Origin of the sequence: Sphingomonas sp. NPDC092440, assembly GCF_044754985.1 — a bacterium.
Taxonomy (GTDB): Bacteria; Pseudomonadota; Alphaproteobacteria; order Sphingomonadales; family Sphingomonadaceae; genus Sphingomonas.
The window spans coordinates 115,343-230,685 of record NZ_JBIVQA010000009.1; the positions used below are offsets into that span (position 1 = coordinate 115,343).

Sequence of the window (115,343 nt, forward strand, 5' to 3'; positions counted from 1 at the left end):
GCACCAGCACCAGCAAGGTGAAGGACTTGTCGGTACGCAGGTTGCGCGCGAGCATGTTCGGCCGGTAGTTCACGGCCTCGACCGCCTTGAACACTTTCGCGCGAGTCTTCTCGGTCACCTTCTCCGGCTCGCGGAGCGCCCGCGACACGGTCGCCGTCGAAAGCCCGGCGGCACGGGCTACGTCAAGGATGGTGGTCATCGCCGTGTGATTGCCCTTCGCACTTCCCGCATCCATCCGCTCCCCATTGCCCGATCCCGCGCCGTTCGTGACGAAAGAGGGCGATGGCCGGCCCATTGTCAATATTGTCGGGAAGGGCTTTACAAAAAATGTAATCGATTGCAAATCCGGATTCGCGCAACGAGTCCGGGCAGATAGCAAAGGTCCGGCGGGCGCCACGCCGGCGGGCTCGTTGGAGAGGGGGCAGGATTGACCGTTATCGATGGCGCGATCGTCGCCGCCTATCTCGTCGCAACGCTCGTCATCGCGCTGATGGTGCGCCGCCGCGCGGCGCAGAGCATCGACAGCTATTATCTCGGCAACAAGCGGATGCCCTGGTATCTGCTCTGCCTGTCCGATGCATCGGGGATGTTCGACATCTCCGGCACGATGTGGCTGACGACTTTGCTGTTCGTCTATGGCCTGAAGAGCATCTGGCTTCCCTGGCTCTGGCCGGTGTTCAACCAGGTCTTCCTGATGGCGTTCCTCGCGCTGTGGCTGCGCCGTTCGAACGTGCGTTCCGGCGCCGAATGGATATTGCTGCGCTTCGGGGAGGGGGCGGGGAGCCGGCTCTCGCATCTTTCGGTGGTGGTCTTCGCGCTGTTCTGCGTGGTCGGTTTCCTTGCCTATGCCTTTGTCGGCATCGGCAAGTTCATGGAACTGTTCATCCCGTGGGAAACGGTGGCGCCGCTGCTCGGCGGGATGACGGTCGATCCCGCGCTGGTGCCGAACATCTATGCGGTGTTCTTCACCAGCCTGGTCACGCTCTATGTCGTGCTCGGCGGCATGCCCGGGATCGTGTGGACCGACGTGCTGCAATTCTCGATCATGACGATCGCGGCGATCTTCATTGCCGGCCTCGCCATGACATTGGTCTCGCCGGACCAGGTGGTGGCGGCCACGCCCAATGGGTGGATGAACCCGTTCTTCGGCTGGTCGCTCGGCCTGGACTGGCGCGTGATCCAGCCTGAGGTCCAGTCCAAGATCGCCGCCGACGGCTATGGGCTGTTCGGCCCGCTGTTCATGATGATGCTCTTCTCGGGAATCCTGAAGAGCGCGGCCGGCCCCGCGCCGAGCTATGACATGCAGCGCATCCTGGCGACGCGCACCCCGCGCGACGCCGCGAAGCTGACCGGCTTCGTCTCCGTTGTCCTGATGCCGATCCGCTATCTGATGATCACCGGCTTCACGGTGCTGGCGCTGGTCTTTGTCGACCGGCTCGATCTGGTCTCGGGTGGCCGGATCGACTATGAGAGCATCCTCCCCGCCGCGATCCAGAGCTTCGCGCCGGCGGGGATGCGCGGCCTGATCGTCACCGGGCTGCTTGCCGCCTTCATGGCGACCTTCGCCAGCAGCCTGAATGCGGCGCCGCTCTACCTCGTGAACGACATCTATCGCCGCTACGTCAATCCGGGCGCGTCGCAGCGCCGGATGATCTGGATGAGCTACGGCGTGTCGCTCACTGTCGTCCTCATCAGCATGGGGATCGGCCTGTTCGTCGCGAGCATCAACGATGCGCTGCAGTGGATCGTGTCGGGCCTGTGGGGCGGCTACACCGCGTCGAACGTGATCAAATGGTATTGGTGGCGGTTCAACGGCCATGGCTATTTCTGGGGAACGGTCGCCGGCATGGCCTGCGCGATGACCTTCCCGTTCCTGTTCGGCGCGTTCCTGCCCGATATGGGTTCCGTCCTCGCGCTCTACCTTTTTCCGCTGGTGATCCTGGTCGCCGGGACGATCGCCATCACGGTGAGCCTGATGACGCCGCCGACTGACATGGCGGTGCTCAAGACCTTCTACGATCGGGTGCGGCCCTGGGGCTTCTGGGGGCCGGTGCACCGCGCGCTCGCGCAGGACCGGCCGGGCGTGCGGCCGAACCGCAACTTCCCGCGCGACATGTTCAACATCGCGGTGGGGACGATCGTCCAGACCAGCCTGGTGGCGGTGCCGATCTTCCTGGTGCTGAAGAATGTCCCGGGCCTGCTGGCGGCGCTCGCGGTCGCCTCCGCCGGAGGACTGACCCTGTGGCGCACCTGGTACCGCAAACTCGAGGACTGGCCGAGCGACATGGCGCGGCCGGATGCAGCGCCGGAGATTGCGCGATGATCCGGCGGACAGGCATGCGGCTCGCCGCCGCGGCATTGCTGCTGGCCGTCGGCGCGGGCGCGCGCGAGGCTCCGGTGGCGGCGACCCCGGGCGAGGATCCAGCCGCCTATGTCGATCCGCTGATCGGCACCGGCGGCAACGGCCATGTCTTCCCCGGGGCCACCGTGCCGTTCGGCATGGTCCAGCTCAGCCCGTCGAACGATCGCAATGGCTGGAACTGGACTTCGGGCTATCATTATTCCGACGGGGACATCAAAGGCTTCGCGCACACGCACATCAGCGGGGCGGGTCTGTCCGCGCTTGGCGACATCCTGCTGATGCCGACGCGCTCGCCCTCGACCGACGCGGGCTCGGCCGAGCATCCCGGCTCGGGCTATCGCTCGCGCTTCTCGCATGCCCGCGAGCTGGCGCGGCTAGGCTATTACCGCGTCCATCTGGACGATCCGGACGTCGATGCCGAGCTGACCGCCGCCATGCGCGCCGGCTTCCATCGCTATACCTATCGGGGCGATGCACCACGCTATGTGGTGATCGATCCGACGCACAGCGTCGGGGACCACGCCTATCGCACCGAGGTCGAGATCGTCTCCGACCATGAGATCCGTGGCTGGAAGCGCGCGATCAGCCAGTCCTCGGGCGATCGCTCGGTCTTCTTCGTTGCGCGTTTCTCCCAGCCCTTCGCCAGCGCGCAGCTGACGGAGGACGACCGCCCCGTGGCCGGGCGGGTGCGGACGGGGCGCGCGATCAAGGCGCTGGTGCAGTTCGCGCCGGGCGGCGCGGACGGCGTCGAGGTCGCCGTGGCGCTGTCGCATACCGGGCAGGCCGGCGCGCAAGCGAATTTCGATGCCGAGGCGCGCGGGCGCGGTTTCGACGCGGCGCTGGCCGACGCCACCCGGCTCTGGCAGGAACGCCTGTCGCGGATCACCATCGAGGGGGATGTGCGGCAGAAGCGGCTATTCTACACTGCGGCCTATCATGCGGCGATCGCGCCCAACCTGATCTCCGACGTCACCGGCGCCTATTATCTCGATGGCCGGGTCCGCCAGTCGCGCATCCCGCAATTCAGCAATTTTTCCACCTGGGACACCTATCGCGCACTGCATCCGCTGCTGACGATCATCGACACCAGGAAGGATGGCGAGATCGTCGCCGCGATGGTGTCGCGCCATGCCGATCAGGGCATGTTGCTGCCGAGCTGGGAGGCCGTCGGCCACGACAATCGCGTGATGATCGGCTACAGCATCGTCTCGCCGATCGCCGATGCGGTGCTGAAGGGCATTCCCGGCGTCGATCCCGAAGCCGCCTATGCTGCGATCCGCGCCAGCGCGTTCGACACGACCAAGCACAGCAACGTCTATGACGCGAACGGCATGGCGGGCTATCTGGCCTATGGGTTCGTGCCCGCCGACGTGGCGAGCTCGGTCTCCAAGACCACCGAGCAGAATTACGAGGACTGGGCGATCGGCCGCGTCGCGGAGAAGCTCGGCAAGCATGTGGACGCCGCGCGCTTCGCCGCCCGCGCGACCGGCTGGCGCCAGCTCCATGACCCCGCGACCGGCTATCTCCTGCCGCGGCTGGCCGATGGCAGCAGGGTGCCGGTGCCGATGGACACCTGGGACACGCTGAACCGGCACTATGTCTCGGGCAATATCTGGGCCTATTCGGCCTATACGCCGCACGACATGGTCGCCGCCATCCGGCTGCACGGCGGGCGCGAGGCCTATGCGCGCTGGCTGGAAGGCATCTTCACCGATACCCGGCCGATCGGCGGCGAGCAGCATGTCGACATCTCGGGCTTTATCGGCCGCTATGCCCATGGCGACGAGCCGGGCCACCATATGGCCTGGCTGTTCAATCTCACGGGCGCGCCGTGGTTGACCCAGCTCTATGTGAACCGCCTGATCCGGGAAATGTATGCCGACCGGCCGGACGGCCTCGTCAACAACGAGGATCTGGGCCAGATGTCGGCCTGGTACGTGCTGGCCACGCTGGGCTTCTATCCGGTGGCGCCGGGCGACCTGACCTATCAGCTCGCGGCACCCCATCATCGCCGCGCGACCATCAAGCTGGAGAGCGGGAGGCGCTTCGTCGTCGAGGCCGACAATCTGACGCCGGAGAATATCTTCGTCCAGTCGGCGACGCTCGACGGCAAGCCCTATCCTCATAGCTATATCCGCCACGACCGGATCATGGCCGGCGGCGTGCTGCGTTTCGAGATGGGGCCTAAGCCGAACCGGGCCTGGGGAAGCGATCCGCGCGACACCAGCCTTGGGGCATTCGACGACAAGGCGCCGGTGGAAGTGCCGCATCGCGCGGCCTGGGCGCCGTTCGATCCCGACGCCTCGGCATATTTCGCGGGCGCGCGCACCATCGCCCTGAAGACCGCCGAGCCGGGCGCGGAAATCCGCTACACGCTCGACGGCCGCGCGCCGGATGGACGGTCGCCACGGTACGCGCGCCCGCTTCGGATCAGCCGCGACACGGTGCTGAAGGCCGTGACGCTGCGCCAGGGGCTGGTGGCGAGCACGGTCTTCGAGAAGCACTATGCCCGCGCCGCTACCGCCGGGCTCGGGCCCGGCTATCCGCGGATAACGATCGCCGAGCCCGACATGCCTTATGGCCGGGCCGACGGCGCGCTGCTGATCGATCAGCAGCGCGGCACGCGTTTCTACGGGGACAAGAAATGGTCGGGGCGGCTGGGCGACATCACCGCGACCATCGACCTGGGCAGGTCGCGGCCGGTGCGCAGCGCGACGATCGGCTATCTCGACGATCCGATGAACGGCATCCTCGTGCCGCGGCGGATCGAGATATGGGCCGGAAACCAGGCCGGTGTGCTGGCACTGGCGGGGGCGCGCGACATCGCCGCGCCGCACGCGATCCGGCAGGCGGTCGATCGGCTGCGGATCCCCGTGCGCGGCAGCTTCCGCTACTATCAAGTCCGCGTGCTTTCCGCGGGCACCATGCCGCCAGGCCTCAGCCCGCCCGGGCGCAAGGCTTGGCTGTTCCTCGATGAGATCCTATTGCAATGACCGGTTCTGCCGCGGCCGCCGCCGCACCTGACGCGCTGCGACGGCGCATTCCGCTTGCCGAGAACTGGGTGTTTCGTCGCGCCGGCGATACGGCCTGGATGCCGGCCCGCGTGCCCGGCTCGAACTTCACCGACCTGCTGCGCAACGGCGTGATCGAGCCGCCGTTCGCGCGCGATGCCGAGCTTCGGCTGCAGTGGATCGAGGACGAGGACTGGGAATATAGCTGCACGTTCGACGTGGCGGACGAGGATCTGGCGGCGGACAGCGTCGCGCTGGTCTTCGAGGGGCTGGATACCTGTTGCTCGGTCGTGCTCAACGGCGTTCCGCTGCTGCGGGCCGAGAACATGTTCTGCGTGCACCGGGCCGAGTGCCGGGCGCTGCTGCGTCCGGGCGGCAACGAACTGGCGATCCTGTTCAGGTCGCCGGTTGCGCTCGGCGCCGAGCGGCGCGCGCGAGAGAGCGTGCTCTATCCGGCGGAGAACGACAAGACCGCGGATCACGCCAGCGTCTATGTGCGCAAGGCGCCCTATCATTTCGGTTGGGACTGGGGCCCGAAATACGTCACCTCGGGCGTCTGGCGGCCGGTCTGGCTCGACATTGTCCGCACGGCGCGCATCGCGGAACTGCGGCACGAGATCGTCCGCCTGTCGCCGGAACGGGCCGAGCTGGCCTTCACCGTCGAGATCGAGGGACAGGCAGGCGGCGAGGCCTGGCTGGAGCTGACGTGCGACCGGCCCGATGTGCCTCCCGTCCGGCACTTCGTGACGCTCGCACCGGGCCTGCGGAAGCACCGGATCGCGGCGATGGTGGACGATCCCCGCCTCTGGTGGCCCAACGGCCTGGGCGAGGCCTATCTCTACGGCTTCACCATGCGGCTGGTCGATCGGGAAGGCGCAATCGATGCCGCCGCGCAGCGGATCGGATTGCGCACGGTCGAAGTGGTCAACCAGCCCGACGCGCATGGCGAGTGTTTCTATCTCAAGGTGAACGGCCGCCCGGTGTTCATGAAGGGGGCCAACTACATCCCGCAGGACAGCTTCCAGGAAGCGGTCTCGCCTGAGCGCCATCGCCAGCTGTTTCGCGATACCGCGGACGCCAACATGAACATGCTCCGCGTCTGGGGCGGCGGCGTGTACGAAAGCGACCTGTTCTACGATCTCGCCGACGAGCACGGCATCCTGATCTGGCAGGATTTCATGTTCTCGTGCACGCTCTATCCCGCGGACGCGGCCTTCCTCCGGCTGGTCGAGGAAGAGGCCGCGCAGGCGGTGCGCCGGCTGCGGCATCATGCCTGCCTGGCGCTGTGGTGCGGCAACAACGAGATCAGCCTGGGCGTGGCCCATTGGGAATGGCCCGAGAAATTCGGATATTCCGCCGCGCAGTTCGCCGCGATGGTGGCGGGAAATGCGCGGCTGTTCGACGAGCTGCTGCCGGATGTCGTCGCCCGGCTGGATCCGGGTCGCTTCTATTTCCCGTCATCGCCGATCGGGCACTGGAACGATCCGGCCGACGACATGCGCGGCGACGGCCATTATTGGGGGGTGTGGCACGGCGAGCTGCCCTTCGCGACCTATGGCGAGCGGCTGTCGCGCTTCATGAGCGAATATGGCTTCCAGTCCTATCCGCTGCTGGACTCGATCCAGCGCTTCACCGCGCCCGAGGATCGCGTACTCGGCTCGCCCGTGCTCTCGGTGCACCAGAAGCATGCGCGGGGCGATGCGATCATCGGCCGTTTCGTGCGCGAGGCCTTTGGTGAACCGGCCGGCTTCGAGCAGTTCTGCTACCTCAGCCAGGTGCTCCAGGCGGACGGACTGCGCGTCGCCTTCGAGGCGCATCGGCGCAACATGCCGATCTGCATGGGGTCGCTCTACTGGCAGCTCAACGATTGCTGGCCGGCCGTCTCCTGGTCGGGGATCGACTATTACGGGCAGTGGAAGGCGCTGCACTATCAGGCCGCGCGCTCGTTCGCGCCGGTCCTGGTCTGTGCCGAGGCGCATGAGGGCGGGTTCCGCATCCATGGCGTGTCCGATCGGATGGAGGATATCGCGGCCGAGCTGGTGGTCGAGCTGGTCGATTTCGACGGCATCGTGCTGTGGCGCGAGGCGCGCGCCGTCCGGCTCGGCGCGAACGAGGCGCGTGCGCTGCTGCTGGTCTCTGCGGATGACCTGCCGGCGCTGGATCGCGGGGCCACGCTGCTGACCCTGAGGCTGGTGCGCGAGGGCGAGACGCTGGCCGCGAACATCGTCCATCCGGAAGTGCTCCACGCCTCGGCACTGCCCGAGCCCGGGATCGAGATCGAGCTACTGGGCCCCGACGCCGTGCGGATCAGCGCGCGGCGGTTCGCGCGGGCGGTCCATGTCGCGGCCGCCGCTCTCGATGCATCGGGGGGGAGCCTGAATTTCGACGACAATTTCTTCGATCTGCTCGCCGGGGAAGCGCGAGTGGTGCGGGCGCGCGACGGCCGCCGGTTCGATCCGACGACGCTCCGGGTGACTTCGGTTCGGGGCACGCATGCGATCGCGCCGGCCCCGGCCGTGCTCGAGGAACCGGTCCAGCGGGCCGCCGCAGCGGAGCGCTGAGTGGCGCGCGCCCGCATCCGCGCAACCTTGTGGGGCGGCACCGCATTCGCCGTCGCCCTCGCGCTTGCGTTGCCCGGATGCGCGGCGTTCGCTCGGGCGCCGCAATCTGCGGACGCGCCATTGGCGCTCTCGCCGCCGTTCGCGCTCGGCGTGGAACAGTTGTTCGCCTGGAAGGCGGCCGGTCCGCTCGCCGATGCGCGCAATGTCTCGCGCGTGCCGCTCGCCAGCCGGATGCTCGATCCCGGACCGGGGCCCGATCCCGCTGCCAGGCTGGACCCGAGGGTCCGCGTGCTGTTCGCGCCGGACGGGATGAACAATTTCGCCAATTACCTGGTGCCGCAGCGCCGGTTCAATCTCTACACCTTCACGCACTGGGCGCAGATCGACGTGCTGTCGTGGTTCGCCGGCGCGGCGGAGCACAATGTGATGATCCCGGCCCGGCCCTGGGTCGACACCGCGCATCGCAACGGCGTGAAGGTGATCGGCACGGCATTCTTCGCGCCGCGCGCCTGGGGCGGTTCGGCGAAGACGCTCAAGGCCTTTCTGCGCGAGGATGGCGAGGGCCGCTTCCCGGCGGCCGATCGCCTGGTCGAGATCGCGCGGCACTATGGCTTTGACGGGTGGCTGATCAATCAGGAGACGGACGTCTCGCCCGAGCTTGGCGGGTGCATGGCGCGGTTCATGGCGTATCTGACGCGGATCGCGCCACCGGGCATGGAAATCCATTGGTACGACGCGATGCTGCCCGACGGCCGCGTCCAGTGGCAGAATGCCTATGACCCCCGCAACGCGGCGTTGCTGCAGGATGGCGCGACGCGCGTGGCGGACGCGATGTTCCTCAACTACCAATGGACGCCCGCCGGCCTGCGCGCGGGCGCGGCGCTGGCGGAGGCGAGGGGGCGTGACCGCTACGCGCTGTTCATCGGCGCCGATCTCTGGCCCGCCCGGGACAATGCGCAGCGGGCGTTCGGCAACAAGAGCTGGCTGCGCGACTTGCGCGAGCAGGGGGACGGGCCGGCGCTGGGCTCGGTCGCGCTGTTCGCGCCGAACTTCAACTTCAACGCCGGCGGCGAATTCGGCGATTTTCGCGCCGATCCGCGCGATGTGAAGCACTTCTACGACGGTGAGACCCGCCTGTTCGCCGGCGATGACCGCAACATGGCCACGGGCAATTCCACCGAAGCGATGCGGACCGGAGCGTGGGAAGGTCTGGCGGCGCTGGTGCCGGCCCGCTCGGCGATCGCGAAGCTGCCGTTCGAAACCAGCTTCAACACCGGGCACGGCCTGATCAATGCCCGGGACGGGGGCGTCGTCGGCGGTCCGTGGCACGACATGGCGCGGCAGGACCCGCTCCCGAGCTGGCAATTCGCCCATAGCCCGGCCGCCCGGCTGGAGATCGGCTATGATTTCCGGCGCGCCTGGCAGGGCGGCAGCTCGCTGCGGGTGCTGCCCGCGGCGGCGTTGCACGCCCCGGCCGAGGTACCGCTATTCCTCACCAACCTGTCGATCGGCGCGCGGACCGGGCTTTCGGTCACCGCGATCGCCCCATCGCCGGGCTATGCGCTGCGCCTGACGATGGCCGATGGCAGCGAATCACTTCACCCCCTGGCCGCCACGGGCGCGTGGCGGGAACGCCGCTGGTGCCTCGGGCCACTGGCCGGGAAGGCGATACGGCGAATTTCCCTCATGATCGAGCGCGGATATCCCAAGCCCTTGAATCTAGGGAAGATAGCCATCCAGGGTCGCTGTTCTCCCGCAGGGTAGGAAACCGGTGTCAGTCATTCGGTCCGGCTGCAATAAAAGCGTTTGACAAAGGAAATGTAATCGATAACTTTGTAATCGATTACATTTGGATCGTCGAACCGGAGCCGGGCGGATGCGTCAAGGGCAGGGTCAAGGCGAACGATGGAATCGGGGAGGAAATGGCGGCTAGCGGTCAACGCGCCGCCGGCTTGAAAGGGAGAGGGGCAATGGCCTTTTGTCGCACTGTCGGGAGCGCATCCAGATCGGATATGCTCCGCAACGTTCTGCTGACCACTACCAGCCTGGCAATCGTCACGATCGTGCCGCTGGGGGTTGCGCACGCGCAGGAAGCGCGGCCTGAAGCGGCCGCAACCCAGGAGGAGGAAGGCGAGGCCATCCTCGTGACGGGATATCGCGCGTCGATCCGGGAAGCCCTGCGCCAGAAGCGCGATGCGAACGCGATCGTCGAAGTGATCACGGCCGAGGATATCGGCAAGTTCCCCGACAAGAACGTCGCCGACGCGCTGCAGCGCGTGCCCGGCGTGGTCATCACCCGCGATGGCGGCGAGGGCAAGACGGTGAGCGTCCGCGGCCTGCAGGCCGGCCTCACCCTGACCCAGCTGAACGGCAACTATATCGCGTCCTCGGAGACCAACGACGAGGCCACGCGCTCGTTCAACTATGTGCTCCTGCCGTCGAACATGCTGTCCAGCGCGGAGCTGTACAAGACGCCCGAGGCGCGGATCGACGAAGGCGGCATCGGCGGCACGGTGATCCTGAAGACCCGGCGTCCGCTCGACCTGCCGGCCTGGTCGGGTTTCGTGACCGCCGAGGGCACCTATTCCGACACCAGCGCGAAGGTCGATCCGCAGCTTTCGGGCATGATCTCGTGGCGCAACGAAGCCGAGACCGTCGGTTTTCTCGTCGGCACCACATGGCAGCGGCGCACCAACCGCAGCATGGAGGTCAGCACCGAAAGCTGGAACTGGTATTCCGACAACAACGCGCGGAGCGCGGTCGACGTCAACGGCAAGGCGCTCGATCCGCAGCCGTCGAAATGGTGGGGCGGCTCGGGCTTCAACGACCAGAACGGCAAGCATTATTCGGATTTCTTCCTGCCGACCTCGGTCAATTTCGCGGTGCGTGACGAAAAGCGCGAGCGGCTGGGCATCCAGGCGACCGCGCAGCTGAAGCCGTTCCACAACCTCACCCTGACCGCCAATTACTTCCGCTTCGATCTGAAGGGGGATTATGCGCTCAACATGCTGAAGATCCCGGAATGGAATCTTGCCCGGGTTTCGTGGGACGGAAATTACGGGGGCGGCAGGCTGCTCAACGGGCTCACGCTCGATCCCAGCGGCACCATCGCGACCGGCGCGGAATATCGGAAGCTCGCGGGCCGGACCTATTATTGCAACGAAACCCAGGCCGCGGCCGGCGGAAAGCCCTCGGGCGGCTGGGGCCCCGACGACTGCACGATCCCTACGCCGCAGCTCACCGGCGGCTATAGCCGTGAGAAGGCGCTGTCGCAGACGGTCGACTTCTCGGTCGATTGGGAGAGCGGTCCGTGGCGCGCCACTCTGGTGGGTGGCCGTACCTGGTCCGAGGGCGGTCCGTCGTTGAACTTCCGCATGTCCGCCAAGCCCCGTCGCTTCGTCAACGGCGCATGGCAGATGGGCAACGGCCTCAGCGCCTGGAATCTGACGGGCACGCCATCGGCGACCTTCTCGCCGGACCTCCAGGACAATCTGCGCGCCGGGATTGCCGAGATCGATCTGGGATCGACCGATTCCTCCTGGAAGGAAACGTCGATCTCGCAGAATTATGTCCAGGCCGACGTCACCAGGCAGTTCGAAAGCTCGTGGCTGCAGTCGATCCAGGCCGGCGTCAAATATCGCGACGGCAAGGTGCACCGCAACACCGGCAACACCTTGTGGTATTGCCCGGGAACGACCACGCGCTACCAGAATGGTTGCGATGCCCAGGCGTCGACGGCGCGTCCGGAATATTTCTATGCCAAGGCGCTCGGCCATATCGAGGGTGGCTTCAACGCCAATGTTTTCCCGGGGATCGATTTCCCGGCCTATCTCGCGCAGCTGAAGGCGCGTTACGGTGATGCGGTTCGCTACGAGGAACCCGATTTCATCTACAATGTCGGCGAGAAGATCCTCTCCGGCTATACGCAGCTCAACTTCAAGGCGGACCGCATCCGCGGCAATATCGGCCTGCGTGTCGCCCGGACCAAGCAGCATGCCGAGTCGACCGACGCGATCGAGCGCTTCCTCGACTATTTCGTGGATGGCCCGGGCGGCACGCCGCAGCCCTGCACGACCGAGCCGGGCTGCGAGAGCGGTTTCCTCAAGAACGAGATCAAGGAGAAGACTTTCGAGCTCAACACGCTGGACAAGACCTATACCGACTTCCTGCCCAGCCTGAACTATGCCGTCGACCTGACCGACCGGCTGGTGCTGCGCGGCGCCGTTTCCAAGGTCATCTCGCGGACCGGCTATACCGACATCGCCTTTCCGGGCGCCCTCAACTTCGTCTCGCAGGAATATAGCTCCGATCGCAGCGCGGCGGGTGGAAGCACCGATCCGGGCTGGACGGGATCGGGCAGCAACAAGGATCTGAAGCCGTTCGAGGCGTGGCAATATGACGTCGGCCTGGAATGGTATTTCCACCCCGGCTCGGTGGTGGGCGTCGGCCTGTTCCGGAAGGATGTGAAGAACTTCATCGTGCCGGTGACTCGCGACCAGCAGGTGACGATCGGTGGCAATACCGTAACGGTCCGCAATTTCTCGACTTCGGCCAATGGTCGCAACGGCGTCTCGAAGGGTATCGAGCTCTATGCCCAGCACACGCTGGACTTCGGCCTCGGCTTCCAGGCGAACTTCACCTACAACGACACCAACATGGCCGCGGTCATGCTGGACGGGAAGGAAATCGCCAGGTCGCCGCTCGTCGGCAGTGCGAAGACCCAGCTCAACGCCACGGTCTTCTACGAGAGCGACAAGTTCCTGGCGCGCGCCTCGTACAATCGCCGCGGCGAGCTGGTGGGGGGCCTGCACAACGGGCTCAGCATCTATTCCGAGCCCTATCAGCAGGTCGACCTGAACGTGGCGTACAACATCACCAAGCGGCTGATATTGAGCGCGTCGGTGCTGAACCTGACCAAGGAGGAACAGCGCGCGCATCTGGGCAACGACACCAAGGCCCGGCTGTGGACCAACAATTATTCGGGCCGTATCGTCTATGGCGGCGTGACGTATAAGTTCTAGGTCATCCAGTTCCCCTCGCGTCCGGCGGGTGCGAGGGGGATTTCCGAAGGGCGGGATCATGGTCGTGCCGGCGACGGGGCCGGATGCCGTCATGGCCCGATGCGGCGGTGCCGGCGCAAGGACCGGCGATCGTCGCCCGGGCAGTCCATCGGTCGATGCCGGGGAGGGGAGTTTGCAGCGATGAGCACCGACAACCGCATCAGGAAGCTGGTCGTCGTGGGCGGCGGCAGCGCCGGCTGGATGGCGGCGGCGGTGCTGGCCACGTATCTGGGACGCGGTACCTCCGTCCGCCTGATCGAATCGGAGGAAGTCGGCATCGTCGGGGTGGGCGAGGCCAGCGTCCCGCACATGAAGACGTTCAACACCGAGATGCTGGGCATCAAGGAAGTCGATTTCGTCGTCGAGACCCAGGCCAGTTTCAAGCTCGGCATCCAGTTCAACGACTGGGCGCGGATCGGCGACAGCTATGTCCATGGCTTTGGAAAGATCGGCCAGGGCATCGGGCCGTTGCCGTTCCACCAATTCTGGCTGAAGCAATATCTCGCCGGACGCGCGGCGGAGATCGGTGCCTATTCGCTGCAGACGGTGGCGGCGCCGCTGAACCGGTTCATGCCGAGCCCCGCCAATGCCCCGGAAGGCTCGCCGCTGGCGGATATCGCCTATGCCTATCATTTCGACGCGAGCCTGTATGCGCGCTTCCTGCGGAACCTGTCCGAGCGCCGGGGCGTGCAGCGCACCGAGGGCAAGATCGTCGAGGTGATCCGGCGCCCCGAGGATGGTTTCGTGGAAGCGGTCGTGATGGAAAGCGGCGAGCGCATCGAGGGCGAGCTGTTCGTCGACTGCTCGGGCTTTCGCGGCCTGTTGATCGAGCAGGCGCTCGAGACCGGCTATGTGGACTGGACGCATTGGCTGCCCTGCGATCGGGCGATGGCGGTTCCGTGCGAGAATGCCGGCCCGCTCACGCCCTATACGCGCGCCACTGCGCGCGGGGCCGGCTGGCAGTGGCGCATTCCGCTGCAGCATCGCTGCGGCAATGGCTATGTCTATTCCAGCCAGCACATCAGCGACGACGAGGCGGCGGCCACGCTGCTCGCGAATCTCGATGGCAAGGCGCTCGCCGATCCGCGTCCGCTGCGCTTCACCACGGGCATGCGCCGGAAGTTCTGGCACAAGAACGTCGTTGCGGCGGGCCTGGCCGCCGGCTTCCTGGAACCGCTGGAATCCACGAGCATCTATCTGGCCCAGTCGACCATCCAGCGCCTGATCGGCCTGTTCCCGAACCGGGATTTCGATCCGCTGCTGGCCGAGCGCTTCAACCGGGAAACCACGTTCGAATGGGAACGGGTGCGCGACTTCATCATCCTGCACTATCACGCGACCGAGCGGGGCGACACGCCGTTCTGGGACCATTGCCGCACCATGTCGGTCCCGGCGCCCTTGCAGGAGACGATGGACCTGTTCCGCGGCGATGGCCGCTATTTCCGCAACGGCGAGGATTTCTTCGCGCTGCCGAGCTGGGTGCAGGTGATGCTGGGGCAGCGCATCGTGCCGCGCGGCTATCATCCGATCGTCGACGAGATGCCGGAGGGCCAGCTGGCCGCATATCTCGAGCAGACGCGCGAGGCGCTGGCGAACTGCGCCGAGGCCATGCCCTTGCATCAGGCATTCATCGACGGGCACTGCAAGGCGCCGCCGGACCGGGTTCAGGCCGGCGCAACGCCGCATATGATCAAGGCATAGGGGAGCTTCGGTAATGGACATCACAAGGCGAGCGGTGCTCGCGGCCGGCGGCGGGATCGCGACTTCGGCGATGCTGGGCCGGGTCGGCGTCGCCCGGGCAGCCGGGTTCGCCAGCAAGCGCCCGCCGGTTGCCGAGCGGCGGTTCGTGAACCAGGCAGTGGAGCGCGAGATCGCCCGGGTTTCCGGGATGATCGCCGACCCCGAACTCGCCTGGCTGTTCGGCAACTGCTACCCCAACACGCTCGACACGACGGTCGCGATGGGCACCGTGGAGGGCAAGCCGGACGCCTTCGTGATCACCGGCGACATCCCGTGCCTGTGGCTGCGCGATTCGGCCGCGCAGGTCCGCCCCTATCTCCACCTGGCGAAGCAGGATGCCGGGTTGCGCGAGCTGTTCCGCGGATTGATCGGCCGCCATGCGCGGTCGGTCCTGATCGATCCCTATGCCAATGCCTTCATGCACAATCCCGACGAGAAGACCTCGCTGGTCTGGGCGAAGGAAGACGATACGGAGATGCGGCCGGGCGTCGCCGAGCGGAAATGGGAGATCGATTCGCTCTGCTATGTCGTGCGCCTCGCTTATGGCTATTGGCGCGAGACGGGGGACAAGGCCCCGTTCGATGCCACCTGGGCCGAGAGCGCCCGGGCGATCGTGCGCACTTTCCGCGAGCAGCAGCGCAAGGACGGGCCCGGCCCCTACAAGTTCCAGCGCACCAACAAGCAGCCGAGCGAGACGCTGCAGGCCGGCCTCGGCCTGCCGACCCGCAAGGTCGGGCTGATCCATTCGGCCTTCCGCCCCTCGGACGACGCCTGCATCTTCCCGTTGTTCGTGCCCGCCAACCTGTTCGCGATGACTGCCCTGCGCGAGTTGGCGGCCGTGGCGAGCGAGGCACGCGGCGACGCCGCGTTGGCGCGGGACGCGGCGGCGCTGGCGGATGAAGTCGAGCAGGCGCTCGCCCGCCACGGGGCGATGACCCTGCCGGACGGGCGCGAAGTCTGGGCCTATGAAGTCGATGGCTATGGCAACGCGCTGTTCATGGACGACGCCAATGTGCCTTCGCTCTCGGGTCTGGCCTGGCTCGGCTGCGTGTCGGCGAACGATGCGCGCTGGCGGCGCACGCGCGATGCGGCGTGGAGCCCGGCCAATCCCTGGTTCTTCCGCGGCAAGGCCGGCGAAGGCATTGGCGGGCCGCACCAGGGCGAGGACTTCATCTGGCCGATGTCGCTGATCGTGCGGGCGCTGTCCTCCGGCGACGATGCGACCATCCTCGCATGCCTGCGCACCTTGAAGGCTACCCATGCCGGCACCGGCTTCATGCATGAGGCATTCCACAAGGACGACGCCGCCAAGTTCACGCGTGACTGGTTTGCCTGGGCCAACGGCCTGTTCGGCGAACTGATCCTGCACCTCGCCCGGACCCACCCCAAGCTCCTCTCCGTCCCCTTGGCCGGGTGAGCGCGCCAGGAGGGGGAGCGCGCGCCCGGATGGGCTGAGCCCGGGTTGGTTACGTGGCTTGTCACGCAGCCGACCCGCGCCTGTTATATTCGTTCCGCATAGGCCTGGGCCCATGGGTATCGCGGGAAATGCACAGGCAGGGCCGGCAACCTGGCCTGTCTTCTACAGATTGGCCGGCACGGAATTGTGGGAGCGTTTCTCGCTCCACGGCATGAAGGCGTTGCTGACGCTCTACCTGGTCCGGGAGGTGCTGGCCGATGGCGCCAGGCTCCCCTGGGGCATGGCGGGGCTGCGCGCGATGCTCGAGACCCTGTGGGGGCCGTTGTCTCCCATCGCCTTGGGGTCCAACATCTATGGGCTCTACGCGGCGCTGACCTATTTCGTGCTGCCGCTGGGCGGCCTGGCGGGCGATCGCCTTGTCGGCCGGCGCGCGGCGGTGGTGGCCGGCGCGGTGCTCATCGCCTGCGGCCACCTCCTGTTGACCGACCCCTATCTGCTGCTGCCGGCGCTGCTGCTGCTCATCCTGGGCACGGGACTGCTCAAGGGCAATCTCGCCGCGCAGGTCGGCGAGCTCTTCCCCGCGCCGGACGGCCGGCGGGACCGGGCGTTCGCGATCTATCTGGCCTTTCTCAACATCGGCGTGATGCTGGGGCCGCTGGTGTGTGGGCTGCTCGCCCAGGCGCTCGGCTGGGGCTATGCCTTTGGGGCCGCAGGCGTCGCCATGCTGGCCGGGCTCGGCCTTTATCTCACCATTCCGGCCACGCCGCAGCGCGTGCGCGCGCGCCCGGCGCCGGGGGAGGACCGCGCCTATCGGCCGGTGACGGCGATCGGGGCGATCCTCGTCGTCATCCTCGCCTTCTGTGCCTATGAGCAGGTGTCCAACATCTTCCTGCTATGGGTGGCGGACGCGATCCGCCCGACGGTCTGGGGACTGCCCGTGCCGCCGGCCTGGTTCGCCTCGGCGGACGGCGTCTTCACCATCCTGATGGTCATCCTGACGATGCGATGGCGATGGCTCGCATCGCTGCGGGACTGGGATCGGCTCGCCATGGGCTGCGCGGCGATCATGCTCGGCTATGGCCTGCTCGCGCTGGTGGCGGGAACGGGGCTGCGTTCGACGGCGGGGCCGCTGGCGGTGCTGCTGCTGCTCGATCTCGGCGTGGCGCTGGTCTGGCCGGCGGGGCTGGCGATCATCACCGGCGCGACGCCGCAACGGCTCGCGGGCGTGATGGTCGGCATATTCTACCTGCATGGCTTCTTCGCCAATCTGGTGGTCGGTTCGCTGGGCGCCCTGTACGAGCGGCTGCCGGCGGCGACATTCTGGGCGATCCATGCCGGCATCGCCGGAAGCGCCGTGCTGGTCTCGCTGGCGCTGCGGGCATTTGGCGGCGAGAAGCGCGGGTTTCGCTTGCCCTGGCGCCTCAACACCGCGCGGTGACGGGATCGCAGCGCACCAGGACCCCGCCCGGCAGCGCGGCGCGATAGGCGAGCCGTTCCGGGTTGGTGGCGCCTTCGTACAGGTCGCTGCTGACCCATTGCGCGCCCGAGGCGATGGCGGCGTCGAGCCGCCGGCGATCGGCGGCGCGCGCTTCCTTCAGGCCCGCATCCGCGCGAGTGCGGACGATAAATCCGGCGCGGACGAGTCGATGGATACGTTCGCCCTCCGCAATCGGGTCCTGGATGTTGAAAACCGCCGCCTCGTCCGCATCCTCGGGATAGAAGCCGAACATCGCCCGGCCGCGCAGCGACGGATGACCGACGCGATAGGCCTCTTCATGCGCCGTGCTGCCGTCGAGCACGAACAGGAAGCGGCCGGCCGCCCGCGCCAGGCTCGGCCAGCGGCGCGCGGTCGCCGCGGCGCGCAGCGTCGGCAGCGTGCGCCGAACATCGTCGGGCGTGACGAGCCGCTCGCGTCCGATCTCCGCCAGGATGTCGGCATCGAGCGCGGCCAGGTTGCCGGCATCGAAGCGCGCGCCGCCGGCGTCCCCGGTGTTGATCAGGACCATGACCGGCCCATGGCCCGGATGCCGCTCCGACCAGTGCCGCAGAGTCGCCAGGCACAGGCGGAGGGTCAGGCAATGAGTCTCGGTGTCGAAGCCGGGGATGTGCAGCACCTTGGCGCCCGGCGCGGCCATGATCCGGCGGCTCTCGGCATCGGCGCTGCCATAGGGAGCGGCATAGGCGCCGCCCGCAGGATCGGGCGCGACGTCCAGCTCGAGCTGGCGCAGGCCGAGGGCAAGCTGCGCCTCGAGCGGCGGATGGCCATAGGCAAGGCCCGCCCATTCCGCCGCACCGGCACCGGCAAGCCGGGCGCGCAGCTGCGGCGAAGGATAGGGGCGATAGCTGTTGTGCGAGCCGATGAGCTGCACCTGGTCGAGCCGCAGGTCGCCGCGCGGCGCGGAAGCCGCCCCCGTACCGGCGACGAGCGCCAGCAAAGCCAGCGCGCGCATCATGCCGGCGCTCCCGTCATCGGCTCGCTGATGCCCGGCGCGCCGGTTTCCCAATGCCCGGCGAGCCCGTGGACGGTGCCGTCGCCCGCCTCGACGCGCACGTCATACCAGCGATGCGCGGCCAGCACCGCCAGCTGCACCGTCGCTTCCTCCCCGGGGGCCAGGCGAAGCCGACTGCTGCTCGGGGCGGCGTGGCGCGAGGCGATGCGCAGGTCCACCGGCGCCGTATCGCGATTGGCGAGATGGACGTGCGTTGCCGCGCCGACGCGCTCGGCATGGCTGGTGAAGCGCGTGCCCGTCATGATCGAGCGATGGAAACCATTGGGACCGGTCACGGTGAGCGTGCGCCGCGCGGCGATGTCGACGGGCCAGCTGTCGTCGAGCGACCGGCCCGCGCCCACGGTATAGTGGCGCGGGCCGTGATCGTCGCCGCTGCCGGTGACGCAGAATACCGCCGCGCGCGTGCCGCGGTTGCGGAAGGTCAGGCGCAGCCGGTCGGCCTCCCAGCGCGGCTCCACCTGGAGATCATAGGGCAGGGCGCGGGCCGGGCGCGTGCCCGGCTCCTGCCGGGCGGGCGGCGGTGCCTCGGCCACCACCGGCTTCGCCTGGCGGCAGGCCGCATCGCTGGCGGCGACATAGCCGTCCACGGGCGGCAGCGCCGCGAGCCACGCCATGTCCCGGCGCGCGGCGGGCGACAGATCGAAATCGAACATCGACAGCAGGTCGCCGCACACCGCGCGCCGCCATGGGCTGATATTGGGCTCCAGCACTCCGAAGCGACGCTCGAGGAAACGCAGGACCGAAGTGTGGTCGGCCAGCTCCGAATTCACCCAGCCGCCCCGCGTCCATGGCGAGGCGATCAGCATCGGCACGCGCGGCCCCAGGCCGACCGGCTGGCCGCGATAGTCCTCGCCGTCCAGCGCGACCGTGCTCGCGCCCATGCCCGGCAGCGTGGCCGGAAGCGGCGGGCTCATATGGTCGAAAAAGCCGTCATTCTCGTCATAGTTCAGGATGAAGACGGTCTTGGCCCAGACCTCCGGATTGGCGGCGAGCGCGGCGATGAGCCGGGCGCTGAGCGCCTGGCCATAAGCGGGCGGCGCATCGGGATGCTCGCACATATGGAAGGGCGCGACGATCCACGCCACTTGCGGCAGGCGGTCCGCCGCCACGTCGGCGGCGAAGGCGCTTACCAGATGCTCCCCGCGCGACGTGCCCGCGTTCGCGCGCGTCGATCCCTCCACCCAGGCGCGCGCCGCCGCATATTCGGCGGTCTCCTTCCCGATCCCGCGATACCGGGCGAACAGCGCCAGGGGATTGTCGCCGTAATTGTCATATTCCTGATAGAGCTTCCACCGGACCCCCGCAGCCGAGAGGCGGGCGGCATAGGGCGTCCAGTCCAGCGCATGCGCCTTCGGATCGTCGCGGCCCATATCGGCGGTCTCGTTCGGATCGACGCCGTCATTGGAGACGATGAACGCGCCGTCGCGCCCGACGGTCAGGCCGCTGGTGCCGGTCCAGTGATAGAGGCGGTTGGGCCCGGTCGGCCCGTGGACCGAGCAGTGATAGGCGTCCGCGATGGTGAACTGATCGGCGAGCGCATAATAATAGGGCAGGTCGGCCCGCGTCATATAGCCCATTGCGAACGGGCCCTTCTCGGGCATCCAGACGTCCCAGTCCTTCCACCGGGCGTGGCTTCCCTTCCAGCTGTGATCGAGGCTCTGCAGGCAGCCGGCGGCGGTCGCGCGGGTATCGAGATGGAAGGGGCGGACGATCGCGCCGCCGTCCTTGTCGTCCTGCCGCTGCTCCCAGACGGTCCGGCCCGAGGGCAGCATGGCCGGGCGCGGATCGGCGAAGCCGCGCACGCCCCGCAGCGTGCCGAAATAATGATCGAACGAGCGATTTTCCTGCATCAGGATCACCACATGCTCGACATCCGCGAGCGTGCCGCGCGCGCGGACGGGCATGGCGAGCGTCGCGGGCGCGGCAGCCAGGGCGCCGGCGCTGGCCACGAAGGTGCGGCGGTCGATATGAGTGCTCTTCATGACCGTCGATTGCCCGATCTTGATTACATCCTCGCGTAATCCGATCGATTGTTGACCATTTCCCGGCGGGCGCTAGCTTGCCGCCTTCGAGCGTTCGACTTCCCAACCATGGAATGATGATGAGCAAGCGTTTTCGCCGGCAGCAAAGGCTGCTGGAGCTGCTGGCGGCGGGCGATGTGTGGAGCGTGCCGGCGCTTTCCAAGGCGCTCGACGTGTCCGACGAGACGATAAGGCGGGAGATTCGCGCACTCGAGCCCGGCGGCCAGGTGACGCGCGCGCACGGCACGGTGCGGCTGGCGCGGGTGGAGACCGAGGGATCCTTCGCCGTGCGGCTCCAGCGCAATGCCGATGCGAAGCGCCGCATCGGCTGTGCCGTCGCGCCGCTCGTGGCGGATGGGCAGACGATCTATATCGATGCGAGCACGACGGGCCATTATGTCGCGCAGGCCCTGCGCGATCATCGCGACCTGACGGTCATCACCAATGCGGTGGGGGTGGCGACCGAGCTTGGCGGGCGCAACGGCAACCGGGTGCTGCTGGCCGGCGGCGAGATGGACTATGACTATCGCGCCTGTTTCGACCAGACGGCGACCGACTATCTGTCGTTGTTCACCCCTTCGCTCGCCATCATCTCGGTCGAGGCCATGAACCTCGATCACGGCTTCACTTCCTATCATGCCGGGGAGGCGCGGGTCTGCCGGCTGATGGTATCGCGGGCGCGAAGCGTGCTGATCGCAGTCGATTCCTCGAAATTCGGGCGGCACGGCACGCTGGCCGTCGCGGATTTCCAGTCGGTCGGCATCGTCGTGGCCGATTGTCCGCCGCCCGATGGCTATGAGGCGGCGTTGACCCGCACGGAATGGGTGGTCGCCTGAACGGCGCGATCAGTCGGCCAGGCGGCTGCGCAATATCCGCGCGAAGCGGCCGGCCGGGCAGAGGCGGGCGCACCCCGCCATCCTCAGCGAACCGATCGACACCGCCGTGCCGCCTTGCCGCAGCACCTGGGGCGACTGCGTGCGATAGGAGAGGCGGATGAAGCGCCGGCCCGATTTCCGGTCGCGCAACTGCTCGACCAGGATCGCGCCGCCCGGCGGCACGTCGTCGGTCGCATAGCCGGGCGCGCTCAGGCTGGTCCGCAGGGCCGCCGCGAGCGCGGTGACGTTGGTGTCATGGCCCATCAGCACTTCGATGCGCGGGCCGGCCGGATCGGCGAGCGTCTCCAGCACATGCCGTCCGAGGATCGCGGCCTGGTGCGAGGCCATGTACGGCGAGCGCGTGAAGACGTCGAACAGCGCGGCATGGAGCGCGCCGAGCCGGGTGAGCGCCGCGGGATCGGCACGCCCCCAGCCGGTGTCGCGTAGCGGCAGTCCCTCGACATATTGCAGCAGCAGCACCTGCGCGATGCCGGAGGTGTCGCGGATCGGCCCCTGCAGCTCGATCCCCCGGCCATCGGGCGCGGGGCGGACCTGGGCCGGCAGGTTCGGCGTGCAGCCCATATCGCGCGGGGCGCATCCCAATATGCGGTCGAGCAGGGCGATCGCGGCGGCGTGCCGTGCCGTGAGCGCCGCCGCTCCGCCGGTGAACCGCTCGATCGCGGCCACGGCCCGGTTCGCGTCGAAGCGGGTTGCGCCGGCGCGCAGGGGCTCGAAGATCGGATCGATCTCCCCCGCCTTCAGATGCTCCGCCGCGATTCCGCAGCCCGGGGCAATGCCGCGGCCATAGGCCTCGCCGCTGGCGATCGTCCGGTCGGAGACGTTGGTCCGGATGCGGATCGCGCCGGGCGCCGCGCAATTCCGGGGCAGGACGCGCTGGGCGACGAAGCGTCGGCGATCGGCGGCGGCGACCGTCTCGAGCGCCCGGATGCCGTGCGGCGTGAGGCGGCTCTCCGCCACCGGCCAGTGCGGCCATGGCGCGGCGGTGCGGGTGCGCTCCGGCACTTCGCCGGCGAGCGGCGCGCGGATGCCATGGCGCATCACGATCACGACTCGCTCGACGGCAAGCCCCTGGGGCCGTGCGGGGGCGGAAAGGGCCTGGCCGGGAAGCAGCATGGCGCCGCCGGCGAAGAGGATGAGCGCGGGGCGGGGCAGGCGAATCATTCGCGAGCTCATGCGGCCTTGAAGGGTCAATTTGATGACATTGCGCGCGATAGCCGAATGAAATCGATTTGATCCCCAAGGATACGGTCAAAAAATAACTGATACGGTCATTTTGTCATCAATGCGTAATTGGCCGCCCCTAGCGGGCCGGCGGCGGTGGACGAGATACCGCCGCGATCCAGTTCCTTTGGGGGTAAGCAATGATGACCATTTTCCCGGCACATCTTCGCGCGCTGCATCTTCTGTCCGGCACGGCGATGGCGCTGCTCGCCGCCGGCCCGGCCTGGGCGGCGCCGGCCGGCCCCGAGACGCTCGCTCCGGCCGATCCCGTTCCCGCGCCGGCGGCGGATCAGGACCGCGGCGGGAACCGCGACAAGGACCGCATCGAGAAGCAGGACGACGACGACATCGTGGTGAACGGCCGCCGCCATGCCATTCAGGACACGCAGAACGAGCAGATCCGCAGCTCGTCGCTGGTTTCGATCATCTCGGGCGAGGAACTGCGCGCGCAGCCGCAACAGAATCTGGCCGATCTGCTGACGCGCATGCCCGGCATCAACGCCTCGGTGGACCAGTCGCGCAATGCGGCGGCGACCGGAGAGGCGCAGTACCTGTCGATCCGCGGGCTCGATACCGCCTACAACGCCTATATGCTCGACGGCGTGCGCCTCGCGCAGACCGACGCGCGCACCCGCGCCATCTCGATGAACCTGTTGTCGCCCTTCTCGGTCGCCGAAGTGCGGGTGAACAAGGCGCCGACCGCGAATTTCGACGGCGACGCGATCGCGGGCGTGCTCGACCTGCGCACCGCCTCGGCCTTCAACCTGCCGGCGGGCCATGTGCAGATCCGTGCGCAGGGCCAGGTCGCCGGCCGGGCCGCGGCGCGCGGGCAGAATCCCTGGGGCGGCACCGCGCAGATCGAAACGGCGCAGCGCCTCGGCAATCTCGGCATCTATGCGTCGGTCTATTACGGCCTGAAGCACACGCTGGGTGAATCGACTGCGATGCAGCACGACTGGGAGAAGTACGACAACAAGATTCCCGGAATGATCCGCGACAATCTGGACAATATCGCTCCGCGCGGCGTGCAGTGGAATGTCTTCCGCAACCGGATCGAGCGGCTGGGCGGCACGCTGAACCTCGACTGGAAGGGGGACGATCTCGACCTCTATTCCTACACCACCTATGGCCGCTACAAGCTCAAGAGCTGGATGGACCAGACCGCGCTGCGCCAGACCGATCTCGCCCCCGGCCAGATCAATCCCAATCCGGGCAATTCGGGATCCTATGACGCGGCGGGCTTCCGCGCCGATTACGGGCTGACCGCCACCCATTATTTCCGCACCGAACACTCCAACCAGGAGCTGTTCTCGACCAAGCTGGGCGGCCAGTCGCGCCTCGGCAACCTCACGCTCGACTATCGCGCCGCCTATTCGCGCGGCGAGCAGGATTATCCGCTGCGCGTCCAGTCGGGCTTCGCCGGGAAGCCCTATATCGGCACTGCGGACAATAGCGGCCTGGCGATCACGCGGATGGTGACCAGCATCGGCGATCGCACCAGCCCGCAGGTGGTGCTGACCGACGCGGCGCGCGCGGCCCTGCTCAATCTCTCGACGCTGAAGCAATGGTATGTGACGCAGCAGTTCGAGAATACCTGGGAGCGGCGCCTCGAGGGGCAGCTCGACGCGACCTGGAAGCTGGGCGACCAGGGCCTCGAATCGATCGCCGCCGGCGCCAAGGCGGAAGGGACGAAGCGTTATGCGAACAGCCTGGGCGATGACGGCGCGCTCCAGTATTTCTTCCCGCTGGCCAACGGCAGCAACGCCCCGCGCTACAACGCGCAGGGCCCGTCGGTGGCGGACATTCCGGGCGAGATGCTGGGCGGCTTCATGCACAATTCCGCCCAGGTGCCGATCAAGCTGCTCGATACCAAATATATCGAGGACCAGATTCGCCGCCTGTCGACGCCGAAGCTCGCGGGCCTCAACCCGGTCAAGCTGAAGGAGAACCGGCTCGACGGCAAGGAGCAGCGCATCGGCGCCTATGCCATGGCGACCTTCCGTGCCGGCGACCTGACGGTCATCCCGGGCGTGCGCTTCGAGCATAACCGCTTCGAGGGCACCTATTGGCAGAGCAACGAGAAGACGGGCAACGGCTTCGTCACCACGGCGCGCAGCTACAACCAGTGGCTGCCGAGCGTGGTCGCCAGCTATCGCCCGAACGATCGCGTCGTCTATCGCGCTTCGGTCCGCCGCAGCTATTCGCGCCCGGCCTTCGACCTGCTGCTCGGGCCGACGGAGGTCTCGCTCAGCGACGACGGCACCTTGTCGGTGTTCATTCCCAATCCGAACCTGGACGCGCAGACGGCCTGGAACGTCGATGCGTCGATCGAGCTGAAGGGAGAGGGCACCGACTTCTTCTCGATCAGCCCCTATTACAAGCGCATCAACCATGTGCTGTTCTCGACGGGCACCACCAATGCGGGCGGCGATCTCAACGTCTGGGGAACCAGCAGCCCGATCAAGGTGAACGGCGTGGAGACCTCGACGCTGGATACCAGCGGAAAGGGTGACGTCTACGGCATCGAGCTGGTCGGCCGGTACAGTTTCCGCGATCTGCCGGGCCTGTTCGACGGGCTGGGCGTTGGCGGCAACATCACGCTCCAGCGCGCCCAGGCCAAGGTGTTCGTGAACGGCCAGTGGCGGGGCCAGCGCATGCCGCAGGCGCCGCGCATCATGTATAATGTCGAGCTGTTCTACAATCATGGCGGCTTCCAGGCCGCGCTCAACTACAATTATACCGGCGACAAGCTGTATGACCTGCGCTCCAGCCGGCCGGATACCTATGTCCAGCCCGTGTCGAAGATGAACCTGATCCTCGGCTATACCTTGGGAGAGCATGTCTCGATTGGTGCGTCGATCGAGAACCTGCTCAACGCCCATACCTATTGGGCGACCACCAGCCAGCGCCAGGCCTATCTCTCCAACGACCGCAAGGGCGGCTATATCGAAACCGGCCGGGTCTATTCGTTGAACCTGAGCTACAGTTTCTAAGCCCGCCGTAACGGACAGTGAGCCGCCCCTGGGTGGCTCACTGTCCGTCTCGTTTCATGGGGCCGTGGGATCGAGACGCTCCAGCCGCCGGCGGCGTCAAGGTATCCCCGGCGTTGCGGCGTTCGGAAACGCCGTCGCCTGCCGCTTGCGAGCGGTTTCCTTCCAGAAATTCGCTACCCTGGGCGCGTTCAGCACGATCGAGCAGGCCTCCGCCATCTCCTCGCCGGACAGGTTCACGCAGCGGGCGAAGGCCTCGGTGACGCGGCCGACGCCGGCCGGCTCGGGAACCGCAGGAGTTCCGGCTGGAAAGGCGATGTCCGGGACTCCCGGAAAGGCCAGATAGTCGCTGGCCAGGATCGAAACCGTCGGACCGGCGCAGATCCCGACCCTGGAGATTTTTCCGACCGGGGGACTGATGTCGCCATATTTTCCCGCAAGTGCTTCGATCGTCCTGCCGTTGAGCGAGCAGATCCGGTCGCCGGGTTTGAGGATCGTCTGCGAGGCGGGCGAGGCCTTCATGATATGGGTTATCAGCAGCCCCTTCCCGTCGGGACGGTATTGGATGCCTATTCTTGTGCGATCGGTGACTCGGGCCGTGCGGTCGGAGCCGTAGAAGGCCAGGGCACTGTTCCCTGCATCGAGCACGAAGTTGGACCGACGAAGCAGTCCGGTTCCGACCGAAGCAGGAAATCCCCATCCGGAAAGCGGTCCGCCCTCAGGGTCGATCGATGCCGTTGCCGGCCCCATCGGACGCCTCCCGATGCGGACCGAGGGCAAGCTCGCCAGTCCGCTGATGACAGGGCCGCCGGCGCCGATGCTGCGGATGTCGCTGCGCACCGGAGCGGCACATTCCCACAGTTTCTCCCGTTCAGGTGCCAGATGGATGTCGCTGTCGCTGCCGGTGTCCAGCAATGCCTTCACCGGGATTCCGCAAGCCTCGATGTCAACAAAGGGAAAGTGCGTTCGTGTGTCGATCGCCACCGTCACGGTGTCCGCATCCTTCGGCAGGTCGCCGCCCAGCAGGAAGCGGGCGCGGCGATTCTCCCAGTCGACCTGCAGCGTGAGGCCCATGAGCATTTTGATGCCGATCGTGACGCCGACGCGTTCGTCCCGCGACAGGGGCTTGTCGGTGACCGCCACCTGCTGATTGAGGAGCGTAAGACCGCCGATCACGAGGCTGTCGGCCCGCCGGATAGGGTAATGGCTGACACCGCCATATCCCTTGGCCGAGATGGTCTTCCCATCCTCGGTTCCATCGGCAACGGGCACGAGTCTGGAGGAAATCAGCGCTACGTCGGATACGGTCGAGCCGGTATCGATATCGGCATAGGTCGCCTGTCCGTTCACCGTGACGGGGAAGGTGATACCGTCGGCTTCGTCGCCGGAGAGGGGAAGCCATTCCATCGCCTTGGTCGCGTTGAAGCCGAAACGCGCCTCGGGCTGGGCCTGGGCTTGAGCATTGGCGATGTGAGGGGACATGAAGAGGTAGAGACTTGCGATAACCAAGGGGCGCTTGCGATTCATGAAGACCCGACCTTCTTGAAACGGTGGGCGGCGAATATGCTGCCGCCCACCTGCAACAGTCCAAATTTCCGACGAAGCGTTCAGTCGTTGGGCGAGCCGCTGGCGCGATCATTTTCTCTTTGCAGGCGTCCAGCTTCCGCAGCCCAGTCGGTGCCGCTGCTGCTGCCCGAGCTTCCACCGACGGTAACGGTCACGACGCCGCCGTTCGGGGGGAAGCCGCCCACCGGACCCACGCCGACCGACACGCCGCCGCCGCTCCAGATCTGGACGCCACCGCCGCCGCCGACATCGGAGGTCACGTCCGGGCCCGTGGGCTTCGGCATGGGGCTGCGGTCCTGCATGCGGCCGCCGGCTACGGATCCAATCTCGTCCATAGTAAGTTCGCGAAGCATGGAAATATCCTTCTCTGACTGATGACAAAATGCTTGATGGTCAGGCGAGGTTGGTCAAATCGTGCTCTTCTTCCGGCTCCTCTTCTGTTGACATCGGGATGATCCCGGCGCGCTCCAGTCGCAGGACGCGGTCGGCAGCCCCGCGGGCAACTGGCGGGCCTGAGTGAAGCGCAGGTCCATCCGGGAGTGGCGTCACGGTATCCCCGGCGTTGCGGCATTCGGAAACGCCGTCGCCTGCCGCTTGCGAGCGGTTTCCTTCCAGAAATTCGCTACCCTGGGCGCGTTCAGCACGATCGAGCAGGCCTCCGCCATCTCCTCGCCGGACAGGTTCACGCAGCGGGCGAAGGCCTCGGTGACGCGGCCGACGCCGGCCGGCTCGGGAACCGCAGGAGTTCCGGCTGGAAAGGCGATGTCCGGGACTCCCGGAAAGGCCAGATAGTCGCTGGCCAGGATCGAAACCGTCGGACCGGCGCAGACGCCGACCCTGGCGATCTTTCCGACCGGAGGACTGATATCGCCATATTTTCCCGCAAGTGCTTCGATCGTCCTGCCATTGAGGGCGCAGATCCGGTCGCCGGGTTTGAGGATCGTCTGCGAGGCCGGCGAAGCCTTCATGATATGGGTTATCAGCAGCCCCTTCCCGTCGGGACGGTATTGGATGCCTATTCTTGTGCGATCGGTGACTCGGGCCGTGCGGTCGGAGCCGTAGAAGGCCAGCGCACTGTTCCCTGCATCGAGCACGAAGTTGGACCGGCGAAGCAATCCGGTTCCGACCGAAGCAGAAATACCCCGTCTGGAAAGTGGCCCGCCCTCAGGGTCGATCGATGCCGTTACCGGTCCCATCGGACGTCCTCCGATGCGCACCACGGGCAAGCTGGCCAACCCTTTGATGACCGGGCCGCCGGCACCGATGCCTCGAATGTCGCTGCGCACCGGCGCGGCGCACTCCCACAGCTTCTCCTGCTCGGGCACGAGATGAACGTCGCTGTCCGTGCCGGTGTCGAGCAATGCCTGGACCCGGATTCCGCATATCTCGGCATCGACAATGGGGAGGTGGGTTCGTGTTTCGATCGCTACCGTCACGGTGTCGGCATCCTTCGGCAGGTCGCCGCCGAGCAGGAAGCGGGCGCGGCGATTCTCCCAATCGACCTGCAACGTGAGGCCCATGAGCATCTTGATGCCGATCGTGACGCCGACGCGTTCGTCCCGCGACAGGGGCTTGTCGGTGACCGCCACCTGCTGATTGAGTAGTGTGATTCCGCCGATCACGAGGCTGTCGGCGCGCCGGATAGGGTAATGGCTGACGCCGCCATATCCATTGGCTGAGATGGCCTTTCCATCCTTGGCCCCGTTGGCCAGGGGCACGAGTTTGGAGGAAATCAGCGCCACATCCGACACGGTCGAGCCGGTGTCGATATCGGCATAGGTCGCCTGTCCGTTCACCGTGACGGGAAAGAGGATACCGTCGGCTTCGTCGCCGGAGAGGGGAAGCCATTCCACCGCCTTGGTCGCGTTGAAGCCGAAACGTGCCTCCGGCTCTGCCCGAGTTTGAGCACTGGCAACCGGGAGGGAAATGAAGAGGCAGAGACTTGCGATAACCAAGGGGAGCATGGGATTCATGGCGACCCGACCTTCTCGAAACGGTGGGCGGCGAATATGTGGCCGCCCACCTTCAGCAGCCCAAATTTCAGACGAGGCCCTTAGTCGTTGGGCGAGCCGCTGTTGCGATCATTTCTTTCGCGCTGGTCGTCGGCCTTTGCAGCCCAGTCGGTGCCGCTGTTGGTGCTGCTGCTGCCGGAGCTGCCCCCGATGGTAACGGTCACGACGCCGCCGTTCGGGGGGAAGCCGCCCACCGGACCCACGCCGACCGACACGCCGCCGCCGCTCCAGACGTTGATGCCGCCGCCGCCGCCGACATCCGAGGTCACGTCCGGGCCCGTGGGCTTCGGCATGGGGCTGCGGTCCTGCATGCGGCCACCCGCCACGAAGCCAATCTCGTCCATAGTAAGTTCGCGAAGCATGGGAATAATCCTTCTCTGACGAATGACAATTTGGATGATGTTCAGGCGACTTTGGTCAAATCGTACTTTCTCCCGGCTCTTCCTCCATTGACGTTGGGATGATCCTGCCGTGCTCTGGCCTGAGGACGCGATCGGCATCCCGGTGGGCAACTGGCGGGTCTTGGTGAAGCGCATAGTCCAGCCGGCGGCGGCGTCACGGTATCCCCGGCGTTGCGGCATTCGGAAACGCCGTCGCCTGCCGCTTGCGAGCGGTTTCCTTCCAGAAATTCGCTACCCTGGGCGCGTTCAGCACGATCGAGCAGGCCTCCGCCATCTCCTCGCCGGACAGGTTCACGCAGCGGGCGAAGGCCTCGGTGACGCGGCCGACACCGGCCGGCTCGGGAACCGCAGGAGTTCCGGCTGGAAAGGCGATGTCCGGGACTCCCGGAAAGGCCAGATAGTCGCTGGCCAGGATCGAAACCGTCGGACCGGCGCAGACGCCGACCCTGGCGATCTTTCCGACCGGGGGACTGATGTCGCCATATTTTCCCGCAAGTGCTTCGATGGTCCTGCCGTTGAGCGAGCAGATCCGGTCGCCGGGTTTGAGGATCGTCTGCGAAGCGGGCGAGGCCTTCATGATATGAGTTATGAGCAGCCCCTTCCCGTCGGGACGGTATTGGATGCCTATTCTCGGACGATCGGTGACTCGGGCCGTGCGGTCGGAGCCGTAGAAGGCCAGCGCGCTGTTCCCTGCGTCGAGCACGAAGTTGGATCGTCGAAGCAATCCGGTTCCGATCGAAGCGGGAATGCCACGATTGGAAAGCGGCCCGCCTTCGGGGTCGATCGATGCCGTTGCCGGCCCCATCAGGCGTTTCCCGATTCGTACCGCAGGCACGCTTACCAGTTCGCTGATGACCGGGCCGCCAGCACCGATGCCGCGAATGTTGCTGCGCACCGGGGCGGCACATTCCCATAGCCCCTCTTGTTCGGGAACCAGATGAACGTCGCCGTTTGCGCCGGTGTCCAGCAATGCCTTGACCGGGATTCCGCATAGCTCGGCGTCGACAATGGGGAGGTGGGTTCGTGTCTCGATCGCCACCGTCACGGTGTCGGCATCCTTCGGCAGGTCGCCGCCGAGCAGGAAGCGGGCGCGGCGATTCTCCCAATCGACCTGCAACGTGAGGCCCATGAGCATCTTGATGCCGATCGTGACGCCGACGCGCTTGTCCAGTGAAAGGGGGTGATCGGTCACCGCCACTGGTTGATTGAGTAGTGTGATTCCGCCGATCACGAGGCTATCGGCGCGCCGGATAGGATAGTGGCTGACACCGCCATATCCATTGGCTGAGATGGTCTTCGCGTTCTTGGTCCCGCCGGTAGCGGGCAAGAGCGCAGAGGAAATCACCGCCACATCCGACACGGTCGAACCGGTGTCGATATTGGCATAGGTTGCCTGTCCGTTCACGGTCACCGGAACGATGATACCGTACCTCGCGTCGCTGGAGAGCGGGAGCCACTGCATGGCCTGGGTGGCATTGAAGCCAAAGCGCGCTTCGGGTTGGGCCGGGGTCTGCACCTGGGCCTGGGCGAGTGAGGGGGACAAGCCGAGGCAGAGCTTCGCGATGGCCAGGGGAAGGACACGCTTCATGCAGGTCTGACCTTCTCGAAACGGTGGGTGGCGAACATGCCGCCACCCACTTCAACGGTTGGAATTTCAGTTGCCATCCTCAGTCTTTGGGCGAGCCTGAATAGATTTCGTTCTCGATGCGCTGAGCTTCGGCCTTTGCAGCCCAGTCGGTGCCGCTGTTGGTGCTGCTGCTGCCGGAGCTTCCGCCGATGGTAACGGTCACGACGCCGCCGTTCGGAGGGAAGCCGCCCACCGGACCCACGCCGACCGACACGCCGCCGCCGCTCCAGACGTTGATGCCGCCGCCGCCGCCGACATCCGAGGTCACGTCCGGGCCCGTGGGCTTCGGCATGGGGCTGCGGTCCTGCATGCGGCCACCCGCCACGAAGCCAATCTCGTCCATAGTAAGTTCGCGGAGCATGGGAATAATCCTTCTCTTACTAGTGAAAACCTGCCTGAGTTTCTGACGCATCTGGTAAAGTATTTGTCTTATTCGGGATTATCCTATGTTGGTGTCTATGATGTATGATGTGCGTAATCATCCAAATCCGCAGGAATCTATTTCAATGCATGACGCGAGCGGCGTTCATGCGCGAAGAATTACTGCAATGTGCGAGGGTCGGGGCCCTGACTCGCGCTGCATGTCAGGTAGAATGCGCGAGAATCGAGATTTATGAAGTCGTATTTGCACCGAATTGACGTATTTAAACGCCATTTTTATGGATAAAATCTGGGAACTGATTATCTATTTGTTTTGAATGGATAATGTGTTGCAGTGCCGACATGAATATTCTCGAAGGGCGCGGCCGGTGCGGCGTCGCATATATTCATGAGGAGCGCGCAGCCGCGTGCCTTGCAGCCCGAGCGGCGGGCAGTTCGGGGTGATGATTCCGCCTGGCACATCCCTGCGCGCGCCAGGGCCGAGGCACTTTGATGCGAGCCGATAATGGCCGCTTTTCATGAGCTTGGCGCGATATCCTCGATGGCGATCACATGCTCGGCCAGCGCCAGCGGCGCGCGGCGGTGGGAGGCCAGGATCAGGCCGGTGCTGGATCCCGCCAGCCAGGCGTCGAGCCGCGCGACCAGCTCGGATTCCGTAGCAAAATCAAGTCCTTCGCTGGGCTCGTCGAGCAACAGCCAGGGCCGGCCGGCGAGCAGTGCGCGGGCGAGGGAAAGCCGCTTGCGCTCGCCGCCGGAAAGGGTTCCGCCGGCCTCGCCCAGGCGCGTATCCAGGCCTTGCGGCAAACCCCGGATGCGATCCTCGAGTGCGGCGACCCGCAAGACCGCCCAGATGGCCTCCTTGTCCACGCCGGGACGCGCCAGCCGGAGATTGTCGGCGATCGTCCCCGCAATCAGCGCCGCATCCTGGGGCGCAAGCGCGAACTGGGCGCGGAGCATCGCGCCGGAACAGGCGGCGGGAACCTGCCCCCCGATCGCCGCATCGAGCGTGCCCGCGCGCAGCCCGGCCAGCGTTTCGAGCAGCAGCGTCTTGCCCGAGCCGGAGCGGCCGGTGATCGCGACTCGCGCGCCCGGCGCGAGATCGAGGCTGCCCAGCCGCAGCGGCATCGCTCCGGCGGAGACCGGCCCTGCAACGGGTTCGGGCAAGGCCAGGAGCGCGTCGAGCCGGCGCAATCCAGCGGCCACGCCGGCCCGGCGAAAGGCGGCGCGGGCAAGGCCGGCCATCGCCTCGACCGCGCCGGCGGCGGCCAGCAAGGCGAGGGCGACCCGTGGCGCGGGCGCATCGGCGAGCAGCAGCACCAGCGCCACCGCCAGCGCGGCATAGCCGGCGAGCAGCGCCGCGATCACGCCTTCGCCGCGATGCAGGCGCGCCCGCGCCGCGTCGAGTTCGGCAGCGAAGCGGGACAGGTCGCCGGCCACCCGGCCGGCAAGGCCATAGGCGGCGATCTCGGCCCGGGCGGCGGCATATTCGACATAGCGGGTGCGCAGCGCCCCGAGCGCCTCGCCCGCGTCGTGCGCCGGGCCGTGGGTGAGGCGGCGCGCGGCGCGGTCGAGCAGCGGCGGCAGCGCGGCGAGGAGCAGCGCCAGCGCCAGCGCCGCGGCCCAGCCCGCCAGCAACGCGAGCAGCACCCCGGTGCCCGCCGCGACCCAGCTCGCCGGGCGCACGGGCCTGCGGACGATCAGTTCCTCCAGCGCATCGATATCGCCGATCAGCCGGGCACTGGCATCGCCGCCGGCAAGGTTCGGACCGGTGCGGCCGTCCTGCGCGGCGAGCCTGGCGAACAGGCCGGCGCGCAGGCTCGCCATCGCGCCCAGCGCCGCCTGGTGCGAGAGCAGCCGCTCGCCATAGCGCCCGACGGTGCGCAGGATCGCGAGGCCGCGGATCGCGGCGCTGGGGATCAGATAGTTGAAGCCGAGCGCCGCCACCGGCCCTGCCGCGCCCGCCAGCGCCGCCGCGGTGAGAAACCAGCCCGAGACCGCGAGCAGCAACACGCCCGCGAGCGCGGCGACGATCGCGGCGATGCCGGCACCGCGCAGCCGGCGCCGCCCGGCGGCATCGAGGGCGAGCGCGCTCACAGCGCCACCACCAGCCGCGCCGCGGCGGCGAGGGCGGGATCATGCGTGGCGACCAGCACCGCGCGCTCGGCCGCGACTTCGCGCAGCAGCGCGACGATCGCGGCCGCGCTGTCGGCATCGAGATCCGCCGTGGGCTCGTCGCACAGCAGCAGCGGCCGCCGCGAGAGCAGCGCGCGGGCAAGGCCGATCCGCCGCCGCTCGCCGCCCGACAGGCCCGAGCCGCGATGATCGAGCACCAGGCCGAGCCCGCCCCGCGCCGCGATCACGGCATCGAGGCCGACCCGCCCGGCGACGCGCGCGATCTCGTCGGGTGTCGCATCGGGGCGGGCAAGGGCGATGTTCTCCGCCAGCGTGCCGGGGAGGAGCAGCGGCGTCTGCGCGGCCCAGGCGATGTCGGCGGGATCGAGGGCGCCGCCGCGCACGGTGGTGACGGTGCCGCCGGCCGGCGCAACCTGGCCCGCGATGGCGGCGAGCAGGCTCGATTTGCCGCTGCCGGTGGGGCCGGTGAGCGCGACGAGATCGGCCGCGGCCAGTTCGAAGCCGACCGGGCCGATGCGCAGGCCGGGCCATGCGATCGCGAGCTGCAGGACGCGCAGCCCGTCGAAGCGCGCCGTGGCGGGCGGGGCCGTGGCCGGCGTCTCGACTTGCGCCAGCGCGGCCATCGCGGCGTCGCCGAGCTGCTTCTCGTGATAGGCGGCGGCCAGGCGCCGCATCGGCAGGTAGAATTCCGGAGCCATGGCCAGCGCGAAAAAGGCCTGGCCGAGCGAGAGCTTCTCGGGCGCCGGAAAGGGCAGCAGCCCGAGCAAGGCAAAGCCGCAATAGACCGCGACCAGCGCCACCGAGAGCGCCGCGAAGAATTCCAGCACCGCGCCCGAGAGAAAGGCGACGCGCAGCACCGCGACGGTGCGCTCCGCCACTTCGCCAGTCGCGGCGCCCACCTGGCAGGCGATGCGCTCCTCCGCGCCGAAATGGCGGATGATCGGCAGGGCGCGGATGCGATCGACGAACAGGCCGGAAAGCCCGGCGAGCGCGGCGAGCTGGCGCTCCGCGGCACGGCGTGCGGCAGTGCCGGCCAGGATCATGCCGAGCGCGAACGGGACGAGCGTGAAGAGGAGGATCAGCGCCGATACCCAGCTTGCGCAGGCGACGATCGCGGCGACGAGCAGCGGCGCGGCGGCGGACGCGGCACGGGCGGGACGAAAGCGCGCTTCATAGGCCTCGATCGTCACCAGGTGATCGATCGCCAGCGCCGCGCTCTCCCCGGCGAGCAGCGGACGGGGCAGGCGGCCGGCGAGCAGGCGGGGGAAGATCCGCGCGCGCCAGCCGGCGACCACGCGCTGCGCCGCGCGGATGGCGGCGGCATGGGCCAGCATCGCCGCTCCCGCGCGGATCGCGCCGCCCGCCAGGATCAGCGCCACGGCGCCCCGGGGCAGGCCGTTCCCGGCCGCCAGGCTGCCCATGGCGAGCGCGATGCCGGCCGCGAAGAGCGCCGCGCCCGGTATGTCCAGGATGGGAGCCAATCCAAATGCTGGTTTTATCATGCCTTCATTTCGCCATCCCCGCGAAGGCGGGGATCCAGGGTTAGTGCGGGATGAGCGATGCAATCGTGCACGGAGTTTCCGGAGACGGCAAAGCGTGCCTCGCGACCAATGCGCCTGGCCCTGGATCCCCGCCTTCGCGGGGATGACGGAGTTTGCCGATCGAGTCGTGCCCCAGGGCCATATCCCCGTTCGGCGCCGCGAGGCGCCATCCGCATTCCCCCGCCGGAGAGGAGCGGTCGCATGCCGATGGGTCTTAAAAGCCGGGTCATCGCATTCCGGTTCTAACGCATGTTGCGCTGGCGGCGTATTTGTCCATGATCAAAGCGCCTTCCGGTTAGGGCCCTAGTGACGAGCGGAACGCGGCCAACCCGTTGGGCGCAGACTCTGGCGTGGGGGATTCCTGCGATGATCAGCATGGCAGTCGTCGAGCTATCGAGGCTCCAGTTCGCGCTGACGGCGCTCTATCACTTCCTGTTCGTGCCGCTGACGCTCGGCCTGTCCTTCATGCTGGTGATCATGGAGAGCGTGTACGTGATGACCAACCGCCCGATCTGGCGGGACGTCACGCGCTTCTGGGCCAAGCTGTTCGGCATCAACTTCGTGCTGGGCGTCGCCACCGGGCTCACCATGGAATTCCAGTTCGGGACCAACTGGTCCTATTATTCGCATTATGTGGGCGACATCTTCGGCGCCCCGCTCGCGATCGAGGGCCTGATGGCCTTCTTCCTCGAGGCGACGTTCGTCGGGCTGATGTTCTTCGGCTGGGAGCGGATGTCGAAACAGGCGCATCTGTTCACCACCTTCATGGTGGCGCTGGGATCGAACCTGTCGGCGCTGTGGATCCTGGTGGCGAACGGCTGGATGCAGCATCCGACCGGCGCGACCTTCAATCCCGAGACGATGCGGATGGAAGTGACCGACTTCGCAGCGGTGCTCTTCAATCCCGTGGCCCAGGCCAAGTTCGTCCATACGGTGAGCGCCGGCTATGTGATGGCCAGCGTGTTCGTGCTCGGCGTCTCGGCCTTCTACCTGCTCAAGGGGCGGCACCTGGAACTGGCGAGGCGCAGCTTCACCGTGGCCGCGGCGTTCGGCCTGGCCTCGTCGCTGTCGGTGGTCGTGCTGGGCGACGAGAGCGGCTATGCGCTCACCGAGAACCAGCAGATGAAGCTCGCCGCGATCGAGGGCATGTGGCACACCGAGCCCGCGCCGGCGGGGCTCGCGATCTTCGGCATCCCGTCGAACCGCGGGCGCGAGACCCGGTATGAAGTGAAGATCCCCTATGTGCTGGGCCTGATCTCCACCCGCAGCCTGACCGGCGAGGTCAACGGCATCTTCCCGCTGGTGGAGCGCGCCCGGGGACGGATCGTCAACGGCCTGGCGGCCTATGACGCGGTGGAGAAGCTCAAGGCGGACCGCAACGACCTGGCCGCGCGCGCGGCGTTCGAGCGGACCAAGAACGATCTCGGCCATGCGCTGCTGCTCAAGCGCTTCGTCGCGGATCCGCGCACCGCCGATGCCGCGACGATCGAGCGGGCGGCGTGGAGCACCGTGCCCAATGTGCCGGCGATCTTCTGGATGTTCCGGATCATGGCCGGGATCGGCTTCGGGATGATCGCCTTCTTCGCGATCGCCTTCTTCTATTCGACGGTGCAGCGGTTCGACGCGCGCTGGTTCCTGCGGCTGGCGCTGGTCGTGATGCCGCTGCCCTGGATCGCGGCCGAGGTCGGCTGGGCGGTGGCCGAAGTGGGGCGCCAGCCCTGGGCGGTGGAGGGCGTGCTGCCCACTTTCCTGGCGCCGTCGAGCCTGACCGTGCCCGAGCTGTGGCTGACGATCGCCGGCTTCACGCTGCTCTATGGCACGCTGGCGGTGATCGAGGTGCGGCTGATGCTCGCCGCGATCCGCAAGGGGCCGGAGCCGTATCGCCCCGCCGATGCGCCCGAGCCCGCGGGCCCCGATTTCCACGCCGTTCCGGCCGAATGAGCCGGACCGGGGTTTTGGAGACAGACCATGTCGATCCCTCTCGATTTCGAAACGCTCCGCATCCTCTGGTGGCTGCTGCTCGGCGTGCTGCTGATCGGCTTCGCGCTGACCGACGGCTTCGACCTTGGGACGGCGGCGATGCTGCCCTTCGTGGCCAGGACCGACGAGGAGCGGCGGATGGTGATCAACACCATCGGCGCGACCTGGGAAGGCAACCAGGTGTGGTTCATCCTGGGCGGCGGCGCGATCTTCGCTGCCTGGCCCTTCGTCTATGCCGTCAGCTTCTCGGGCTTCTATCTCGCGATGTTCCTGGTGCTGTCGGCGCTGATCCTGCGGCCGGTGGGCTTCAAATACCGCTCCAAGCATCCGGACAAGGCGTGGCGGGAGCGCTGGGACTGGGCGCTGTTCGTCGGCGGCTTCGTGCCCGCGCTCGTCTTCGGCGTCGCGGTGGGCAATGTGATGAAGGGCATTCCCTTCCGCCTCGATAGCGATCTGCGCGCCTTCTACGAAGGCTCGCTGCTCGGGCTGTTCACGCCGTTCACGCTGGTGACCGGGCTGCTCTCGGTGGCGATGCTGGTGCTGCACGGTGCGGGCTGGCTGAGCCTGAAGGCCGAGGGCGTGGTGCTGGAGCGGGCGCGGCGCTGGGGCCAGGCGGCGGCGGTACTGGCGCTGCTGCTGTTCGCGGCGGGCGGGCTGTTCGTCGCCTGGGGCGGCCTGGGCTACCGGCTGGACGGGGTGGTCGATCCCGGCGGCCCGTCGAACCCGCGCTTCTCGACGACGGTGGCGGAAGGCGGTGCCTGGCTGCGCAACTATGGCGCGCATCCCTGGATGCTGCTGGCGCCGCTGCTCGGCTTCCTGGGGCCGGTGCTGGCGCTGCTCGGGATCCGCGCGCGCCGGGACCTGCTGGTGTTCGCCGGCTCGTCGCTGGCCAATATCGGGATCATCGCCACGGTGGGCCTGGCGATGTTCCCGTTCATCCTGCCGAGCTCGATCGACTCGCTGTCGAGCCTGACGGTGTGGAACGCCTCGTCGAGCCACGGCACTCTGTTCACCATGCTGGTGGTGACGGCGGTCTTCCTGCCGATCGTCCTCGCCTACACTGCCTGGGCCTATCGCGTGATGTTCGGCCGGGTGACCGCGCAGGACGTGCGCACCAATCCCGACTTCTACTGAGGAGCGTTGGCCATGTGGTATTTCTCGTGGATCCTCGGCGTCGGCCTCGCCGTCGGCTTCGGCATCCTCAACGGGCTCTGGCACGAATTCCATTCGGAGCCGCTGCCGGAAGCGGCGGCGGAGGAGGAATAGGCCAGGCAAGCCTTCCATTTTCGTCATCCCCCGCACAGGCGGGGATGACGGTGGAGAATATGAGTCCTCAGCTTACGGGCCATGGCTGGCCGGGCCCGTGGGACCTGATAGACTTGCCCCGCCGGAATCGGCCCTTGCCCGTTTCCGGCCGGCGCATCCCTATGCAGGAGACAGGACCATGGGCATTCTCAAGATCGCGGACGGCACCGAGCTCTTCTACAAGGATTGGGGCCCCAGGGACGCGCAGGTGATCTGGTTCCATCATGGCTGGCCGCTCTCGGCCGACGACTGGGACAGCCAGATGATGTTCTTCCTGCTCAAGGGCTATCGCGTGATCGCGCATGATCGCCGCGGGCATGGCCGCTCCACCCAGACCGACACGGGCAACGAGATGGATACCTATGCCGCCGACGTCGCGGCGCTGGTCGCGCATCTGGGCGTGCGCGGTGCGGTGCATGTCGGCCATTCGACCGGCGGCGGCGAAGTCGCGCATTATGTCGCGCGGGCCGAGCCGGGGCGCGTGTCCAAGGCAGTGCTGATCGGCGCGGTGCCGCCGGTGATGCTGAAGAGCGAGGCGAATCCCGGCGGCCTGCCGATGGAAGTATTCGACAATTTCCGCGAGCAGACTGCGTTCAACCGCGCGCAATTCTTCATCGACGTGCCGGCGGGCCCCTTCTACGGCTTCAACCGGCCGGGCGCGAAGGTGGACCAGGGCGTGATCGACAATTGGTGGCGCCAGGGCATGATGGGCGGGATCAAGGCGCATTACGACTGCGTGAAGGCGTTCAGCGAGACCGATTTCACCGAGGACCTGCGCAAGATCGACGTGCCGGTGCTCGTGATGCACGGCGACGACGACCAGGTCGTGCCCTATGCGGATTCCGCGCCGCTTTCGGTGAAGCTGCTGAAGCACGGCACGCTCAAGACCTATCAGGGCTATCCGCACGGCATGGCGACCACCCATGCGGACGTGATCAACGCCGATCTGCTCGCCTTTATCGAGAGCTGACGGGGTAGCTTCGGGCGGGGAGGGGAATGCCCGGGCTCAGGCGAGCTCGGGCATTCCCGCGAGCAGCTTGTCGAGCGTGACCGGATAGTCGCGCACGCGCATGCCGGTGGCGTTGTGGATCGCATTGGCCACCGCCGCGCCGACGCCGCAGATGCCCAGCTCGCCCACGCCCTTGGCCTTCATCGGCGAGGTGGTGGGATCGGTCTCCTCGAGGAAGATCACCTCCTGGTGCGGGATGTCGGCATGGACCGGCACTTCATATCCGGCCAGATCGTGGTTGACGAAGAAGCCGAAGCGCTTGTCGACCGCCAGCTCCTCCATCAGCGCGGCGCCGGCGCCCATGGTCATCGCGCCGATCACCTGGCTGCGCGCCGATACCGGATTGAGGATGCGCCCGGCCGCGCACACCGCGAGCATGCGGCGGATGCGGATCTCCGCCGTCGCGGCGTCGACGCCGACTTCGACGAAATGGGCGCCGAAGGTCGATTGCTGGTACTTGCCGGCAAGGTCGCCATATTCCATCGCGTCCTCGGCGACGATCTCGCCGCCCTTCGCCGCCTCGGCCAGGGCCAGGCTGCGCTTGCCGCTCTTCACCTTGCCGCCGGCGAACACCGCATCCGCCGAGTTGACGCCGAGCTTGCGCGCCACGGCCTCGCGCAGCTGCACGCAGGCGGCATAGACGCCCGCCGTGGCGCTGTTGGCGCCCCATTGCCCGCCCGACCCGGCCGAGACCGGGAAGCTCGAATCGCCCAGCTTCACCACCACCTTGTCGAGCGGCAAGCCCATCATCTCGGCGGCGGTCTGGGCGATGATCGTGTAGGTGCCGGTGCCGATATCGGTCATGTCGGTCTCGACCGTGACCACTCCGCGCGCGTCGAGCCGCACCCGGGCGGCGGACTTCATGTTGATGTTGTTGCGGAAGGCGGCGGCGACGCCCATGCCGACCAGCCAGCGGCCGTCACGCACGCTGCCCGGCTGCGCGCGCCGGGCCCAGCCGAACTTCTCCGCGCCGATCTGCAGGCACTGGTTGAGCTGGCGCTGCGAATAGGGCCGGCCGGGCTTTTCCGGATCGACCTGGGTGTCGTTCAGCACTCGGAAGGCGACCGGATCGAGGCCGAGCTTCTCGGCCATCTCGTCGATCGCGATCTCGAGCGCCATCATGCCCGGCGCCTCGCCCGGCGCGCGCATCGCATTGCCCTCGGGCAGGTCGAGCACCGCGAGCCGCATCGCAGTCATCCGGTTGGCGCCGGCATAGAGCAGCTTGGTCTGCCCGGTCGCCGTCTCCGGCCCGCCGCCGGGAAGGTCGCCCGACCAGCTCTCATGCCCGATCGCCACCAGCCTGCCGTCGCGCGTCGCGCCCAGGCGGATGCGCTGGATGGTCGCGGGCCGGTGGGGCGTGTTGTTGAACATGAAGGGCCGGGGCAGGGCGACCTTCACCGCCCGGTTCGCCGCCCGTGCACCCAGCGCCGCCAGCACCGCGTCGGCACGGATGAACAGCTTGCCGCCGAACCCGCCGCCGATGAAGGGCGAGCGCATCCGCACCTTCTCGCGCGGGATGCCGAGCGTCTTGGCCATGTCGCCCACCGACCAGGCGATCATCTGGTTGGCGGTCCACAGGTCGAGCCGGTCGCCGCTCCACGCCGCGATCGTCGCATGCGGCTCCATCATCGCATGGGCATGGTCGGGCGTGGTGTAGGTCGCGTCGAACTGCACCGGGGCGCCGGCAAAGGCGCCCGCGAAATCGCCGAAGCTGCTGTCCGCCGGACCGTTGAACCCGCCCTCGGGCGGCTTGCCGGCGCCGTCCTTCGCCGCGGCGAGATCATAGCTGCCCTTGTCGCGGGCATAGTCGACGCGGATCAGCGCGGCGGCGGCGCGCGCCTGCTCGAACGTCTCGGCGACGACGATCGCCACCGCCTGATGGTAATGCTCGATCTCCGGGCCGCCGAGCAGCTTCGCGGTGTTGAAATTGCCCTTGCCGAGCTTGCCGGCATTCCCGGCGGTGACGATGGCGAGCACGCCGGGCGCGGCTCCGGCCTCGCGCAGGTCCATGCCCGTGATCCGCCCCTTCGCGATCGCCGAGCCGAGGACGAAGCCATATGCGGGGTCGGGCGCGTCGTGATGCTCATAGGCATAGGGCGCGGCACCCGTGGTCTTGAGCGGACCGTCGATGCGCGGCGTGGGCTTGCCGATCACCTTCAGCTGGTCGATCGGATTGATGCCGGCGGGCGTGTCGAACTTCATGGCTCAGGCCCTCGCTTCGGCAATGGCGGCGGCGAGCGTGCGCTCGGCCAGCACCAGCTTGAACCGGTTCTGCTCGGTGGGCGTGGCGCCCGCAAAGGCCGCCGCCGTCACCGCCCGGGCGCCGCGCGGCATCTCGGCCTCTGCCGCCTCGACGCGCCAGGGCCGCGGCGCGACGCCACCGAACGCGACCCGGCCGGTGCCGTCCCTGCGGAGGATCGCCGCCACCGAGACGAGCGCGAAGGCATAGGAGGCCCGGTCGCGGACCTTGTGATAGATGTGCGTGCCGCCGATCGGCCGGGGGAGCGTCACCGCGGTGATCAGCTCGCCGGGCGCCAGGCCGTTCTCGACATGGGGCGTCTCGCCCGGGAGCAGGTGGAACGCGGCGATCGGGATCGCCCGGGTGGTGCCGTCGGCGCGCACCGTCTCCACCACTGCGTCGAGCGCGCGCATCGCCACCGCCATGTCGCTCGGATGGGTGGCGATGCATGCCGTGCTGGTGCCGATCACGCCAAGGCCGCGATTCACCCCGCCGATCGCCGCGCAGCCGCTGCCGGGCCGGCGCTTGTTGCACGGCTGGTTGGTGTCGTAGAAATAGGGGCAGCGGGTGCGCTGCAGCAGGTTGCCGGCGGTCGTCGCCTTGTTGCGCAGCTGGCCCGACGCGCCCGCGACGAGCGCGCGGGAGAGCAGGGCATAGTCCTTGCGGACGCGCCCGTCGGCGGCGAGATCGGTGTTGCGGACCAGCGCGCCGATGCGCAGCCCGCCCTCGGCCGTCGCTTCGATCCCGTCGAGCCCCAGATGGTTGACGTCGACCAGATGGGCCGGCGTCTCGATCTGCAGCTTCATCAGGTCGAGCAGGTTGGTGCCGCCGGCGATGAAGCGGGCGCCCGGCGTGCGGCCGACGATCGCCGCCGCCTCGGCCGGCGAGCCGGCGCGCTGATAGCTGAACGCCTTCATGCCTTCCTCCGCGCGGCGACTTCGGCGATCGCCTCGACGATGTTGGAATAGGCGCCGCAGCGGCAGAGATTGCCGCTCATCCGCTCGCGGATCTCGTCGGCGCTCATTGCCGGCGTGCCGGCTATGTCGCCGGTCGCATGGCTGGGAATGCCCGCGCGGATCTCGTCGAGCACCGCCACCGCCGAGCAGATCTGGCCCGGCGTGCAATAGCCGCATTGATAGCCGTCATGCTTCACGAAGGCGGCCTGCATCGGGTGCATGTTGTCGGGCGTGCCCAGCCCCTCGATGGTGGTGATCGCATCGCCTTCGTGCATCACCGCGAGGCTGAGGCAGGAATTGATCCGCCGCCCGTCGACGATCACGGTGCAGGCGCCGCACTGGCCATGGTCGCAGCCCTTCTTGGTGCCGGTCAGCCGGAGATGCTCGCGCAGCGCGTCGAGCAGGGTGGTGCGGGTGTCGAGCTCCAGCGCGTGCGGCTTGCCGTTCACCGTGAAGCCGACCTTGGCCATCACCGGCGCCTCCGCGCCCGTCGGGGCCGCTTCCCCGGCCTCGGCGGCGGGAGGCGTGGCGCCGGCCGCCACCGATGCCGCGCCGCCGATCAAGACGCCGCGCCGCGAAAGTTCGAAATCGCCTGGTCCATGCATATCGGCCTCTGCTCCCCTTGAAGCTGGCGCGTGCCCTGAGACGGTCGGGTCATGCCCTGTTCCTGATGGTTCTAGCGCGAACAACGATCGAGGCAAAGTTTCGCTCATCGGGGAGGGGCAGGGCCCGGCCCGGAGCTGATTCGGGGTGGACGGATTCATATTCTCCTTCGTCATCCCCGCTGCTCCCTCGTCACCCCCGCTTCTCCCTCGTCATCCTCGCGCAGGCGGGGATCCCGGATAGTTCGTAATATCCATGCCATCACGCGAACGCTCTCCGGAGAGGATGTCAGCCTGCCGCGACCGCCTCGTCCCTGGCCCTGGATCTCCGCCTGCGCGGGGATGACGGGGGAGGAAAGAGCCCCGATGTAACAAAGTTGAGAACGTTCTTGAGAACGCTCTCAATCTATGCTCTAACCCTCGGATCGGAGCGAAAGACTCCGCGAATGACAGAGGGGTGTTGGAACAGGCTGCCGTGCGCGCCATGCTGCGCTGTCGGCTTGTTTCGTCGCTGAATCCGACAGCGTTGTCGGAAAAGCTCCCCCAGGTTGGATCGGATGAACTGGCACGCCCCAGGGCGTGCGCGGCGCCGTTGCACGCGCCGAAGGGGAGAGGTGAATGCTGATCAGCCTGCGGCATGTGGCGCGCTCCATGGCGTTGCTCGCCACCACCGCGCTTGCCGGGACCATGACGGGCGCGCATGCGCAGGATCCCGTCACGCCCGCCGCACCGCCGAAGCACGAAGCCCGCCCGTCCGCGGACCCCGCGGCGCGGCCCTGGGCCGATCCCCGGCTGCCGGCGGCGGCCCGCGCGGAGACGCTGCTCGCGGCGATGACGCTCGAGGAGAAGCTGGGCCTCGTCTACACATGGTTCCCGCCGCTGGCGAAGGATCCGGCGGCGCCGGCCGACATGATTCCCTCGGCGGGCCAGCAGGCAGCGATCCCGCGTCTGGGCATCCCGGCGCTGCGCGAGACCGATGCCAGCCTCGGCGTCGCCAACCAGGTCGAGCAGCGCAAGGGCGACACCGCCACCGCGCTGCCTTCGGGCCTGGCGCTGGCCGCGAGCTTCGATCCCAAGCTCGCCTATGCGAGCGGCGCGATGATCGGCGGCGAGGCGCGCGCCAAGCGCTTCAACGTCATGCTCGCGGGCGGCATCAACCTGACGCGCGATCCCTGGGGCGGCCGCAATTTCGAATATCTGGGCGAGGACCCGCTGCTCGCCGGCGTGATCGCCGGGGAGTCGATCCGGGGCATCCAGTCGAACCACATCGTCTCGACGATCAAGCATTTCGCCCTGAATTCCCAGGAGACCGGCCGCTTCGTGATGGACGCGCGGATCGGCGAGGCGGCGCTGCGGGAAAGCGATCTGCTTGCCTTCCAGCTCGCGATCGAGCGCGGCCGGCCGGGCTCGGTGATGTGCGCCTATATGTCCGTCAATGGCGACTTCGCCTGCGAGAACGACTTCCTGCTCAACACCGTGCTCAAGCAGGACTGGGCCTATCCGGGCTGGGTGATGTCCGACTGGGGGGCGGTGCATTCGACGGTGAAGGCCGCGCGCAACGGGCTGGACCAGCAATCGGGCGGCGAACTCGACACGCATCCCTTCTTCCGCGCCGATCTGAAGCAGGCAGTGGAGAGCGGCGCGCTGCCGATGGCGCGGCTGGACGACATGGCGCGCCGCATCCTGCATGGCATGTTCTCGACCGGCCTGATGGACGCGCCGGTGGTGGAGGCGCCGCAGCCGATCGACCATGCGCGGAATGCCGACGTCGCGCAGCGCGCCGCCGAGGCGGGGATCGTGCTGCTCAAGAACGAAAAGGACATCCTGCCGCTGGCCAGGACCGCCAGGCGCATCGTCCTGATCGGCGGCCATGCCGATGTCGGCGTGCTTTCGGGCGGCGGCTCGTCGCAGGTCCGCTCGGTCGGCGGCGCGCCGATCGAGATCCCCCTCAAAAATGGCCCGGCCGCGTCGTTCGTGCGCGTGACCTGGCATGCTTCCTCGCCGCTCGCGGCGCTCCGTGCGCTGGCCCCCAAGGCGCGCATCGACTTCGTCGATGGCAGCGACCCCGAAGCCGCCGCCGCGGCGGCGAGGAATGCGGACCTGGCGATCGTCTGGGCCACGCAATGGACCACCGAGGCCGAGGATCCCGAGACGATCGACCTGGCCGGTAACCAGAACGCCGTGATCGCGGCCGTCGCCGCCGCCAACCCCAGGACCGCAGTGGTGCTCAACACCGGCGGGCCGGTGCTGATGCCCTGGCTCGACAAGGTGCCGGCGGTGCTCGCCGCCTGGTATCCGGGCCAGCGCGGCGGCGAGGCGGTGGCGCGGGTGCTGTTCGGCGAGGTCAATCCCTCGGGCCGCCTGCCGATCACCTTCCCCGCGGCGATCGACCAGGCGCCTCGCGCCGCGGTGCCCGGCTTCGACCAGGTCAAGGCCTCGCCCGACCGCGGGCAGGACGCGCGTGCGATCAAGCCCTTCGCGGTCGAGTATCGCGAGGGCTCGGACGTCGGCTATCGCTGGTATGCCCGCCAAGGCCAGCGCCCGGCTTTCCCCTTTGGCTATGGCCTCAGCTACACGCGCTTCGGCTATGCCAATCTGAAGGTCGAGGGCGGCGGCGCGCTCAAGGTGAGCTTCGACGTCACCAATCGCGGCAAGCGCGCGGGCGCCGACGTGCCGCAGCTCTATGTGACTCCGGCCACGGGCAGCCGCCCGCTGCGCCTGGCCGGTTTCGAGCGCGTGACGCTCAAGCCCGGCGAGACGCGCCGGATCACCCTGGTCGCCGAGCCGCGCATCGTCGCGGACTATGACGTCGCCCGGCCGGGATGGCGCGTGGCGGCGGGAACCTATCGTGTCGCGATCGCGCGGGATGCCGGCCAACCGGTGCTCACGGGCGCGGCGGATTTGCAGGAGCGCCGGCTGGCGCCCTGAGACGACGGCACCGGGTGAGGCGCGCGTAGATGCGTCGGGGTGCAGAACAGAGTGGGAGGACAGAGGGAATGAAGGGATTATCCAGTTTGATGGCCGGCTTGCTGGCGTCGACCGCCCTGGTCGCGCCGGCATGGGCCCAGGACGCGGCGGCGGTGCCGCAGGATGCGGGAGCCGATCAGGGCGAAGAGATCGTCGTCACCGGCATCCGCGCGTCGCAGGCCAAGGCGATCAACATCAAGCGCAACGAGACGGCGATCGTCGATGCGATCTCCTCGGAAGACATCGGCAAGCTGCCGGACGTCACCGTGGTCGACGCGCTGCAGCGCATCTCGGGCGTGCAGATCAAGCGTGACGCCGGCGAGGGCTCGAGCGTCAACATCCGCGGCCTGCCCCAAGTGATCACGCTGCTCAATGGCGAGCAATATCTTAGCCCGGGCAATCTCGGCACCGCGCAGCCCAACCTCAACGACATCCCCGCCCAGCTGATGAACGCGGTGGTCGTCTACAAGTCGCAGGACCTGCGCAACGCGCTGTCGGGCATTTCCGGCACCGTCGACCTGCGCACCCGCCGTCCCTTCGACCTGAAGAGCGGCCTGACCCTGGCCAACCAGGTCGAATATTCGCGCGGCGACTATACCAAGAAGAACGACTATCTGATCAGCGGCCTGCTGAGCTGGCGCAACGACACGATCGGCGTGATGGTCGGCGCCACGCAGAGCAAGGCGCATCTCGGCAACAACTATGCCGGCATCGGCGGCAGCCCGTTCGGCAACAACGACTGGGGCGGCACGGGGCCGAACTGGATCGCGCCGCACGGCTATGAGCTGTTCAGCCGCGAAGTCGAGCGCAACCGCTTCGGCATCAACGGCGCGGTGCAGCTGAAGTTCGCCGAGGGCTGGACGCTGACCGGCGAAGTCTTCCATACCGAACTGGTCGAGCACAACCGCGCCGCGGGCGTGAACATCTCGAACCGCTGGAACGGCCTGACCTGGACGACGCCCACCCAGTCCACCTCGACGGGCCAGCTCGGCGCGAACCAGCAGCCCTGGCTCGACGTCGACCAGTATGACCTCAACGTATGGTGGTTCAATTCCTTCTCGGTGAACCGCACCGCGCGCGAGAAATCGACCAACTACAACCTGCAGCTCGACTATGACACGGGCGGCCCGTTCAAGTTCACTGCGCGCGCGCTGCGCTCGGATGCGAATCTGCGCAGCATGAACGGCCAGGTGCAGGGCGATCTCAGCAACTGGCGCGCGGGCAACCGGGCATTCACGCTGTTCCGCAACCCGAACGACCTGACCCGCGGGCCCTTCTACCCGGCGAACATCGCGGCGCTGTACCCGGCCTCGCGCTATACCAACAACGTGGTCGGCGCGAACGGCGGCCGCTACATCGATCCGAACCCGCTGGGCTATGGCCAGGATCCGCTGCTGCACCTCGACCTGCGGGGGCAGAACCCGGTGTTCAGCGGCTTCGACACGCCGATCTCGGGCGGCCTGGGTGCGGGCAAGTCGCTCAAGGACTATATGGCCAATCTCGACAGCTATGCCGTCGCGGCCTTCTCGTCCGAAGGCAATCAGGAGAACAGCTCCGATCTCGGCGTGTTCCGCGCCGACGGCAGCTACGAGTTCCAGGGCGGCGGCCTGTTCGGCGTGCTGAACCGTGTCGATGTCGGCGTGCGCCGCTCGGACCGCTCGACCCAGATCAAGAACTTCCACCTCTTCTCGAACTTCTATGGCGGCAATGGCGCCGCCACCGCGGCGGGCTGCTCGGCGCAGTGGAAGGCGATTGACGTGGTGATGGACAACCCGCAATGCTCGGCGGGCGAGTTCGTCTCCAACCCTGGCTATAATGCGGCGCTGCCGCTGGCACCAACGCCATCGCCCTGCGGCGCTTCGGCGGCGAACGCGCCGACTTGCTTCCAGGGCTATACCGTCAACCGGCCGACCAAGCTCAACGCCTATAACAACGTCTATTTCCAGACGAACTGGGGCGGCGTGGTCAACGGCATGCCGGGCATGTGGGTGGTCAATCCCAAGGACTTCGACGACATCAAGTCGTTCATGACGCGGGTATTCGGCGGCGCCGACGAGGTGATCGTCCCAGGCAACACCTATGACGTCGACCTGATCGAGGAGAGCGCCTACATCAACACCAACTGGAAGCGCGGCGCGTTCAAGGCCGATATCGGCGTGAAGGTCATCAAGACCAGCATCGACGTGAAGCAGAACCTGACCGGCGACACCCGGGCATATGGCGACACCAACCTCGACGTCGGCGACAGCGTAACCCGCCGCAGCTATACCGACTGGCTGCCGACGGTGACCCTGTCCTATGACGTCACCGACAATATCCGCGTGCGCGCGGCCTTCGCCAAGACGATGATCCCGCTGGACCTCGGCAATTACGGCGGCGGCCTGAAGATCAACACCGCGGATTCACAGGGCCCCAACCCGACGAACCCGACGGCGGCGCCGCTCGGCGTCCGCCAGGTGACGAGCGCGAATGCGAGCGGCAATCCCTATCTGAACCCGTGGCGCTCGAACAATTACGACCTCAGCCTGGAATATTATCTGGGCCGCGCCTCGATGCTCAACATCGGCCTGTTCAAGCTCAACATCGACAGCTTCGTCACCACCGCGACGATGATGACCGGCCGCTATCCGGACGCCGACGGCGTGATCCGCCGGACGGTGCCGGTGACGCAGCCGGTACAGGGCGATGGCGGCAACCTGCAGGGCGTGGAAGCCGGCGCCAAGCTGGCCTTCACCGATCTGTTCCCCAACGTGCCGTTCCTGCGCAACTTCGGCATCGACGCCAACTACACCTTCTCCGACTCCTCGCAGTCGGCACGAGGTCTCGACGGCAAGAAACTGCCTTTCCAGGATAATTCCAAGCACCAGATCAATCTGGTCGGCTGGTACCAGGACGATATCTTCCAGGTCCGCGTCGCGTGGAACCACCGCACGCCGCGCCTGGCGAACATGGGCCTGGGCTATGACGTGGATCCCGATCCGGCGCCCGACCGGGTCGACCAGCGCAATATCCCGGTGATGCAGGACACGAGCAACTATGTGGACGTGAACGTGACCGCGAACATCAACAGCCAGTTCGCGATCTACGGCAATGTCTCGAACCTGCTGGGCGAGCGCGAGCGCTATTACTTCCAGTTCGACCAGGATTCGAAGCAGTTCCATTCGCAGAACCGCTTCGAGCCGCGTTACTCGGTGGGCGTGCGCTACCGTTTCTAAGAGCCAACCCTCCTGGGCCGGCGGTCTTCCAGGGCCGCCGGCTCATTTTTCCCAGGGAGCGGGTCGGCGCGGTTTCGCTTGCGAAGCCGTGGCCGGGACGACCAGAATGACGCAATGAAACATGGGGGCACGGCCAGCGGCGCGATCGAGCGTGTCGTCATCGTCGGCGGGGGTACCGCCGGATGGATGGCGGCGGCTGCGCTGGGCACATATCTGGCGGGGACGGGCACCCGGATCACCTTGATCGAAAGCTCCGAGATCGGGACGATCGGCGTCGGCGAGGCGACGATCCCCACCATCCGCCGTTTCTACGCTTCGCTCGGCATGACCGATGCGGAGGTGATGCGCGCCTGCGAGGCGACCGCCAAGCTCGGCATCCGCTTCGTCGACTGGAAGCCGGGGACCAGCTTCGTCCATCCCTTTGGCCGCTTCGGGCAGGACCTGCGCGGCATCGACTTCCATCATTATTGGCAAAGGGCGCGCAAGGCCGGCCAGGCCGCGCCGCTGGAGGAATATTCGCTGGGCGCGATGCTCGCGCGCGAAGGCCATGCCAGCGTGCCGCTGCCCAATCCGCCGAGCCAGCTCTCGGTGTTCGACTGGGCGCTGCATTTCGACGCTTCGCGCTTCGCCGCGCACATGCGCGCCCATGCCGAGCGCGCGGGGGTGGCGCGCATCGATGCGCGGATCGCCGATGTGGCGCTCCACGGCGAGACCGGCTTCATCGAAGCAGTGACGCTCGACAGTGGCGAGCGCGTCGCGGGCGATCTGTTCGTCGACTGCTCGGGCTTTCGCGGCCTGCTGATCGGCGAGGCGCTGGGCACGCCCTATCGCGACTGGTCGCACTGGCTGCTGTGCGACGGCGCCTTTGCCGTGCAGAGCGCGCGGGTGGGGGACCCGCCCAGCTGCACCACCGTCACCGCGCGCACCGCGGGCTGGCAATGGCGCATCCCGCTGCGCAGCCGCGAAGGCAATGGCATCGTCTTTTCGAGCGATTTTCAGAGCGACGACGATGCCCGGGCCGAGCTGCTCGCCAATGTACCCGGCAAGCCGATGATGGAGCCCCGCCGCCTGCGCTTCACGCCGGGCCGGCGCGAGGCCGCCTGGACGAAGAACTGCGTATCGCTCGGCCTGGCCTCGGGCTTTCTCGAGCCGCTGGAATCGACCAGCATCGCGCTGATCGAGACGGGCATCGAGCGGCTGAAGCAGCTCTTCCCCGACAAGGGCTTCGATCCGGCGGTGACCGCCGAATACAACAGCCAGTCGGCCGAGGAGATGGAACGCGTCCGCGACTTCATCCTCCTCCATTATCGCCTGAGCGCGCGCGAGGGCGCCTTCTGGCAGGCGTGCCGCGACATGGCGCTCCCCGACAGCCTGGCCGCCAAGCTGGAGCTTTGGCGCGCGCGGGGCGCATTCCTGCGCTATCGCTGGGAGATGTTCTCGCCCGCATCCTGGCTTGCCATCTATGGCGGGTTCGAGCATCTGCCCGAGCGGATCGATCCCGGCGTCGCCGCGGTCGATACGGACGAACTTGCGCAGGGGCTCGAGCAGATGCGCGCCGCCATCGCCCGCACCGTGGCGGATACGCCCACCCATTTCGAATTTCTCGCGACGGTCGATGGTGCCGCTGCCGAGCCCATGAGGACCCCCGCATGAACAATCCGGACGCGCTCCGTAAGGTCTGCATCGTCGGCGGCGGCACCGCCGGCTGGATCGCCGCCGCGGTGATGGCGCATCACATGAAGGGCCGGCTGTTCGAGATCGAGCTGGTCGAGAGCGACGATATCGGCACGATCGGCGTGGGGGAGAGCACGATCCCGCCCTTCATGGAGCTGATCGCCAAGCTCGACATCGACGAGCAGGATTTCGTCCGCCAGGTCCAGGCCAGCTTCAAGCTCGGCATCGAGTTCAAGGACTGGTTTCGCAAGGGCGAGAGCTATTTCCACCCGTTCGGCGATGTCGGCCAGCGGGTGGAGCTCAGCGACTTCTACCAATGCTGGCGCAAGGCAACGCTCGCGGGGCATGATTTCCCGCTCCAGGATTTCGCGCCGGCCACGGTGATGGCGCATGCCGGCCGCTTCATGCTGCCGTTCAAGGCGCGCAGCACGCCGATCGCCGGCGCTTCCTATGCGCTCCATGTCGATGCCAAGCGCGTCGCCCGGTTCCTGCGCGGCCATGCCGAGGCGCGCGGCGTGAAGCGGACCGAGGGGATCGTCATCGATGCGGCGCTCGACGATCGCGGCTTCGTCTCCACGCTGACGCTGAAGGACGGCCGCACCATCGACGCCGATTTCTTCATCGATTGCTCGGGCTTCCGGGCGCTGCTGATCGAGAAGGCGCTCGGCAGCGGCTATACCGACTGGTCCAATTATCTGTTCTGCGACCGTGCCATCGCCGCGCAGACCGAGAATGTCGGCCCGCCGCGCCCCTATACGCTGGCCGAGGCACAGGACGCCGGCTGGCGCTGGCGCATCCCGCTGCAGCACCGCACCGGCAACGGCCATGTCTATTCCTCGGAGTTCATGGACGACGAGGAAGCGACGCGCATCCTGCTCGACAAGGTGGAGGGCGAAGTGGTCGCCGGGCCGATGGTGGTGCCGTTCAAGACCGGCGTGCGCCAGCGGATCTGGCACAGGAACGTGCTGGCGATCGGCCTGTCCTCGGGCTTTATCGAGCCGCTGGAATCGACTGCGATCCACCTGATCTATCGCGGCATGGACTATTTCTTCCGCTTCCTGCCCGATCGCCACTGCGATCCGGCGCTGGCGGACGAATATAATCGCCGGATGGTGGCGGACTATACCGAGATCCGCGACTTCATCGTGCTCCATTATTGCACCACCGCGCGCGACGACACGCCCTTCTGGCGCAAATGCCGCGACATGGAATGGCCGGACAGCCTGAAGGAGCGAGTGGAACTGTTCCGCATCAACGGCACGCTGCGCGAAGGGCTGGACGAGCTGTTCCGCTCGGTCAGCTGGTTCTCGGTGCTGGAGGGCATGGGCATCCGGCCGCGCACCTATCACCCGCTGGTCGACCGTATCGACGAGGCGATGCTCTATGCGGGACTGGAAAAGGCGCGCGAGCAGCTTGCCGGCTTCGTCCTGCAGCTGCCGAGCCAGCAGCAGTTCATCGATGCGCATTGCCGCGCCGAGAAGGTGGATCTCGGCCGTCCCGCCATGGCCGGGGCCTGATGCAGAAGAAGCGCGCGATCACGATCAAGGACGTGGCGGCGGAGGCGGGAGTCTCGCTGCAGACGGTGAGCCGCGTCATCAACAAGGGGCCCAACGTCACCGCGCCGGTCCAGGATCGCGTCCGGGCGGCGATCGACAAGCTGGGCTATGTTCCCAGCCTCGCCGCGCGCCGGCTCGGCGGCTCGCGCTCCTATCTGATCCTCGCCTTCAACGACGAGCGGCCGACGCTCGAGGGCTGGCAGTCGCGGCGTGGCAACGACTGGGTCGACCAGATGCTGTACGGGGGCATGCTCAAATGCGCCGAGCATGGCTATCGCATGCTGTTCGAGCTGGTGGATTCGCATTCGGACGCGCTGGAGGCGCAGGTCCAGGCCGCGCTCTCGGCACTCCATCCGGACGGCGTGATCCTGACGCCGCCGCACAGCGAGGATGACCGGATCACCGATCTGCTCCACCAGGGCGGGCTGACCTTCGCGCGGCTGGGATCGCACCGCGAGGGCGAGGGCTTCGCGGTGTACATGGACGACGAAGCGGCGGCGCGCCGCGCGACCGAGCATCTGCTCGACCTTGGCCATACCCGCATCGCCTATGTCCAGGGCCATCCCGAATATGCGATGAGCCCGGATCGCCTGCGCGGCTTCACCAGCGCGATCGAGGCGCGCGGGCTGAAGGTGGATCCCGCCTATCTCCAGCCGGGCGACTTCACCTATGAGGCCGGCATCGCGGCGCTCAACTCGCTCGCCGGGCTCGAAACGCCGCCCAGCGCAGTGCTCGCGAGCAGCGACGAGATGGCGCTGGGCGTGCTCCATGCCGCCGGGCCGCTCGGCCTGTCGGTTCCCGGCGATCTCTCGGTGGTCAGCTTCGACGACACGCCGACGGTGCGGATGAGCGTGCCCGCGCTCACCGCGATCCGCCAGCCGATCGCGGCGATGACCGCCAAGGCCGCCGAGCTGCTGATCGAGAGCAAAACCCGCGGCGACACGCCCGGCAATGGCCGCTTCCTACTTCCCTTCGATTTCGTCGTCCGTGCCTCGACCGCGCCCCCGCGGCGTTGACTTGCCTTCGGCCGGCGACGATGCTCCGCCGTCCATGCGACGCTTCGTCTCGCCCGGCCGCGGTTTCGTCCTGCTCTATGCGCTGGCCTATGCGGGCATGTTCGTCAGCTTCATGCCGTTCGTCATGGTGCTGCTGCCGTTGAAGGCGGCGCAGGCGGGGGGCGGCCATGCGGTACAGCTCCTCAGCGCCGGGGCACTGGGCGGCGCGGCGGTGGCGAGCCTGGCCAACATCCTGTTCGGCGCGCTGAGCGATCGCACGCGGCGGCTGCGCGGCACCCGGCGGCCCTGGGTGACGGTGGGGCTGGGCGTGCTCAGCGCGTCCTATGGCCTGTTGCTGGTCGCGGCCGATCCGGTGAGCCTGCTGCTCGCCGTCACCTGCATCCAGATCGGGATCAACATGATGTTCGCGCCGATCGCCGCGGTGATGGCGGACGAGATACCCGATGCGCAGAAGGGCATGGTGGCCGGGCTCACCGGCGTCTCGCATCCGATCGGCGCGATGGCGGCGGTGCTGATCACGCTGCCCGGGCTGGGGGGCGATGCGATGCGCTATGCGCTGCTCTGCCTGTTGTTCGTCGCGTTGACCGCGCCGTTCCTGCTGCTCGCCCGCGAAGGTGCCGCGCTGCCGCCGCCGCCGCCCGCGCCGCAGCGCGAGCTCCGCCGCTTCGATTTCATTCTCGCCTGGGCCTCGCGCATCCTGTTCCAGGTCGCCGGCAATGGCCTGTCCACCTATGGCTTCTATTATTTCCTGTCGGTGCTGGACCGGGAGGACATCAGCAAGACCAGCGTGGAAGCCAATCCGATCGTCGCGACCATGACCGGCTCCACCATCGTCGCGGTGCTGCTGACGGTGCTGGCGGGGCGCTTCTCGGATCGGATGATGCGGCGCAAGCCCTTTCTTGCCGCGGGGGCGCTGGCAATGGCGGCCGGGCTCGGCGTCATGGCGTTCGCGAGGGGGTGGGGCGTGGCGGCGGCGGGGCATGCGCTGGCGCTGTCGGGGCTCAGCGTGTTCCTGGCGATCCATTCGGCGATCGCGATGCAGCTGCTGCCCAATCCCGCGCATCGCGGCCGCGACCTGGGCATCCTCAACCTCACCAACACCCTGCCGGCGATGGTCGCGCCGCTGCTGGCGCTGGCGCTGGCGCCGGAGAAGACCGGCTATACGCTGTGGCTGCTGATCCTGGCGCTCGGCACGCTGGCCGGCGGCGCGGTGTCGCTCTGCATCCGGACCCAGGATTAGGTTAGGACCTGGAAGAGCTTCAAATTCCTATCGTCACCCCGGCCTTGCGCCGGGGTCCCGCTGCCTCGTTGACTGGAGAAGAAGCGGGATCCCGGCGCAAGGCCGGGACGACGATGGAAAAAAGACTGTCCTCAATCTGAGGACGGGTCAATTCTCAGTGCGCCGGCTCGCCCGCGCTCGAATTGCGGTCGACCTTGGCGGTCATGCCGGTCGCGTCGGCATCGTCCTGGGTCTGCGCGTCGGGCGACAGATCGGCGACCGGCGGCGGATTGGTGGCGACATTGGTCGTCGCCGGCGTCTCGACCGGCTGGTCGATCGTGACGTTGCTGAAGGTCTCGGGCTCGCCGATGTTCGCGACGACGGTCTCGTTCGCGCTGGTGTCCTCCGGCTTGCTGCCCGAACAGGCGGCGAGCGCCAGGCCGGCAACGGCGATCAATGCGAGGGTACGGGTCTTCATTTCGATCATTTCCCCTTTTCTCAACGTGCGGAAACGGCCGCAGCCGTAATCGCGGAGCGTTTCTCGATCTTTGCCGCGAGATCCTTGTCCCAGCCATAGGGATCGCCGCGGAAGTTCATCGTGCCGTTCGCATTGGCGAAGGCGGTCCAGTAGAGCAGATAGACCGACACCTGGTCCTGCTCCTGCAGAGTCACGCGCAGCGTGTCGCCCTTGGCGAGCGCGGCGCTGATCTGGTCGGGCTGCCAGTTCGGATCGTTGCGCAGCAGCAGCTGCGCCAGCGGACCCGGCTTCTCCAGGCGCACACAGCCATGGCTGGCGAGCCGGCTGAAGCTGGCGAAGGTCGATTGCGACGGCGTGTCGTGCAGATACACCGCATAATTGTTCGGGAAGTCGAACTTGTAGCGGCCGAGCGCGCTCTTGGGCCCCGGCTGCTGCTGCAGGCGGCGGTTCGCGCCGGTGCCGATGATCTTGTAGCCCTGTGCCTTCAGCGCGGCCTCGCCCTTCGGCCACAGCTCCTTGGCGGCAATGCCGGTGGGCACGTTCCAGGGCGGGTTGAGCACGATCGAGTGGATCTTCGACTGGAGCATCGGCGTCTCGTTGCCGGGGCGGCCGGTGACGGCCTTCATCGACGCGATCGGGGCATCGCCCTCGAACACGGTGAGCACGGCCGCGGCGATGTTCACCTGGATGCGCTTGGCGGGCAGCTCGCTCGGCAGCCAGCGCCAGCGCTCCATGTTCGCCATGATCTGGCCGACCCGGTCCTGCGCCGGCACGTTGAGCGCGGCGAGCGTGCCCGAGGAGACCAGGCCGGTGGGATTGAGCCCGTAGCGGCGCTGGGCGCGGACCACCGCTTCCTTCAGCTCGGCATCGAACTTGTCGCCGGTGGCGATCGCCTGGGGATCCTCCACCGCCAGCCGCTTGCGCAGCGCCGCCACGCGCGGGCCGCTCGCTCCCACCGTCAGGTCCGGCCCTGCGGCGAGCTTCTGCCAGCCGCCGGCCGCCACGATCTTGCGATAGGTGGCAAGGCCCTTCTGCAGCGTGTCATAGCCGGCCCAGGGCGGCGGCAGGTCGCGCAGCCAGGCGCCGACCCGGTTCTGCTTCACGGCCTCGGCAAAGGCGGGCAGGGGATCATAGGCGGCGGGGCGCAGGCCCCAGTTCGGATCGAAGTCGCTCTCGGCCAGGCGGCCTGAATGGACCGCCCGGGCATAGTCGAGCGCCGCGCGCACCAGCGTCTCGCTGTCCTTGAAGCTGGGCGCCGGATCGCCGACGCGGCGCAGGCCCTGGGCGAAGCCTGCCTCGTTGAGGATCGGCGCGAGCTCGGCCGCCTGGGCCGCCGTCAGCACCGGCAGCACCACCGGCGGGTTGGGGACGAACGGCGGCACGGGCACGGCCTGGAGCGTGGGCGTCGGCGTGGTCTGCGGCGCGGGAGCGACCTGTTGCGCGACGACAGGCGCCGCTATCCCGGCAAGCGCCGCAGTCCATGCGGCCCGGCGGGCCACCCGGCCCGAAAACACTTTGGTCACTCGCAAATCTCCTCCGCGGCCGCCCTGGGGCCGGGCGACCTGAATCGCCACCTGCTATTAAGCCAAACCGGGCGCACGTGGCGAGCGTCGAATTTACACGATGCGACGACGTGCCTTGACATTGGCAACGTTGTCGGACCAGTTTCCCGCAAACGCCCGCCAGGGGAAGAAGCGGGCGACGTCCGCAGGGGAGAGATATCTTGGCATCCGCACGTTCCACGCAGACGACGCTGGCCTTCGCCGCCGTCACCACGCTTTTCTTCGCCTGGGGTTTCATCACCTCGCTGGTCGACCCGCTGGTCGCCGCGGTGAAGGGCATCTTCACGCTCACCGATTTCCAGGCCCAAGCGAGCGCGTTCGCGTTCTTCTTCGCCTATTTCGTCGTCTCGCTTCCCGCTGCCGTGCTGGTCAGCAGGCTGAAGGCGGTGCCTTCGATCCTCGCGGCGCTCGTCACGATGATCGCCGGCTGCCTGATCATGCTCGCCGCCGCGAACATCGCCAATTACTGGCTGGTGCTGCTCGGCCTGTTCGTGCTGGCGAGCGGCATCACCATCCTGCAGGTGGCGGCCAATCCGCTCGCTGCCGCGCTGGGCAATCCCAAGGGCAGCCATTTCCGCCTGGTGCTCAGCCAGACGTTCAACTCGTTCGGCACCTTCCTCGGCCCGCTGCTCGGCGCGCACCTGTTCCTCAAGGGCGTCGAAGTGAAGGAAGGCACGGTCGTCACGCCGGAAATCCGCGCCCAGGCGCTGGCCGGCATCGACTCCGCCTATTTCTGGATCTGCGGCCTGATCGCCGCGCTCGCGGTGTTCTTCTATCTGAGCCGCCGCGTCGTCACCGAGGCGGCGCCTCCGGCAACCGGCCCGCAGCGCGGTTTCTGGGCGCTGTTCACCGATGCGCTCACCTCCAAATGGGCGCTGCTCGGCGCGCTCGCGATCTTCCTCTATGTCGGCGCCGAAGTGGCGATCGGCACGCAGATGGCGCTGTTCCTGAATTCGGACGCGATCTGGGGTCATTCGGACGCGGCGTTCGGCGTGCCGGTGCTCGGCTATCTGATGGGCAGCGACGGCATTCCGGGCGTCTCGCTCCAGGAAGCGGGCAAGGCCGTCGCCTTCTATTGGGGCGGCGCGATGGTCGGCCGTTTCCTCGGCTCGGGCCTGCTGACGGTTGTCCGCGCCGACCGCCTGCTGGCGCTGTTCACCGCCATTGCGGCCGCGATGTGCCTCTATGTCTTCGTGGTCGGCGGCGTCACTGCCGGCTTCGTCGCGCTGAGCATCGGCCTGTTCAACTCGATCATGTTCCCGGTGATCTTCACGCTCACGCTCGAGCGTTCCACCGCGAGCGCGGAGGCGACCTCGGGCCTGCTCTGCACCGCCATTGTGGGCGGCGCGGTGCTGCCCCTGCTCGTCGGGCTGATCTCGGGCGCGCATGGCTATGCCTTCGCGCTGGTCGTGCCGGCGGCCTGCTATGTCGCCCTGTGCGTGTTCGCGATCGCCGCGGGCCGCGCGCCGGTGGTCCGGGCCGAGGGCGAGGCGGCGTCGATGCACTGACAAGACCGTTCGCTTGCCGCCGGACCCAGGGGGAAGCTCCCTCCGGCGGCAAGGAACGAACTGGTGCGCGTAACGCCGTTCGACACGGTCCCGTCATCCGCGCACAATGCCGGGCCGATCCCCTAAACGGCCCTGTCCGCCGGAACTTGCGGGCTTTTGTTCCGAAAACCCGTCCCGTCCCCGGGGCGCTTCCGCACGGGCCGGCCGGGCGCTAGTGTCGGCGGCATCCGTTCGATGCTGGAGACGCCGTGATGTCGATGGTCCGCCGTGGGTTCCTTGCCGGGATGCTGCTCGCGCCCGCTGCGGCCTGTGCCGGGAAATGGCAGGAGAGCGGCGAGGAAAAGCGCCAGCGCCAGTTGAAGGAGGACTGGCCCTGGCTCGGCCATTATGCCGCCGACAACGAGAAGCTGGTCGCCTCGGGCCGCAAGGTCGACATCGTGTTCATGGGCGATTCGATCACCCAGATCTGGGCCGACAGCCGGCCCGGCTTCTTCACCTCCGGCCGCATCGGCCGCGGCATCGGCGGGCAGACCACGCCGCAGATGGTGCTCCGCATGATGGCCGATGTGATCCGGCTGCGCCCGCGCCTCGTCCACATCATGGCCGGCACCAACGACGTTGCCGGGAACACGGGCAAGATGACGGTCCAGCAAAGCTGCGACAATCTCCAGGCGATGACCGAGCTTGCCCAGGCGCACGGCATTGCGGTGCTGCTCGGCGCGGTGCCGCCGGCCGACCATTTCCCCTGGCGCCCTGGCCTGGATCCGGTCGAACCGATCCGGCGGATCAACCTGTTCCTGAGCAGCTATGCCCGCCGCGCCCGCGCCACCTTCATCGACTATACCGGGGTGCTGGCCACCGAGGCGGGGGCGATGAAGCCCGGCATGGCCTTTGACGGCGTCCATCCGACCGGCCAGGGCTTTGCCGCGATGGAGAGCGTGCTCGCCCCGGTGCTGAAGGCGCACAAGGCGTGAAGGCGGGGCTCGCGGCATTGGCGCTGCTCATCGCCGCGCCCGCCGGCGCACAGGTCCTCACCGCCGTGTCTCCTGACGGCAGCAACCGCATCTCGCTCCAGCTGAACGGCGCGGGCACGCCGGTCTATGCGGTGTCGCGCGGCGGCAGCCTGGTGCTCGCGCCGTCGCCGATCCTGCTCGATCTCGATGCCGATACGCTCGGCTATGGCCTGGCGATCACCGGTTCGGAGACCGCCAGCGCGGATGCCCGCTATCCGATCGTCGCCGGCAATGCCGCCGAAGGGCGCGACCATTACAACCAGCTCACCGTGCATTTCCAGGAGAAGGGCGGAGCGAAGCGCCGGATGGACGTGGTGCTGCGCGCCTATGACGATGGCGTCGCCTTTCGCACCGTCGTGCCGGTCCAGCCGCAGACCGCGGCCGCGATCGTCCGCTACGAGCGCACCGGCTTCTATTTTCCGCCGACCTACAAATGCTGGGGCTTCAACGTCGGCAAGTTCGGCTCCAGCCATGAAGGCGAGTTCGATCCCGTCGACGTACCGCGCCTGCGCGACCATAATCTCTTCAGCCTGCCTTTCGCCTGCGAGACCGGCAAGGCGGCCTTCGTCCTGACCGAGGCGGACCTGCTCGACTTCGCCGGCATGTACCTCACCGGCCGGGGCGATGGCGGGCCGGGGCTGCAGGCCAAGCTGTCGCCCTCGCTCGACGATTATCGCATCGCCGTGCACACGCGGATCGGCAGCCCGATCGTCACGCCGTGGCGCGTGGTGATGCTGGCGGACCAGCTGGGCAAGCTCAACGAGTCGACGCTGGTCCTCAATCTCTCGAGCCCGAGCCGGATCGAGGATACGAGCTGGATCAAGCCCGGCCTGACGAGCTGGGACTGGTGGAGCGGCCCGGTGGTCGCGGCGCTGCCCGGCCAGCGCAGCACCACTGCCGTCGCCAAGGCGCTGATCGACTTCGCCGCCGCCAACGGCCTGCCCTATACCATGATCGACGAGGGCTGGTATGCGGGTGCCGGCGGGGGCGGGGTGCGCCGCCCTGGCGTCGACATCACCAAATGGACCGACGCGCTCAACCTTCGCGAAGTGGTCGACTACGCCAAATCGAAGAAGGTCCGCCTCTGGCTCTGGATGCATTGGCAGGCGCTGGATGAGCAGCAGGAAGACGCGCTCGCCGAATATGAGAAGCTCGGCATCGCCGGGATCAAGGTCGATTTCATGGACCGCGACGACCAGTGGATGGTCAACTGGTATGCGCGCACGCTGGCCGCCGCCGCGCGCCATCACATCATGGTCGACTTCCACGGCGCCTATCCGCCGCGCGGGCTGGCGCGCACCTGGCCCAATTTCATGACGCAGGAAGGCGTGATGGGCGCCGAGTACAATAAATGGTCGCGCCGGGTGACGTCGCGCCACAACGTCATGCTCGCCTTCACCCGCGGCCTGATCGGCCCGATGGACTATACTCCCGGCGGCTTCCGCAACGTGACGCCCGAGGCTTTCCGCATCCGCGGCGACCTGCCCTTTGTCCAGACCAGCCGCGCGCACGGCCTGGCGCTGTACGTCGCCTTCCTGTCGCCGGTCGCCGCGGTCTCCGACAGTCCGGACACCTATGCCGCCAGTCCCGCCGGCTTCGACTTCATCAAGGCGGTGCCGGCAAGCTGGGACGAGACGCGCTATCTCGCCGGGGAGACGGGGGAATATATCGTCCTCGCCCGGCGCAAGGGCGCGCGCTGGTTCCTCGGCGCGCTGAACAGCGAGACCGCGCGCAAGGTCACCGTGCCGCTCGATTTCCTCGGCCGGCGGGGCGCGGCGATGCGACTGTGGAGCGATGGCGACAAGCCCGACGCCCCGATCCTTACCGAGCGGCGCGTGGCGGAAGGGGAGGCGCTGACGCTCGATCTCGCCGCGCATGGCGGCGCCGCCGCGATGTTCGAAAAATAGGGTTCAAAACTCGGACAATTGCGGATAACACTCTGCCGTCCGACGCGGCGAGCGATCGCGCGGGCAAGGAGAGTGGTGATGCGAATCACGCAAAGGGACCTGGCCGTAGCGACGGCCGCGCTGCTGCTCGGCTGGGGCGCCAATGCCCTGGCGCAGCGGCAGGCCGTGCTGGGGCCGGCGGTGTGGGACTGGAACCGGCTGGCCGTGCAGAAGACCGATGTCGGCGCGCTCCGCAATCTCGTCCGCCAGCCCACCGCGACGCTGGCCGAGCTCGAGATGCACGTCACCACGCTCAACCCGGGCCTGTCCTCGCATCCGCCGCACCAGCATCCCAACGAGGAGCTGGTGATCATCGACCAGGGGACGGTCGAGGCGCTTTCGGGCGGCAAATGGGAGCGGCTCGGTCCCGGCTCGGTGATCTTCAATGCGTCGAACGCGCAACATGCGTTGCGCAATGTGGGCAGGACCCCGGCCACCTATCATGTCATCAACTGGAAGACCGCCGCCACGCCGGCACAGTGACAGGGAGCTTCGAGAAATGGACCGTCGTTCGATCCTTGGCATCGCGGGCATCGCCGCGATGCTGCCGCCCGAAGTTCTCGCCCAGTCGCAGAGCTCGGGCAATGCCCCGTCCGAGAATGCCGCCCCCATCGGCCCCGAGCCGGGCGTGAAGCACAGGATCGATTTCGGCGTGATCGGCCTCGATCATGCGCACATCTATTCGATGACCGACGCGATGATCCGCGGCGGCGGCGTGCTCAAGGCCTTTCATGCGGCCGATCCCCGGCAGGTCGACCTGTTCCGCAAGCGCTATGGCAATGCCGTGAAGCTGGCGCGGAGCGAGGATGAGATCCTCGGCGACAAGACGATCAGGCTGATCGCCGGCGCGCCGATCCCCGATCTCCGCGCGCCGCTCGGCATCCGGGCGATGCAGGCGGGCAAGGACTATCTCGGCGACAAGCCCGCGATCACCAGCCTCGCCCAGCTCGCCGAGGTTCGCCGCACCATCGCCGAGACCCGGCGCAAGTTCGCGATCATGTATTCCGAGCGGCTCGAGGTGCGCGCCGCCGTCCAGGCCGGCGAGCTGGTCCGGCAGGGCCGGATCGGCAAGGTGATCCAGACCGTCAACCTCGCCCCCCACCGCGTCGGCTCGGGCCGTCCGGACTGGTTCTGGGACAAGGCGCGCTATGGCGGCATCCTCACCGATATCGGCAGCCACCAGGCCGATCAGTTCCTGTTCTACACCGGCTCGAGGACCGCGCATGTCGTCGCCGCGCAGACCGGCAACCTGAACTGGCCGGACAAGCCCGGTTTCGAGGATTTCGGCGACATGATGCTCACCGGCGACGGCGGCACCGGCTATGTCCGGGTCGACTGGTTCACGCCCGACGGGCTGCCCACCTGGGGCGATGGCCGGCTCTTCATCCTCGGCACCGAGGGCTATATCGAGCTGCGCAAATATGTGGACATCGCCGGCCGGCCCGGCGGCAACCACCTGCTGATCTGCGACCGGCAGGGCGTGCGGTACATGGACTGCTCCAAGGTCCATCTCCCCTTCGGCCCGCAGTTCATCGCCGATGTCGTCGAGCGCAGCAGCGTCGCGCAGGACCAGGACCAGGCGCTGCTCGCCGCCGAGCTGGTGCTTACCGCGCAGAAGAACGCCACCCGGCCGGTTTCGGCCTGAACCAGAGAAGGAGAGGGGCATGCGGCTTTCCAGACGCCAGACGCTCGGGGCCATCGCGGCGCCGATGATCGTGCCGGCGAGCGTGTTCGGAGCGAACGCGCCGTCGAACCGAGTGACCATCGGCGCGATCGGCGTCGGCCGGATCAGCCGCGTCCACGACATGAAGGAGATCCACAAGCATGCTGACGCGCAGATCGTCGCGGTGTGCGATGTCGACACCAGGCGGCTCGGCGCCGGCATGCAGCTGGTCGACGATCGCTATGCCACCAGTACCGGCAAACCCTATTCGGGCACGCGCGGCCATGCCGATTATCGCGAGCTGCTGGCCGCGAAGGACATCGACGCGGTGCTGATCTCCACGCCCGACCACCAGCACGCGCCGCTCGCCGTCCATGCGGTGCAGGCGGGCAAGCATGTCTATCTCCAGAAGCCCGCCTCGCTCACCATCGCCGAGGGGCGGCGCATGGCGGACGAAGTGAAGCAGTCCGGAAGGGTTCTCCAGATCGGCTCGCAGCAGCGCGGGCAGGACCCCTGGCCGCAATTCCACCGTGCCTGCGAGCTGGTCCGCAACGGCCGGATCGGCAGGCTGAAGCATGTCGAGATCGGCCTGCCGGGCGATCCGGCCGGGCCCGCAGCGCCGCAGATGCCGATCCCTTCCAACCTCGATTACGATGCCTGGCTGGGGACGACGCCCCAAGTCTATTACACCGAGACGCGCGTCCACCCGCAGAACAGCTTCGAGGATCGGCCCGGCTGGCTCCGCATGGAGCAGTTCGGCGCCGGCATGATCACCGGCTGGGGCGCGCATCATGTCGACATCGCCCATTGGGGGATGGACATGGAGCATAGCGGCCCGGTCGAGATCTGGGGCAGCGCCGAGTTCCCCAAATCCGGCCTGTGGAATGTGCACGGCCCGTTCGAGACGCATGCCCGCTATGCCAATGGCGTGACGATGACGATTTCGGGCGCGCTGCCCAATGGCGTCAAGTTCATCGGCGACAAGGGCTGGGTCTTCGTCCAGCGCACCGGTGCGGTCTCCTCCTCCGATCCTTCCAAGCCCGCCGACGTGCCGCTCACGGCAAGCGATCCCAGGATCCTCGACAGCGTGATCGGCCCGGACGAGGTCCGGCTCTACAAGGCGCCCGAGCAGCACCGGAACTGGCTGGACGCGATCCTGAAGGGCGTGCCGGTCAGCGCTCCGGCGGAGATCGGCCACCGCGCCTGCTCGACCTGCCTGCTCCACCACATCGCGATGAAGACCGGGCGGCGGCTCAGATGGGATCCCGCGGCGGAGCGGTTCATCGGCGATGATGCCGCCAATGCGATGCTCGCCCGCCCGCAACGGGCGAAATACGCGATCTGAAAAGGTCCCCCTCCGTGATCCCGGCCGCGCGCCGGGGTCACGCTTTTCCCCCCTTCCGTCATCCTGGCGAAAGCCGGGATGACGGTAGTGCTGATTGGAAAGTTGCCGGCGCCGACCTAGAGCGGCCCGGCAGCAAAACAAGGAGCGTCGCATGATCCGCACCGGAGTGATCGGCTATGGCCTGGGCGGCATGGCCTTCCATGCGCCGCTGGTGGCCGCCGTGCCCGAGCTCGCGCTCGCCGCCATCGCCACCTCGCGCGCCGACCAGGTGCATGCGCGCCATCCCGGCGTGCCCGTCACCACCCCCGACGCGCTGCTCGCCGATCCGGACATCGATCTGGTCGTCGTCACTACGCCCAACGACACCCATGCCCCGCTTGCGCGCCGGGCGCTGGAGGCAGGCAAGCATGTCGTGATCGACAAGCCCTTTGCCACCAGCCTTGCCGATGGCGAGGCGCTGGTCGCGCTGGCCGGGGCGAGGGGCCTGCTGGTCAGCGCCTTTCACAATCGCCGCTGGGACGGCGATTTCCGCACCGTCCGCAAGCTGCTGGACGGCGGCGCGCTCGGCGAGGTCATGCTCGCCGAGCTGCGCTGGGACCGCTTCCGCCCCGCGCTCGCCCAGGCCTGGAAGGAAGACCCCGAGGCGGGGGCAGGCATCCTCGCCGATCTCGGCCCGCACCTGATCGACCAGGCGCTCCAGCTCTTCGGCCCGCCCGAGGCGATCCTTGCCGATATCGCGGTCCAGCGCGAGGGCGGGCGCACCGACGATTATTTCGAGCTCACTCTGTTCCATGGCGCGCGCCGGGTGACGCTTTCCGCCGGCCGGCTGTTCGTCACGCCGCGCCCGCGCTTCTGGCTGCACGGCACCCGCGCCGATTTCGCCAAGCACGGGCTCGACCCACAGGAGGCGCGCGTAAAGGACGGCGCGCGCTACACCGATCCGGGCGTGGGCGACGAGGAGCCGCAATTCCACGGCCGCCTCACGCGTGCCGATGGCAGCAGCGAGACCGTCCCGACCGAGCCCGGCGACTATCGCGGCTACTATGCCGGCGTCGCCAGGGCGATTGCCGAAGGCGCGCCGGCCCCGGTCAGCGGCGAGGACGCGGTGCTGGGGCTGCGCATCATGGAAATGGCGCGGGAGAGCGCGCGGTTGGGCAAGCGGCTGTCGCTCTGATTGGCCGCCACCAGCCGCCAGATCGTCCTCCCGCGCATCGCCGTCCTCCCGGCGAAAGCCGGGATCTCATGCGAAGGCGCGGGAAAGGAGCCGCACGGGATCCCGGCCTTGCGCCGGGATCCCGCTGCTTCCTGCGCTGGCGAGATAGCGGGACCCCGGCGCAAGGCCGGGTGACGAAGCAAGAATATGAGTCCTCGACCTAGGTTGAGAACCCAAACAAGTATCTGATTTTCCACCGTCATCCCGGCCTTGAGCCGGGATCCCGCTTCTTCTTCCGTCAGCAAGGCAGCGGGACCCCGGCGCAAGGCCGGGGTGACGAAGCAAGAATATGAGCCCTCGACCTAAGGCCGCCACCCCACCGCGATCGTCCGGGGCGCCAGCGTCACCGGCACCGTCGCGACGATATCCTTGGCCGAGCTGCCCAGCATCACCTGCACCGTCCCGCCGGCGATCTTCCAGCCATTGCCCGCCGCGTCCCAGGTCGCCAGCAGGCGGGGATCGACCTTGAGCGAGACCTGCTTCGCCTCGCTCGGCGCCAGCTCTACCTTGTCGAACGCGCCCAGCCGCTTCGGGGCCTCCCAGCCCGTGCCGGCGACATAGAGCTGGGGCACCGCCTTGCCCTTCACCTTGCCGGTGTTGCGTACCGTGAAGCTGGCCGAAACCGTTCCGTCCTCGACGCGCGCACGCAGCCCGGAATAGGCGAACTCGGTATAGCTGAGCCCGTGGCCGAAGGCGAAGGCCGGCGTCAGCCCCTTGGCGTCATACCATTTATAGCCGACCGTCGCGCCCTCGCCATAGGTCGTGTCGCCCTTGTTGGGCGCGGCGGGCTTGGCCAGCTGGTCGAGGCTCGCGGGGAAGCTGACCGGCAGACGGCCCGAGGGGTTCGCCTTGCCGAACAGCAGGTTGGCGATCGCGCTGCCGCCCTGCGTGCCCGGATACCAGGCGGCGAGGATGGCGGCGGCCTGGTCGCGCCACGGCGTCAGCACCGGCCCGCCGGTCTCGAGCACCACCACCGTGCGCGGATTGGCCCGGGCCACCGCCGCGATCAGCTTGTCCTGGCCGCCCTCGAGCGTGAGCGACACGTCGAACGCCTCGCCCGCCCATTGCGTGGCGAAGACGATCGCGACATCGGCATCCCTGGCGAGCTTTGCGGCGCTGCCGGCATTGCCGCCATCGGCGAACAGGATCTCGGCATTGGGCGCCTGCGCCTTGATCGCCGCGAGCGGGGCGTCGGGATAGTACATCATCGGCCCCGGCCAGGTCGTCGGCTTCGATCCGGGCGCGGCGTTGCCGCCCACCGGATAGACCAGCGACGAGCCGCTGCCCGCCAGCACGCCCTTGTCGGCATGCCCGCCGATCACGACGATCTTCTTCACCGCGGGCGAGAGCGGCAGGATCGCGTCCCGGTTCTTGAGCAGCACCGCGCCGCCCTCGGCATCCCGGCGAGTCACTCCGGCATGCTCGGCGAGCATCGCCGGAGCCAGGTCCATCGGCGCGTCGGCGATCGGCTTCTCGAACAGCCCGTTGGCGAACATCGCGTGCAGGATCGCCCCCGCCATCGCGTCGAGCCGCGCCGCCGAGACCTCGCCCTTCGCCACCGCGGCCTTCAGCGGCGCGCCGAAATAGGGTTCCTTGTCGAACGGGAAGCCCGAATCCTGGTCGAGCCCGGCATTGGCGGCCGGCGCGGTGGAGTGAGTCGCCCCCCAGTCCGACATCACATAGCCCTTATAGCCCCAGTCGCGGCGCAGCACGTCGGTGAGCAGCCAGGGATGCTCGCAGGCATGGATGCCGTTCACGCGGTTGTACGCGCACATCACCGAGCCCGGATCGCCCTTCTCGATCGCGATCTGGAACGCGAGCAGGTCGCTGGTCCGCGCCGCGCCCTGGTCGATGATCGAATTGCCGGTATCGCGGTCGGTCTCCTGATCGTTCACCGCATAATGTTTCACGGTCGAGACGATGTGGTTCGACTGGATGCCGGCGATCTGCGCGCCCACCATCGTGCCGGCGAGCAGCGGGTCCTCGCCGCCATATTCGAAGTTCCGCCCGTTGCGCGGCTCGCGCATCAGGTTGACGCCGCCGGCGAGCATCACGTTGAAGCCCGATGCGCGCGCCTCCGCGCCGATCATCGCGCCGCCGGCATGGGCCAGATCGACGTCCCAGCTCGCGGCGGTGGCGAGGCCCGAGGGCAGGGCGGTCCGCCCGCGCTTGCGCGCCGCGCCGCCCTGGGTGGCCACGCCGATGCCCGCATCGGTCTGCCACTGGGGCGGGATGCCCAGCCGGGGGATGCCCGGCACATAGCCCGCCGAGCCCTGCCGCGCTTCGGCAGGTGCCTTATAGCCGCTCTTCGACGCGAAATCGGTGCCGAAATAGCCAAAGACCAGGGTCAGCTTCTCGTCCTCGGTCATCTGGGGGAGCACGGCCTTCACCCGCGCATCGGCGGAGAGGGCGGCATCCATCCAGGGCCGGGCCTGGTCCTGCGCGGCGGCGGGCGCCGCGGCGGCCAGGGCTATGCCCAGTGCGACCAGCGAACCCGCGAATGCGTGACGGCGCAGCTTCATGATTCCCTCTCCCGCGATTTTTGTCAGCGTTGTCGGGAAGCATATACAGGTCAAGTGCTGGTAACGCTATCACCTGGATGACGGCATCGGACTGGGGCCATGAAGCAGTCAGCGGGCACCCTCATCAATCAACAGGCACCGTCATCCCCGCGAAGGCGGGGATGACGGAAGAAGGGGAAGGCGGGTTACGGCAGATTCGCCTTCAGCTCGTCGATCCAGGGCCGCGCCACTCCGTCCGAGGGCGCGCGCCAGTCGCCGCGCGGGCTCACCGCGCCGCCGGCCGAGACCTTGGGTCCGTTGGGCAGCGCCGAGCGCTTGAACTGGCTGGTCTGGAAGAAGCGGAACAGGAATTCCTCCAGCCATTTCGCGATCGTCGCCAGGTCATATTGGTGGCGCGCATCCTCGGGGAAGCCGATCGGCCATTGCCCCGCCGCCGCGTCCTTCCACGCATGCCAGGCGAGGAAGGCGATCTTGGAGGGCCGCAGGCCGTAGCGGATCGTGTAGTGGAGGAAGAAGTCGTGCAGCTCGTACGGGCCGATCCGCTCCTGCGTGCTCTGCATCCTGCCGTCCGCATCGGCGGGCACCAGCTCGGGCGAGATCTCGGTATCGAGGATGCTGGTCAGCACCCGCGCCGCCTCGCCGGCGAACTGGCCGGTCTGCACGGTCCAGCGGATGAGATACTGGATCAGCGTCTTGGGCACGCCGGCATTGACGCCGTAATGGCTCATATGGTCGCCCACGCCATAAGTGCACCAGCCCAGCGCCAGCTCGCTCAGGTCGCCGGTGCCGAGCACGAAGCCGTGCCGCTGGTTGGCGAGACGGAACAGATAGTCGGTACGCAGGCCCGCCTGGACGTTCTCGAAGGTCACGTCATAGACGGGCTCGCCCCTGGCGAAGGGATGGCCGATCCCCTCGAGCATCGTCCGCGCCGCCGGGCGGATGTCGATCTCTTCGCCGGTAACGCCCAGCGCGTCCATCAGCGCCCAGGCATTGGCTTTGGTGCCTTCGCTGGTCGCGAAGCCCGGCATGGTGAAGCCGAGAATGTCGGTGCGCGGGCGACCGAGCCGGTCCATCGCCCTGGCCGCGACGATCAGCGCATGGGTGGAATCGAGCCCGCCCGAGACGCCGATGACGATGTGCTTCGCGCCGGTGGCTTCCAGCCGCTTGCGCAGCCCCTCCACCTGGATGTTGAACGCCTCATAGCAATCCTCCTCCAGCCGGGAGGGGGTGTTGGGCACGAAGGGGAAGCGGCGCAGCTTGCGCAGCAGCCCCTTGTCGGCATGGTCCGGCCGGTGCTGGAAGGTCACGCGGCGGAAGCGCGTCTCCGGATCGCCATTGTCGGCGGCGCAGTCGTTGAACGTGCCCATCCGCATCCGCTCGAGCCGCAGCCGCTCCAGGTCGATATCGGCGCACACCACTTCGGTGGTCAGCTCGAAGCGCTCGGTGGTGGCGATCAGCTCGCCCAGCTCGTGGATCATGCCCTGGCCGTCCCAGGCCAGGTCGGTGGTGCTCTCGCCGGGGCCGGAAGCGGAATAGACATAGGCCGCCACCGCCCGCGCCGATTGCGCCGCGCACAGCATCGCCCGCTCGCGCGCCTTGCCCACCACGATGTTCGAGGCGGAGAGGTTGCACAGCACCAGCGCCCCGGCCAGCGCGCCTTGGGTGGAGGGGGGCAGGGGAGACCAGTAATCCTCGCAGATCTCGACATGGAAGACGAAGTCGGGCAGCTCCTCGGCCGCGAAGATCAGGTCGGTGCCGAAGGGCACTTTCTGCCCGGCCACCGCGATCTCCAACCCCGTCAGGCCGGCGCCGCGCGCGAACCAGCGCTTCTCGTAATATTCGCGGTAATTGGGCAGGTAGCTCTTGGGCACCACGCCCAGGATGCGCCCGCGCGCGATGGCGACGGCGCAATTGTAGAGCCGCCCGTTGCGCCGGAGCGCGGCGCCCACCAGCAATACCGGCCGGAGCTCCGCGCTCGCCGCGACGATCGCCGCGAGCCCCGCCTCGGTCGCCGCGCAGATCGTGTCCTGCAGATGCAGGTCGTCGATCGCATAGGACGTGACGTTGAGCTCGGGATAGACGAGCAGGTCCGCGCCCTGTTCGTCGCCCTGCCGCGCCAGCGCGATCGCCGCCCGGGCATTGGCGGCGGGATCGCCCACCACCACCGCCGGCGTGCAGAGGCCCGCGCGGATCATTCCCTGGCGGTGGATCGAATAAAAGGGATGGGACTGGCTCATCGTCTCCGTCTTGCAACCGGTTATGTCTCGATCACCCCACACACCTAGTCGCTCGGGCGCGCTTGTGCCAACCCCGCGCAAGCGATACCCGCAGGCCATGCTCCACTGGATCCGCCGCCAGTTCGACGCGCATCCGGTGCGAGCCGTCATGACCGTCTTCGCGGCCTATACCGTCTTCAAGATCAACCTGAAGTTCTTCGCACCCGAAGGGCCCTGGTGGCGCGGCTGGCACGATCAGAAGCAGTATCTGCAATCGGCCAGGGCGTTCCTGCGCTTCGACCTGAGCCCGGACCAGCATTGGTACCCGTTGCTCTATCCGCTCGCCGGAGCGCCTTTCGCCTGGGCGCCGACGCCGTTCGTGCCGATCAACCTGGCCTGCTATGCGCTCGCCTTCTGGGGCTTCCACCGCGTCTGCGCGCGCTTCGGGGTGGGGAGCCTGGCGGCGGGGCTGCTGTTCCTCGCCGCGACCATCGGCGACCTGCGCATCTCCAAATTCTGGCTCGAGCCCTGGACGACGACCATGTCCGCGGCCTTTATCTGGCTGGCCTTTGCCGAGGCGGCCGACATGATGTTCGGCGGGCGGCGCCGGCCCTGGCTGCTCGGCGCCCTGCTGGCCGGGATCGCGCTGGTCCGCCCGGCGGACGTGGTGGTGGGCGCGGTGATCGGCGGCTTCGCGCTGTGGCGCCCGGTGCTGATCGAGCGGCGCTGGCCGGATCTCGCCCGGGCGATCGGCGGCGCCGCGGCGGCGTTCCTTCCCTATGCCGTGCTCTATCTCGCCATCTATGGCTGGCGCCTCACCGACTATACGCTGCTCTCGGGCGACTATGGCTTCGCGTTCGCCGATCTCGGCTGGAAGGCGAGCATATTGCTGGTCGATCCCGCGCCCTGGTTCCCCGGCGAGACCGGCCTGTTGCGCGAGCTGCCCTGGCTGCTCACCGGCGCGGCGGGCCTGATCCTGGGCGTCATGCGGCTGCGGGGCCCGGCGCGCTGGCTGACGCTCTGCATGGCGCTGGCCGCGCTGATCTATACCGCGATGATGCTCGCCTATGTCGATCTGGTGCCCAGCGGCATGTGGCGCTTCTTCAACGCCCATTATTTCAAATGGCTGTTCCCGATGGCGGCGCTGTTCACCTGGCTGCTGCTCACCTGGCGCGACCTGCGCGGGCTCGTGCTGGTGGTGGCGCTGGTGCTGCTCGCCAGCTTCCGCATCGTGCCGCGCCCGGCGATGCCGCAGGAGCCCGCCAAGGCGCTGGCCTTCGCCGCGCTCGCCGCGCCGTGGCAGGACATCTACTTCGCCCGCTCGGCGGTGGTGGACGCGCGGGGTGCCCAGCGCAGCCCGGCCGATTATCACCAGCTATGGATGGGGGACCGCGTGATGGCGATCGCCTTCAAGCGGCCGTTCGCGGGCGATGCGCGCTGGTATGGCGTCACGCCCCCCAGCATCGCGACCTGGCCCAGGGGCAGCGGCAAGGCGGAGGTGGTGCTGCCGGGCAGCTGGCCGCAACGGCCGGTCGCGCGCTATGCGACGAAGCTGGCGTTCGGCTATCCCTGCTGGGCGCCGCCTTTCCCCTGCGGCACCGGGCCGGGGCCCGCGCTGCCGCGGAACTAGCCGGGCCAGACCCTGGCTCAGACCTTGGCGGAGTAGATCATCCGGCCCGGGCCGAGCCGCTCGAACAGCTTGCCCAGCTCGTTCTCGCCCACGGCGAAACAGCCCTGGCTGCGGCCGAGCTTGCCGTGCCGGCCGATCATGTCGGTGTTCGCATACCAGGCCGAATGGACCACGATCGCGCGGTCGAGCGCATTGTTGTTGGTCGGGTCGAGGCCGAGCAGGCGCTGCGAGTCGCCATGCTTGCCGACATAATAGTCCGCGGTCAGGAACGCGCCCTCGCAGGTCGCTTCCGAATTCACTTCGTTCGAGAAGCGCTGGAGCAGCCCGGTATGCTGGGGATCCGAGCCGATGCCGTGGGCGACGAGGAAGCGCTCGACCTGGCCGGTGCCCAGGTTCACCACGAAGAAGCGCGGGCTGTAGGAGGGCGAGGCGAAGTCGGCGATCGCGATCCGGTCGTGCGAGGGGATGCGCATCGAATGGCGGTTGAGCGCGGCCAGCGCCTTCTTGAACAGCTCGGGGCGGATGCCGGCGGGCACGCCGGGCACCTTGGCGGCGGCCACCTCGGGCGCCTTGGGAATCTCGGGGATCGGCGCCGGGACCGGCAGCGCGGCCGGTGCCATCGCGGTTTCGATCGTGCGCGAGGCGCAGGCCGAAACCACCGCGCCGCTCGCCATCACCAGCGCCGTCTTCAACAAGGCGCGACGCGACTGAATCGTATCGAGACTATCCATCACTATCCAAAAAGCCCGCTGCTCTCGTCCCCAGGGGGAAGCTATACCAGACAGATGGTAAGCGCGTTGCTCAACATCTGTCCCAAGTTGCGCGACTCGCCGCATCGTTCGCCCGGTTCGCCGAAGGCTCTCCGAAATCCGGAACGTTGCCAGCGATTTGCCCGCGCGAATATCGCCGATTCGGCAGCGGCACGAAATTAGGTTAATTTCGTTAAGGAATCGCCCTGAGCCGTCCTGGCTCGTCGGATTCGGAGAGCTGTTCGATGCGTTCCGGCACCTTTGCCGTCCTTCTCCTGGCCCTGGCCGCCCTGTTTCCCACCGCTCCCGCCGCCGCGCAGGGGATCGCGTCCGACACGATGCAGATCGCGCCGGCGGGGCTGCGCAACGGCCAATGGGTCTGGTACGAGCAGCCCCAGATCATCCGCGCGAGCACGAACGACTGGGACCCCGTCTCGATCGTGGTGAGCATTCCGGACCAGCGCGCCTATGTCTATCGCGGCGGCAAGCTGGTGGGCGCGAGCACGGTGTCGACCGGCTCGAACGGGCACGAGACGCCCGCCGGCGCCTTCACCATCCTCCAGAAGAAGGTGTTCCACCGCTCGAACCTCTATTCGAACGCGCCGATGCCCTATATGCAGCGGCTCACCTGGGACGGGATCGCGCTGCACGCCGGCCATCTCCCCGGCTATCCCGCCTCGCATGGCTGCATCCGCTTCCCGGCGGCCTTTGCCAGGCAGCTCTATGCGCTGACCGAGATCGGTGGCGACGTGATGGTGACGGACGAGCCGGTGACCAACCCCGAGCGCTCGGGCCCCTCCACGCCGCTGTTGATGGCGGATGCGCGCAATCTCGGCGGCGAGGCGTTCAACATGGTGACCATGCCCGGCATGGCGCCGCGGCCGCAGCCCCAGCCGGCAAGCTGGGTCACCGGCCCGGCGCGGGAGATCGTCCAGCCGCTGCCGCGCCGCGGCTCCAAATAAAATCTGTTGCCCAGGGTGCCCGCGGATCGGCTAAGGCCGCGCGCATGACGATGTCCTTCGCAGATGCCGCCGACGCGCTGGTCGAGGTCGGCCGCCGGCTCGACGCGCGCGGCTGGGCCCCCGCCACCGCCGGCAATTATTCCGTCCGCCTCGACGACGGCAGCGTCGCCGTCACCGTGTCCGGCTGGCACAAGGGCCGGCTGACGCCCGCCGGCATCATGCGGGTCGACCTGGAGGGGAAGGGGCTCACTCCCGGCAAACCCTCGGCCGAGACCGCGCTGCACCTTGCCATCTACCGGCTGTTTCCCGACACGGGCGCCGTGCTCCACGGGCACTCGCCCGAGGCCGTCGGCATGAGCCGCGCCGCCGCCGGTGCCAGCGAATGGGTGTTCGCCGGCCATGAGATGCTCAAGGTCTTTCCGGGCAACGCCACGCACGAGGCCGAGATCCGCCTGCCGATCGTCGAGAACAGCCAGGACATGGCGGTGATCGAGGCGGCGGTGACGCCCGCGCTGCTGGCGCCGGGCACCGCGCCGGCCTATCTTATCCGCAGCCACGGGCTCTATGCCTGGGGCAAGGACCTGGCCGAGGCCGAGCGCGTGCTCGAGGGCACCGAATGGCTGATCGCCGCCGAACTGGCCGAAAGGGCATGGAAGCGATGACGCATCTCAGGGTCTTCGACGAGGCGGGCGGCGCGCCGCTCACCGATACGCGCGATGCCGGCGACATCGCCGCCGCGCTCGGCGGGATCGGCGTCCGCTTCGAGCAATGGCCCTCGCGCCCGCTCGCCGCCGATGCCGGGCAGGACGAAGTGCTCGAGGCCTTCGCGCCGGAGGTCGAGCGGCTCAAGGCCGAGAAGGGCTATCGGTCCGTCGACGTGATCCGCATGGTGCCCGATCATCCCGAAAAGGGTGCCCTGCGCACCAAGTTCCTTTCCGAGCATCGCCATTCGGAGGATGAGGTCCGCTTCTTCGTCGAGGGCGAGGGGCTGTTCACCCTGCGCGCGGGCGAGAGAATCTATGCCGTGCTGTGCGAGGAAGGCGATCTGATCTCGGTTCCGGCCGGCACTCGCCACTGGTTCGACATGGGGCCGAGCCCGCGCTTCACCGCGATCCGCCTGTTCACCAATGCGGACGGCTGGATCGCCAACTTCACCGGCGACGCCATTGCGGATCGCTTCCCGCGGCACGAGCCGGCCTGAGCCAACCACCGTCATCCCCGCGCAGGCGGGGATCCAGAGTCGTGAAGGACGCCGCTCTGTTACCCTGGATCCCCGCCTGTGCGGGCATGACGAAAGGGGCGGAGGACGAAAGAGAATGACCCACACCCCGCCCAAGGCCATCCTCCTCGATATCGAAGGCACGACGAGCAGCATCAGCTTCGTCGCCGACGAGCTTTTTCCCTATGCCCGCAAGCATCTGGCGGAATTCGTTGCGAACAATCCCGAAGTCGCCGCGCCGATCCTGGCCCAGGTGCCGGGCGACGATCCCGTCGCCACGCTGCTCGCGTGGATCGACGAGGACCGCAAGGAGACTCCGCTCAAGACGCTCCAGGGCCTGATCTGGGCCCGGGGCTATGCCGATGGCGAGCTCAAGGGGCATGTCTATCCCGACACGCCCGAGGCGCTGCGCCGCTGGACGGCCGCCGGCCTCACGGTGAACATCTATTCCTCCGGCTCGATCGCCGCGCAGAAGCTGATCTTCGGCCATTCGGTCGCCGGCGACCTGACGCCGTTCCTCAGCCGCTATTTCGACACGACCACCGGCCCCAAGCGCGACAGCGATTCCTATTCCAGGATCGTCGATGCCCTCGATCTCGCGCCTTCCGAGCTGCTGTTCGTCTCGGACATGGCCGCCGAAGTCGATGCCGCGCACGAGGCGGGGCTCCAGGCGCTGCTGATCGACCGCGAAGGCGGCCCGGCCGACATTCATTCTCTGGCGGAAGTGCTCCCATGATCCTCGAAGGCCGTCCCACGCGCTCGATCCGCCGCACCGAAGACGGCAGGGGCGTGGTCATCCTCGACCAGCGCAAGCTGCCCTGGGAAGTGCAATGGGTCGAGCTGCGCGACGTCGATGCCGCCGCGGTGGCGATCCGCGAGATGTGGACGCGCGGCGCGCCGATGATCGGCGCCACCGCCGCCTATGGCTATGCGATGGCACTTGCGGCCGATCCCGGCGACGCCAGCCTGCAGGCGGCGTACGAGACGCTGTTCGAGACGCGCCCGACCGCGATCAACCTGCGCTGGGCGCTCGACGCGGTGCGCGCGGCGGTAGCCGATCTGCCGGAGGGCGAGCGCGCGGCGGCGGCGTTCCGGCGTGCCGACGAAATCTGCGACGAGGATGCCGAGCTCTGCCGCGCGATCGGCGAGCATGGCCTGGAGCTGTTCCGCGAACTCCATGCCCGCAATCCCGATCGCCCGCTCAACATCCTCACCCATTGCAACGCCGGCTGGCTCGCCACGGTCGATTACGGCACCGCCACCGCGCCGATCTATCTTGCGCATGATGCCGGCATCCCGGTCCATGTCTGGGTGGACGAGACGCGCCCGCGCAACCAGGGCGCGCTGCTGACGGCGTTCGAGCTGCGCAACCACGGCGTGCCGCACACGGTGATCGCCGACAATGCCGGCGGCCTGCTGATGATGAAGGGGCAGGTGGACGCCGTGGTGGTCGGCACCGATCGCGTCACGCGCAACGGCGATGTCTGCAACAAGATCGGCACCTATCTGAAAGCGCTCGCGGCGCACGACAATGACGTGCCCTTCTATGTCGCGCTGCCCTACACCACTTTCGATCCGAACACTGCGAGCGGTGCCGACATCCCGATCGAGGAGCGCAGCGCCGAGGAGCTGACCCGGCTGAGCGGGCCGGGGGCAAGCGGGGAAATCGGAACTGTCCGTGTCACCGACTCCCCCGCCGCCAATCCAGCATTCGACGTGACCCCCGCGCGGCTGGTGACGGGTTACATCACCGAGCGTGGGGTGCTGGACAGGATCTGACCCTGGGCGCGCGAGGCGGCGCGGAAAGCCTGCCTCGCGCTATCGCCCTTGATCGCAGGGCTCCGCGTCAGCGCGGCTCCGTCTTCACCGTGGTGGTCGTGGTGGTCGATGCCGTGGCCGGGCGCGACACGGTGGTGCGGGTGGTCCTGCGCACCGGCGCCTTCCGCACCGTCGTCGTCTTGCGCGCCGCCGGCTGGGTCGTGGTGGTCTCGATCGTGGTCGCGACCGGCTGGGCCGCTGCGGCGCGCACCGCCGCCGCATCCGCCGCTGCCGACTGTGCTGCCTGAGCGGCCATGTCGGCACGCGCGTTCGCCGCCGCCGCATTGCCCTGGGCCACCGCCGCGGCATCCTGCGCGGCCGCGCGCTGGCTGGCCTCCGCTGCCGCATCCGCCGAAGCCGAGGCCGCGGCAGCCTGTGCATCGCGGCGCGCGTCGCGCTCGGCCGCCATGCGCGCGTCCTTGTTGTGCTCGGCCTCGGCCAGCGCCTGGTCGGCCAGGCCCGAGGCGCGGCGCGCTTCGTTGATCGTCGAATCGCGATGATCGCGCGCCAGCTGGTCCTTGGCGACGCGCAGCGCCTCCTCGGCCTTGGCCATGGTCTCGCCGGCATAGGTCTGGGCACCGGCGGTCTGCGCCGCCTCCACCTTGGCGGTGGCTTCGGTCACGGCGGTGCGTGCCCGGTCGATGCGGCTCTGGGCGAGCGACGGGGTCGCGACGAGCAGCGCGGTCACCGCCGCGCCGCGCATCAGGAACTTGATGTTACGCATGGTACAACTCCAATCTGTCCCGCGGCCCGGCGAACGTGCCGGAAACGAGACGAGTTGCACGCCGCACGGCGAAGCGGGCGGTTCCGTGGGTGAACCGCCCCGCGGCCGAGTCGCCGGGGCAGGTCCGCTTCCAATGTAGGATTTCGCGTGCTTGGCCGGGCGGATGCGCAGTCCTTGCCTTTGCCTTTGCCTTTGCCCTTGCCCTTGCCGCAATGCCGGCTTCCGTCGCGCGAGGCCCGTGCGGAGGGGCGGGAAGGGGCCCGTAGCGTATGTTTCGTAAACTTCCGCGCCCGGCGGGTCAGCCGCCGGCCAGGCGGGCGCGGGCCTCGGCGATTCGCGCGATCGCGGCGTCGAGCGTGGCGTCTTCCTTGACGAAGCAGAAGCGCGCCACGCTGGTCACCGGCTGCTCGGCATAGAAGGCCGAGACGGGAATGCAGGCGACGCCGGCCTCGTCGATCAGCCGGTTGGCGAAGGCGACATCGTCCAGGGCGATGCCCGAGGCGGCGAGGTCGACCGAGAGGAAATAGGTCGCCGCGCTCGGCAGCACCGCGAAGCCGGCGGCGGCGAGCCCGGCGCGCAGCCGGTCGCGGCCGTGCTGGAAGCGGTGGCGGGCCTCCTGCACCCAGCCGTCCTGGGTGGTGAGCCCCTCGGCGACTGCCCATTGCAGGTTGGGCGGTGTGGTGAAGGTGAGGAACTGATGCGCCTTGGAAAGCACGCGGGCGATGGCGGGGGCGGCGCACATCCAGCCGACCTTGAAGCCGGTCAGCGCGAAGATCTTGCCGGCGGAGCCGATCTTCACCGTGCGCTCGCGCATGCCGGGGAAGCCGATCAGCGGCAGGTGGCGGGCGCCGTCGAAGGTGACATGCTCCCATACCTCGTCGCAGATCGCGATCAGGTCGTGCGCGACGCAGAAATCGGCGAGCATCGCCAGCGCGTCCGCGCCGCACATGGTCGCGGCGGGATTGAGCGGGTTGTTGAGGATCAGCGCGCGCGTCCGGCTCGACACCGCGGCTTCCAGCGCCGCCCGGTCGATCTTCCATTCGGGCGGCTGGAGGCGCACGAATTTCGGCACGCCGCCCGCCTGGCGGATCAGGGGCACATAGGCGTCGTAGAGCGGCTGGAAGCAGATCACTTCGTCGCCGGGGGAGACGCAGGCGAAGATCGCGGCGGCCAGCGCCTCGGTCGCGCCGGAGGTGACCACCACTTCCTCCGCCGTCAGGTTTAGCCCCTGGTGGCGGGCATAATGGTCCGCCACCGCATGGCGCAGCTCGGGCAGGCCGAGCATCGGCGGATATTGGTTCGACCGTTCCACCACCGCCCTGGCCGCGGCCTCGAGCACCGCCTCCGGCCCGCGTCCGTCGGCGAAGCCCTGGCCCAGGTTGATCGCCCCGGCCGCGCGCGCGCGGGCGGACATGGCTTCGAAGATGGTGGTGCCCATCCGGGCGTAGAGCGGGTTCATGGGGCCGAGCTTGTGGCGGCTTGCATCTTTGGGTGCAACCGCCGCATTAGCCTGACGTTCAGGCTTGCGCCAATAGAGGAAGACCATGAGCAAGAAGCCGCCACTGCCCGAGGATGCCCCGTCGCCCCACCCGGTCGAGGAGGCGTCGCACGATCACCACGAGGGGAGCGAGGCGCTGCAGGCCGTCAAGGACATTGCCGAGGCCAGGAAGCGCTGGAAGCCCGATGCCAAGCAGATCGGCATGGGCGCCGCGATCGGAATCGGCTCGGCGGCGATCGTCGCCGGCCTGCTCTACTGGCGCGGCGGCAAGAAGTAATTCCGGCCGATCGGCGGCGAACCGGGTTCGTCGCTCGATCTTCGTCCTACGTCGCACCCGCCTCGTCATGTCCGGCACGCCCGGCCACAGGGCCAGCGTGCCGGCGCGACCTGAACCCGACAGTTGCGCCGGCATACATCCCTGTGCCGGACCGGATCGACGCCCGTGCCGGTGCCTGACGGGCGCCTTGCTTGCCGGGGCGCCCGTTTTGGCGCTCCTGTTCGACCGTTCCCGTCGATCGGCGGCGCGCGGCCCGGCCTATCGGGCCTGGCCCCGCGCCGGCGCCACCGCTGCGCGGATGCGGAAGACGTTGAACGCGACCTCCTCCATCTGGACCGGGCCGAGCATGGTATAGCCATCCGCCGCAACCGTCCGGGCAAGGCCGCCGAGCAGCATTTCCTGCCGCTGCTTCAGAAAGGTGTCGCCGGTGGGCGGCGGTATCGTCGCGGTCACGGCGCAGCCGCCGGCATCGCAGCGGAAATCGACTTCGGTGAGCAGCGGATAGGCCTGGCGGACATGCGCGATCACCTTGTCCGGCAGGGTCGGGAGGTTCGTCGCGGGAGTCGGCGCCGGGGACGGCGGGCTGCTCGCGGCGACGGCCGGCATGTCCACGCGCACCAGGCCCTCGGCGGGCTTGCCAACGCCGTTCGCGCCGCGCTGGGCGAGCCAGGCGCCACCCGCGACGATCGCGGCGATGCCGCCCAGCACCAGCGCGCGCCGCGCGGCCTTGCGATCCTTTGCCATGTGCACCTCGATGACGGAGCCTCGCCGGGGTTCCGCCCCGCGCCGCGGGAATATGGCGGCGCGGGGCGGAGGCGGTCAGCAGATGGTCGAGCCGGCCGGGCAGCCCGGCGAGTTCGGGCCCGAATCCAGATTGGGGTTGAACCCCGGCGTGATGCCGGTGTTCACCGTGGCGGCGAGCACGCCCGAGAAGCGGGCGTCCTTGTTGTCGAAATTGCCGCTGCCGAAATTATAGTTGGAGATCGCGTTGCGGACGCTGGCCGAGGGATAGCCGTTCCAGCTGATCAGCGGCTGGATCAGCCACTGGCCGGTGCCGTTCTCGGGCGGCTCGTCGCCATTGTCGGTCTTCGAGAAGCGCCACAGGTGCGAGAAGCCCCAGGTCTCGTAGTGATAGACCATCTTGACGTGCTGGCCGGTCGAATCGCTCTGGAAGCGCAGCTGGCCGCCGCTGGTGGCGCGGGTTTCCCAGCCGCCATGATCGCCGCGCGTGACGCCGACCACGGTGCTGCTGGTGCCCTGGTCGGTCGTCCAGACGATGATCGATTCCCAGTCATAGGCGTGCGAGAAGTCCGACTGCCAGAAATAGCTGTAGACGCGGGCGCAATAGCCGTTGTTGCAGCGGGCGCGCACATAGACGTTGCTGGTCGTCCGGTAGCTGGGGTTGCGGCACGACGCCGGCGGCCGGGTCGCATAGGTCGACGCGCCCGCGCTGATCGCGCCCGCGGCATTGACCGCCGGCACGTTGAAGCAGACGTCGGTGTCGAAGTCGATCGCCGGCTGGAAGCGCTTGTCGAGCGCGGTGGCCAGTTCCGGCAGTGGCGCGACCGGCGCCGGCCAGCCCTGGGCCTGTGCCGCGTCCGGCAGCAGCGTCACGAGCGCTCCGAATGCGGCGATGGCCAGGGAGCGGACGGGCAGCGCGCCGAAGCCCGTGCGCGCACCCTGCTTGTCTTCATGCGATCCGTTCGGCGTCTGAAGTTGGTTTTCCATACAATCTCCCGTTATATGGTGTGATTTACGTTGCGCGTCGCCATTCATCTCCACAATCCATAGAATTGCGAAAATAAGTCCTCAGTTTTCAAGCGACTCGCGTGGAGAGTTATTTGGATATATTGTGAAACAAATATTTCGATTGCTGAGTGCGGTCGTTAATTTTGTTCAGTGAGTTAGGTTCTTTTGTGGTTTTTTCGGCATGAATAGGTCGATGTTCTGGTAAATAATTTTCTTTGGGGCATGGGAGGTCATGGGCAGGCAGGCGATGCTCGGTTCCCTTCCATGTCGTCCCGATGCCGGCGCGCGCGCACGCCTTCAGAGGAGGAGACGGGGAATTGCGCGTATCCGGACAAAGTTTTTGCAGGCGCGGCGATCCGGCGTCCGCGAAAAGCTGGCGCGCCCGAAGGGAGCGACATCGAACCCGCCAGGGTTCGCAAGGCCGAACGGCCGCCCGAGCTTATGCGAGGTTCCAGAACAAGGAATGGCGCGCCCGGCTGGATTCGAACCAGCGACCACGAGCTTAGAAGGCACGTGCTCTATCCAACTGAGCTACGGGCGCGCGCAGCGCTGCCCTAGCGTGGATTGCACGGCAGCGGAACCGGGATCATAGTCCCCGTATGAGTCAGGGGGACGGAAAGCCGGTGCAGGTCGCTGCGAGCACGCTGCGGGGCGGCCATTTCCGCTACTACGACTTCGTGATGGCCGCCTTCGTCGCCATCATCCTGCTCTCCAACGTGCTCGGCGCGGGCAAGGTCTCGCAGGTCTGGCTGCCGCTCTACAACGGCTATTGGCCGTTCGGCGCCGGCATCCTGTTCTTCCCGATCTCCTATGTGATCGGCGACGTGCTGACCGAGGTCTATGGCTATGCCCGCGCCCGCCGGGTGATCTGGGCGGGCACTGCCGCAGTGCTGTTCATGGCGTTCATGTCCTGGGTGGTCGTGGCGCTGCCGCCGGCGCCGAGCTGGGGCAACCAGGCCGCGTACCAGACGATCTTCGGCCAGGTGCCGCGCATCGTCCTCGCCTCCGTCTGCGCCTTCTGGGCCGGCGAGTTCGTCAATTCCTATGTCCTTGCCCGGATGAAGATCCTGACCGACGGCAAGATGCTGTGGACCCGCACGATCGGCTCGACGATCGCCGGCGAGGGCGTCGACAGCCTGATCTTCTATCCGCTCGCCTTTCTGGGCGCGGAGGGATGGACCACCACGCTGGTCGTCCAGGTGCTCTTCACGCAATGGGCGCTCAAGGTGGCATGGGAAGTGATATTGACGCCGGTCACCTATCTCGTCGTCGGCTTCCTCAAGCGCCGCGAGGGGGTGGACGTGTTCGACAAGGGAACCGATTTCACGCCGTTCGCCATGCGGGTGTGATCCACCTTCATTGCAACGATCTCCGGGAGACAGGGCATGACTGCGACGACGGAAGAGACTTTCGGCAGCACCGGGCACGTCAACATCTTCTTCCGCGCCTGGCTGCCCGAGGGCGATGCGCGGGCGGTGGTCGTCCTCTGCCATGGCTTCAACGCGCATAGCGGCCAATATGCCTGGGTCGCCGCGCGGCTGGTCGAGCGCGGTTTCGCCGTCTATGCGCCCGATCTGCGCGGACGCGGGCGTTCGGGCGGTGAGCGTTTCTATGTCGAGGACATTGGCGATTATGTCCATGACCTCGGCGGCGCGATCGCCATCGCCAAGTCGCGCCATCCCGGGCTCAAGGTCTTTCTGCTCGGCCACAGCGCGGGCGGCGTCACCGGCGCGACCTATGTGCTCGACAACCAGGCGGAGATCGCCGGCTTCATCTGCGAGAGCTTCGCCTTCCAGGTGCCGGCGCCCGGCTTCCTGATCACCGCGATCAAGGGGCTTGCCCATATCGCGCCTCATCTGGGCGTGCTCAAGCTCAAGAACGAGGACTTCTCGCGGGATCCGGGCGTGGTGGCCGCGCTCAACGCCGATCCCTATATCAAGGACGAGACGCAGCCCGCCGCCACCGTCGCCGCGCTCGCCCGGGCCGATGAGCGGCTGCGCGACAGTTTTCCCGCGATCTCGATCCCGCTGCTCATCCTGCACGGTACCGACGATCATGCGACGGTGTGCCACGGCAGCGAGTTCTTCCACGACACCGCCGGATCGAGCGACAAGACGCTCAAGATCTACCAGGGCCATTATCACGACCTGCTCGCCGATCTGGGCAAGGAAAGCGTGATGGGCGACGTCCTCGATTGGATCGAGGCGCGAATATAGGCGCAACTTTACGGAAGTTACGTATTTGTGGCTAATATAGTAGATTATTGTTACATATATTTGCTGAAACGGCCGATCCGATGCGGGAACTCTCTATAGCGAGGGAAGTGGCAACCATATTGTTGCCTCCGCTGAGAGATTTGCCATGCACTGGTTCATCGCCAACGCGCCCATTCGCAAGAAGCTGCTCGTGTCGTTCGGTTCCATGGTGGGGCTTGTCGGGCTCACGCCGCTGACGTTGCTGCTCATGCCCAGGTTCGCACTTGCCGCCGGCGTGCTCGCCACGCTGGTCGCCGCCGTGCTGGGCGTCTGGTATCGGCACGCGATCGCCACGCCTTATGTGACGACCGTGGTGCGCATGGAGGCGCTGGCCGCCGGCGATCTGGCCAGCCCGATCCAGTTCACCGACTATCGGGACTGTGTCGGCCGCCTGACCAAGGCGATGTTCTCGTTCCGCGACACCGCCGCCGCCCAGATCCGGCAGAATGAGGAAGCCGAGCATCATGGCGAGATCGTGCGGGGCATGACCGTCAATCTCGAGCGGCTGGCCGAAGGCGACCTGACCGCCGACATCGTCGAGGAATATCCTGCCGCCTATGCGAAGCTGCGCGACAATTTCAACGCCGCGCTCGCCTCGCTGCGCAAGCTGCTCGGCGCGGTGGGGGAGAGCAGCGCCGCGATCCGCACCGGATCGGGCGAGATCGCCCAGGCGTCGGAGGATCTGGCGCGCCGGACCGAGGCGAATGCCGCGAGCCTCGAGCAGACTTCGGCCGCGATCACCCAGATGGACCAGCGCCTGAAGGCGACCGCCGCCGCGGCGAGCCGCACCGTGGCGCGCGCCGATGGCGCCACGACCACGGTCTCGGGCGGCCGCGAGGTGGTCGATCAGGCCGTGCAGGCGATGAACCGAGTCAACGACAGCGCCAAGGGCATCGACTCGGTGATCGAAGGGCTCGACAAGATCGCGTTCCAGACTCGCGTGCTCGCGATGAACGCCGCCGTCGAGGCCGGCCGCGCGGGCGAGGCGGGCAGGGGCTTCGCCGTCGTTGCCGACCTGGTCTCGGCGCTGGCCATGCGCGCCGAGGAAGAGGCCGGCCGCGCCCGCGAGCAGCTCACCGCGACTCAGGTCGATATCCTCGCCGCGGTGGAGATGGTCGAGAAGGTCGATGGCGCGCTGGCGAACATCGCCGAGGATGTGGGCGATGTGCATACGCTGCTCAACCAGATGGCCGAGGACAATCAGGCCCAGTCGGTAGCGATCGGCGAGATCAGCACCGCGATCGGCGTGATGGACCAGTCGACCCAGCAAAATGCCGCGATGGTCGAGGAGACTTCGGCGGCGGCACGCAATCTCACCGTGGAGATCGCCACGCTCGCCGACCAGGCCGGGCGCTTCCGGGTAGCGGGCGGCGGGCGGCCGCTGTCCTTCCCGACTCCGGGCCTGGCAGCGTCGTCACGCGGCGAGCAGGCGGTGTCCGCGCTGCACTGAGCCGGGGTGGTGTGCGGCTTACGCCACCGCCTCGAGCAGGCCCTCGAACAGGCGGCGGCCGTCGGTGCCGCCATGCGCGGCCTCGATGCGGCGCTCGGGATGGGGCATCATGCCGAGCACATTGCCCGCCTTGTTGAGCACCCCGGCGATGTTGCGGGCCGAGCCGTTGATGTCGGCGGCGTAGCGGAAGGCGACACGGCCTTCGCCTTCGATCCGGTCGAGCGTTTCGGCATCGGCGAAGTAATTGCCGTCATGATGCGCCACCGGGATCGTGATCGCTTCGCCCGAGCGATAGGCCGAAGTGAAGATCGACTGCGAATTGTCGACCGTCAGCGGCACGTCGCGGCACACGAAGTTGAGCCCGGAGTTGCGCATCAGCGCGCCGGGCAGCAGCCCGGTCTCGGTGAGCACCTGGAAGCCGTTGCAGATGCCGATCACCGGCATGCCCTTGTCGGCCGCCTCGACCACGGCACGCACCACCGGCGAGCGGGCCGCGATCGCGCCGCAGCGCAGATAGTCGCCATAGGAGAAGCCGCCGGGCAGGGCGATCAGGCACAGGCCCTGGGGCAGCTCGCTGTCGCCGTGCCAGACCATATGGGGCTTCACCCCCGTCACCGCCTCCAGCGCGACTGCGATGTCGCGATCGCAGTTGGAGCCCGGAAAGACGATGACCGCGGTCTTCACAGCTTTTCCACCCGGTAGTTTTCGATGACGGTGTTGGCGAGCAGCTTGCGGCACATCTCGTCGACTGCTTCGTCGCTGGTCGAATCGGCCAGCTCGAGCTCGAAGATCTTGCCGGCGCGGACATCCTCCACGCCCTCGAAACCGAGGCCGCCCAAGGCATGCTGGATGGCCTTGCCCTGGGGGTCGAGCACGCCGTTCTTCAAGGTGACGATGATGCGGAGCTTCATGCGCAGGGCCTATGGCGCCCCCGGGGCTTCGCTGCAAGGCTGGAGTTCAGGCATTTGGCGATCTGCCGGGCAATGCTATGCATCCCGGATGTCGAGACGGCGCCGCATCGCATGGTTGCTCGTTGGCGGGCTGGCCACCATCCTCTATTGGGCGGCCCTGGGTCTCCATGTCCTGGCGCTGCAATATTGCCACGGGTTGAACTGTGCGATCGGTGCACCCGCGCGCGCGGCGCGGGCGAATGAGGCGCTGGCCATTGGCGGCGCGCTGTTCCTGCTCGTGGCCGCAGGCATGCTGGTGGTCGCGATGCGCCGGGCGAGGCGCATGCGATCCTGACCGAGCTTATTTCCCGCGGCGCTTGCGATGGCTTTCCAGGTCGAGCACGGCCGAATCATCGCCTTCCGGGAACAGGCCGAGCCGGCGCGCGACTTCCTGATAGGCCTCGACTTCGCCGCCCAGGTCGCGCCGGAAGCGGTCCTTGTCGAGCTTCTCGCCGGTCGCCATGTCCCACAGGCGGCAACCGTCCGGGCTGATCTCGTCGGCCAGGATGATGCGGCTATAGTCATTGTCCCAGATCCGGCCGAACTCGAGCTTGAAGTCGACCAGGCGGATGCCGATGCCGGCGAAGAGCCCCGACAGGAAGTCGTTCACGCGGATGGCCATGTCGGCCATGTCGTGCAGCTCTTCCTGGCTCGCCCAGCCGAAGCACAGGATGTGCTCGTCAGTGACCAGCGGGTCGCCGAGCGCATCGTCCTTGTAATAATATTCGATGATCGTCCGGGGCAGCGGCGTGCCTTCCTCGATCCCGAGCTTCTTGGAAAGCGAGCCGGCGACGACGTTGCGCACCACCACTTCGATCGGCACGATCTCGACCTGGCGGATCAGCTGCTCGCGCATGTTGAGGCGGCGGATGAAGTGCGTCGGGATGCCGATGCCGGCGAGCAGCGTGAAGACATGCTCCGAAATCCGGTTGTTGAGCACGCCCTTGCCGTTGATCGTGCCCTTTTTCTGGGCGTTGAAGGCCGTCGCGTCATCCTTGAAATACTGGATCAGCGTGCCGGGTTCGGGACCCTCGTAGAGGATCTTAGCCTTGCCTTCGTAGATCTGCCGGCGGCGTGCCATCGGGTGCTCATTCCCCTGGAAAGTCATTGCCCCGGCGGCGCGGGGAATCCGCTGGCCTGCCGGGGCGAGAGGTGGGGCTATACCCAAAGGGGGAGGGGGGTGCAATCATGCATCCTCGCCCATGGGTGCTAATCCGGCACTTTGCCACCTGCGGACGACCGGGCGCGCCAGCAGGCCGAGAATCGTGGCGATCGCCAGCCAGGGGGCGAGGAAGATGATCAGCACCAGCAGCGTGCGCGTGGCACCGGCGACCGCTGCGCCCGACTGCATTACCGCATCGCCCAGCTGGCCGAAAAACCCCTGGCGCGTCGGCGCGGCGACCGGGGCGGTGGTCGGCGTATAGGCAATGGTGAAATCGGAATAGGCGACGCGGCCGCTGAGTTCGCTCAGCCAGCCCTTGGCCTGGTCGAGCTCCTCCTGCGCCTGTGCGACGCTCCGCTCGGCCTCGACCAGTTCGCTCACGCGCCCCTGGCGCCCGCGCAGCATCTCGGTGAGGCGCGCGACCAGTATTTCGCGCTGGCGGATGCGCGCGCCGGTGTCGACCAGGTCCTTGGAGACGTCCTGGACGATGACTTGGGTGTCGACCGCGCGTCCGCCGGCCTGGCCGACCAGCCGGGTGAGGTTCGCCGATACCGTCTGCGCCAGGTCGCTCGCCACGCGCAGCTTGAGGCTCGCCTGGGAGACGCCGTCGTCGGCGCTCGCCCGCTGCATGGCGACAAGCTGGCAGCGCTGCCCCAGCCTGTTGCACAGGTCGAGATGCGCCTGTTGTGCTCCGGCGATCGCACCCGCGGGCAGCCGATAGCCGAGCGTATAGCTATAGGCGAGCTGCGGTAGGTTGATCGCGATCGCGGCGGTGGCGGCAATGCGCTCGCCGCCTGCCACTTTGTCGGCGGAAGGCGGCGGCGCCATTTCGGCGGCAGCGGGCGGTTCGGAGACCGAATAGGATGCAAGCGAATCCGCCTGCTTGCGGACCGTTCTCGGCGTCGGGTCGAGCAGCATCAAGCAGGCGCCCGCCGCGATGACGGCGGCCAGGCCGCCGCTGCCCAGCAATATCCAGCGATTAGGTCGCGGCATCTGCTCCTCCCTTTTAGGCTATAATGATATAACATTACATATCCTGGGCAAAAAGCAAGCGGGGCGGTGTGTGCCGTCCCCGCTTGCCGAGCGGATCAGTGCGCGTGCTCCTCCGCGTCGTCGCGGGAGAACCAGCGCTGGATGAGGTTGCGATTGTCGCTACGGGCGCGATTGTCCCGGCCGTCATGGCTTCCCTCATGGCCATTGTCATAGCCGTCGTCGTGGCGCGGCTCGACATCGGGGCCCACCGCGCGACCATGGATGATCCAGCGCAGCACCAGCACCACCGCCAGCATCAGCAGGCACCATGGCCCGATGCTGGCGAGCAGCTGGACGAGCTGGGCGACCGAATTCTCGAGCGTCTGGCCCGCGGTGCGGAAATTGGCCTCGGACGATCCCAGGCCGCTCAGCGCGCTGCTCGATTCATAGGTGAACAGCATCGGCGTGTTGGCCAGCGTCTGGCCCTGGCTCGCCTCCACCTCGGCAATCACCGCGAGCGCGTTCTGCAGGCGCGCGGCGCGGGCCTGGCCGTCCGGCGTGGTGCTGGTGCGCGCATTCTGCAGCTGGTCCTGCAGCCGCTTCACCACCGCGATGCTGCGCGCCGAGGCGGTGGCGTCGGCGCCGCTGATTTCGGTGTCGGTCAGCACGCCATAGGCGGTCGCCACATTCGCGGTGACGGCATCGCCGAACCGGCGGGCGATCGACGGATCGATGCGGATGGTGAGCACCGCACGGGTGTGGTTGCCGTCATCGACGCGATACCGCATCGCGAGGATGCGGCAGCGCGCCGGCCCCATCCGGTCGCAGGCATCGGCGTTGGACTGGAGCACGCCCTTCACCTTGGCGCCGGGCAGGCGATAGGCATAGCGATAGTCGAAGCCGGTGCCGGTCGAGGCGAACGCCTCGGCATTGGCCGCCGATCCGAATTCGGAACGGTCCTTGCCGTCCGCCGGCGGTCGATTGAGATCGTCGCATCCCGCGAGCAGCGCAAGCGCCGCCAATGCCCAAACGACTCGCATGGGTTCCTCCCTGTTCCTTGACCAAGGAGTAACCATATTTTGTGACGGGCCCAACATGAATGGCCCCTGCCGCGCATCCCTTTTCGGGATCGGGGCCCGCGATATCAGCAATGCTTATGGTTGGCGGGCGGCGTTGCAGGCCGCCCGCCGCTTCGCGGTTCCGAGGGATCGATCAGGGAACGGCGGAGATCCGGACCACGCCGCCGCGCTGGGCCAGCGCATGCTGGCGCGCCGCGGCGATCTGCTGCCGGGCATGCGCCTGGCAGCGCAGCGCGTCGGGCGCCGGGGTCAGATAGCCGGGCCGGTCGGCCGGGCAGACTTGTTCGAGCGCCCGGGCGAGGCGCCGGTCCAGCGCCTGGCGGTCCGCTGCGCGCGACAGGTCGAGATCGGCATAGGAGACGCGAACGCTCGCATCGCCCTGCCGGGCCTGGGCGATCACCGGCACGGCGGCCGGGGAGAGGATCAGCAGAAGGGGGATCAGGGTCTTGATCATGGCTTGGTTCCCTTGGATGTCGCGCCATGTTCGGCACCCCGTTCATTTGCGCCCGAACCCGCCGGCGGGCCAACAAATCATTGGCCAAATATCATAAGCTGTGCTTGTATATTGCAATGCGTCGCCTTCCTCCGCTCGCCGCCGTCCGCGTGTTCGAGGCCGCTTCCCGGCACGGCAATTTCACGCGCGCCGCCGAAGAGCTGGGGATGACCCAGGCGGCGGTGAGCTATCAGATGAAGCTGCTCGAGGAGCGGCTGGGCGCGCCGCTGTTCGCGCGCAGCGGGCGCGGCATCGCGCTCACCGATCTCGGGCGGCGGATCGCGCCGCAGGTGACGGGCGCGTTCGACGCGATGGGGGATGCCTTTGCCGCGGTCCATGCCGAGACGGAAAGCGTCATCAGCATCACCGCGCCGCGCACCCTGGCGACCAATTGGCTGGCGAGCCGGCTGGGCTCGTTCCAGCTCGCGCGCCCGGACCTTGCCGTGCGGCTCCATGTCGGGGACGAGATGATCGACCTGCTGGCGGGCGAGGCCGATGTCGCGCTGCGCGGTGCACCGGGCCCGCTGCCGGGGCATGGCTGCCATTTCCTGATGCGGATGCCGATCACCCCGCTCGCCAATCCCGCCTTCCTCGCCGAGCATCCGCCGATCCGCACGCCGCAGGACCTGCTCGAGCTGCCGCGCCTCACCTATCGCGACGATTGGTGGGACTTGTGGTTCGCGGCGGCGATGGGCGCGGCGCCGGACACCAGCCAGGCGGCGGGCATCCGCTTCGATTCGCAGATCCTGGACGGCAATGCCGCGATCGCCGGGCACGGCGTCGCGATCCTGAGTCCGCCGATGTGGCAGACCGCGATCGATGCGGGGCAGCTCGTCCAGCCGCTTCCCCAGATCGCGCAGTACCGGAACGCCTTCTGGCTGATGTATGCCGATGGCAAGCGCAACCAGCCGAAGATCCGCGCCTTTCGCGACTGGCTGCTGGAGGAAGTGAAGACCGCATTGGGGGACGATCCGCATGGCGCGCTCGTCCCCCCGGAGGCGGCTTAGAAGCGCACCCCGATGCCGGTCAGCAGCTGGTGGCGGTCTTTCTTGAAGTTGCCGATATCCTCATAGCGCGTGTAGCGATATTCGGCCTTGGCATAGACGTTCGAGGTGAGCTTCTGCTCGAGGCCGGCGCCCAGCCGCACGCCGTTGGACTTCAGGTCGTCATATTTCTTGCCCGTGCTGGAGCGCGTGCCGTAGCTCTGCTCGGCCCAGCCGGCCTTGGCGTAGATCAGCGTCCTCGGGCTCAGCGCATAGCCGATGCGCCCGGAGATATCGATGTCGCGCCCCGCGCTGGTCCGGTAGGTTTCGGTGGTGTTGGGCGGGAAGGGGCCGAACTTGGTGTTGCCGGCGACCATCCAGCCGATCCCCGCCTCGACGCCGAGCGTGACGCGCTTCCCGATGGCGACGTCATAGCCGACAGCGCCGCCGGCGCGCATGCCGGTCAGTTCCTTGCCGCTGACGGCGTCGTCGCCGCTCTGGTCGAGGCCGATCGTGGCTTCGACGCGCGGGCCGGCGAAGCTGCTGGCGGGAGTGTTGTTGGTTTCCTGCGCAAGGGCAGTATTCGCGCCGACGAGGCAAGTCGCGGCGGCGGCGATCAGGATCGCGTTACGCATTATTGTGTACTTTCGCTCGAGTTCCCCTGTGTTTCGGAGACGGAACGAGCTTCGGTATCCCGTAATAGCCTGTGAAAAGTTTTTTGTACCTGAGAGGAATTTCGGAACACGGCAAGTAATTGTTGAGATTAAGGCAGGGATTATGGCGGTATCGTGGCTGGCCCCCGGGTGTCGGCCCTATTCTAGAGCCGATGGATATCGGGAGTAAGGGCGCCGCGATGGCCTTTCTGCCCCGTCACCTCGCTTCCTGCAGCCGTCATCCCCGCGCAGGCGGGGATCCAGGGCCACGGGCAAAGGGCGTGAGGCTCGCTTCGCCGTCTCCGGCAATCCTGCGCGCGATTGCTTCGATTTCCCCATGCTACCCTGGATCCCCCGCCTGCGCGGGGATGACGAACCCGGTTCGGAGGCGCGCTTGGATCTTGGCCCGGGTCGGGAATCCTATCGCTGGCAATGTTGGGAATGTTCTGCTTTGGTTCCTGGATGACCTCGCTTTCCGCAATCCCCGCGCGATCCCGGCCGCCGTCGCGCCTCCCGCCCCCGCGCAGGGCGTCAATCGATTCAACATTTTCCGGCCAGCCTTTCCGTAAAATCCTGGCGAATTCGCTACTTAGCCATTCAACCACCTGGTTGAGCATCGAAAAGCCCAACCGTCCGGTTGAACGTCGCCGCGCCCCGGCTTGGCGCTTTGCTTCCGCTGCTGCTATCCGGGTGCGGCAATGAGCCTCGATACCGAACTTCAAGACCCCGGCGCGCCTTCCGACGTCCCCTTCGACAGCGCGCTTTCCGAACGCTATCTCGTCTATGCGCTCTCGACGATCACTGCGCGCTCGCTGCCCGATGTTCGGGACGGGCTGAAGCCGGTGCACCGCCGCCTGCTCTGGGCGATGCGGCTGCTGCGGCTGGATCCGGCGAGCGGCTACAAGAAATGCGCGCGCGTCGTCGGCGACGTGATCGGCAAATACCATCCGCATGGCGACCAGTCGGTCTACGACGCGATGGTCCGCCTCGCCCAGACCTTCGCCCTCCGCTATCCGCTGGTCGACGGCCAGGGCAATTTCGGCAATATCGACGGCGATAACGCGGCGGCCTATCGCTATACCGAGGCGCGGCTCACCCAGGTCGCCATCGACCTGATGGACGGGCTCGACGAGAATGCCGTCGATTTCCGTCCGACCTATAATGGCGAGGACGAGGAGCCCGAGCTGTTTCCGGGCCTGTTCCCGAACCTGCTGGCCAATGGCGCCGCCGGCATCGCCGTCGGCATGGCGACGAGCATCCCGCCGCACAACGCCGCCGAACTGATGCACGCCGCGGTGGCGCTGATCGACAATCCCCAGGCGAATGTGCTCGACTATGTGCAGGGCCCGGACCTGCCGACCGGCGGCATCATCGTCGACAGCCCGGCGGCGATCGCGGAGGCCTATGCCACCGGCCGCGGCGGCTTCCGGGTCCGCGCCAAGATCGAGAAGGTGACCGAGAAGGGCGGGGGCTGGCACCTCGTCGTCTCCGAGATCCCCTATGGCGTCCAGAAGGGCAAGCTGATCGAGGGGATCGCCGAGCTCATCAACGAGAAGAAGCTGCCGATCCTGGCGGACGTGCGCGACGAGAGCGCCGACGACATCCGCATCGTGCTCGAGCCGCGCAGCCGCACCGTGGCGGCCGAGGACCTGATCAACAGCCTCTACCGCCTCTCCGACCTGGAGACGCGGGTGCCGCTCAACCTGAACGTGCTCGACAAGCACCGCACGCCGCGGGTGATGAGCCTGCAGGAGGCGCTGCTCGCCTGGATCGAGCATCAGTTCGTGGTGCTGCGCCGCAAGTCCGAGCATCGCGTGGCGAAGATCGCCGACCGGCTGGAGCTGGTCGGCGGCTATATCATCGCCTTCCTCAACCTCGACCGGGTGATCGAGATCATCCGGACCGAGGACGAGCCCAAGCCGGTGATGATCGCCGAGTTTCAGCTGACCGATCGCCAGGCCGAGGCGATCCTCAACATGCGGCTGCGCAGCTTGCGCAAGCTCGAGGAGATGGAGCTCAAGCGCGAGCAGGAGGCGCTGGAGAAGGAAAAGGCCGAGCTGGAGCTGCTGCTATCGTCCGACGCCCGCCAGCGGACCCGGATGAAGCGCGACCTGGCGAAGATGATCGAGCGCTACGGATCGGAGACGGCGCTAGGCAAGCGGCGGACCCTGGTGGAGGAAGCCGCGCCGGCGCGCGAGATTCCGCTGGAGGCGATGATCGAGCGCGAGCCGATCACCGTGATCCTGTCGGCGCGCGGCTGGATCCGCGCGATGAAGGGGCATGTCGAGGACCTGTCAGGCGAGGCGCTGAAGTTCAAGGAAGGCGATGCGGCCTATCTCGCCTTCCATGCGCAGACGACCGACAAGCTGCTCCTCGCCGCCGACAATGGCCGTTTCTACACGCTGGCGGCGGACAAGCTGCCGGGCGGGCGCGGCTTTGGCGAGCCGGTGCGGCTGATGATCGACCTCGAGGGCGAGCGGAACATCGTCGCCCTGCTGCCGGCGAGCGCGGCGGCGCGGCTGCTGGTGGCGGCGGACGACGGGCGCGGCTTCGTGGTCAAGGCCGAGGATGTGATCGCCGAGACGCGCAAGGGCAAGCAGGTGGTGACGCCGCGGACGGGCGCGCATCTCAAGCTGGTCAGGCCGGTCGGCCCCGAGGACGATGCGGTGGCCGCCGTGGGCGACAATCGCAAGCTGCTCGTCTTCCCGCTCGCCGAGGTCGCCGAGCTGGCGCGCGGGCAGGGAGTGCAGCTGCAGCGCTACCGCGATGGCGGGCTGAGCGACGTGCGAACCTTCAGGATGGCCGAGGGCCTGAGCTGGGCGATGGGCGGCGAGAGCGGCCGGACGCGCACCGAGCCGGACCTTTCGCCCTGGCGCGCGGCGCGCGGTGCGGCGGGACGGATGGCGCCCAACGGTTTTCCGCGCGATAATCGTTTCTGATGTCGTTCTAATCGCTGTTGTTTCAGGCGGTTTTAACCAATCAAGGCTAGGCCGGAGGCGATGGTGTTCGCCAGGACGAAGAAAAGCCGGGTCGCGGCTCCGCTGCCCTTGCCGCAGCCGGCGGATCCGCTTGCCTTCGGCCCGGGCGCTTCGGCGATGATGCTCGACATGCTGCCGGTGCCGGCCGCGATCATCGAGCTGCAGGAGCATGGCTTCGCCTTCGACGCGGTGAACCGGCCTTTCCGGCTGGCCGGGCTCGGCACTGTCGCCAGCGAATCGCCGCTCATCCGCCTGCTCGGCCCGCGCCTCCGGCGCTTCATCGAGTCGAGCGACATTCAGTGCGAGATCAGCTGGCAGTTCGGCGATGAGGTCGATGCCCGGCATTTCCGGGTGATGCTCGCCAAGCGCGCCGACCGTCGCTCCTTTCCGCGCTGCATGGTCACCCTGGTCGACCATACTTCCGAGCTGCGCACCGAATACAGCCTGCGCCGCGAGATGGCGACCGACAGCCTAACCGGCCTGCCCAATCGCGCCGGATTCTCGGACGCGCTCGAACATGCGATCACTTCGGAGAATGCGCGCGATTTCGCGGTGCTGGTGGTCAATCTCGACCGGTTCAGCCGGGTCAATGCCTGCATGGGCGGCCTGGCGGGCGACGAGCTGCTGATCACCGTGGCGCGGCGGATGAAGGGCGCGCTGCGCAGCCGCGACACGCTGGCCCGGATGGGCGGCGACGAGTTCGGCGTGCTGCTCACGCTCGACGCGGGGCCCGGCGATGCGCTGCACGTGGCCAAGCGCATCCAGGCGGCACTCGCCAACCCGTTCCGCCTCTCGGACTTCGAGATCCGGGTCGACTGCTCGATCGGCATTGCGCTGGGTGCCGACAATGACGGGGATCCCGAGGATCTGGTGCGCAACGCCCAGTTCGCGGTGAAGCGGGCGAAGAAGAGCGGGCGTACCGAGATCTACCAGACCCATACTTTCGACATCGCCCGCGAGCAGTTCGGCATCGAGACGGAGCTGCGCCGGGCGATCGAGAATGGGCAGATGACGCTCTGCTACCAGCCGATCTGCGATCTCGCGACCGGCAAGATCACGTCGTTCGAGGCGCTGGCCCGCTGGACCACCGAGGATGGCGTGCGCCTTTCGCCCAACGACTTCATCCCGGTCGCCGAGGAATCGGGCCTGATCATCCCGCTGGGCCGCTGGGCCATGGAGGAAGCGGCCCAGACCATCGCGGCCTGGGACCGCGCCTCGGACGGCAATTGCGACATCAAGGTCGCGGTCAACCTGTCGGCGATCCAGCTGCAGCGCGATCATGTCCCCGCCATGGTCCGGGGCGCGCTCGAGCGGCACGGCGTGGACGGCAGGCGCCTGACCCTCGAGCTCACCGAGAGCGCGATCGTCACCGATCCGGACCGCATCGCCCAGACGATGAACGCGCTCAAGGACATGGGCGCCACGCTGGCGATGGACGATTTCGGTACCGGCTACTCCAATCTCGCCTATCTCCAGAAGCTGCCGATCGACCTGCTCAAGATCGACCGCAGCTTCGTCTCCGGCATGCTGGCCGACCGCGACAAGATCGCCATCGTCCGCGCCATCCTCAGCCTCGCCCAGGCATTGGGCATGCAGACCACGGCCGAAGGCATCGAGACCAACGAGCTCGCCCAGACCCTGGCGGCGCTGGGCTGCACCTATGGCCAGGGCTTCCTCTATTCGCGCGCGCTGGAGCGCGACGAAGCCTATGCGCTGCTGGCCGAGCGCAACGCCTGAGCCACGGCTGCATCGGCCAGTTCGGCCACGCGTGCCGCATCGGGGAACCGCTCCGCGATCCATTGCTCCTCGACGAGCCGCAGCGTCCGCGCGACTTCCGGGCCCTTGCTCAGCCCGCGCTCGACCAGCGCCCCGCCCGACAGCGGCAGGACCGGAACCTCCCAATGCCCCAGGTGCCGGACCGCCAGATCCCTGTCGAACGGCTCCCAGTCGCTCAGCAGGATGCGATCGATCGCCGCCCGCGTTCCGATCCGATAGGCGAGCGCATAGGGCGAGCCCCAGAACGGCACGAGCGCGGATAGCAGCGCCTTGCGCTCGGCATTGGAGAGCTTGAGCCTGGCGCCGATCGCTTCCCCGGCCTTGGCATCCGGTGGGATCAGCGCGGCGAGGCGACGGATCGGATCGAGGGGTAGCTCGCTGGCCGCCTCTGCCCCTGCCAGGCGCGCGAGCCGTTCGGTGCCGTCCGGGCCGATCTCGGGCAGAACCGGTGCGAAGATGCCGTGCGCGATCATCAGCTCCACGACGCGCACGGCATCGCGCGCGACCAGCAGCTTGAGCAGCTCGTCGCGAATCCGCTCGCGGCTGAGCGCCATCAGGTCCCGGGACCGGGCCGTGCAGGCCTCCAGCCCCGCCGGATCCGCGACATCGCCGAACCGGGCGAGGAAGCGGAAGAAGCGCAGGATGCGCAGGTGATCCTCGGCGATGCGCTGGAGCGGATCGCCGATGAAGCGGACATGGCGTGCCTCCAGATCGGCCAGGCCGCCGAAATAGTCGAAGATCGCGCCGGTGGCCGGATCGGCATAGAGCGCGTTGATCGTGAAATCGCGGCGCGCGGCATCCTCGCGCCAGTCGTCGGTGAAGGCGACGGTGGCGCGGCGCCCGTCGGTCGAGACGTCGCGGCGCAGCGTGGTGACTTCCACCGGGCCGCTCTCCAGCACCGCAGTGATCGTGCCATGCCCGATGCCGGTGGGCACGGCGCGGATGCCGGCGCCCTTGAGCAGCTCGACCACGCGCTGGGGCGGAAGCGGCGTGGCGACGTCGAGATCCGAGACGGGGATGCCGAGCAGGGTATCGCGCACCGATCCGCCGACGAACCGCACCTCGCCGAGCGCCTCGATCAGATGCGCCAGCCCGGCGCGATGGCGCCATTCGGCATCGGGAAGGATCATACCGCCCATTGCAGCCGCCTCGACAAATTGACCAGCATCGCGGCCGTCGCGCCCCAGATCCGGCGATCCTGCCAGAGAATCTCGTAATAGCGCCGCTCGCGGCCCTGATATTCGGCCACCCGCTCGTGCTGGTTGGCGGCATCGAGCAGAAAGGCGAGCGGCACCTCGAAGACGCTGGCGACCTCGGCCTCGGACGGGGTGAGCCGCAGGTCGGGCGGGACCACGCCGATCACCGGGGTGACGACATAGTTGGTGACGGTGCGATAACTGTCGGTGATGCCGACCACCTCGACGGTATCGGGTGGCAGCGCGATCTCCTCCTGCGCCTCGCGCAGCGCCGCGCCGACCGGGCCGGCGTCGCCCGGATCGATGCGGCCGCCGGGAAAGGCGACCTGGCCGGCATGGCGGCGCAGCGTCTCGGTGCGCTGGGTGAGGATCACGCCGGGAGCCTGGCGATCGGTGACCGCGATCAGCACCGCGGCCGGGTTGCCGCGCACCGCGGGGTCGAAGTCAAAATGATCGCCCGGCAGCAGCAGCGGCGAATGATCGGCCGCGAGGGCGGCCCGCAGACGGTCGGCCAGGCTCATGCGCCGGGCTCCAGCGCGAAGAAGCCGCCATTGCTCCACACGCCCGGCGGCGCGCTGCCATTGGCGAGCGCGATCTCGGCCAGTTCGTAATAGACGTTGCGCGCGACCAGCGCCTCGAGCCCGCTACGGACGTGGAGATAGGGACGGGGGCCGTCCTCGCGCTCCTCGAAGCGCAGGCCGTGATCGGGGCCGGCGGCGACGAGATCGCCGGTGTTCAGGCGAAAGGCGAGCTTCATGCCCGCGCCTTCGCCTTCGCGCTTCATCTCCACCGCGACGAAGGGCGCATCCTCCACGTCGATATCGAGCTTCTCCACGGGCGTGACGAGGACGAAGCGCCCGTCCGCTTCGCGGCGCAGGATCGTCGAGAACAGCCGCACCATCGGCATGCGGCCGATCGGCGAGCCCTGGTGGAACCAGGTGCCGTCGCGGGCGATGCGCATGTCGCTATGCCCGCAATGGGCTGGGTTCCAGCTCTCGACCGGCGGCAGCCGGTCTTCCTGGGCGAGGCGCGCAATCTCGGCGAGCGAGAGGCTGGCGAAGTCGGGCGGGGGCGGGGAAGGCATCGATTCGCTTCAGCCGGCAGCGCGGGCGGGGCCGCGGAAGTTTACGAAACATACGCTACGGGAGGCCCGTTCTCCGCATCCCCGATGACGCTGGGAGCGAAAGGCGCGGAGGCGGCGTGGCGAACGATTTGCCATGCCGGGGACCCAAGCAGACAAAGTCCTGCATGGGAAGCCCCGGAAGGCGAGTTTCACCTCTCAGGCGGCGCGTCGAAGACGGGGCCCGATCATGCCCGGGCCGACGGGCACGCCGGCACCGCGCGCAAGCAGGCGGCGGGCCTCGAACGGGCCGGGCAGGCGCCAGTCGCCGGTTCCTTCCGCAGTGAAATCGAAGAAGCGGCCATAATATTCGGGGTCACCGATCAGCATCAGCGCATCCGCACCGGGAAGCGGCGAGGCCTGTGCGGCTTCGAGCATCCGCTCCATCAGCATGCGGCCGATGCCGCCCTGCTGGCGATCGGGCTGGACCGCGACGGGCCCCACCATCACCATCGGCACGCTGCCGCCGCCGTCGCACTCCAGCGCGACCGGCCAGCACTGGATCGTGCCGATCAGGCTGCCATCGTCCGCCACCGCGGCGAAGCTGAGCTCCGGAATCTCGGAAGTGCCGAGGCGGACCCGGTACGCAGTGCGCGCGCGTCGGCCCGGACCAAAAGCGCGGTCGAGCAGAGTCTCGACGGCCTGAGGATCCACGGTCTCGAGCGGCAGCAATGCGATCACTTCATATATTCCTTTCATAGCGCCCCCGAGATCGGACTCGGGGCCGCGCGAAATAGCGCCGATCGGCGCTTTCGCAATACTGAATATATCGCGCCCGATGTTGCGCAGCGCGCAAGCGGGGAGGCCGGGGTTTCGCGGGCGCGCGCATCTGCTATTGGGCGCGGCCTGTCCTCCCTGAAAGGCCCCGGCCACTTGTCCGATTCCCTGCAGCTCCAGGTGCACGACCTGAAAGTCGAAGTCCTCACCGGCGTCTATTCCGAAGAGACGCATCTGCCGCAGCCGCTGCGCATCTCGGTGACGGTGGACATCGACATGCCCGAGCGCTTCGAGCCGGACACGCCGCTCAAGGCTTCGAAGAACTATATGGACGTGAAGCACGCGGCGACCGACGCGCTGCCCAAGGACGTGCACTTCACGCTGGTCGAGGCCGTGGCCGAGCATATCTGCGACACGCTGTTCGTGGGCGATGCCCGGGTGCGGCGGGTCGAGGTGCGCATCGTCAAGCTCGCCATTTCCGAGCAGGGCGAATCGATCGGCATCACCCTGGTGCGCACGCGCCGCTGACCGTCATCCCGGCGCTTGCCGGGACGAGTCTCCAACTAGGTGCACGGCCCCAGCGAACGCAGGACGAACTGATAGTCCTCGCGCGCCTTCGCGGCGTTCTGGGCATCGTCCGACTCGACGCTGTCGGCCGGCAGGCTGCGCGGCAGGCCGCAGGCGAGGCGATACCAGAGGAAGGTATTCGCATTCGGCGCGCCCGCCGATTCGTCGACAATGTCCCCCAATGAAACACTCCAGCGCGTCGCTTCGCCCGGACGGCGGAGAATCTGGAGCGATACCGGCGCGCCGCTCGCGGTCTGGAGGAAGACCTGGGTCTCGCCCTCGCCGGGGAGCGAGCCGGGCACGTGAAAGGCGTTGCCGACGCCGGTGATCGCGGGCGGCGCATCGGCCGCGAGCGCGTCCCTGGTGATCGCGCGGACCTGAGCGTCCAGCTCGGGCAACCAGTTCATCTGGCTCTGAAATCCGGTGAGCTGCACCATGCCGGGCCGGCCCGGGACGGGGCGGGCGAACAGCAGCACACGCTGCTTGGCGAGCTTGGGCGGCTTGCCCTTGGCATTGAGCGGTACGTCGGCGGTGTAGGTGATGCGCGAGGCCATGGCCTGGGTGCCCCGAATCAGGGCGGAAACATCGGCTTCGACCAGGAAACGGGCCGTACCGGCGGCCAGGCCGGGCGATTCTTCGGGCTTCAGCCGGTCCGCCTTGCGGATGCGGGCGTCGATGATCAGCGGGGCCGTGGTCACCTGTTTCGCCAAGGTGGCGTAGCTGGGTAAAACGGTGGCGGTTTGTGCCTGCGTTTGCTGGGGTTTAGCGGCTGCACCTAAGGGTGCACCGAGCGCAATCGCGCAAGAAAACATGGCTGGAAAGGAGCGGTTCATATCGTTCGGATTACCGGATTGTGCCACGGCTATACAGAAATAATTCCGTCGCTGGACGACCGTACGCCCTGATTGTCCGACAAAGGGTTTGCGTCCACCCGGTGCGCGCGATAGAGACTCGCCCGCTGCCGATCATGACGCATATAGCGCACGGCGGGCAGGCTTGTGCACGGGTCGCAGAATCCCGCCGCACGGGGTTGCATGTCAGGATTAGAGGAGTGACGTTGCCGGATGTCTTACGCTGACCGTAATACAAGTGGCAGTCGCGTCATCGCGATCATACTGGTCGCGATCATCGTGGCTGGCATGGGGTACGCCTTCGTCACGGGCCTTGCATATCAATATATCAAGAAGCAGGCGGAGAAGCTGAACACGTTCGACGTGGAAGAGCCGCCGCCCCCGCCCGAGGAAGTGCCGCCGCCGCCGCCGCCGCCGGATACGCCGGTGCCGCCGCCGCCCACCCAGATCGTCGTGCCGCCGGCCGCGGTTCCGGTGCCTACCCAGGCGCCGCCGATCCCGACCACGTCGGTGATTCCGCCGCCGCCGCCGATCACGCCGCCGGCGCCGCCCGCGCCGCCGGCTCCGGCTCCGGCTCCGCCGCCCCCGCCGCGGATCGCGAAGAAGCTCACGCCGCGCGGTTCGCCGCAGGGCTGGGTGACGGATGACGACTATCCTGCCGCCGCGCTGCGCGCCGAGCAGGCCGGTACCGTCCGCTTCCGCCTCGACGTGGACGCGACGGGCAAGGTGACCAACTGCACCGTGACGGGTTCGAGCGGCGTGTCCGTTCTCGACAGCACGGCTTGCTCGCTGCTCAAGCGTCGCGCCCGGTTCAATCCGGCCGAGGACGAGAGCGGGAACAAGATCCCGGCACCGTATAACGGCAGCTTCACCTGGAAGATCCCGAGCTAGCCCGTGTGTTTCACCGGCGCGCTCCCCGCGGGCGCGCCGGGCGATTGGATAAAAAGCGCTATTTAGTTAGAGGAAAGAACCGACAATGCTCACCACCATTCTCGCCGCTGCGGCGCCCAAGGAAAATCCGTACGGCCTGATTCCGGCGCTCCGTGAGGGCGGCCTGATCTCGCAGACGGTGTTCGGCATCCTGGTGCTGATGCTCTTCTTCTCGCTCTACATCCTGTTCACCAAGCTGTTCGAGCAGCAGAAGATCCTCAACCAGGCCAAGCGCGTCCGCGCCGGCTTCTGGAATGCGAACAGCCTGCGCGAAGGCGCGGCGAAGCTCGAGAAGAACTCGGCCTATCGCCAGCTGGTCGACGACGGCCTGGCCGCCCAGGAGCAGCACTCGAAGCTGACCGATCCGGTCGAGGCGCATGACTGGCTGCACGGCTCGCTCGCCCGCTCGGAGGACCTGATCAACTCGCAGCTGAAGAGCGGCCTGTCGTTCCTCGCCACCGTCGGTTCGACCGCGCCGTTCATCGGCCTGTTCGGTACCGTTATCGGCATCATCCGCGCGCTCGTGAAGATCGGTGCCGCTGGCCAGGCGTCGATCGACGCGGTCGCCGGTCCGGTCGGTGAAGCGCTGATCATGACCGCCGTCGGTCTCGCCGTCGCCGTTCCGGCCGTGCTCGCCTTCAACTGGCTGCAGGCCCGCAACAAGAAGATCTCGGAGAGCCTGAACGCGTTCTCCAACGATCTGCTCGGCTATCTCGCTTCGGACGGCCGCGTGCGTCCGGCCGCCGCCAAGGCTGCTCCCGCCAAGGCCGCTCCGGCCGCGACGACCAGCACCGCGCCGCGCGCCTAAGCGATCTGGAATATACGGGGCCGCGCATTCCCCGTGGATCGCGCGGCCCGTCTCCGGCCTTGGCCGGAGCTTGGACTAGAAGGATAGGATAGCGCGCAATGGCGATGAGCGTAGGCGGGGGCGGTGAAGACGCTCCCATGTCGGACATCAATACCACGCCGCTCGTCGACGTGATGCTGGTGCTCCTCATCATCTTCCTGATCACGGTTCCGGTCGTGATTCAGACGGTGAAGCTGGAGCTCCCCAAGGTTCAGTTCGAGCCGACGACCACCAAGCCCGAGAACGTCTCCCTTTCGGTGACGGCCAATGGCGGCAGGTGCGAAGTGTTCTGGGGCATGACCCCGGTGACGAGCAGGGAACTGGTCGAGAAGGCGACGGAGAAGCTGAAGAAGGAAATCGACAAGCAGGGCGGCATCAATGCTGCCGGCCTCGAGCTTCCGGAAGTGCACATCCGCGGCGACGTGAACACGCCTTATCGCTGCATCGGCGGCACGATCTTCGCCATGCAGATGGCTGGGTTCGTCAAGGTCGGCTTCATCTCCGAACCGCCCGCCGGCTCGGCCACTGTCCGTCTCTGACGGCCTGCTCAAAGGAGTTTAGACTATGGGTATGAGCGTGGGCGGCGGCGGTGACGACGGCCCGATGATGGAAATCAACACGACGCCGCTGATCGACGTCATGTTGGTGCTCCTGATCATGATCATCATGACGATCCCGATTCAGACGCACGCGGTAAAGGTCGACCTTCCGCAGTCGAACACTAACCCGCAGAACATCGTCGAGCCGGAAAAGAACAAGGTCTATATCGATGCGCAGGGCCAGGTTTACTGGAACAGCACGCCGATCGACGACGTGACGCTGCGCCAGTATCTGGATCAGACGCTGCAGATGTCGCCGGAGCCGGAGCTGCATTTCCAGCCCGATCCGCAGACGCGTTACGAAGTCGTCGACCGCATTCTCGCGATCATCAAGCGCGCGAACGTGAGCAAGCTCGGCTTCGTCGGCAACGAGCAGTATCGCAACGACTTCTGATCCGTCGCCTCTCCAGCGAGGCCGGATTTGAAACAAGGGAAGGCGGTCCTTCGGGGCCGCCTTTCTTTTTGCCCCGGAGCCGGGCCGCAGACCACAAGTGGCTTGTGTGCGTGACGCGGAAGTGTAACACTACTGTCTTCAAAGAGTCACGAAACTGTCTTCGTGACGTAATAGAAGGAGTAGGAGCTATGCGCATCGCGCTCATTGTCCTTGCCGCCACCCCGTTCGCGCTCGCCGCGCTTCCGGCGCAGGCCCAGCGTGACAACGGGGATCCCGTCGCCAGTGCCGCGATCTTCGACGGCAATTTCTCGAAGGCCGAAGCGCAGCTCAACAGCCGGCTTCGCCTCGATCCCGACCAGCCCGAACTGCTGCTCAATCTCGCGGCGGTCTATGCGCAGACCGGACGGACGTCCCAGGCGCGGGCGCTCTATCTGCGCGTGCTCCAGCAGCGCGATTTCGAGATGGACCTTTCGGCCGACCGCGTGTCGACCTCGCATGCGATCGCCAACAAGGGGCTTCAGCACATCCGTGCGCTCCAGCTGAGCGCGCGCTGAACCCGTTTCCCGCCGCCCGGCTGCGTGAGGCGCGGCCGGCGGCGAACCAGCGGCGCCGATTTCCTGTCCGGAGCAGCCCTAGAGCCGCGGCAGGGTGACGCCGCGCTGGCCCATATATTTGCCCGCACGATCGGCATAGCTGGTCTCGCAGGGCTGGTCGCCCTTGAGGAACAGGAACTGGCACGCGCCCTCGTTCGCATAGATCTTGGCGGGGAGCGGCGTGGTGTTCGAGAATTCGAGCGTGACATGCCCCTCCCATTCGGGCTCGAGCGGCGTCACGTTCACGATGATCCCGCAGCGCGCATAGGTCGATTTGCCGAGGCAGATGACCAGCGTGTCGCGCGGGATGCGGAAATATTCCACGGTGCGGGCCAAGGCGAAGCTGTTGGGCGGGATGATGCAGACGTCGGTCTTGCGATCGACGAAGCTGTTCGCCGCGAAATCCTTGGGATCGACCACCGCCGAATCGACGTTGGTGAAGATCTTGAACTCGTCGGCGACGCGCGCGTCATAGCCATAGGAGCTGAGGCCGTAGCTGATGCAGCCCTCGCGGCGCTGGGCCTCGACAAAGGGCTCGATCATCCCGGTGGCGAGGGCCTGTTCGCGAATCCAGCGGTCTGAAAGGATCATGGCGCCGGTTTTGCCGGAAGCGCGCGGCAGGGCAAGTCCCCGTCGCGCCCGGGTTGTGCTCGTGCATGCCGCGAGCGGGAGGAAGCGATCGTTCCCGCAGGGGCAGGGTGTCGCTGCGGCGGCCAGGCAATCACCGCCATGGCACCGCGCGACAGGGCAGGAGCGGAATCTCGCTTCCGCGCGGATTGCGAGAAGACCGGCCGGCCTGGGTTTGGGACTGATCTTCCCGCAACCGTCCTCTCCACGAAAACGGGGACCCCATCTCATGCGCTCTCCGCAAATATGCCGGTGAAGCCTGCGGCCCGGCCAGGAGATGGATCGCCGTTTTCGCGCGGATGGGGAAATGAGAGGCCAGCCGCCAGACAGATCAACGCTTCATATGGGCTCGAGACCTGGGTGAGAGCCCAAGCGAGCCGTTGAACCTATTTGCGTCATCCTCGCAAAGGGGGAATCCAGGGTAGCACGGGGCAATCGAAGCAATCGGATACGGGTTGCCGGAGACGGCAAGGCGAGCCTCGCGACCATTGCCCTAGGCCCTGGCTCTCCGCCTTTGCGGGGATGACGGCTGAAGGAACATGAGTTCCCATCCTGGCGCCAATCGACATTTGGCGTGAGCAAGGCGAGGCGGCCTGATCTACTCCGTCACCCGGCCTCGTGCCGGAGTCGGCCGGGAGGCAAACGCGGGCAAGAAGTTCCCGAGGCTGGACTGGAGGCATGGTGGACCCCGGCACAGGTCGAGGTGACGGATATGGGAATGCCAAGCGGCTAGTGTCGATATACTCCAGGCCTCCGACTCGATCGGCAAACCTCGTCGTCTCCACTATTCTCCATCGCCGTCCCCGCGCAGACAGAATGCCAGGGCCGGGAGCGGCACAGGCGCGGGAAGGTCCTGGCCTTTTCGGAAGGAGGTTCGCGCGGCAGCGCCGATATCCCGCGATTGCCTGGATCCCTGCCTATGCGGGGACAATGGGCCGATGGATCGGAAGCCAACCCTGTCTCAGGCCAGCCCCAGGTCCTTCGGCCCGAACGCCGCGGGGAGCAGCTGCGAGAGCGTATAGCGCGCGATCTCATCTCCCGTCGCGCCGCCGCAGAACACCGGCAGGTCGCGCCCGCCGAGCTGGGCGGCTTCGTTGATGATCTGGCGGCAGCGGCCGCACGGGCTCACCGGCGCGGTGTCGGCATGGCCCATCCGGCCGCCGATCACGCCGATCGCGACGACGTCCGCCAGACGCCCCTCGCTGCTCGTCTTGGCCAGCGCCACCGTTTCGGCGCAGAGCGACAGGCCGTAGCTCGCATTCTCGAAATTGGCGCCGGTCACCACGGTCCCGTCGGAGAGCAGCACCGCGGCGCCGACCGCGAAGTTGGAATAAGGGGCATAGGCGTGCCTCGAAGCCTCGCGCGCGGCCTCGATCAATGCCTGGGGGTTCACTTCGCTCATTTCGCCATCACGTCCCAATTGACCGGAGCGCCGACGCCTTCGATGCGGCGGTGGCGCGTTGCCTGCCATATCGACCATGGCCGCGCGAAATACGAGGGGGGGAAGAAGGCCTGGCGCGCCCAGAGCAGGCGCGGAAAGGCGTCGCTGATACGATATTCGCTCTCGACGCGGCTCGAGACCATCAGGATCGCGGGCTTGCCGATATGGGTTTCGACATCGTGCAGGAAACGGCCGAGCTCGCCGAGCACCACCTGACGCTCGGGCCGGGCGGGGCAATCGGGCTGGAAGTCGATCTCCACCGCGGGCGGCAGCTGGTCGTCCGAGCGCGGCACCGTCGTCATGAAATTGCCCGACTGGTCGGCGGCGAGCTGGCATAGCGAATAGACGTGGAGCGCGCCGCGGCGGATGCCGGCCTCGAAGGTCCAGCGCCAATTTTCGGGGAAGCGCAGGTCGCGCGCATCGGCGCCGGTGGTGGCACGGATATAGGCGAAGTCGATCCCGGCCTTCTTGGCGGTCCACCATTCGATCGGCCCGGTCTCTTCGGACACATCGACTCCCTGCATGGGGAAATCGCCGGGCGCGGGGCGCCAGCGCGAGGCGAATAGCCATGCGCTCCAGCCGAGCAGGCCCAGGAGGATCAGTCCCGGCACGACGAAACGCAGCCGGCGCGCGAGAACGCGTATGTGCATTCAGGGCCTGCAACGGGTGCTAGAGGGGGGCGAGATCTGGGCGACCGCGAAGCGGCGGCCCGTCCCTTGCCGCCTGCACGTCGTCGCGTCGTCAGGCACGATGCATGGCGCATCGCTCCTTCCTGGCTCCTCGCCAGACGACAAATGCCGACCCGTCTCGACCCCCTCTAGCACCCGCTGCAGGCCCCTTAACCCTTGATGTGGAGCACGCAGATCAGCGTGAACAGGCGGCGGGCAGTGTCGAAATCCACCTCGATCTTGCCTTCCAGCCGTTCCTTGAGCAGCGACGCCGCGTCGTTGTGGATGCCGCGCCGCGCCATGTCGACGGTCTCGATCTGGGCGGGGGTGGCGTTGCGAATCGCGGCATAATAGCTGTCGCAGATGGCGAAGTAATCGCGGATCGGGCGGCGGAAGGCGGCGAGGCCGAGGATCAATGCCTCCTGCAGGGACCCGTCCTCGCGCTTGATCTCCAGCGCCAGGCGCCCCTCCTGCACCGCCAGGTGGAGCTTGTAGGGGCCGGCATAGCCGTCCGCCTGCGGGCGCTGCGGGGCGAAGCTGTTCTCCTCGAGCAGGTCGAAGATCGCGATCCGGCGCTCCTGCTCGATGTCCGCCGAGCGCCAAAGGATAGTGCGTTCGTCGAGCGTCACGTCTATGATGCGCGGATCGGCCATGACCGGCTCCTATCCGGTCATGCCCGTTATCCACAAGCACGCAACGTTGATGCCGCCGAATGGGCGCGTCACAGGAGAGTCATGGCGCAGCCTATCCCCCTTCCGATTCCCGATTCTCCCGAGGGTCTGAGCCTGCCCGCGAACGTGGAGGCGGAAGCGGCGCTGCTCGGCGCGATGATGATCGACAACCGAGTCGCGGAGGATGTCCTTCAGAAGCTGCGGCCCGAGCATTTCTTCGAGCCGCTGCACGGGCGGATCTACGACGCGATCGCGACGCTGGTGGGTGACAACCGGCTGGCCACGCCGGTGACGCTCAAGCCGCTGTTCACGGCCGACGCGGCGATGAAGGAACTGGGCGGCCCGGCCTATCTGGCGCAGCTGACCGGCAATCCGGCCAGCCTGATCGGCGCGCGGGCGTTCGCGGACCAGGTCTATGATCTCGCCATGCTGCGCGCGCTGGTGGGCGTGGGCCGCGCGCTCGTCGACAATGCGCTCGACACCAGCCAGGAGATCAATCCGGCCAAGCAGATCGAGCAGGCGGAGCTCAAGCTCTACGAAGTCGCGGAGAAGGGCGGCGAGGATACCGGCGCCAAGAGCTTCACCCGCGCCGCGACGGTGGCGGTGCGCCATACCGAGCGGGCGATGAACTCGGGCGGCAGCGTTTCGGGCATCACCTCGGGCTTGACCGACTTCAACGCGATGACCGGCGGCCTCAACCGATCGGACCTGCTGATCCTCGCGGGGCGCCCGGGCATGGGCAAGACCTCGCTCGCCACCAACATGGCGTTCAACGCGGCCAAGCGCTATCTCGACGACATGGAGGCCGGCATCCCCGAGGAGAAGTCGATCGGCGCGCCGGTGGCCTTTTTCAGCCTCGAAATGTCGGCCGATCAGCTGGCGCTGCGCATCCTGTCCGAACAGTCCGAGGTTTCGTCGGAGAAGCTGCGCACGGGCAATATCTCGGGTCCCGAGTTCATGAAGTTCGCGCGGGCGGCGGGCGATCTGGAGCGGCTGCCGCTCTATATCGACGATACGCCCGGCCTCACCATCGCCGCGCTGCGCACTCGGGCGCGGCGCCTGAAGCGCCAGCACAAGATCGGCTTCGTGGTGGTTGATTATCTCCAGCTGCTCACCGGCTCGGCCAAGGCCTCGGGCGACGGGCGCGTGCAGGAAATCTCGGAGATCAGCCGCGGCCTGAAGACGCTGGCCAAGGAACTGCACGTGCCGGTGCTGGCGCTCTCCCAGCTCAGCCGCGCGGTGGAGAGCCGCGAGGACAAGCGGCCGCAGCTTTCGGACCTGCGCGAATCGGGCTCGATCGAGCAGGACGCCGATATCGTGCTGTTCGTCTATCGCGACGAATATTATCACGACTTCAAGGCGCCCAAGGCCCCGGACGGCAATTCGACGCCCGACGAGATCGCCAAATACCAGGCCTGGCACGACCATCAGCTCCAGGTGGCGAACAAGGCGAGCGTGATCATCGCCAAGCAGCGTCACGGCGCGACCGGCACGGTCGACCTGCGCTTCGACCGCCAGTTCACCAAGTTCAGCGATCTGGCGCCGGGCGGCTATTGACGCTTTCGTTCGCGCGACGAAACAAAATCGGGCAAGATGCGTCTTAGCAACGCGCGGCCGACGGGGCGCGCGGGGATAAGGGCGGCGATCCGGCCTGATGACGGACGAGCGAGAAGATCGCGAGCAGCTGCGGCTGCAAGCGCTGGAGGTATATGAGATCCTCGACACGCCGCGCGAGCCGGCGTTCGACGAGGTCGTGCGGCTTGCGGCCGATATCTGCGAGACGCCGATCGCGCTGGTGAGCTTCGTCGGCAGCGACCGCCTGTTCTTCAAGGCGGCGCATGGCGTGGACCTGCTCGGCATGGATCGCGACATGTCGTTCTGCGAGAGCGCATTGCTTCAGGACGAGCTGATGCTCGTTCCGGACGCCTCGCAGGATCCGCGCTTCGCCGAAACGCCGCTGGTGGCCGGCGATTCGCACATCCGCTTCTATGCGGGCGCCCAGTTGCGCACTGCCGAGGGACTGCCGATCGGGACCCTGTGCGTGCTGGATGCCAAGCCCCGGACGCTCAGCGAGCTCCAGCGCCGCACGCTCGAAGTGCTCGGGCACCAGGTGATGCACCAGCTGAACCTCCGGCGCGAGCTCAAGCTGCGCGACGAGACGGACCTGCGCTATCGCACCCTGTTCGACACGATGGGCGAGGGCTTCTGCATCATCGAGTTCCTCGACGGGCCGCATGGGCCGATGAGCGACTATGTCCATGTCGAGGCCAATGCGGCCTATGCGTTGCACGCGGGCATTCCGGACGTGGTGGGGCAGCGGCTGCGCGAAATGGTGTCGGACGAAGCGGACGATTGGGTCGCGCGCTATGGCGACGTGCTGCGCACCGGCAATCCGATCCGTTTCGAGCGCGAGCTGGAGGCGACCGGGCGCTATCTGTCGCTGTCGGCCTTCCGGATCGAACCGCCCAGCCGCAGGCAGGTGGCGGTGCTGTTCCAGGACGTGACCGGACGGCGCCGGGCGGAGAACGACCTGCTTGCGCTCAACCGCACGCTGGAAGCGCGCGTGGCCGAGGCGCTGGCCGAGCGCGCAGTGCTCGCCGACATCGTCAATGGCAGCGAGGCCTTTGTCCAGGTAGTCGATATGGAGGGCCGCTGGATCGCCGTGAACCATGCGGCGATGGTCGAGTTCGAGCGGATCTTCGGGGTGCAGCCGCAGATCGGCGCGCGACAGGTCGACCTGCTTCAGGGGCATGTGCATCAGGACAAGGTGCGCGGCGTATGGGATCGGGCGCTCGCCGAGGACGGCTATTCGAACATCATCGAATATGAAGCGCCCGGCGGCGCGCTCCATTTCTATGAGCAGCGCTTCAGCTCGCTGCGCGACGCCGACGGACGCAAGATCGGCGCTTTCTCCTTCGTCTATGACGTGAGCGAGCGGCTGAAGGAGCAGGAGCGGCTGCGCCAGGCCGAGGAAGCGTTGCGCCAGGCACAGAAGATGGAAGCGGTGGGGCAGCTTACCGGCGGGATCGCCCATGACTTCAACAACCTGCTCGCCGGCATATCGGGGGCATTCGAGATGATCGGGACGCGGCTGTCGCAAGGGCGCGGCCGCGAGGTGGAGAAATATCTCGCGGCCGGCCAGGGCGCGACTCGGCGCGCGGCGGCGTTGACGCACCGATTGCTCGCCTTCTCGCGGCGGCAGACGCTTTCGCCCAAGGCGGTGGTGATCAACCGGCTGCTCGCCGACCTGGTCGAGCTGGTGCGGCGCACGGTGGGGCCGGCGATCGAAGTGGAGACCATCGCGGCGGGCGGGCTCTGGCCCACCCTGGTGGATGCCAACCAGCTCGAGAACGCGATCCTGAACCTCTGCATCAACGCGCGAGACGCGATGCCCGGCGGCGGCAGGATCACCATCGAGACGGGCAATAAATGGCTCGATCACCGCACTGCGCGCGAGCAAGGGCTGGAGCCGGGCCAGTATGTCACCATCTGCGTGAGCGACACCGGCACCGGCATCGCGAAGGAGATACTCGACCGCGTCTTCGATCCCTTCTTCACTACCAAGCCGCTGGGCGAGGGGACCGGCCTGGGCTTGTCGATGGTCTATGGCTTCGCGCGGCAGAGCCATGGGCAGGTCCGCATCTATTCCGAGCCGGGCCAGGGGACGATGGTGTGCGTCTACCTGCCGCGGCACCTGGGCGACGAGGATGCGCCGGGGCCGGCGGCGGGCAATGTCGCGGCGCCGGCCAGCCATGAGGGCGAGATCGTGCTGGTGGTCGATGACGAGCCGACGGTGCGGATGCTGATCGTGGATGCGCTGGGCGAGCTCGGCTATTCCTGCCTGGAGGCGGCGGACGGGCCGGCGGGCCTGAGGCTGCTGGAGGGCGCCGAACGGATCGACCTGCTGATCACCGATGTCGGCCTGCCGGGCGGGCTCAACGGGCGCCAGGTGGCGGATGCGGCGCGGGCGGTGCGGCCCGAGCTCAAGGTGCTGTTCGTCACCGGCTATGCCGAGAATGCGGTGCTCAACCACGGCCATATCGAGCATGGCATGGAAGTGCTGACCAAGCCCTTCGCGGTCGACGACCTCACCGCCCGCGTCGAGCGGATCATGCGCGAGCGCTAGGCGCGTAGCTCTCCAGATAGCCACAGCCGTCGCAGCGCCAGGTTCTGATCTGATGTCGCTCCGCACCGCCCCGGCTGATATCGGCCAGGAGCCCAACCGGCGCACCCTCGACCCAGGTGCTGGCCCGGTTTCAGAAGCTCGGCTGGTTGGGGTCGCCATCCTCGATCGGCGTATGGATGCCGCATTCGGTCTTGTCCCAGCCGCGCCAGCGGCCCGAGCGCGGATCCTCGCCCGGCTTGACCACGCTGGTGCACGGCGCGCAGCCGATCGAGAGATAGCCCTGGGCTTCCAGCGGGTGGCGGGGCAGGGCATGGCGCTCGAACCAGGCTTCGATGTCTGCCTTGGTCCAGGTGGCGAGGGGGTTGAACTTCAGTCGGTCGCCGTCGAGCTCGAAGCGGGGCAGGGCGTTGCGGGTGGATGCCTGGAACGCCTTGCGGCCGGTGATGCTGGTGTCGAAGCCGGCAAGCGCCTTTTCGAGCGGGATCACCTTGCGGATCTCGCAGCAGCCGTCGGGATCATAGGACCAGCGCAGGCCGGTGGCGTCGCGCTTCTCGATCGCCTCGGCATCGGGGCCCACGATCCGCAGATTGTTCAGGCCGAGATGCGCCGCCAGCTGGTCGCGATAGGCCAGCGTCTCGGGAAAATGCTTGCCGGTATCGAGGAAGATCACCGGGGTATTCGCGTCGGCCTGTGCCACCAGATGGAGCAGCGCTGCGCTCTCCGCGCCGAAGGAGGAGACGAGCGCGACGTCGCCGAGCATGTGATTGCCCAGCACCTCGCGCAGCATCTCCGGCGTGTCGGTGCCGCGGAACAGGTTGTTGAGGCGGATCGCGTCCGCCGCCGTCCAGCGCGGGGCGACGTCGATGCGATCGACCTCCCGATCCAGCTCGCGTGCCGCCTCAGCCATGCCGGCGTTGCCATACCGGCACCGCGGGATCGGCCGCCGCCTGATAATGATATTCGTAGCGCGCGAGCGCCGTGGCCAGCACTGCCTCGTCGACCGGCGCCTCGGGCGCGAAGCTGTCGAAGCCGCAGCGGCGCATCAGGGGGATCTGGTCGACCAGCACATCGCCCTGGGCGCGCAGCTCGCCCGTATAGCCCGCCTCGCGCAGGATACGGCCGGTGGAATAGCCACGCCCGTCGCGGAACTTGGGGAAGCTTACCTCGACCAGGGCGAGCCGATCGAGATGGGGCAGGAGCAGGCGCGCATCCTCGCCGCTCTCGATGCGGACGGCGGTGGCGTTGGACTGGCCGAGGAAGCTGTCGAGCGTGACCGCCGGCTCCTCGTGCGCCTCGTCGTCGCGGTAGCGGAGAATGCTGCTCATGCCGAAATCTCCGTCATCCCGGCGAACGCCGGGATCTCAGGCGAGAGCGCGCGGAAAGAGCCGCGCGAGATCCCGGCTTTTGCCGGGATGACGGGAGGGTAGGCGGCGAATTTGGGGTCACCCATAGATCGCCTCCTTGAACGGGGCCATGCCGACGCGGCGATATGTGTCGAGGAAGCGTTCGCCCTTGTCGCGCTCGCGCAGATAGACGTCGGTAGCCTTCTCGATCGCGTCGACGATGCCGTCCTCGCTGAAGCCCGGGCCGGTGATCGTGCCGAGCGACACGTCCTCCGCGCCCGAGCCGCCGAGCAGCAGCTGGTAGTTCTCCACGCCCTTACGATCGACGCCGAGGATGCCGATATGGCCGGCGTGATGATGGCCGCAGGCGTTGATGCAGCCGCTGATCTTGAGCTTCAGCTCGCCCAGCTCGCGCTGACGGCCGATGTCCGCGAAGCGCGTGGCGATCTTCTGCGCGAGCGGGATCGAGCGGGCATTGGCGAGCGAGCAGTAATCGAGGCCCGGGCACGCGATGATGTCGCTGATCAGGTCGAGATTGGCCTCGGCCAGCCCAGCATCGCGCAACTGCTGCCAGACGATGTGGAGATCGGCCTTGCGGACATGCGGCAGCACGATGTTCTGGGCGTGGGTGACGCGCAGCTCGTCGAAGCTGTGCTGCCTGGCGAGATCGGCCATCAGGTCGATCTGGTCGGCGCTGGCATCGCCGGGAATGCCGCCGATCGGCTTGAGGCTGATCGTCACCACCGCATAGCCGGGCTGCTTGTGCGCCGAGACGTTCTGGTCGAGCCAGACCGCGAAATCGGGGTCGTTGCGATCGAGCTCCTCCGCGGCGCCCGCATCGAAGGCCGGCGGAGCGAAATGGGCGGCGATGCGGTCGAACTCGGCCTGGGGCGGATCGATGCCGAGCGCCTTCACGGCCTTGAACTCCTCCTCCACCTCGGCGGCATATCGCTCCGCGCCGAGCTCGTGGATCAGGATCTTGATCCGCGCCTTGTACATGTTGTCGCGCCGGCCATGGCGATTGTAGACGCGCAGGCACGCCTCGAGATAGCTGACGAAATCGTCGAAGGGCACGAAGTCCTTGATCAGCGGCGCGATCATCGGGGTGCGGCCCATGCCGCCGCCGACATAGATGGCGGCACCCAGCTGGCCGTCCCGCTCGACGATCCGGATGCCGATATCGTGCAGGCGCATCGCCGCGCGGTCCTGCTCGGCGGCGATCACGCAGATCTTGAACTTGCGCGGCAAATAGCTGAACTCGGGGTGGAAGGTGCTCCACTGGCGCAGCAGCTCCGCCCAGGGGCGCGGATCGGTCAGCTCGTCCGCGGCAGCGCCGGCGAACTGGTCCGACGAGATGTTGCGGATGCAATTGCCGCTGGTCTGGATCGCGTGCATCTCGACCGTGGCGAGATCGGCAAGGATATCCGGCGCATCCTCGAGCTTGATCCAGTTGTACTGCAGGTTCTGGCGCGTGGTGAAATGGCCATAGCCGCGATCATATTTGCGGGCGATGTGCGCCAGCATGTGCATCTGCCGGCTGTCGAGCGTGCCATAGGGCACCGCGACGCGCAGCATATAGGCATGAAGCTGGAGATAGAGGCCGTTCATCAGCCGCAGCGGCTTGAACTGGTCCTCGGTGATCTGGCCGGCGAGGCGGCGCTGCACCTGGTCGCGGAACTCCTCGACGCGGGATGCGACGATGGAATGGTCATATTCGTCGTATTTGTACATCAGCGGGTCGCTTCGATTTTGTTCGCGTGGGGGCGCGTGGATGCGAGGGTAGAGAGGAATTGGTTCGCGCAGAGGCGCAGAGCGGGCGGAGGTGCCTCGCTTGGTTGCGCCAGCAGCCTTTCAATCTCTGACAAAGGCGAAAAGCGCGCTAACGCGCCCGCCCTTCTCTCTGCGCCTCTGCGCGCAAAGAATCTCCGCGCCTTCGCGCCTTCGCGTGCGAACGTCATATCACCCAGCTCCCCGCATTCGGGTCTGCCGGCTTCAGCGTCAGGTCCGGGCGGACAGTGGGGCCGAGCGCCCGGATGCGGTCCTTGATGTGTGCGGGGCGCGGGCCCTCGGGCGTGGCGGCGGCGTCGATCACATAGGGGCCGTTGACCCGGCGTGCGCCTTCCTCGGCATGGGCGATCGCCTCACCCTGGTCGCCGACATCGGCGGCATCCTCGACATGGCGCGACCAGCCCGAGCCGGTCCACCAAGTGACGTCGCCGGTGGCGAGATCGTTGCCGGTCAGGATCTTCACGCCCCAAGTCCTTCCAGATTCTCCGCCGTCTTCGCCCAGGCGGCGAGCTTGTCCTGCGCGTCGGCGAGCATCACCACTTCGCCGACCACGATGATCGCCGGGCTCCGCACCTGCTCGCGCGCCACCATCGGGCCGAGATCGGCGAGGATGGTGCGCAGCGCGCGGCTGCCCGCCAGCGTGCCGCGCTCGAGCACGGCGACGGGCATGTCGGGCGCGACGCCGTCGTTCATCAGCTTCTCGGAAATGTCCGGGCAAGTGGCGACGCCCATGTAGATCACCAGCGTGCGGCCCTTGCCGGCAAGGCCCGACCAGTCCTGCTCGGACAGGCCCTTGCACTGGCCCGCGACGAAGCTGACCGCGCTTGACCAGTC

General features: G+C 67.6%; 95 protein-coding genes and 1 tRNA gene (2 of these 96 running past the window's edge). 49 read left to right on the forward strand and 47 right to left on the reverse strand.

The window, feature by feature from the left end:
- A protein-coding gene (locus tag ACIQCS_RS16345) for a LacI family DNA-binding transcriptional regulator (protein ID WP_345847111.1) crosses the window boundary here: on the reverse strand, positions 1–199 show its 5' end (the start). 782 nt of this gene lie to the left of the window's left edge; the window shows 199 of its 981 coding nt (coding positions 1–199); it begins with the start codon at positions 197–199; its stop codon lies off the left edge, out of view.
- 228 nt (positions 200–427) lie between these two features.
- On the opposite strand from ACIQCS_RS16345, the gene ACIQCS_RS16350 reads away from it, so the two are divergent.
- From ACIQCS_RS16350 to ACIQCS_RS16385, 8 genes are all read left to right on the forward strand, one after another.
- Positions 428–2,323, forward strand: coding sequence for a sodium:solute symporter family protein (locus tag ACIQCS_RS16350; RefSeq protein WP_345847109.1), 1,896 nt, complete (start codon positions 428–430; stop codon positions 2,321–2,323).
- Positions 2,320–5,355 (forward strand): GH92 family glycosyl hydrolase, encoded by a 3,036-nt coding sequence (locus tag ACIQCS_RS16355; RefSeq protein ID WP_345847108.1) that lies wholly within the window; start codon positions 2,320–2,322, stop codon positions 5,353–5,355. The genes ACIQCS_RS16350 and ACIQCS_RS16355 overlap by 4 nt, the downstream gene beginning before the upstream one ends.
- Positions 5,352–7,934: a glycosyl hydrolase 2 galactose-binding domain-containing protein gene (locus tag ACIQCS_RS16360; protein WP_345847106.1), complete on the forward strand. Its 2,583-nt coding sequence runs from the start codon at positions 5,352–5,354 to the stop codon at positions 7,932–7,934. Before ACIQCS_RS16355 ends, ACIQCS_RS16360 begins: the two co-directional genes overlap by 4 nt.
- Entirely contained in the window at positions 7,935–9,698 is a 1,764-nt protein-coding gene (locus ACIQCS_RS16365) for a hypothetical protein (protein ID WP_401531326.1), read from the forward strand.
- 248 nt (positions 9,699–9,946) lie between these two features.
- The gene (locus tag ACIQCS_RS16370) at positions 9,947–12,955 is read left to right on the forward strand and encodes a TonB-dependent receptor (protein ID WP_345847104.1); all 3,009 of its coding nucleotides are present in this window, start codon (positions 9,947–9,949) and stop codon (positions 12,953–12,955) included.
- Between the two features lie 180 nt (positions 12,956–13,135).
- On the forward strand, positions 13,136–14,695 hold the full coding sequence (locus tag ACIQCS_RS16375; protein ID WP_345847102.1) for a tryptophan halogenase family protein: 1,560 nt from the start codon (positions 13,136–13,138) through the stop codon (positions 14,693–14,695).
- Positions 14,696–14,708: 13 nt separating this feature from the next.
- Positions 14,709–16,151 carry a glycoside hydrolase family 125 protein gene (locus ACIQCS_RS16380; protein ID WP_345847100.1) on the forward strand — a complete coding sequence of 481 codons (1,443 nt, stop codon included), beginning with the start codon at positions 14,709–14,711 and terminating at the stop codon, positions 16,149–16,151.
- Between the two features lie 112 nt (positions 16,152–16,263).
- The gene (locus ACIQCS_RS16385; protein WP_345847098.1) at positions 16,264–17,589 is read left to right on the forward strand and encodes an MFS transporter; all 1,326 of its coding nucleotides are present in this window, start codon (positions 16,264–16,266) and stop codon (positions 17,587–17,589) included.
- On the opposite strand, the gene ACIQCS_RS16390 is transcribed toward ACIQCS_RS16385, so the two are convergent.
- Positions 17,573–18,604 (reverse strand): Ca2+-dependent phosphoinositide-specific phospholipase C, encoded by a 1,032-nt coding sequence (locus ACIQCS_RS16390; protein WP_345847096.1) that lies wholly within the window; start codon positions 18,602–18,604, stop codon positions 17,573–17,575. The genes ACIQCS_RS16385 and ACIQCS_RS16390 overlap by 17 nt on opposite strands.
- Positions 18,601–20,643, reverse strand: a complete 2,043-nt coding sequence (locus ACIQCS_RS16395; RefSeq protein ID WP_345847094.1) for a phosphocholine-specific phospholipase C — start codon at positions 20,641–20,643, stop codon at positions 18,601–18,603. Before ACIQCS_RS16395 ends, ACIQCS_RS16390 begins: the two co-directional genes overlap by 4 nt.
- Before the next feature lie 119 nt (positions 20,644–20,762).
- Between ACIQCS_RS16395 and ACIQCS_RS16400 the strand changes: the two genes are divergently transcribed.
- Positions 20,763–21,518 (forward strand): DeoR/GlpR family DNA-binding transcription regulator, encoded by a 756-nt coding sequence (locus ACIQCS_RS16400; RefSeq protein WP_345847092.1) that lies wholly within the window; start codon positions 20,763–20,765, stop codon positions 21,516–21,518.
- Positions 21,519–21,527: 9 nt separating this feature from the next.
- On the opposite strand, the gene ACIQCS_RS16405 is transcribed toward ACIQCS_RS16400, so the two are convergent.
- Positions 21,528–22,739, reverse strand: a complete 1,212-nt coding sequence (locus ACIQCS_RS16405) for a histidine-type phosphatase (RefSeq protein ID WP_345847089.1) — start codon at positions 22,737–22,739, stop codon at positions 21,528–21,530.
- 200 nt (positions 22,740–22,939) lie between these two features.
- On the opposite strand from ACIQCS_RS16405, the gene ACIQCS_RS16410 reads away from it, so the two are divergent.
- Positions 22,940–25,792, forward strand: a complete 2,853-nt coding sequence (locus ACIQCS_RS16410; RefSeq protein WP_345847088.1) for a TonB-dependent receptor — start codon at positions 22,940–22,942, stop codon at positions 25,790–25,792.
- Positions 25,793–25,888: 96 nt separating this feature from the next.
- On the opposite strand, the gene ACIQCS_RS16415 is transcribed toward ACIQCS_RS16410, so the two are convergent.
- From ACIQCS_RS16415 to ACIQCS_RS16450, 8 genes are all read right to left on the reverse strand, one after another.
- Positions 25,889–27,316, reverse strand: coding sequence for an aspartyl protease family protein (locus ACIQCS_RS16415; protein ID WP_345847086.1), 1,428 nt, complete (start codon positions 27,314–27,316; stop codon positions 25,889–25,891).
- Positions 27,317–27,396: 80 nt separating this feature from the next.
- Positions 27,397–27,639 carry a hypothetical protein gene (locus ACIQCS_RS16420; RefSeq protein ID WP_345847083.1) on the reverse strand — a complete coding sequence of 81 codons (243 nt, stop codon included), beginning with the start codon at positions 27,637–27,639 and terminating at the stop codon, positions 27,397–27,399.
- 261 nt (positions 27,640–27,900) lie between these two features.
- Entirely contained in the window at positions 27,901–29,328 is a 1,428-nt protein-coding gene (locus ACIQCS_RS16425; RefSeq protein ID WP_345847080.1) for an aspartyl protease family protein, read from the reverse strand.
- An 80-nt stretch (positions 29,329–29,408) separates the two neighbouring features.
- Positions 29,409–29,729 (reverse strand): hypothetical protein, encoded by a 321-nt coding sequence (locus ACIQCS_RS16430; RefSeq protein WP_345847078.1) that lies wholly within the window; start codon positions 29,727–29,729, stop codon positions 29,409–29,411.
- Between the two features lie 193 nt (positions 29,730–29,922).
- Positions 29,923–31,356: an aspartyl protease family protein gene (locus ACIQCS_RS16435; RefSeq protein ID WP_345847076.1), complete on the reverse strand. Its 1,434-nt coding sequence runs from the start codon at positions 31,354–31,356 to the stop codon at positions 29,923–29,925.
- Between the two features lie 79 nt (positions 31,357–31,435).
- Positions 31,436–31,756: a hypothetical protein gene (locus ACIQCS_RS16440; protein WP_345847075.1), complete on the reverse strand. Its 321-nt coding sequence runs from the start codon at positions 31,754–31,756 to the stop codon at positions 31,436–31,438.
- Between the two features lie 536 nt (positions 31,757–32,292).
- Positions 32,293–33,870 (reverse strand): ATP-binding cassette domain-containing protein, encoded by a 1,578-nt coding sequence (locus ACIQCS_RS16445; RefSeq protein ID WP_345847073.1) that lies wholly within the window; start codon positions 33,868–33,870, stop codon positions 32,293–32,295.
- Positions 33,867–35,390: an ATP-binding cassette domain-containing protein gene (locus ACIQCS_RS16450; protein WP_345847069.1), complete on the reverse strand. Its 1,524-nt coding sequence runs from the start codon at positions 35,388–35,390 to the stop codon at positions 33,867–33,869. The genes ACIQCS_RS16445 and ACIQCS_RS16450 overlap by 4 nt, the downstream gene beginning before the upstream one ends.
- A gap of 426 nt (positions 35,391–35,816) precedes the next feature.
- Here ACIQCS_RS16450 and ACIQCS_RS16455 point away from each other — a divergent pair, with 426 nt between their 5' ends.
- The 4 genes from ACIQCS_RS16455 (at position 35,817) to ACIQCS_RS16470 (ending at position 39,705) form a co-directional block, all read left to right on the forward strand.
- Complete coding sequence (locus tag ACIQCS_RS16455; RefSeq protein ID WP_401531332.1) at positions 35,817–37,391, forward strand: cytochrome ubiquinol oxidase subunit I; 1,575 nt, start codon at positions 35,817–35,819, stop codon at positions 37,389–37,391.
- A gap of 27 nt (positions 37,392–37,418) precedes the next feature.
- Positions 37,419–38,564, forward strand: coding sequence for a cytochrome d ubiquinol oxidase subunit II (gene cydB / locus ACIQCS_RS16460; protein WP_345847067.1), 1,146 nt, complete (start codon positions 37,419–37,421; stop codon positions 38,562–38,564).
- A 12-nt stretch (positions 38,565–38,576) separates the two neighbouring features.
- Complete coding sequence (gene cydX / locus ACIQCS_RS16465) at positions 38,577–38,696, forward strand: cytochrome bd-I oxidase subunit CydX (protein ID WP_345847066.1); 120 nt, start codon at positions 38,577–38,579, stop codon at positions 38,694–38,696.
- 178 nt (positions 38,697–38,874) lie between these two features.
- Positions 38,875–39,705, forward strand: coding sequence for an alpha/beta hydrolase (locus tag ACIQCS_RS16470; RefSeq protein ID WP_345847063.1), 831 nt, complete (start codon positions 38,875–38,877; stop codon positions 39,703–39,705).
- 36 nt (positions 39,706–39,741) lie between these two features.
- On the opposite strand, the gene paoC is transcribed toward ACIQCS_RS16470, so the two are convergent.
- From paoC to paoA, 3 genes are read right to left on the reverse strand one after another with little or no spacing between them, the layout of a single operon-like run.
- Positions 39,742–41,946, reverse strand: coding sequence for an aldehyde oxidoreductase molybdenum-binding subunit PaoC (gene paoC, locus ACIQCS_RS16475; protein WP_345847062.1), 2,205 nt, complete (start codon positions 41,944–41,946; stop codon positions 39,742–39,744).
- A 3-nt stretch (positions 41,947–41,949) separates the two neighbouring features.
- Positions 41,950–42,900 (reverse strand): xanthine dehydrogenase family protein subunit M, encoded by a 951-nt coding sequence (locus tag ACIQCS_RS16480; RefSeq protein ID WP_345847060.1) that lies wholly within the window; start codon positions 42,898–42,900, stop codon positions 41,950–41,952.
- On the reverse strand, positions 42,897–43,544 hold the full coding sequence (paoA, locus tag ACIQCS_RS16485) for an aldehyde dehydrogenase iron-sulfur subunit PaoA (protein ID WP_345847059.1): 648 nt from the start codon (positions 43,542–43,544) through the stop codon (positions 42,897–42,899). The genes ACIQCS_RS16480 and paoA overlap by 4 nt, the downstream gene beginning before the upstream one ends.
- A 615-nt stretch (positions 43,545–44,159) precedes the next feature.
- On the opposite strand from paoA, the gene ACIQCS_RS16490 reads away from it, so the two are divergent.
- The 6 genes from ACIQCS_RS16490 to ACIQCS_RS16515 all read left to right on the forward strand — a co-directional run bounded on the left by ACIQCS_RS16490 (position 44,160) and on the right by ACIQCS_RS16515 (position 55,209).
- A complete protein-coding gene (locus ACIQCS_RS16490) occupies positions 44,160–46,469 on the forward strand; it encodes a beta-glucosidase (RefSeq protein ID WP_345847057.1) in 2,310 nt (769 codons plus the stop codon).
- An 89-nt stretch (positions 46,470–46,558) separates the two neighbouring features.
- Positions 46,559–49,723: a TonB-dependent receptor gene (locus tag ACIQCS_RS16495; protein ID WP_345847055.1), complete on the forward strand. Its 3,165-nt coding sequence runs from the start codon at positions 46,559–46,561 to the stop codon at positions 49,721–49,723.
- Positions 49,724–49,837: 114 nt separating this feature from the next.
- Entirely contained in the window at positions 49,838–51,376 is a 1,539-nt protein-coding gene (locus ACIQCS_RS16500; RefSeq protein WP_345847053.1) for a tryptophan halogenase family protein, read from the forward strand.
- Positions 51,373–52,914 carry a tryptophan halogenase family protein gene (locus tag ACIQCS_RS16505; protein ID WP_345847052.1) on the forward strand — a complete coding sequence of 514 codons (1,542 nt, stop codon included), beginning with the start codon at positions 51,373–51,375 and terminating at the stop codon, positions 52,912–52,914. Before ACIQCS_RS16500 ends, ACIQCS_RS16505 begins: the two co-directional genes overlap by 4 nt.
- Complete coding sequence (locus ACIQCS_RS16510; protein ID WP_345847050.1) at positions 52,914–53,969, forward strand: LacI family DNA-binding transcriptional regulator; 1,056 nt, start codon at positions 52,914–52,916, stop codon at positions 53,967–53,969. Before ACIQCS_RS16505 ends, ACIQCS_RS16510 begins: the two co-directional genes overlap by 1 nt.
- 34 nt (positions 53,970–54,003) lie before the next feature.
- A complete protein-coding gene (locus tag ACIQCS_RS16515) occupies positions 54,004–55,209 on the forward strand; it encodes an MFS transporter (protein ID WP_345847049.1) in 1,206 nt (401 codons plus the stop codon).
- A gap of 154 nt (positions 55,210–55,363) precedes the next feature.
- Here the strand turns inward: ACIQCS_RS16515 and ACIQCS_RS16520 are convergent, their stop codons facing one another.
- On the reverse strand, positions 55,364–55,666 hold the full coding sequence (locus tag ACIQCS_RS16520; RefSeq protein WP_280280858.1) for a hypothetical protein: 303 nt from the start codon (positions 55,664–55,666) through the stop codon (positions 55,364–55,366).
- 20 nt (positions 55,667–55,686) lie between these two features.
- Positions 55,687–57,180, reverse strand: coding sequence for a murein L,D-transpeptidase (locus ACIQCS_RS16525; RefSeq protein ID WP_401531355.1), 1,494 nt, complete (start codon positions 57,178–57,180; stop codon positions 55,687–55,689).
- Positions 57,181–57,389: 209 nt separating this feature from the next.
- Here ACIQCS_RS16525 and ACIQCS_RS16530 point away from each other — a divergent pair, with 209 nt between their 5' ends.
- From ACIQCS_RS16530 to ACIQCS_RS16560, 7 genes are all read left to right on the forward strand, one after another.
- Complete coding sequence (locus ACIQCS_RS16530) at positions 57,390–58,736, forward strand: MFS transporter (protein ID WP_345847047.1); 1,347 nt, start codon at positions 57,390–57,392, stop codon at positions 58,734–58,736.
- Between the two features lie 251 nt (positions 58,737–58,987).
- Positions 58,988–59,710, forward strand: a complete 723-nt coding sequence (locus tag ACIQCS_RS16535; protein WP_345847046.1) for a GDSL-type esterase/lipase family protein — start codon at positions 58,988–58,990, stop codon at positions 59,708–59,710.
- Positions 59,707–61,656 carry a glycoside hydrolase family 97 protein gene (locus ACIQCS_RS16540; protein ID WP_345847045.1) on the forward strand — a complete coding sequence of 650 codons (1,950 nt, stop codon included), beginning with the start codon at positions 59,707–59,709 and terminating at the stop codon, positions 61,654–61,656. Before ACIQCS_RS16535 ends, ACIQCS_RS16540 begins: the two co-directional genes overlap by 4 nt.
- A gap of 78 nt (positions 61,657–61,734) precedes the next feature.
- Positions 61,735–62,178, forward strand: coding sequence for a cupin domain-containing protein (locus ACIQCS_RS16545; protein WP_345847043.1), 444 nt, complete (start codon positions 61,735–61,737; stop codon positions 62,176–62,178).
- A gap of 16 nt (positions 62,179–62,194) precedes the next feature.
- A complete protein-coding gene (locus ACIQCS_RS16550; RefSeq protein ID WP_345847042.1) occupies positions 62,195–63,340 on the forward strand; it encodes a Gfo/Idh/MocA family oxidoreductase in 1,146 nt (381 codons plus the stop codon).
- Between the two features lie 19 nt (positions 63,341–63,359).
- The gene (locus ACIQCS_RS16555; RefSeq protein ID WP_345847040.1) at positions 63,360–64,703 is read left to right on the forward strand and encodes a Gfo/Idh/MocA family oxidoreductase; all 1,344 of its coding nucleotides are present in this window, start codon (positions 63,360–63,362) and stop codon (positions 64,701–64,703) included.
- Positions 64,704–64,854: 151 nt separating this feature from the next.
- Complete coding sequence (locus ACIQCS_RS16560; RefSeq protein ID WP_345847038.1) at positions 64,855–65,877, forward strand: oxidoreductase; 1,023 nt, start codon at positions 64,855–64,857, stop codon at positions 65,875–65,877.
- Positions 65,878–66,218: 341 nt separating this feature from the next.
- On the opposite strand, the gene ACIQCS_RS16565 is transcribed toward ACIQCS_RS16560, so the two are convergent.
- Together ACIQCS_RS16565 and ACIQCS_RS16570 are read right to left on the reverse strand one after the other, a co-directional pair.
- Positions 66,219–68,438, reverse strand: coding sequence for a glycoside hydrolase family 3 C-terminal domain-containing protein (locus ACIQCS_RS16565; protein ID WP_345847037.1), 2,220 nt, complete (start codon positions 68,436–68,438; stop codon positions 66,219–66,221).
- Positions 68,439–68,623: 185 nt separating this feature from the next.
- A complete protein-coding gene (locus ACIQCS_RS16570; RefSeq protein WP_345847035.1) occupies positions 68,624–70,675 on the reverse strand; it encodes an NAD(+) synthase in 2,052 nt (683 codons plus the stop codon).
- Positions 70,676–70,772: 97 nt separating this feature from the next.
- On the opposite strand from ACIQCS_RS16570, the gene ACIQCS_RS16575 reads away from it, so the two are divergent.
- The gene (locus ACIQCS_RS16575) at positions 70,773–72,284 is read left to right on the forward strand and encodes a hypothetical protein (protein WP_345847034.1); all 1,512 of its coding nucleotides are present in this window, start codon (positions 70,773–70,775) and stop codon (positions 72,282–72,284) included.
- A gap of 17 nt (positions 72,285–72,301) precedes the next feature.
- On the opposite strand, the gene ACIQCS_RS16580 is transcribed toward ACIQCS_RS16575, so the two are convergent.
- Positions 72,302–73,015 carry a murein L,D-transpeptidase catalytic domain family protein gene (locus ACIQCS_RS16580; RefSeq protein WP_345847033.1) on the reverse strand — a complete coding sequence of 238 codons (714 nt, stop codon included), beginning with the start codon at positions 73,013–73,015 and terminating at the stop codon, positions 72,302–72,304.
- Positions 73,016–73,278: 263 nt separating this feature from the next.
- On the opposite strand from ACIQCS_RS16580, the gene ACIQCS_RS16585 reads away from it, so the two are divergent.
- The 5 genes from ACIQCS_RS16585 to mtnA all read left to right on the forward strand — a co-directional run bounded on the left by ACIQCS_RS16585 (position 73,279) and on the right by mtnA (position 76,993).
- Positions 73,279–73,995: a L,D-transpeptidase family protein gene (locus ACIQCS_RS16585; protein ID WP_345847031.1), complete on the forward strand. Its 717-nt coding sequence runs from the start codon at positions 73,279–73,281 to the stop codon at positions 73,993–73,995.
- 44 nt (positions 73,996–74,039) lie between these two features.
- The gene (gene mtnB / locus ACIQCS_RS16590; RefSeq protein WP_345847030.1) at positions 74,040–74,657 is read left to right on the forward strand and encodes a methylthioribulose 1-phosphate dehydratase; all 618 of its coding nucleotides are present in this window, start codon (positions 74,040–74,042) and stop codon (positions 74,655–74,657) included.
- Positions 74,654–75,196 (forward strand): cupin domain-containing protein, encoded by a 543-nt coding sequence (locus ACIQCS_RS16595; protein ID WP_345847028.1) that lies wholly within the window; start codon positions 74,654–74,656, stop codon positions 75,194–75,196. The genes mtnB and ACIQCS_RS16595 overlap by 4 nt, the downstream gene beginning before the upstream one ends.
- Positions 75,197–75,311: 115 nt before the next feature.
- On the forward strand, positions 75,312–75,950 hold the full coding sequence (mtnC, locus tag ACIQCS_RS16600) for an acireductone synthase (RefSeq protein WP_345847026.1): 639 nt from the start codon (positions 75,312–75,314) through the stop codon (positions 75,948–75,950).
- Complete coding sequence (gene mtnA / locus ACIQCS_RS16605) at positions 75,947–76,993, forward strand: S-methyl-5-thioribose-1-phosphate isomerase (protein WP_345847025.1); 1,047 nt, start codon at positions 75,947–75,949, stop codon at positions 76,991–76,993. The genes mtnC and mtnA overlap by 4 nt, the downstream gene beginning before the upstream one ends.
- A gap of 67 nt (positions 76,994–77,060) precedes the next feature.
- Here mtnA and ACIQCS_RS16610 read toward each other — a convergent pair whose 3' ends face one another.
- Both ACIQCS_RS16610 and ACIQCS_RS16615 read right to left on the reverse strand, forming a co-directional pair.
- The gene (locus ACIQCS_RS16610) at positions 77,061–77,756 is read right to left on the reverse strand and encodes a hypothetical protein (protein ID WP_345847023.1); all 696 of its coding nucleotides are present in this window, start codon (positions 77,754–77,756) and stop codon (positions 77,061–77,063) included.
- A 298-nt stretch (positions 77,757–78,054) separates the two neighbouring features.
- Entirely contained in the window at positions 78,055–79,215 is a 1,161-nt protein-coding gene (locus tag ACIQCS_RS16615; protein WP_345847022.1) for an aminotransferase, read from the reverse strand.
- Positions 79,216–79,300: 85 nt separating this feature from the next.
- On the opposite strand from ACIQCS_RS16615, the gene ACIQCS_RS16620 reads away from it, so the two are divergent.
- Entirely contained in the window at positions 79,301–79,531 is a 231-nt protein-coding gene (locus ACIQCS_RS16620) for a hypothetical protein (RefSeq protein WP_345847020.1), read from the forward strand.
- Positions 79,532–79,789: 258 nt separating this feature from the next.
- Here ACIQCS_RS16620 and ACIQCS_RS16625 read toward each other — a convergent pair whose 3' ends face one another.
- From ACIQCS_RS16625 to ACIQCS_RS16635, 3 genes are all read right to left on the reverse strand, one after another.
- Positions 79,790–80,275, reverse strand: coding sequence for a hypothetical protein (locus tag ACIQCS_RS16625; protein WP_345847019.1), 486 nt, complete (start codon positions 80,273–80,275; stop codon positions 79,790–79,792).
- A gap of 75 nt (positions 80,276–80,350) precedes the next feature.
- Positions 80,351–81,259 carry an NPP1 family protein gene (locus ACIQCS_RS16630; RefSeq protein ID WP_345847018.1) on the reverse strand — a complete coding sequence of 303 codons (909 nt, stop codon included), beginning with the start codon at positions 81,257–81,259 and terminating at the stop codon, positions 80,351–80,353.
- Between the two features lie 485 nt (positions 81,260–81,744).
- Positions 81,745–81,821 (reverse strand) — tRNA-Arg (locus ACIQCS_RS16635).
- 58 nt (positions 81,822–81,879) lie between these two features.
- On the opposite strand from ACIQCS_RS16635, the gene ACIQCS_RS16640 reads away from it, so the two are divergent.
- The 3 genes from ACIQCS_RS16640 (at position 81,880) to ACIQCS_RS16650 (ending at position 84,985) form a co-directional block, all read left to right on the forward strand.
- Complete coding sequence (locus ACIQCS_RS16640; RefSeq protein WP_401531341.1) at positions 81,880–82,629, forward strand: queuosine precursor transporter; 750 nt, start codon at positions 81,880–81,882, stop codon at positions 82,627–82,629.
- Between the two features lie 36 nt (positions 82,630–82,665).
- Positions 82,666–83,496, forward strand: a complete 831-nt coding sequence (locus ACIQCS_RS16645; RefSeq protein WP_345847017.1) for a lysophospholipase — start codon at positions 82,666–82,668, stop codon at positions 83,494–83,496.
- A 145-nt stretch (positions 83,497–83,641) separates the two neighbouring features.
- Positions 83,642–84,985, forward strand: coding sequence for a methyl-accepting chemotaxis protein (locus ACIQCS_RS16650; protein ID WP_345847015.1), 1,344 nt, complete (start codon positions 83,642–83,644; stop codon positions 84,983–84,985).
- An 18-nt stretch (positions 84,986–85,003) separates the two neighbouring features.
- Here ACIQCS_RS16650 and purQ read toward each other — a convergent pair whose 3' ends face one another.
- Positions 85,004–85,669, reverse strand: a complete 666-nt coding sequence (gene purQ / locus ACIQCS_RS16655) for a phosphoribosylformylglycinamidine synthase subunit PurQ (RefSeq protein ID WP_345847013.1) — start codon at positions 85,667–85,669, stop codon at positions 85,004–85,006.
- Positions 85,666–85,896, reverse strand: a complete 231-nt coding sequence (gene purS / locus ACIQCS_RS16660; RefSeq protein ID WP_183996438.1) for a phosphoribosylformylglycinamidine synthase subunit PurS — start codon at positions 85,894–85,896, stop codon at positions 85,666–85,668. The genes purQ and purS overlap by 4 nt, the downstream gene beginning before the upstream one ends.
- Before the next feature lie 88 nt (positions 85,897–85,984).
- Between purS and ACIQCS_RS16665 the strand changes: the two genes are divergently transcribed.
- The gene (locus ACIQCS_RS16665) at positions 85,985–86,230 is read left to right on the forward strand and encodes a hypothetical protein (protein WP_176564232.1); all 246 of its coding nucleotides are present in this window, start codon (positions 85,985–85,987) and stop codon (positions 86,228–86,230) included.
- Between the two features lie 6 nt (positions 86,231–86,236).
- Here ACIQCS_RS16665 and purC read toward each other — a convergent pair whose 3' ends face one another.
- From purC to ACIQCS_RS16685, 4 genes are all read right to left on the reverse strand, one after another.
- Positions 86,237–87,016 (reverse strand): phosphoribosylaminoimidazolesuccinocarboxamide synthase, encoded by a 780-nt coding sequence (purC, locus tag ACIQCS_RS16670; protein ID WP_345847011.1) that lies wholly within the window; start codon positions 87,014–87,016, stop codon positions 86,237–86,239.
- A gap of 105 nt (positions 87,017–87,121) precedes the next feature.
- The gene (locus tag ACIQCS_RS16675) at positions 87,122–88,090 is read right to left on the reverse strand and encodes a DUF4349 domain-containing protein (RefSeq protein WP_345847009.1); all 969 of its coding nucleotides are present in this window, start codon (positions 88,088–88,090) and stop codon (positions 87,122–87,124) included.
- A 95-nt stretch (positions 88,091–88,185) separates the two neighbouring features.
- Positions 88,186–89,109 carry a hypothetical protein gene (locus tag ACIQCS_RS16680; protein WP_345847008.1) on the reverse strand — a complete coding sequence of 308 codons (924 nt, stop codon included), beginning with the start codon at positions 89,107–89,109 and terminating at the stop codon, positions 88,186–88,188.
- A gap of 172 nt (positions 89,110–89,281) precedes the next feature.
- Positions 89,282–89,602 (reverse strand): UrcA family protein, encoded by a 321-nt coding sequence (locus tag ACIQCS_RS16685; protein WP_345847006.1) that lies wholly within the window; start codon positions 89,600–89,602, stop codon positions 89,282–89,284.
- A gap of 116 nt (positions 89,603–89,718) precedes the next feature.
- Here ACIQCS_RS16685 and ACIQCS_RS16690 point away from each other — a divergent pair, with 116 nt between their 5' ends.
- Positions 89,719–90,648 carry a LysR substrate-binding domain-containing protein gene (locus ACIQCS_RS16690; protein WP_345847005.1) on the forward strand — a complete coding sequence of 310 codons (930 nt, stop codon included), beginning with the start codon at positions 89,719–89,721 and terminating at the stop codon, positions 90,646–90,648.
- Here ACIQCS_RS16690 and ACIQCS_RS16695 read toward each other — a convergent pair.
- Complete coding sequence (locus ACIQCS_RS16695; protein WP_345847004.1) at positions 90,645–91,259, reverse strand: porin family protein; 615 nt, start codon at positions 91,257–91,259, stop codon at positions 90,645–90,647. The two genes, ACIQCS_RS16690 and ACIQCS_RS16695, sit on opposite strands and share 4 nt — an antisense overlap.
- A gap of 716 nt (positions 91,260–91,975) precedes the next feature.
- Here ACIQCS_RS16695 and parC point away from each other — a divergent pair.
- Positions 91,976–94,216: a DNA topoisomerase IV subunit A gene (gene parC / locus ACIQCS_RS16700; protein WP_345847003.1), complete on the forward strand. Its 2,241-nt coding sequence runs from the start codon at positions 91,976–91,978 to the stop codon at positions 94,214–94,216.
- 159 nt (positions 94,217–94,375) lie between these two features.
- Positions 94,376–95,992 carry a bifunctional diguanylate cyclase/phosphodiesterase gene (locus ACIQCS_RS16705; RefSeq protein WP_345851982.1) on the forward strand — a complete coding sequence of 539 codons (1,617 nt, stop codon included), beginning with the start codon at positions 94,376–94,378 and terminating at the stop codon, positions 95,990–95,992.
- Here the strand turns inward: ACIQCS_RS16705 and ACIQCS_RS16710 are convergent.
- The 4 genes from ACIQCS_RS16710 to ACIQCS_RS16725 form a co-directional block, all read right to left on the reverse strand.
- Entirely contained in the window at positions 95,962–97,170 is a 1,209-nt protein-coding gene (locus ACIQCS_RS16710; RefSeq protein ID WP_345847002.1) for a CCA tRNA nucleotidyltransferase, read from the reverse strand. The two genes, ACIQCS_RS16705 and ACIQCS_RS16710, sit on opposite strands and share 31 nt — an antisense overlap.
- Positions 97,158–97,748 carry a CoA pyrophosphatase gene (locus ACIQCS_RS16715; protein WP_345846999.1) on the reverse strand — a complete coding sequence of 197 codons (591 nt, stop codon included), beginning with the start codon at positions 97,746–97,748 and terminating at the stop codon, positions 97,158–97,160. Before ACIQCS_RS16715 ends, ACIQCS_RS16710 begins: the two co-directional genes overlap by 13 nt.
- On the reverse strand, positions 97,745–98,311 hold the full coding sequence (locus ACIQCS_RS16720) for a DUF1285 domain-containing protein (RefSeq protein ID WP_345846997.1): 567 nt from the start codon (positions 98,309–98,311) through the stop codon (positions 97,745–97,747). The genes ACIQCS_RS16715 and ACIQCS_RS16720 overlap by 4 nt, the downstream gene beginning before the upstream one ends.
- Positions 98,312–98,506: 195 nt before the next feature.
- On the reverse strand, positions 98,507–99,028 hold the full coding sequence (locus tag ACIQCS_RS16725; RefSeq protein ID WP_345846996.1) for an N-acetyltransferase: 522 nt from the start codon (positions 99,026–99,028) through the stop codon (positions 98,507–98,509).
- A gap of 192 nt (positions 99,029–99,220) precedes the next feature.
- Here ACIQCS_RS16725 and ACIQCS_RS16730 point away from each other — a divergent pair, with 192 nt between their 5' ends.
- Positions 99,221–99,592, forward strand: coding sequence for a dihydroneopterin aldolase (locus tag ACIQCS_RS16730; protein WP_345846995.1), 372 nt, complete (start codon positions 99,221–99,223; stop codon positions 99,590–99,592).
- A 35-nt stretch (positions 99,593–99,627) separates the two neighbouring features.
- On the opposite strand, the gene ACIQCS_RS16735 is transcribed toward ACIQCS_RS16730, so the two are convergent.
- Entirely contained in the window at positions 99,628–100,329 is a 702-nt protein-coding gene (locus tag ACIQCS_RS16735) for a hypothetical protein (RefSeq protein WP_345846994.1), read from the reverse strand.
- Between the two features lie 366 nt (positions 100,330–100,695).
- Between ACIQCS_RS16735 and ACIQCS_RS16740 the strand changes: the two genes are divergently transcribed.
- The 5 genes from ACIQCS_RS16740 to ACIQCS_RS16760 all read left to right on the forward strand — a co-directional run bounded on the left by ACIQCS_RS16740 (position 100,696) and on the right by ACIQCS_RS16760 (position 103,806).
- Positions 100,696–101,373, forward strand: coding sequence for an energy transducer TonB (locus ACIQCS_RS16740; RefSeq protein ID WP_280281128.1), 678 nt, complete (start codon positions 100,696–100,698; stop codon positions 101,371–101,373).
- A gap of 85 nt (positions 101,374–101,458) precedes the next feature.
- Positions 101,459–102,220, forward strand: a complete 762-nt coding sequence (locus ACIQCS_RS16745) for a MotA/TolQ/ExbB proton channel family protein (RefSeq protein WP_086129974.1) — start codon at positions 101,459–101,461, stop codon at positions 102,218–102,220.
- A 98-nt stretch (positions 102,221–102,318) separates the two neighbouring features.
- The gene (locus ACIQCS_RS16750) at positions 102,319–102,798 is read left to right on the forward strand and encodes a biopolymer transporter ExbD (RefSeq protein ID WP_345846992.1); all 480 of its coding nucleotides are present in this window, start codon (positions 102,319–102,321) and stop codon (positions 102,796–102,798) included.
- Positions 102,799–102,829: 31 nt separating this feature from the next.
- Positions 102,830–103,252, forward strand: a complete 423-nt coding sequence (locus tag ACIQCS_RS16755; protein WP_345851979.1) for a biopolymer transporter ExbD — start codon at positions 102,830–102,832, stop codon at positions 103,250–103,252.
- 188 nt (positions 103,253–103,440) lie between these two features.
- Complete coding sequence (locus ACIQCS_RS16760) at positions 103,441–103,806, forward strand: tetratricopeptide repeat protein (protein ID WP_345846990.1); 366 nt, start codon at positions 103,441–103,443, stop codon at positions 103,804–103,806.
- Between the two features lie 78 nt (positions 103,807–103,884).
- Here ACIQCS_RS16760 and dcd read toward each other — a convergent pair whose 3' ends face one another.
- The 4 genes from dcd to ACIQCS_RS16780 all read right to left on the reverse strand — a co-directional run bounded on the left by dcd (position 103,885) and on the right by ACIQCS_RS16780 (position 107,234).
- Complete coding sequence (gene dcd / locus ACIQCS_RS16765) at positions 103,885–104,436, reverse strand: dCTP deaminase (RefSeq protein ID WP_218942865.1); 552 nt, start codon at positions 104,434–104,436, stop codon at positions 103,885–103,887.
- A gap of 997 nt (positions 104,437–105,433) precedes the next feature.
- Positions 105,434–105,874: a cytidine deaminase gene (locus tag ACIQCS_RS16770; protein ID WP_345846988.1), complete on the reverse strand. Its 441-nt coding sequence runs from the start codon at positions 105,872–105,874 to the stop codon at positions 105,434–105,436.
- Positions 105,871–106,563 (reverse strand): GH25 family lysozyme, encoded by a 693-nt coding sequence (locus ACIQCS_RS16775; protein ID WP_345846986.1) that lies wholly within the window; start codon positions 106,561–106,563, stop codon positions 105,871–105,873. The genes ACIQCS_RS16770 and ACIQCS_RS16775 overlap by 4 nt, the downstream gene beginning before the upstream one ends.
- Positions 106,564–106,751: 188 nt before the next feature.
- Positions 106,752–107,234, reverse strand: coding sequence for a UPF0262 family protein (locus ACIQCS_RS16780; protein ID WP_345846985.1), 483 nt, complete (start codon positions 107,232–107,234; stop codon positions 106,752–106,754).
- 81 nt (positions 107,235–107,315) lie between these two features.
- Between ACIQCS_RS16780 and ACIQCS_RS16785 the strand changes: the two genes are divergently transcribed.
- Complete coding sequence (locus tag ACIQCS_RS16785; RefSeq protein WP_086129967.1) at positions 107,316–108,809, forward strand: replicative DNA helicase; 1,494 nt, start codon at positions 107,316–107,318, stop codon at positions 108,807–108,809.
- Between the two features lie 97 nt (positions 108,810–108,906).
- Positions 108,907–111,378, forward strand: coding sequence for an ATP-binding protein (locus tag ACIQCS_RS16790; RefSeq protein WP_345846981.1), 2,472 nt, complete (start codon positions 108,907–108,909; stop codon positions 111,376–111,378).
- Positions 111,379–111,508: 130 nt separating this feature from the next.
- Here the strand turns inward: ACIQCS_RS16790 and ACIQCS_RS16795 are convergent, their stop codons facing one another.
- The 6 genes from ACIQCS_RS16795 to cobA all read right to left on the reverse strand — a co-directional run.
- On the reverse strand, positions 111,509–112,285 hold the full coding sequence (locus ACIQCS_RS16795) for a phosphoadenylyl-sulfate reductase (RefSeq protein WP_345846980.1): 777 nt from the start codon (positions 112,283–112,285) through the stop codon (positions 111,509–111,511).
- Positions 112,278–112,703 (reverse strand): DUF934 domain-containing protein, encoded by a 426-nt coding sequence (locus ACIQCS_RS16800; RefSeq protein WP_345846979.1) that lies wholly within the window; start codon positions 112,701–112,703, stop codon positions 112,278–112,280. The genes ACIQCS_RS16795 and ACIQCS_RS16800 overlap by 8 nt, the downstream gene beginning before the upstream one ends.
- Positions 112,700–112,828, reverse strand: coding sequence for a hypothetical protein (locus ACIQCS_RS16805; RefSeq protein ID WP_345846977.1), 129 nt, complete (start codon positions 112,826–112,828; stop codon positions 112,700–112,702). The genes ACIQCS_RS16800 and ACIQCS_RS16805 overlap by 4 nt, the downstream gene beginning before the upstream one ends.
- Positions 112,821–114,452, reverse strand: coding sequence for a nitrite/sulfite reductase (locus ACIQCS_RS16810; protein ID WP_345846976.1), 1,632 nt, complete (start codon positions 114,450–114,452; stop codon positions 112,821–112,823). The genes ACIQCS_RS16805 and ACIQCS_RS16810 overlap by 8 nt, the downstream gene beginning before the upstream one ends.
- 223 nt (positions 114,453–114,675) lie before the next feature.
- Positions 114,676–114,972, reverse strand: coding sequence for a DUF2849 domain-containing protein (locus ACIQCS_RS16815; RefSeq protein WP_280281116.1), 297 nt, complete (start codon positions 114,970–114,972; stop codon positions 114,676–114,678).
- Positions 114,969–115,343, reverse strand: partial view of a uroporphyrinogen-III C-methyltransferase gene (gene cobA / locus ACIQCS_RS16820; protein ID WP_345846974.1) — the 3' end only. It continues 423 nt past the right edge of the window; only the last 375 of its 798 coding nucleotides appear in the window; the start codon falls outside the window, past its right edge — the gene reads right to left on this strand; it ends in the stop codon at positions 114,969–114,971. The genes ACIQCS_RS16815 and cobA overlap by 4 nt, the downstream gene beginning before the upstream one ends.

Bases quoted from the DNA above. Each gene is read 5' to 3' on its own strand.
- ACIQCS_RS16355 (WP_345847108.1), top strand. From the start codon at position 2,320: ATGATCCGGCGGACAGGCATGCGGCTCGCCGCCGCGGCATTGCTGCTG.
- ACIQCS_RS16360 (WP_345847106.1), top strand. From the start codon at position 5,352: ATGACCGGTTCTGCCGCGGCCGCCGCCGCACCTGACGCGCTGCGACGG.
- ACIQCS_RS16370 (WP_345847104.1), top strand. From the start codon at position 9,947: ATGCTCCGCAACGTTCTGCTGACCACTACCAGCCTGGCAATCGTCACG.
- ACIQCS_RS16375 (WP_345847102.1), top strand. From the start codon at position 13,136: ATGAGCACCGACAACCGCATCAGGAAGCTGGTCGTCGTGGGCGGCGGC.
- ACIQCS_RS16380 (WP_345847100.1), top strand. From the start codon at position 14,709: ATGGACATCACAAGGCGAGCGGTGCTCGCGGCCGGCGGCGGGATCGCG.
- ACIQCS_RS16385 (WP_345847098.1), top strand. From the start codon at position 16,264: ATGGGTATCGCGGGAAATGCACAGGCAGGGCCGGCAACCTGGCCTGTC.
- ACIQCS_RS16390 (WP_345847096.1), bottom strand. From the start codon at position 18,604: ATGATGCGCGCGCTGGCTTTGCTGGCGCTCGTCGCCGGTACGGGGGCG.
- ACIQCS_RS16395 (WP_345847094.1), bottom strand. From the start codon at position 20,643: ATGAAGAGCACTCATATCGACCGCCGCACCTTCGTGGCCAGCGCCGGC.
- ACIQCS_RS16400 (WP_345847092.1), top strand. From the start codon at position 20,763: ATGAGCAAGCGTTTTCGCCGGCAGCAAAGGCTGCTGGAGCTGCTGGCG.
- ACIQCS_RS16405 (WP_345847089.1), bottom strand. From the start codon at position 22,739: ATGATTCGCCTGCCCCGCCCCGCGCTCATCCTCTTCGCCGGCGGCGCC.
- ACIQCS_RS16410 (WP_345847088.1), top strand. From the start codon at position 22,940: ATGATGACCATTTTCCCGGCACATCTTCGCGCGCTGCATCTTCTGTCC.
- ACIQCS_RS16415 (WP_345847086.1), bottom strand. From the start codon at position 27,316: ATGAATCGCAAGCGCCCCTTGGTTATCGCAAGTCTCTACCTCTTCATG.
- ACIQCS_RS16420 (WP_345847083.1), bottom strand. From the start codon at position 27,639: ATGCCGAAGCCCACGGGCCCGGACGTGACCTCCGATGTCGGCGGCGGC.
- ACIQCS_RS16425 (WP_345847080.1), bottom strand. From the start codon at position 29,328: ATGAATCCCATGCTCCCCTTGGTTATCGCAAGTCTCTGCCTCTTCATT.
- ACIQCS_RS16430 (WP_345847078.1), bottom strand. From the start codon at position 29,729: ATGCTTCGCGAACTTACTATGGACGAGATTGGCTTCGTGGCGGGTGGC.
- ACIQCS_RS16435 (WP_345847076.1), bottom strand. From the start codon at position 31,356: ATGAAGCGTGTCCTTCCCCTGGCCATCGCGAAGCTCTGCCTCGGCTTG.
- ACIQCS_RS16440 (WP_345847075.1), bottom strand. From the start codon at position 31,756: ATGCTCCGCGAACTTACTATGGACGAGATTGGCTTCGTGGCGGGTGGC.
- ACIQCS_RS16455 (WP_401531332.1), top strand. From the start codon at position 35,817: ATGATCAGCATGGCAGTCGTCGAGCTATCGAGGCTCCAGTTCGCGCTG.
- cydB (WP_345847067.1), top strand. From the start codon at position 37,419: ATGTCGATCCCTCTCGATTTCGAAACGCTCCGCATCCTCTGGTGGCTG.
- cydX (WP_345847066.1), top strand. From the start codon at position 38,577: ATGTGGTATTTCTCGTGGATCCTCGGCGTCGGCCTCGCCGTCGGCTTC.
- ACIQCS_RS16470 (WP_345847063.1), top strand. From the start codon at position 38,875: ATGGGCATTCTCAAGATCGCGGACGGCACCGAGCTCTTCTACAAGGAT.
- paoC (WP_345847062.1), bottom strand. From the start codon at position 41,946: ATGAAGTTCGACACGCCCGCCGGCATCAATCCGATCGACCAGCTGAAG.
- ACIQCS_RS16480 (WP_345847060.1), bottom strand. From the start codon at position 42,900: ATGAAGGCGTTCAGCTATCAGCGCGCCGGCTCGCCGGCCGAGGCGGCG.
- paoA (WP_345847059.1), bottom strand. From the start codon at position 43,544: ATGCATGGACCAGGCGATTTCGAACTTTCGCGGCGCGGCGTCTTGATC.
- ACIQCS_RS16490 (WP_345847057.1), top strand. From the start codon at position 44,160: ATGCTGATCAGCCTGCGGCATGTGGCGCGCTCCATGGCGTTGCTCGCC.
- ACIQCS_RS16495 (WP_345847055.1), top strand. From the start codon at position 46,559: ATGGCCGGCTTGCTGGCGTCGACCGCCCTGGTCGCGCCGGCATGGGCC.
- ACIQCS_RS16500 (WP_345847053.1), top strand. From the start codon at position 49,838: ATGAAACATGGGGGCACGGCCAGCGGCGCGATCGAGCGTGTCGTCATC.
- ACIQCS_RS16505 (WP_345847052.1), top strand. From the start codon at position 51,373: ATGAACAATCCGGACGCGCTCCGTAAGGTCTGCATCGTCGGCGGCGGC.
- ACIQCS_RS16510 (WP_345847050.1), top strand. From the start codon at position 52,914: ATGCAGAAGAAGCGCGCGATCACGATCAAGGACGTGGCGGCGGAGGCG.
- ACIQCS_RS16515 (WP_345847049.1), top strand. From the start codon at position 54,004: ATGCGACGCTTCGTCTCGCCCGGCCGCGGTTTCGTCCTGCTCTATGCG.
- ACIQCS_RS16520 (WP_280280858.1), bottom strand. From the start codon at position 55,666: ATGAAGACCCGTACCCTCGCATTGATCGCCGTTGCCGGCCTGGCGCTC.
- ACIQCS_RS16535 (WP_345847046.1), top strand. From the start codon at position 58,988: ATGTCGATGGTCCGCCGTGGGTTCCTTGCCGGGATGCTGCTCGCGCCC.
- ACIQCS_RS16545 (WP_345847043.1), top strand. From the start codon at position 61,735: ATGCGAATCACGCAAAGGGACCTGGCCGTAGCGACGGCCGCGCTGCTG.
- ACIQCS_RS16550 (WP_345847042.1), top strand. From the start codon at position 62,195: ATGGACCGTCGTTCGATCCTTGGCATCGCGGGCATCGCCGCGATGCTG.
- ACIQCS_RS16555 (WP_345847040.1), top strand. From the start codon at position 63,360: ATGCGGCTTTCCAGACGCCAGACGCTCGGGGCCATCGCGGCGCCGATG.
- ACIQCS_RS16560 (WP_345847038.1), top strand. From the start codon at position 64,855: ATGATCCGCACCGGAGTGATCGGCTATGGCCTGGGCGGCATGGCCTTC.
- ACIQCS_RS16565 (WP_345847037.1), bottom strand. From the start codon at position 68,438: ATGAAGCTGCGCCGTCACGCATTCGCGGGTTCGCTGGTCGCACTGGGC.
- ACIQCS_RS16570 (WP_345847035.1), bottom strand. From the start codon at position 70,675: ATGAGCCAGTCCCATCCCTTTTATTCGATCCACCGCCAGGGAATGATC.
- ACIQCS_RS16575 (WP_345847034.1), top strand. From the start codon at position 70,773: ATGCTCCACTGGATCCGCCGCCAGTTCGACGCGCATCCGGTGCGAGCC.
- ACIQCS_RS16580 (WP_345847033.1), bottom strand. From the start codon at position 73,015: ATGGATAGTCTCGATACGATTCAGTCGCGTCGCGCCTTGTTGAAGACG.
- ACIQCS_RS16585 (WP_345847031.1), top strand. From the start codon at position 73,279: ATGCGTTCCGGCACCTTTGCCGTCCTTCTCCTGGCCCTGGCCGCCCTG.
- mtnB (WP_345847030.1), top strand. From the start codon at position 74,040: ATGACGATGTCCTTCGCAGATGCCGCCGACGCGCTGGTCGAGGTCGGC.
- ACIQCS_RS16595 (WP_345847028.1), top strand. From the start codon at position 74,654: ATGACGCATCTCAGGGTCTTCGACGAGGCGGGCGGCGCGCCGCTCACC.
- mtnC (WP_345847026.1), top strand. From the start codon at position 75,312: ATGACCCACACCCCGCCCAAGGCCATCCTCCTCGATATCGAAGGCACG.
- mtnA (WP_345847025.1), top strand. From the start codon at position 75,947: ATGATCCTCGAAGGCCGTCCCACGCGCTCGATCCGCCGCACCGAAGAC.
- ACIQCS_RS16610 (WP_345847023.1), bottom strand. From the start codon at position 77,756: ATGCGTAACATCAAGTTCCTGATGCGCGGCGCGGCGGTGACCGCGCTG.
- ACIQCS_RS16615 (WP_345847022.1), bottom strand. From the start codon at position 79,215: ATGAACCCGCTCTACGCCCGGATGGGCACCACCATCTTCGAAGCCATG.
- ACIQCS_RS16620 (WP_345847020.1), top strand. From the start codon at position 79,301: ATGAGCAAGAAGCCGCCACTGCCCGAGGATGCCCCGTCGCCCCACCCG.
- ACIQCS_RS16625 (WP_345847019.1), bottom strand. From the start codon at position 80,275: ATGGCAAAGGATCGCAAGGCCGCGCGGCGCGCGCTGGTGCTGGGCGGC.
- ACIQCS_RS16630 (WP_345847018.1), bottom strand. From the start codon at position 81,259: ATGGAAAACCAACTTCAGACGCCGAACGGATCGCATGAAGACAAGCAG.
- ACIQCS_RS16640 (WP_401531341.1), top strand. From the start codon at position 81,880: ATGAGTCAGGGGGACGGAAAGCCGGTGCAGGTCGCTGCGAGCACGCTG.
- ACIQCS_RS16645 (WP_345847017.1), top strand. From the start codon at position 82,666: ATGACTGCGACGACGGAAGAGACTTTCGGCAGCACCGGGCACGTCAAC.
- ACIQCS_RS16650 (WP_345847015.1), top strand. From the start codon at position 83,642: ATGCACTGGTTCATCGCCAACGCGCCCATTCGCAAGAAGCTGCTCGTG.
- purS (WP_183996438.1), bottom strand. From the start codon at position 85,896: ATGAAGCTCCGCATCATCGTCACCTTGAAGAACGGCGTGCTCGACCCC.
- ACIQCS_RS16665 (WP_176564232.1), top strand. From the start codon at position 85,985: ATGTCGAGACGGCGCCGCATCGCATGGTTGCTCGTTGGCGGGCTGGCC.
- purC (WP_345847011.1), bottom strand. From the start codon at position 87,016: ATGGCACGCCGCCGGCAGATCTACGAAGGCAAGGCTAAGATCCTCTAC.
- ACIQCS_RS16675 (WP_345847009.1), bottom strand. From the start codon at position 88,090: ATGCCGCGACCTAATCGCTGGATATTGCTGGGCAGCGGCGGCCTGGCC.
- ACIQCS_RS16680 (WP_345847008.1), bottom strand. From the start codon at position 89,109: ATGCGAGTCGTTTGGGCATTGGCGGCGCTTGCGCTGCTCGCGGGATGC.
- ACIQCS_RS16685 (WP_345847006.1), bottom strand. From the start codon at position 89,602: ATGATCAAGACCCTGATCCCCCTTCTGCTGATCCTCTCCCCGGCCGCC.
- ACIQCS_RS16690 (WP_345847005.1), top strand. From the start codon at position 89,719: ATGCGTCGCCTTCCTCCGCTCGCCGCCGTCCGCGTGTTCGAGGCCGCT.
- ACIQCS_RS16695 (WP_345847004.1), bottom strand. From the start codon at position 91,259: ATGCGTAACGCGATCCTGATCGCCGCCGCCGCGACTTGCCTCGTCGGC.
- parC (WP_345847003.1), top strand. From the start codon at position 91,976: ATGAGCCTCGATACCGAACTTCAAGACCCCGGCGCGCCTTCCGACGTC.
- ACIQCS_RS16705 (WP_345851982.1), top strand. From the start codon at position 94,376: ATGCTCGACATGCTGCCGGTGCCGGCCGCGATCATCGAGCTGCAGGAG.
- ACIQCS_RS16710 (WP_345847002.1), bottom strand. From the start codon at position 97,170: ATGGGCGGTATGATCCTTCCCGATGCCGAATGGCGCCATCGCGCCGGG.
- ACIQCS_RS16715 (WP_345846999.1), bottom strand. From the start codon at position 97,748: ATGAGCCTGGCCGACCGTCTGCGGGCCGCCCTCGCGGCCGATCATTCG.
- ACIQCS_RS16720 (WP_345846997.1), bottom strand. From the start codon at position 98,311: ATGCCTTCCCCGCCCCCGCCCGACTTCGCCAGCCTCTCGCTCGCCGAG.
- ACIQCS_RS16740 (WP_280281128.1), top strand. From the start codon at position 100,696: ATGTCTTACGCTGACCGTAATACAAGTGGCAGTCGCGTCATCGCGATC.
- ACIQCS_RS16745 (WP_086129974.1), top strand. From the start codon at position 101,459: ATGCTCACCACCATTCTCGCCGCTGCGGCGCCCAAGGAAAATCCGTAC.
- ACIQCS_RS16750 (WP_345846992.1), top strand. From the start codon at position 102,319: ATGGCGATGAGCGTAGGCGGGGGCGGTGAAGACGCTCCCATGTCGGAC.
- ACIQCS_RS16755 (WP_345851979.1), top strand. From the start codon at position 102,830: ATGAGCGTGGGCGGCGGCGGTGACGACGGCCCGATGATGGAAATCAAC.
- ACIQCS_RS16760 (WP_345846990.1), top strand. From the start codon at position 103,441: ATGCGCATCGCGCTCATTGTCCTTGCCGCCACCCCGTTCGCGCTCGCC.
- dcd (WP_218942865.1), bottom strand. From the start codon at position 104,436: ATGATCCTTTCAGACCGCTGGATTCGCGAACAGGCCCTCGCCACCGGG.
- ACIQCS_RS16770 (WP_345846988.1), bottom strand. From the start codon at position 105,874: ATGAGCGAAGTGAACCCCCAGGCATTGATCGAGGCCGCGCGCGAGGCT.
- ACIQCS_RS16775 (WP_345846986.1), bottom strand. From the start codon at position 106,563: ATGCACATACGCGTTCTCGCGCGCCGGCTGCGTTTCGTCGTGCCGGGA.
- ACIQCS_RS16780 (WP_345846985.1), bottom strand. From the start codon at position 107,234: ATGGCCGATCCGCGCATCATAGACGTGACGCTCGACGAACGCACTATC.
- ACIQCS_RS16785 (WP_086129967.1), top strand. From the start codon at position 107,316: ATGGCGCAGCCTATCCCCCTTCCGATTCCCGATTCTCCCGAGGGTCTG.
- ACIQCS_RS16790 (WP_345846981.1), top strand. From the start codon at position 108,907: ATGACGGACGAGCGAGAAGATCGCGAGCAGCTGCGGCTGCAAGCGCTG.
- ACIQCS_RS16795 (WP_345846980.1), bottom strand. From the start codon at position 112,285: ATGGCTGAGGCGGCACGCGAGCTGGATCGGGAGGTCGATCGCATCGAC.
- ACIQCS_RS16800 (WP_345846979.1), bottom strand. From the start codon at position 112,703: ATGAGCAGCATTCTCCGCTACCGCGACGACGAGGCGCACGAGGAGCCG.
- ACIQCS_RS16805 (WP_345846977.1), bottom strand. From the start codon at position 112,828: ATGGGTGACCCCAAATTCGCCGCCTACCCTCCCGTCATCCCGGCAAAA.
- ACIQCS_RS16810 (WP_345846976.1), bottom strand. From the start codon at position 114,452: ATGTACAAATACGACGAATATGACCATTCCATCGTCGCATCCCGCGTC.